The organism is Sulfitobacter sp. HNIBRBA3233, assembly GCF_040149665.1.
GTDB classification, from domain to species: Bacteria; Pseudomonadota; Alphaproteobacteria; order Rhodobacterales; family Rhodobacteraceae; genus Sulfitobacter; species Sulfitobacter marinivivus.
In genome coordinates, this window is sequence record NZ_JBEFLP010000001.1 from 223325 (window position 1) to 336922 (window position 113598).

At 64.3% G+C, this 113598-nt stretch carries 106 protein-coding genes and 1 tRNA gene (2 of these 107 only partly in view); 66 read left to right on the top strand and 41 right to left on the bottom strand.

The genetic code is table 11. The annotated features are described in order from the left end of the window. The 5 genes from ABMC89_RS01105 to glmM form a co-directional block, all read left to right on the top strand. Nucleotides 1–529, top strand: the end of a protein-coding gene (locus ABMC89_RS01105; RefSeq protein ID WP_349564319.1) for a putative PEP-binding protein. It extends 2021 nt beyond the left edge of the window; 529 of the gene's 2550 nt are visible here — the last part of the coding sequence; the start codon falls outside the window, past its left edge; the stop codon is at nt 527–529. 115 nt (nt 530–644) lie between these two features. After that, entirely contained in the window at nt 645–1295 is a 651-nt protein-coding gene (locus ABMC89_RS01110; protein WP_349564321.1) for a cell wall hydrolase, read from the top strand. A 93-nt stretch (nt 1296–1388) separates the two neighbouring features. Continuing rightward, a complete protein-coding gene (locus ABMC89_RS01115) occupies nt 1389–2312 on the top strand; it encodes a dihydroneopterin aldolase (RefSeq protein WP_349564323.1) in 924 nt (307 codons plus the stop codon). Nucleotide 2313: 1 nt separating this feature from the next. Further along, nucleotides 2314–3330: a dihydropteroate synthase gene (folP, locus tag ABMC89_RS01120; protein ID WP_349564325.1), complete on the top strand. Its 1017-nt coding sequence runs from the start codon at nt 2314–2316 to the stop codon at nt 3328–3330. After that, nucleotides 3323–4672 (top strand): phosphoglucosamine mutase, encoded by a 1350-nt coding sequence (glmM, locus tag ABMC89_RS01125; RefSeq protein ID WP_349564327.1) that lies wholly within the window; start codon nt 3323–3325, stop codon nt 4670–4672. The genes folP and glmM overlap by 8 nt, the downstream gene beginning before the upstream one ends. 81 nt (nt 4673–4753) lie before the next feature. Here the strand turns inward: glmM and ABMC89_RS01130 are convergent, their stop codons facing one another. Beyond that, the gene (locus ABMC89_RS01130) at nt 4754–5671 is read right to left on the bottom strand and encodes a DMT family transporter (RefSeq protein WP_349564329.1); all 918 of its coding nucleotides are present in this window, start codon (nt 5669–5671) and stop codon (nt 4754–4756) included. Nucleotides 5672–5801: 130 nt separating this feature from the next. Between ABMC89_RS01130 and ABMC89_RS01135 the strand changes: the two genes are divergently transcribed. Next, nucleotides 5802–5972, top strand: coding sequence for a hypothetical protein (locus ABMC89_RS01135; RefSeq protein ID WP_349564331.1), 171 nt, complete (start codon nt 5802–5804; stop codon nt 5970–5972). A 111-nt stretch (nt 5973–6083) separates the two neighbouring features. On the opposite strand, the gene ilvC is transcribed toward ABMC89_RS01135, so the two are convergent. Continuing rightward, nucleotides 6084–7106 (bottom strand): ketol-acid reductoisomerase, encoded by a 1023-nt coding sequence (ilvC, locus tag ABMC89_RS01140; RefSeq protein WP_349564333.1) that lies wholly within the window; start codon nt 7104–7106, stop codon nt 6084–6086. Nucleotides 7107–7242: 136 nt separating this feature from the next. Between ilvC and ABMC89_RS01145 the strand changes: the two genes are divergently transcribed. After that, a complete protein-coding gene (locus tag ABMC89_RS01145; protein WP_349564335.1) occupies nt 7243–7698 on the top strand; it encodes an Lrp/AsnC family transcriptional regulator in 456 nt (151 codons plus the stop codon). Continuing rightward, nucleotides 7695–8150: an Lrp/AsnC family transcriptional regulator gene (locus ABMC89_RS01150; protein WP_349564337.1), complete on the top strand. Its 456-nt coding sequence runs from the start codon at nt 7695–7697 to the stop codon at nt 8148–8150. The genes ABMC89_RS01145 and ABMC89_RS01150 overlap by 4 nt, the downstream gene beginning before the upstream one ends. Before the next feature lie 6 nt (nt 8151–8156). Here the strand turns inward: ABMC89_RS01150 and ABMC89_RS01155 are convergent, their stop codons facing one another. Further along, entirely contained in the window at nt 8157–9245 is a 1089-nt protein-coding gene (locus ABMC89_RS01155; protein ID WP_349564339.1) for a Hint domain-containing protein, read from the bottom strand. 227 nt (nt 9246–9472) lie between these two features. On the opposite strand from ABMC89_RS01155, the gene ABMC89_RS01160 reads away from it, so the two are divergent. Continuing rightward, nucleotides 9473–10597, top strand: coding sequence for an aminotransferase class V-fold PLP-dependent enzyme (locus tag ABMC89_RS01160; protein ID WP_349564341.1), 1125 nt, complete (start codon nt 9473–9475; stop codon nt 10595–10597). Between the two features lie 76 nt (nt 10598–10673). Continuing rightward, a complete protein-coding gene (locus tag ABMC89_RS01165; RefSeq protein WP_349564343.1) occupies nt 10674–11648 on the top strand; it encodes a quinone oxidoreductase family protein in 975 nt (324 codons plus the stop codon). 40 nt (nt 11649–11688) lie between these two features. Here ABMC89_RS01165 and ABMC89_RS01170 read toward each other — a convergent pair whose 3' ends face one another. Beyond that, nucleotides 11689–13068 (bottom strand): M20/M25/M40 family metallo-hydrolase, encoded by a 1380-nt coding sequence (locus tag ABMC89_RS01170; protein WP_349564345.1) that lies wholly within the window; start codon nt 13066–13068, stop codon nt 11689–11691. A 625-nt stretch (nt 13069–13693) separates the two neighbouring features. On the opposite strand from ABMC89_RS01170, the gene hemA reads away from it, so the two are divergent. The 3 genes from hemA (at nt 13694) to ispG (ending at nt 17565) form a co-directional block, all read left to right on the top strand. Beyond that, nucleotides 13694–14917 (top strand): 5-aminolevulinate synthase, encoded by a 1224-nt coding sequence (gene hemA, locus ABMC89_RS01175; protein WP_349564347.1) that lies wholly within the window; start codon nt 13694–13696, stop codon nt 14915–14917. A gap of 125 nt (nt 14918–15042) precedes the next feature. Beyond that, nucleotides 15043–16344 carry a helix-turn-helix domain-containing protein gene (locus tag ABMC89_RS01180; protein ID WP_349564349.1) on the top strand — a complete coding sequence of 434 codons (1302 nt, stop codon included), beginning with the start codon at nt 15043–15045 and terminating at the stop codon, nt 16342–16344. Between the two features lie 105 nt (nt 16345–16449). After that, nucleotides 16450–17565, top strand: coding sequence for a flavodoxin-dependent (E)-4-hydroxy-3-methylbut-2-enyl-diphosphate synthase (gene ispG / locus ABMC89_RS01185; RefSeq protein ID WP_349568490.1), 1116 nt, complete (start codon nt 16450–16452; stop codon nt 17563–17565). On the opposite strand, the gene ABMC89_RS01190 is transcribed toward ispG, so the two are convergent. Continuing rightward, nucleotides 17562–18758 (bottom strand): UbiH/UbiF family hydroxylase, encoded by a 1197-nt coding sequence (locus ABMC89_RS01190; protein WP_349564351.1) that lies wholly within the window; start codon nt 18756–18758, stop codon nt 17562–17564. The genes ispG and ABMC89_RS01190 overlap by 4 nt on opposite strands. Further along, entirely contained in the window at nt 18755–19411 is a 657-nt protein-coding gene (locus ABMC89_RS01195) for a pyrimidine 5'-nucleotidase (protein ID WP_349564353.1), read from the bottom strand. The genes ABMC89_RS01190 and ABMC89_RS01195 overlap by 4 nt, the downstream gene beginning before the upstream one ends. 106 nt (nt 19412–19517) lie before the next feature. Here ABMC89_RS01195 and ABMC89_RS01200 point away from each other — a divergent pair, with 106 nt between their 5' ends. Continuing rightward, on the top strand, nt 19518–20183 hold the full coding sequence (locus ABMC89_RS01200) for a GntR family transcriptional regulator (protein WP_349564355.1): 666 nt from the start codon (nt 19518–19520) through the stop codon (nt 20181–20183). Here ABMC89_RS01200 and ABMC89_RS01205 read toward each other — a convergent pair. After that, nucleotides 20134–22053 carry a glycosyltransferase family 2 protein gene (locus ABMC89_RS01205; RefSeq protein ID WP_349564357.1) on the bottom strand — a complete coding sequence of 640 codons (1920 nt, stop codon included), beginning with the start codon at nt 22051–22053 and terminating at the stop codon, nt 20134–20136. The genes ABMC89_RS01200 and ABMC89_RS01205 overlap by 50 nt on opposite strands. Before the next feature lie 123 nt (nt 22054–22176). After that, complete coding sequence (gene carA, locus ABMC89_RS01210) at nt 22177–23331, bottom strand: glutamine-hydrolyzing carbamoyl-phosphate synthase small subunit (RefSeq protein ID WP_349564359.1); 1155 nt, start codon at nt 23329–23331, stop codon at nt 22177–22179. Between the two features lie 213 nt (nt 23332–23544). Between carA and ABMC89_RS01215 the strand changes: the two genes are divergently transcribed. Beyond that, nucleotides 23545–24006 carry a GatB/YqeY domain-containing protein gene (locus ABMC89_RS01215; protein WP_349564361.1) on the top strand — a complete coding sequence of 154 codons (462 nt, stop codon included), beginning with the start codon at nt 23545–23547 and terminating at the stop codon, nt 24004–24006. 49 nt (nt 24007–24055) lie between these two features. Here the strand turns inward: ABMC89_RS01215 and ABMC89_RS01220 are convergent, their stop codons facing one another. The 3 genes from ABMC89_RS01220 to ctaD form a co-directional block, all read right to left on the bottom strand. Further along, entirely contained in the window at nt 24056–24538 is a 483-nt protein-coding gene (locus ABMC89_RS01220) for a DUF2244 domain-containing protein (protein ID WP_349564363.1), read from the bottom strand. Between the two features lie 58 nt (nt 24539–24596). Continuing rightward, the gene (locus tag ABMC89_RS01225) at nt 24597–25070 is read right to left on the bottom strand and encodes a hypothetical protein (protein ID WP_349564365.1); all 474 of its coding nucleotides are present in this window, start codon (nt 25068–25070) and stop codon (nt 24597–24599) included. 97 nt (nt 25071–25167) lie between these two features. After that, nucleotides 25168–26841: a cytochrome c oxidase subunit I gene (gene ctaD, locus ABMC89_RS01230; protein WP_349564367.1), complete on the bottom strand. Its 1674-nt coding sequence runs from the start codon at nt 26839–26841 to the stop codon at nt 25168–25170. Nucleotides 26842–27109: 268 nt separating this feature from the next. On the opposite strand from ctaD, the gene ABMC89_RS01235 reads away from it, so the two are divergent. Next, a complete protein-coding gene (locus ABMC89_RS01235) occupies nt 27110–28378 on the top strand; it encodes a PAS domain-containing sensor histidine kinase (protein ID WP_349564369.1) in 1269 nt (422 codons plus the stop codon). Beyond that, on the top strand, nt 28375–28821 hold the full coding sequence (locus tag ABMC89_RS01240; protein ID WP_349564371.1) for a response regulator: 447 nt from the start codon (nt 28375–28377) through the stop codon (nt 28819–28821). The genes ABMC89_RS01235 and ABMC89_RS01240 overlap by 4 nt, the downstream gene beginning before the upstream one ends. On the opposite strand, the gene lipB is transcribed toward ABMC89_RS01240, so the two are convergent. Further along, on the bottom strand, nt 28798–29484 hold the full coding sequence (gene lipB / locus ABMC89_RS01245) for a lipoyl(octanoyl) transferase LipB (protein WP_349564373.1): 687 nt from the start codon (nt 29482–29484) through the stop codon (nt 28798–28800). The two genes, ABMC89_RS01240 and lipB, sit on opposite strands and share 24 nt — an antisense overlap. 41 nt (nt 29485–29525) lie before the next feature. After that, nucleotides 29526–30203 carry a DsbA family oxidoreductase gene (locus ABMC89_RS01250; protein ID WP_349564375.1) on the bottom strand — a complete coding sequence of 226 codons (678 nt, stop codon included), beginning with the start codon at nt 30201–30203 and terminating at the stop codon, nt 29526–29528. A gap of 190 nt (nt 30204–30393) precedes the next feature. Here ABMC89_RS01250 and ABMC89_RS01255 point away from each other — a divergent pair. Both ABMC89_RS01255 and ABMC89_RS01260 read left to right on the top strand, forming a co-directional pair. Then, a tRNA-Leu gene (locus ABMC89_RS01255) sits at nt 30394–30479 on the top strand. A gap of 213 nt (nt 30480–30692) precedes the next feature. Next, nucleotides 30693–32423, top strand: a complete 1731-nt coding sequence (locus tag ABMC89_RS01260; RefSeq protein WP_349564377.1) for a hypothetical protein — start codon at nt 30693–30695, stop codon at nt 32421–32423. Between the two features lie 22 nt (nt 32424–32445). Here the strand turns inward: ABMC89_RS01260 and ABMC89_RS01265 are convergent, their stop codons facing one another. Next, nucleotides 32446–33720, bottom strand: coding sequence for a flavin-dependent oxidoreductase (locus tag ABMC89_RS01265; RefSeq protein ID WP_349564379.1), 1275 nt, complete (start codon nt 33718–33720; stop codon nt 32446–32448). A 399-nt stretch (nt 33721–34119) separates the two neighbouring features. Between ABMC89_RS01265 and ABMC89_RS01270 the strand changes: the two genes are divergently transcribed. Continuing rightward, nucleotides 34120–35928, top strand: coding sequence for an autotransporter assembly complex protein TamA (locus tag ABMC89_RS01270; RefSeq protein WP_349564381.1), 1809 nt, complete (start codon nt 34120–34122; stop codon nt 35926–35928). Between the two features lie 5 nt (nt 35929–35933). Then, on the top strand, nt 35934–40079 hold the full coding sequence (locus ABMC89_RS01275; protein WP_349564383.1) for a translocation/assembly module TamB domain-containing protein: 4146 nt from the start codon (nt 35934–35936) through the stop codon (nt 40077–40079). On the opposite strand, the gene ABMC89_RS01280 is transcribed toward ABMC89_RS01275, so the two are convergent. Continuing rightward, entirely contained in the window at nt 40073–40585 is a 513-nt protein-coding gene (locus ABMC89_RS01280; RefSeq protein ID WP_349564385.1) for a flavin reductase family protein, read from the bottom strand. The two genes, ABMC89_RS01275 and ABMC89_RS01280, sit on opposite strands and share 7 nt — an antisense overlap. 174 nt (nt 40586–40759) lie before the next feature. Next, complete coding sequence (gene acs / locus ABMC89_RS01285) at nt 40760–42712, bottom strand: acetate--CoA ligase (RefSeq protein WP_349564387.1); 1953 nt, start codon at nt 42710–42712, stop codon at nt 40760–40762. A 502-nt stretch (nt 42713–43214) separates the two neighbouring features. Here acs and ABMC89_RS01290 point away from each other — a divergent pair. The 3 genes from ABMC89_RS01290 to ABMC89_RS01300 all read left to right on the top strand — a co-directional run bounded on the left by ABMC89_RS01290 (nt 43215) and on the right by ABMC89_RS01300 (nt 46400). Then, complete coding sequence (locus ABMC89_RS01290) at nt 43215–44231, top strand: C4-dicarboxylate TRAP transporter substrate-binding protein (RefSeq protein ID WP_349564389.1); 1017 nt, start codon at nt 43215–43217, stop codon at nt 44229–44231. A 139-nt stretch (nt 44232–44370) separates the two neighbouring features. After that, nucleotides 44371–45000: a TRAP transporter small permease subunit gene (locus ABMC89_RS01295; protein WP_349564391.1), complete on the top strand. Its 630-nt coding sequence runs from the start codon at nt 44371–44373 to the stop codon at nt 44998–45000. Continuing rightward, nucleotides 45000–46400, top strand: a complete 1401-nt coding sequence (locus ABMC89_RS01300; protein ID WP_349564393.1) for a TRAP transporter large permease — start codon at nt 45000–45002, stop codon at nt 46398–46400. The genes ABMC89_RS01295 and ABMC89_RS01300 overlap by 1 nt, the downstream gene beginning before the upstream one ends. Here ABMC89_RS01300 and ABMC89_RS01305 read toward each other — a convergent pair. Genes ABMC89_RS01305 through ABMC89_RS01330 form a run of 6 tightly spaced genes read right to left on the bottom strand, consistent with a single transcriptional unit; the run spans nt 46397 to nt 51999 of the window. Beyond that, on the bottom strand, nt 46397–47515 hold the full coding sequence (locus ABMC89_RS01305) for an AI-2E family transporter (RefSeq protein ID WP_349564395.1): 1119 nt from the start codon (nt 47513–47515) through the stop codon (nt 46397–46399). The two genes, ABMC89_RS01300 and ABMC89_RS01305, sit on opposite strands and share 4 nt — an antisense overlap. A 54-nt stretch (nt 47516–47569) precedes the next feature. Further along, nucleotides 47570–48979 carry a M20/M25/M40 family metallo-hydrolase gene (locus ABMC89_RS01310; RefSeq protein ID WP_349564397.1) on the bottom strand — a complete coding sequence of 470 codons (1410 nt, stop codon included), beginning with the start codon at nt 48977–48979 and terminating at the stop codon, nt 47570–47572. After that, nucleotides 48976–49707: an SDR family NAD(P)-dependent oxidoreductase gene (locus ABMC89_RS01315; protein ID WP_349564399.1), complete on the bottom strand. Its 732-nt coding sequence runs from the start codon at nt 49705–49707 to the stop codon at nt 48976–48978. Before ABMC89_RS01315 ends, ABMC89_RS01310 begins: the two co-directional genes overlap by 4 nt. Then, nucleotides 49704–50732, bottom strand: coding sequence for a ketopantoate reductase family protein (locus ABMC89_RS01320; RefSeq protein WP_349564401.1), 1029 nt, complete (start codon nt 50730–50732; stop codon nt 49704–49706). Before ABMC89_RS01320 ends, ABMC89_RS01315 begins: the two co-directional genes overlap by 4 nt. Further along, a complete protein-coding gene (locus ABMC89_RS01325) occupies nt 50729–51430 on the bottom strand; it encodes a creatininase family protein (RefSeq protein ID WP_349564403.1) in 702 nt (233 codons plus the stop codon). Before ABMC89_RS01325 ends, ABMC89_RS01320 begins: the two co-directional genes overlap by 4 nt. Then, entirely contained in the window at nt 51427–51999 is a 573-nt protein-coding gene (locus ABMC89_RS01330; protein ID WP_349564405.1) for a MarR family winged helix-turn-helix transcriptional regulator, read from the bottom strand. Before ABMC89_RS01330 ends, ABMC89_RS01325 begins: the two co-directional genes overlap by 4 nt. Before the next feature lie 157 nt (nt 52000–52156). Between ABMC89_RS01330 and ABMC89_RS01335 the strand changes: the two genes are divergently transcribed. The 16 genes from ABMC89_RS01335 (at nt 52157) to ureG (ending at nt 67225) form a co-directional block, all read left to right on the top strand. Further along, entirely contained in the window at nt 52157–53749 is a 1593-nt protein-coding gene (locus tag ABMC89_RS01335; RefSeq protein WP_349564407.1) for an ABC transporter substrate-binding protein, read from the top strand. Between the two features lie 83 nt (nt 53750–53832). Then, on the top strand, nt 53833–54807 hold the full coding sequence (locus tag ABMC89_RS01340; RefSeq protein WP_349564409.1) for an ABC transporter permease: 975 nt from the start codon (nt 53833–53835) through the stop codon (nt 54805–54807). Then, a complete protein-coding gene (locus tag ABMC89_RS01345) occupies nt 54804–55682 on the top strand; it encodes an ABC transporter permease (protein ID WP_349564411.1) in 879 nt (292 codons plus the stop codon). The genes ABMC89_RS01340 and ABMC89_RS01345 overlap by 4 nt, the downstream gene beginning before the upstream one ends. Continuing rightward, nucleotides 55679–56656: an ABC transporter ATP-binding protein gene (locus ABMC89_RS01350; RefSeq protein ID WP_349564413.1), complete on the top strand. Its 978-nt coding sequence runs from the start codon at nt 55679–55681 to the stop codon at nt 56654–56656. The genes ABMC89_RS01345 and ABMC89_RS01350 overlap by 4 nt, the downstream gene beginning before the upstream one ends. Beyond that, a complete protein-coding gene (locus ABMC89_RS01355; protein WP_349564415.1) occupies nt 56653–57645 on the top strand; it encodes an ABC transporter ATP-binding protein in 993 nt (330 codons plus the stop codon). The genes ABMC89_RS01350 and ABMC89_RS01355 overlap by 4 nt, the downstream gene beginning before the upstream one ends. 66 nt (nt 57646–57711) lie before the next feature. Continuing rightward, nucleotides 57712–58851 (top strand): metallophosphoesterase family protein, encoded by a 1140-nt coding sequence (locus ABMC89_RS01360; protein WP_349564417.1) that lies wholly within the window; start codon nt 57712–57714, stop codon nt 58849–58851. Beyond that, nucleotides 58848–61475: an AAA family ATPase gene (locus ABMC89_RS01365; protein ID WP_349564419.1), complete on the top strand. Its 2628-nt coding sequence runs from the start codon at nt 58848–58850 to the stop codon at nt 61473–61475. The genes ABMC89_RS01360 and ABMC89_RS01365 overlap by 4 nt, the downstream gene beginning before the upstream one ends. A gap of 168 nt (nt 61476–61643) precedes the next feature. Beyond that, complete coding sequence (locus ABMC89_RS01370) at nt 61644–62417, top strand: urease accessory protein UreD (RefSeq protein ID WP_349564421.1); 774 nt, start codon at nt 61644–61646, stop codon at nt 62415–62417. Nucleotides 62418–62420: 3 nt separating this feature from the next. Next, nucleotides 62421–62723 (top strand): urease subunit gamma, encoded by a 303-nt coding sequence (locus ABMC89_RS01375; protein WP_349564423.1) that lies wholly within the window; start codon nt 62421–62423, stop codon nt 62721–62723. A 10-nt stretch (nt 62724–62733) separates the two neighbouring features. Continuing rightward, nucleotides 62734–63039 carry an urease subunit beta gene (locus ABMC89_RS01380; RefSeq protein WP_349564425.1) on the top strand — a complete coding sequence of 102 codons (306 nt, stop codon included), beginning with the start codon at nt 62734–62736 and terminating at the stop codon, nt 63037–63039. Nucleotides 63040–63056: 17 nt separating this feature from the next. Next, a complete protein-coding gene (locus ABMC89_RS01385; RefSeq protein WP_349564427.1) occupies nt 63057–63350 on the top strand; it encodes an antifreeze protein in 294 nt (97 codons plus the stop codon). Nucleotides 63351–63353: 3 nt separating this feature from the next. Further along, the gene (locus ABMC89_RS01390; RefSeq protein ID WP_349564429.1) at nt 63354–63737 is read left to right on the top strand and encodes a lysozyme inhibitor LprI family protein; all 384 of its coding nucleotides are present in this window, start codon (nt 63354–63356) and stop codon (nt 63735–63737) included. 1 nt (nt 63738) lies between these two features. After that, on the top strand, nt 63739–65448 hold the full coding sequence (gene ureC / locus ABMC89_RS01395) for an urease subunit alpha (RefSeq protein ID WP_349564431.1): 1710 nt from the start codon (nt 63739–63741) through the stop codon (nt 65446–65448). 46 nt (nt 65449–65494) lie between these two features. Next, complete coding sequence (locus ABMC89_RS01400; protein ID WP_349564433.1) at nt 65495–65965, top strand: urease accessory protein UreE; 471 nt, start codon at nt 65495–65497, stop codon at nt 65963–65965. Then, nucleotides 65955–66599, top strand: coding sequence for an urease accessory protein UreF (locus ABMC89_RS01405; protein WP_349564435.1), 645 nt, complete (start codon nt 65955–65957; stop codon nt 66597–66599). The genes ABMC89_RS01400 and ABMC89_RS01405 overlap by 11 nt, the downstream gene beginning before the upstream one ends. After that, nucleotides 66596–67225 carry an urease accessory protein UreG gene (gene ureG, locus ABMC89_RS01410; RefSeq protein WP_349564437.1) on the top strand — a complete coding sequence of 210 codons (630 nt, stop codon included), beginning with the start codon at nt 66596–66598 and terminating at the stop codon, nt 67223–67225. The genes ABMC89_RS01405 and ureG overlap by 4 nt, the downstream gene beginning before the upstream one ends. On the opposite strand, the gene ABMC89_RS01415 is transcribed toward ureG, so the two are convergent. Together ABMC89_RS01415 and ABMC89_RS01420 are read right to left on the bottom strand one after the other, a co-directional pair. Further along, nucleotides 67188–68750, bottom strand: a complete 1563-nt coding sequence (locus ABMC89_RS01415; protein ID WP_349564439.1) for a PAS domain-containing sensor histidine kinase — start codon at nt 68748–68750, stop codon at nt 67188–67190. The two genes, ureG and ABMC89_RS01415, sit on opposite strands and share 38 nt — an antisense overlap. A gap of 185 nt (nt 68751–68935) precedes the next feature. Then, nucleotides 68936–70129, bottom strand: coding sequence for an alpha-D-ribose 1-methylphosphonate 5-triphosphate diphosphatase (locus tag ABMC89_RS01420; RefSeq protein ID WP_439655630.1), 1194 nt, complete (start codon nt 70127–70129; stop codon nt 68936–68938). On the opposite strand from ABMC89_RS01420, the gene ABMC89_RS01425 reads away from it, so the two are divergent. Beyond that, nucleotides 70128–70799, top strand: coding sequence for a DUF1045 domain-containing protein (locus ABMC89_RS01425; protein WP_349564443.1), 672 nt, complete (start codon nt 70128–70130; stop codon nt 70797–70799). The genes ABMC89_RS01420 and ABMC89_RS01425 overlap by 2 nt on opposite strands. Here ABMC89_RS01425 and phnN read toward each other — a convergent pair. Genes phnN through ABMC89_RS01445 form a run of 4 tightly spaced genes read right to left on the bottom strand, consistent with a single transcriptional unit; the run spans nt 70781 to nt 73682 of the window. Next, a complete protein-coding gene (gene phnN, locus ABMC89_RS01430; protein ID WP_349564445.1) occupies nt 70781–71323 on the bottom strand; it encodes a phosphonate metabolism protein/1,5-bisphosphokinase (PRPP-forming) PhnN in 543 nt (180 codons plus the stop codon). The two genes, ABMC89_RS01425 and phnN, sit on opposite strands and share 19 nt — an antisense overlap. Continuing rightward, on the bottom strand, nt 71320–72003 hold the full coding sequence (gene phnL, locus ABMC89_RS01435; protein WP_349564447.1) for a phosphonate C-P lyase system protein PhnL: 684 nt from the start codon (nt 72001–72003) through the stop codon (nt 71320–71322). The genes phnN and phnL overlap by 4 nt, the downstream gene beginning before the upstream one ends. Nucleotides 72004–72057: 54 nt before the next feature. Beyond that, nucleotides 72058–72828: a phosphonate C-P lyase system protein PhnK gene (gene phnK, locus ABMC89_RS01440; protein ID WP_349564449.1), complete on the bottom strand. Its 771-nt coding sequence runs from the start codon at nt 72826–72828 to the stop codon at nt 72058–72060. Beyond that, on the bottom strand, nt 72825–73682 hold the full coding sequence (locus ABMC89_RS01445; RefSeq protein ID WP_349564451.1) for an alpha-D-ribose 1-methylphosphonate 5-phosphate C-P-lyase PhnJ: 858 nt from the start codon (nt 73680–73682) through the stop codon (nt 72825–72827). Before ABMC89_RS01445 ends, phnK begins: the two co-directional genes overlap by 4 nt. 32 nt (nt 73683–73714) lie before the next feature. On the opposite strand from ABMC89_RS01445, the gene ABMC89_RS01450 reads away from it, so the two are divergent. Next, complete coding sequence (locus tag ABMC89_RS01450) at nt 73715–73882, top strand: hypothetical protein (RefSeq protein WP_349564453.1); 168 nt, start codon at nt 73715–73717, stop codon at nt 73880–73882. A gap of 2 nt (nt 73883–73884) precedes the next feature. Here the strand turns inward: ABMC89_RS01450 and ABMC89_RS01455 are convergent, their stop codons facing one another. The 3 genes from ABMC89_RS01455 to phnG are packed head-to-tail and all read right to left on the bottom strand — an operon-like array spanning nt 73885 to nt 76012. Then, nucleotides 73885–74973 carry a carbon-phosphorus lyase complex subunit gene (locus ABMC89_RS01455; protein WP_349564455.1) on the bottom strand — a complete coding sequence of 363 codons (1089 nt, stop codon included), beginning with the start codon at nt 74971–74973 and terminating at the stop codon, nt 73885–73887. After that, nucleotides 74964–75557, bottom strand: coding sequence for a phosphonate C-P lyase system protein PhnH (phnH, locus tag ABMC89_RS01460; RefSeq protein ID WP_349564457.1), 594 nt, complete (start codon nt 75555–75557; stop codon nt 74964–74966). Before phnH ends, ABMC89_RS01455 begins: the two co-directional genes overlap by 10 nt. Further along, nucleotides 75557–76012, bottom strand: coding sequence for a phosphonate C-P lyase system protein PhnG (phnG, locus tag ABMC89_RS01465; RefSeq protein ID WP_349564459.1), 456 nt, complete (start codon nt 76010–76012; stop codon nt 75557–75559). Before phnG ends, phnH begins: the two co-directional genes overlap by 1 nt. Nucleotides 76013–76093: 81 nt before the next feature. On the opposite strand from phnG, the gene phnF reads away from it, so the two are divergent. Both phnF and ABMC89_RS01475 read left to right on the top strand, forming a co-directional pair. After that, nucleotides 76094–76831, top strand: a complete 738-nt coding sequence (gene phnF, locus ABMC89_RS01470) for a phosphonate metabolism transcriptional regulator PhnF (RefSeq protein ID WP_349564461.1) — start codon at nt 76094–76096, stop codon at nt 76829–76831. Nucleotides 76832–76943: 112 nt separating this feature from the next. Next, nucleotides 76944–77624: a cyclic nucleotide-binding domain-containing protein gene (locus tag ABMC89_RS01475; RefSeq protein ID WP_349564463.1), complete on the top strand. Its 681-nt coding sequence runs from the start codon at nt 76944–76946 to the stop codon at nt 77622–77624. A 16-nt stretch (nt 77625–77640) separates the two neighbouring features. On the opposite strand, the gene ABMC89_RS01480 is transcribed toward ABMC89_RS01475, so the two are convergent. From ABMC89_RS01480 to ABMC89_RS01515, 8 genes are all read right to left on the bottom strand, one after another. Beyond that, on the bottom strand, nt 77641–78258 hold the full coding sequence (locus ABMC89_RS01480; protein ID WP_349564465.1) for a DapH/DapD/GlmU-related protein: 618 nt from the start codon (nt 78256–78258) through the stop codon (nt 77641–77643). Beyond that, nucleotides 78258–79571 carry a phosphonate ABC transporter, permease protein PhnE gene (phnE, locus tag ABMC89_RS01485; RefSeq protein ID WP_349564467.1) on the bottom strand — a complete coding sequence of 438 codons (1314 nt, stop codon included), beginning with the start codon at nt 79569–79571 and terminating at the stop codon, nt 78258–78260. Before phnE (ABMC89_RS01485) ends, ABMC89_RS01480 begins: the two co-directional genes overlap by 1 nt. A 3-nt stretch (nt 79572–79574) precedes the next feature. Continuing rightward, complete coding sequence (gene phnE / locus ABMC89_RS01490) at nt 79575–80450, bottom strand: phosphonate ABC transporter, permease protein PhnE (protein WP_349564469.1); 876 nt, start codon at nt 80448–80450, stop codon at nt 79575–79577. 66 nt (nt 80451–80516) lie between these two features. Then, on the bottom strand, nt 80517–81428 hold the full coding sequence (gene phnD, locus ABMC89_RS01495; RefSeq protein ID WP_349564471.1) for a phosphonate ABC transporter substrate-binding protein: 912 nt from the start codon (nt 81426–81428) through the stop codon (nt 80517–80519). A 49-nt stretch (nt 81429–81477) separates the two neighbouring features. Beyond that, nucleotides 81478–82299: a phosphonate ABC transporter ATP-binding protein gene (phnC, locus tag ABMC89_RS01500; protein WP_349564473.1), complete on the bottom strand. Its 822-nt coding sequence runs from the start codon at nt 82297–82299 to the stop codon at nt 81478–81480. 120 nt (nt 82300–82419) lie between these two features. Beyond that, entirely contained in the window at nt 82420–84132 is a 1713-nt protein-coding gene (locus tag ABMC89_RS01505; protein WP_349564475.1) for a SulP family inorganic anion transporter, read from the bottom strand. A 188-nt stretch (nt 84133–84320) separates the two neighbouring features. Next, complete coding sequence (locus tag ABMC89_RS01510; RefSeq protein ID WP_349564477.1) at nt 84321–85112, bottom strand: enoyl-CoA hydratase/isomerase family protein; 792 nt, start codon at nt 85110–85112, stop codon at nt 84321–84323. Beyond that, nucleotides 85109–86017, bottom strand: a complete 909-nt coding sequence (locus ABMC89_RS01515; protein ID WP_349564479.1) for an alpha/beta hydrolase — start codon at nt 86015–86017, stop codon at nt 85109–85111. Before ABMC89_RS01515 ends, ABMC89_RS01510 begins: the two co-directional genes overlap by 4 nt. Before the next feature lie 164 nt (nt 86018–86181). Here ABMC89_RS01515 and ABMC89_RS01520 point away from each other — a divergent pair, with 164 nt between their 5' ends. From ABMC89_RS01520 to ABMC89_RS01585, 14 genes are all read left to right on the top strand, one after another. Then, nucleotides 86182–87882: a class I adenylate-forming enzyme family protein gene (locus tag ABMC89_RS01520; RefSeq protein WP_349564481.1), complete on the top strand. Its 1701-nt coding sequence runs from the start codon at nt 86182–86184 to the stop codon at nt 87880–87882. 17 nt (nt 87883–87899) lie between these two features. Further along, nucleotides 87900–88325, top strand: a complete 426-nt coding sequence (locus ABMC89_RS01525) for a MaoC family dehydratase (RefSeq protein WP_349564483.1) — start codon at nt 87900–87902, stop codon at nt 88323–88325. A gap of 16 nt (nt 88326–88341) precedes the next feature. Then, nucleotides 88342–88875: a hypothetical protein gene (locus ABMC89_RS01530; protein ID WP_349564485.1), complete on the top strand. Its 534-nt coding sequence runs from the start codon at nt 88342–88344 to the stop codon at nt 88873–88875. Between the two features lie 16 nt (nt 88876–88891). Beyond that, a complete protein-coding gene (locus ABMC89_RS01535; protein ID WP_349564487.1) occupies nt 88892–89548 on the top strand; it encodes a TetR-type transcription factor C-terminal domain-containing protein in 657 nt (218 codons plus the stop codon). Nucleotides 89549–89682: 134 nt separating this feature from the next. Continuing rightward, nucleotides 89683–91311 (top strand): flavin-containing monooxygenase, encoded by a 1629-nt coding sequence (locus ABMC89_RS01540; protein WP_349564489.1) that lies wholly within the window; start codon nt 89683–89685, stop codon nt 91309–91311. Continuing rightward, nucleotides 91308–92084 carry an SDR family NAD(P)-dependent oxidoreductase gene (locus tag ABMC89_RS01545; RefSeq protein WP_349564491.1) on the top strand — a complete coding sequence of 259 codons (777 nt, stop codon included), beginning with the start codon at nt 91308–91310 and terminating at the stop codon, nt 92082–92084. The genes ABMC89_RS01540 and ABMC89_RS01545 overlap by 4 nt, the downstream gene beginning before the upstream one ends. After that, the gene (locus ABMC89_RS01550; RefSeq protein ID WP_349564493.1) at nt 92074–92934 is read left to right on the top strand and encodes a 3-hydroxyacyl-CoA dehydrogenase family protein; all 861 of its coding nucleotides are present in this window, start codon (nt 92074–92076) and stop codon (nt 92932–92934) included. The genes ABMC89_RS01545 and ABMC89_RS01550 overlap by 11 nt, the downstream gene beginning before the upstream one ends. A 24-nt stretch (nt 92935–92958) precedes the next feature. Continuing rightward, nucleotides 92959–94131, top strand: coding sequence for an acyl-CoA dehydrogenase family protein (locus ABMC89_RS01555; protein WP_349564495.1), 1173 nt, complete (start codon nt 92959–92961; stop codon nt 94129–94131). Beyond that, entirely contained in the window at nt 94131–95678 is a 1548-nt protein-coding gene (locus ABMC89_RS01560; RefSeq protein WP_349564497.1) for a long-chain-fatty-acid--CoA ligase, read from the top strand. The genes ABMC89_RS01555 and ABMC89_RS01560 overlap by 1 nt, the downstream gene beginning before the upstream one ends. Further along, nucleotides 95671–96471: a nuclear transport factor 2 family protein gene (locus ABMC89_RS01565; RefSeq protein ID WP_349564499.1), complete on the top strand. Its 801-nt coding sequence runs from the start codon at nt 95671–95673 to the stop codon at nt 96469–96471. Before ABMC89_RS01560 ends, ABMC89_RS01565 begins: the two co-directional genes overlap by 8 nt. Then, nucleotides 96468–97235 (top strand): crotonase/enoyl-CoA hydratase family protein, encoded by a 768-nt coding sequence (locus ABMC89_RS01570; RefSeq protein ID WP_349564501.1) that lies wholly within the window; start codon nt 96468–96470, stop codon nt 97233–97235. Before ABMC89_RS01565 ends, ABMC89_RS01570 begins: the two co-directional genes overlap by 4 nt. Next, on the top strand, nt 97232–97741 hold the full coding sequence (locus ABMC89_RS01575; protein ID WP_349564503.1) for a TRAP transporter small permease: 510 nt from the start codon (nt 97232–97234) through the stop codon (nt 97739–97741). Before ABMC89_RS01570 ends, ABMC89_RS01575 begins: the two co-directional genes overlap by 4 nt. Continuing rightward, nucleotides 97738–99039: a TRAP transporter large permease gene (locus ABMC89_RS01580; RefSeq protein ID WP_349564505.1), complete on the top strand. Its 1302-nt coding sequence runs from the start codon at nt 97738–97740 to the stop codon at nt 99037–99039. The genes ABMC89_RS01575 and ABMC89_RS01580 overlap by 4 nt, the downstream gene beginning before the upstream one ends. 78 nt (nt 99040–99117) lie before the next feature. Further along, the gene (locus tag ABMC89_RS01585) at nt 99118–100149 is read left to right on the top strand and encodes a TRAP transporter substrate-binding protein (RefSeq protein ID WP_349564507.1); all 1032 of its coding nucleotides are present in this window, start codon (nt 99118–99120) and stop codon (nt 100147–100149) included. A gap of 230 nt (nt 100150–100379) precedes the next feature. Here ABMC89_RS01585 and ABMC89_RS01590 read toward each other — a convergent pair whose 3' ends face one another. After that, on the bottom strand, nt 100380–102827 hold the full coding sequence (locus ABMC89_RS01590; protein WP_349564509.1) for a heavy metal translocating P-type ATPase: 2448 nt from the start codon (nt 102825–102827) through the stop codon (nt 100380–100382). Nucleotides 102828–103304: 477 nt separating this feature from the next. Between ABMC89_RS01590 and ABMC89_RS01595 the strand changes: the two genes are divergently transcribed. From ABMC89_RS01595 to ABMC89_RS01625, 7 genes are all read left to right on the top strand, one after another. Then, nucleotides 103305–103712, top strand: coding sequence for a hypothetical protein (locus ABMC89_RS01595; RefSeq protein ID WP_349564511.1), 408 nt, complete (start codon nt 103305–103307; stop codon nt 103710–103712). A 90-nt stretch (nt 103713–103802) separates the two neighbouring features. Beyond that, entirely contained in the window at nt 103803–106013 is a 2211-nt protein-coding gene (locus ABMC89_RS01600) for an efflux RND transporter periplasmic adaptor subunit (protein ID WP_349568492.1), read from the top strand. After that, nucleotides 106010–109189: an efflux RND transporter permease subunit gene (locus tag ABMC89_RS01605; RefSeq protein ID WP_349564513.1), complete on the top strand. Its 3180-nt coding sequence runs from the start codon at nt 106010–106012 to the stop codon at nt 109187–109189. The genes ABMC89_RS01600 and ABMC89_RS01605 overlap by 4 nt, the downstream gene beginning before the upstream one ends. Before the next feature lie 35 nt (nt 109190–109224). Next, complete coding sequence (locus ABMC89_RS01610) at nt 109225–109569, top strand: copper-binding protein (protein WP_349564515.1); 345 nt, start codon at nt 109225–109227, stop codon at nt 109567–109569. A gap of 68 nt (nt 109570–109637) precedes the next feature. Then, nucleotides 109638–110006 carry a copper resistance CopC family protein gene (locus tag ABMC89_RS01615; RefSeq protein ID WP_349564517.1) on the top strand — a complete coding sequence of 123 codons (369 nt, stop codon included), beginning with the start codon at nt 109638–109640 and terminating at the stop codon, nt 110004–110006. A 6-nt stretch (nt 110007–110012) separates the two neighbouring features. Beyond that, nucleotides 110013–110963, top strand: a complete 951-nt coding sequence (locus tag ABMC89_RS01620; RefSeq protein ID WP_349564519.1) for a CopD family protein — start codon at nt 110013–110015, stop codon at nt 110961–110963. Then, a complete protein-coding gene (locus ABMC89_RS01625) occupies nt 110960–112351 on the top strand; it encodes a multicopper oxidase family protein (protein ID WP_349564521.1) in 1392 nt (463 codons plus the stop codon). Before ABMC89_RS01620 ends, ABMC89_RS01625 begins: the two co-directional genes overlap by 4 nt. 170 nt (nt 112352–112521) lie before the next feature. Here ABMC89_RS01625 and ABMC89_RS01630 read toward each other — a convergent pair whose 3' ends face one another. Then, nucleotides 112522–112956 carry a MarR family winged helix-turn-helix transcriptional regulator gene (locus tag ABMC89_RS01630; protein WP_349564523.1) on the bottom strand — a complete coding sequence of 145 codons (435 nt, stop codon included), beginning with the start codon at nt 112954–112956 and terminating at the stop codon, nt 112522–112524. Nucleotides 112957–113036: 80 nt separating this feature from the next. Between ABMC89_RS01630 and hmgA the strand changes: the two genes are divergently transcribed. Then, nucleotides 113037–113598, top strand: the beginning of a protein-coding gene (gene hmgA / locus ABMC89_RS01635) for a homogentisate 1,2-dioxygenase (RefSeq protein WP_349564525.1). It continues 800 nt past the right edge of the window; only the first 562 of its 1362 coding nucleotides appear in the window; it begins with the start codon at nt 113037–113039; its stop codon lies beyond the right edge, outside the window.

Below are 113598 nucleotides of genomic sequence, written 5' to 3' on the forward strand. Positions count from 1 at the left end.
GCTGGTCTCGGCCCGCCGCGAAGTCGAGCTGGTCAAGACCGCCGTTGACGCCGTCGCCGCGGCGGTGCGGCAGGAAAGCAAGCTCGATTTCGACTATCGCCTTGGCGTGATGGTCGAAACCCCGCGCGCGGCCCTGCGCGCGAGCGAATTCGCGCATCTGTGCTCTTTCCTCAGTTTCGGCACCAACGACCTGACCCAGATGACCTATGGTCTGTCGCGCGACGACGCAGGCCGTTTCATGTCCGATTACGTGCAACTGGGCGTCTTCGACGAGGATCCGTTTCATACCCTCGACTACGACGGGGTCGGCGAATTGCTGACACTCGGGGCCATGCGGGGCAGGGCCACCAAGCCCGACATCACCCTGTCGGTCTGCGGAGAGCACGGCGGCAACCCCGAATCGATAGCATTTTGCAGGGCGGCGGGCTTTGATTACGTATCCTGCTCGCCGTTTCGCGTACCGGTTGCACGGCTCGCCGCAGCGCAACTGGCCATTTCGGACAAGATCGAGGGGGCAGCGGCGGAATAGCCGCAACATACGGTCCCGTTCGGCGAGTGATCGCCTATAGAGCGCCCCGAAACTTGCCCGTTGGAACCAATTTGGCTAGGCGAACCCCAGTTTGAATGATCATCTGGGGAAAGACATGCTGTCTGGATACAAATCCGTCGCTGCGATTGCGCTGTCGGCGGTCCTTGTGACGAGCGGGCTGCCAACCGCTGTCACCGCCAATCCCGATGCGGAGAATCTGCTGCGCATCGAAAAAGTCAATCTGAACGGGATCGCGCCCGAACGCCTCGGCGATCTGGTGTCCGGACAGGCGGGCCAGCAAGCCACGAATGTGGTTTTCAGCCGCGAGTGGCTGTCGCAACAGCCCAAGCCCACCGGCAATTCGGAATTCGAATGCCTCGCCGAGGCGCTCTATTTCGAGGCGCGCGGAGAGACTGTCAAAGGTCAGTTCGCCGTGGCGGAAGTGATCCGCAACCGCGTTGAATCGCCCCGCTTTCCGGGAACCTACTGCGATGTGATCAATCAGGGGACGGGCCGCAAGTACCAGTGCCAGTTCACCTATACCTGCGACGGTGTGCCTGAAGTCATCGCCGAGCCGCGCGCCTATACCCGCGTGGCCAAGGTTGCGCGGGCCGTGATCGATGGTGTGATCCCCGATATTACCGATGGCGCGACCTTCTATCACACGACCGCCGTGCGGCCCAGCTGGGCGCGGAAGTTCACCCAGACGGCCCGTGTCGGCGTGCATCTGTTCTACCGCCGCAACGTACAAACCGCGAGCAACTGACGCTTTCGGACCCGGGCATGGCGCATTGCGGCCCTTGGTGGTACGCGGGGCGCGCTAGAAGGGCCGCGTTGGCCCAACCCCGCGAGGAATACCATGTCGTCCGAAACCCGCCTTGCCTTTGCGCACCCCTCGGAGCGGGCCGCCGCGACCGCTCCTGATGGCCCGCTCGACCGGATCTCGGTGCGCGACCACATCGTCGAGGTCGAGATCGGTGCCTTTCAGGCGGAACGCGGTGTCACCCAGCGGGTGTGTTTCAACATCGTGGTCGAAGTCGCCCCCGTGACGGCGCCGCTGGACGACGATGTGGACCGCATCCTGTCCTATGACCGCGTGACCGAGGCGATTGCAGCCGAACTTGCCGTGGAGCGGCTTGCGCTTCTTGAAACGCTGGCCGCCCGCGTGGCCGAGCGGATATTGCTGGAGCCGCAGGCGATGCGCGTTTTCGTGCGTATCGAGAAGCTGGACCGCGGCCCCGGTGCGCTGGGGGTCGAGATCGTGCGCGCCCGCGCCGATGCCCCACCCGCCGAAGCCGCCGCGGACACCACGCTGCGCCCCGAGCTTGTCTATCTCAGCAATGCCGCGATTGCCTCGCCGCATCTCAAGGGGTGGCTCGACCAGTTGCACGCGACGGGCAGCCCGCTGATCCTGTGCGTGGGCGCGGCCGATGTGCCCGCCCCGCAGGTGCCGCACCGGATGGCGCAGCGGCGGATCGACCTTCTGGCGATCGAGCAGAACGCCTGGGTGCTGGCCTCGCGGGATCCGCGTTGCGTGGTGGTGGCGACACGTACCGAACTCGACTGGGCGATGAAAAACGGGCAGACCTGCGTCTGGGCGCCTTCGAAGATCGTTCTCGACAGTGTTGAGGCACCTTCTGCGCAGCCGCGCGATGCGGTGGCGCTGGCCGCGTGGTTTGCGGCCGGGTTCGAGGCCCGCGAAATGCTGGTCATCGGCGCGGAGCTTCCCGCGGAAAGCTCGGTTCCGCTGCGCGCGATGGATACCGCGCAAGAGACGCTTTGACATGAACCGGCGTTATTTCAGACCGCTGACCGCCGTCGGCCCGACCCGTTCGCTGGACGCGCTGCCGCTGGCAGGCGGGTGGGCGTGGTTTCGCGATGTCGAAGAGATCGGTCGCGACGGCACCTCTGCGGTCATCCCCGCGCACGGCCTTCCCGAGGCCGCGCGCGAGGCGTTGGTGTCCGCGCGCTCGGGCGTGGCCGCCGGAGCGCGCCCGCGCATCATGGGCATCGTGAATTGCACGCCGGACAGCTTCTCGGACGGGGGGCAGCACGCGGTGGCGGCGGATGCGATTGCGGGCGGGCTGGCGATGGCCGCGGCGGGGGCCGATATTCTGGACATCGGCGGCGAATCGACCCGCCCCGGCGCGGTCACGGTTCCGGTGGCGGATGAAATCGCCCGCACGGCACCGGTGATCGAGGGACTGCGCGCGGCGGGCTTTGGCGGCACGATCTCTGTCGACACGCGCAAGGCTGCGGTGGCGCGCGCCGCCCTTGCGGCTGGCGCGGACATGATCAACGACGTGTCCGGCTTTACCTACGATCCCGACCTTGCGGCGGTGGCACAGGCCGCCCAGGTGCCCGTCTGCGTGATGCATGCGCAGGGCGATCCCGCCACCATGCAGAACGATCCGCATTACGACAACGTGCTTCTGGACGTTTATGACTACCTCGCCGACCGCATTGCGGCGCTGGAGGCAGCGGGGATCGCGCGGGCGCAAATCATTGCCGATCCCGGCATCGGCTTTGGCAAGACGCAGGCACACAACCTTGCGCTTCTGGGGCGCATCGGCCTGTTTCACGGGCTTGGCGTGCCGGTTTTGCTGGGCGCGTCGCGCAAGCGGTTCATCGGCACGATCGGCGGCGCGGCGGACCCCCCCGCACGGGCACCGGGATCCATCGCGGTGGCTCTTGCGGCGGTCGCGCAAGGGGTGCAGATCGTAAGGGTTCATGACGTGGCTGAAACGGCGCAGGCCATTGCTCTCTGGCGCGCCAGCGTGGCAGGATACACAGATGACTAAACTTTTCGGTACGGACGGCGTGCGCGGCACGGCCAATACCTCTCCCATGACGGCGGAAATGGCGCTGCGCATCGGCGCTGCCGTGGGCCGCTATTTCCGGCGCGAGGGCGAATCTTCGGTCCACAGGGTGGTGATCGGCAAGGACACGCGCCTGTCGGGATACATGTTCGAGAACGCGCTGACGGCGGGCCTGACCTCTACGGGGATGAACGTGCTGTTGCTGGGGCCTGTGCCGACACCGGCGGTGGGGCTGCTGACGCGGTCGATGCGGGCCGATCTGGGGGTGATGATCTCGGCCAGCCACAATCCCGCGCAGGACAACGGGATCAAGTTCTTCGGCCCCGACGGCTTCAAGCTGTCGGATCGGGTCGAGGCGGAGATCGAGGCGCTGGTGGCGTCCGGCGTCGAGCCGACATCGGCCGCCGAGATCGGGCGGGCCAAGCGGATCGACGACAGCCGCTTTCGGTATATCGAGCGGGTGAAGTCGAGTTTTCCGCGCCAGATGCGGCTGGACGGTCTGAAAGTGGTGATTGATTGCGCCAACGGGGCGGCGCACCACGTCGCACCGATGGCGCTGTGGGAACTGGGTGCCACCGTGATCCCAGTGGGCGTCAGCCCGAACGGCCATAACATCAACGACAACTGCGGATCGACACATCCGCAATCGGCAGCCGAGACTGTCGTGGCGCACGGGGCGGATGTTGGCATCTGTCTCGACGGGGATGCGGACCGGGTGATCCTGCTGGACGAAAACGGCAACATCGGCGACGGCGACCAGTTCATGGCGCTGATGGCCGCGCGCTGGAAGGCCGAGGGGCGTCTGCGCGGCGATGCGCTTGTGGCGACAGTGATGAGCAATCTGGGGCTGGAGCATTTCCTGCAAGCCCGTGGTGTGCGGCTGGAGCGCACCGGTGTCGGCGACCGCTACGTGGTCGAGCGGATGCGCGAGGGCGGCTATAACCTCGGCGGTGAGCAGTCGGGCCATATCGTGATGACCGATTACGCCACCACCGGCGACGGTCTGATGGCGGGACTGCAGTTTCTGGCCGAGATGATCCGGTCGGACAAACCCGCGTCGGCGCTGCTGCACCAGTTCGAGCCTGTGCCGCAACTGCTGGAAAACGTGCGGTTCTCGGCGGGTCAGACGCCGCTGGAAGATGCGGACGTCAAAGCCGCGATCGCACAGGCCGAGGCCGATCTGGCCGATAAGGGCCGTCTGCTGATCCGCAAATCCGGCACCGAACCGCTGGTACGGGTCATGGCCGAGCACGAGGACGCGGCCCTGATGTCGCGGTCAGTGCAAAGCGTTGTGGCCGCAGTCGAACAGGCGGTCACGGATTGATCCCGAGGTGCAGGGCCGAAGGCCCTGCACGACATGCTTCAGGCAGCACCCTGTCGCCCGCGCGTTTCCGAGGAAGAACGCTCAGCGTGTGAAGAGACCGAGCAGCGCGCGGATCTGGCTGATCGCCACCCCTGCGAGGATCAGCGCCATGGCCAGCAGCAGGGCAGAGGGCAGGGGCTCTCCGAGGATCAGCGCGCCGAGCAGGACCGACCACAGCGGCACCTGATAGTTGACCAGCGACATGAACACCGGCCCCGCGCCGCGCACCACCAGCACCCGCAGGAAATTTGCCCCCGCCGTCGGTACAAGGCCGAGAAAGACAAGCACGACAAGGATTTCCGTCGAGGGCAGCGGGGGCGGTCCTTCGACGATCAGCGCCAGCGGGATCGAATAGCAGGCGCCGACCAGCAACAGCACCGACGCAAGGCCGATAGGATGCGCGGCGGGCAGTCTGCGCAGCAGGATCGAGCCTACCGCATAGCATGAGGCTGCCCCGACACAGGCGATGCGGCCCAGCCCCTCGAAGGCCGCGCCGGTGCTGTCGAAGGCCTGTACACCGATCAGGATGACAACGCCGGCGAACCCCACGAGGAACCCCACCAGCTTGCGCAGGGTCATGCGCTCGCCCGGCAGCGTGAAATGGGCAAGCGGCAGCACGATCAGGGCAATCGCCGCCATGGACACGCCCGCGAAGCCCGATGTGACATATTGCTGCCCCCACGCCAGCAGCGCGAAGGGCAAGGCGGAGCTGAGCAGGCCGATGATGGCAAGCGTCACCAGCGAGCCGCGGTCGGGCCGTTCGGTGAAGAGCGGGTAGCCCATCGCGGTCCAGACAACCGCCATCAGGGCCGCGCCAAAACCCACGCGCGCGGCGGCGATCCAGAAGGGGGGCATTTCGGTCAGGGCGATTTCCGTGACCAGAAACGTCCCGCCCCATGTCAGGCCGAGAACGGCGACCATCAGCCAGCTTGCCGGGGTTATCGAGGGGGTATCGGTCATCGCGCCAATTAGCCTCAGGGCCGCGTGACCCACAAGGGGGTGCGACAATCTCGGAGGGAACATCGCGGGCGGCACGGGCGTTTCGACTGCAAGACTTTGAGAATTTTCAGAATCAGACAGGAGATGACCAATGGACTGGACAACTTTGACTGTAGCACTCGCCTTCGTCACCATGATCGGGGCGGTCGTTTTCGCCTATATCAGCAAGCAGAAGGTCGAGAACCGTATGAACGACTCTTCGGCCCGCAAGTCGACGCTGGCCGAGGACAAGGACAGCCACGCAAAACCCGCCGACGTCTGAGTGCACCGCGGATGGACCGAATGAAAAAGAGCCGCAGATACCTGCGGGCCTTTGGCGTAGGGGTAACGGGCCGCGCGATTGTCGCGCGGCCCGCACAGGGCAATAGCGCCCTTAGTTCTTGGTCTTGTCGACCATCTTGCCGGCGGAGATCCAGGGCATCATCTCGCGCAGCTTTTCACCGACCTTTTCGATCTGGTGCTCGTCGTTGATCCGGCGGGTCGCCTTGAATGACGGCTGGCCGACGGCGTTTTCCTGCATGAAGTCGCGCACGAACTTGCCGTTCTGGATATCTGTCAGGACCGCTTTCATCTTCGCCTTGGTCTCGTCGTAGGGCAGGATGCGCGGGCCCGAGACATACTCGCCATATTCGGCGGTGTTCGAGATCGAGTAGTTCATGTTCGCGATGCCGCCTTCGTAGATCAGATCCACGATCAGCTTCACCTCGTGCAGACATTCGAAATAGGCCATCTCGGGGGCATAGCCCGCCTCGACCAGTGTCTCGAAGCCCATGCGGATCAGTTCGACCAGACCGCCGCAGAGAACCGCCTGCTCACCGAAGAGGTCGGTTTCGCATTCCTCGCGGAAGTTGGTTTCGATGATGCCCGACCGGCCGCCACCGATGGCCGAGCAGTAGCTGAGGCCGATTTCCAGCGCCTTGCCCGAAGCGTCGTTGTCGACAGCCACGAGGCAGGGCACGCCGCCGCCCTTGGTGTATTCGCCGCGAACCGTGTGGCCGGGGCCCTTCGGTGCCATCATGATGACGTCGACGCCGGGCTTAGGCTCGATCAGGCCGAAATGCACGTTCAGGCCGTGGGCGAATGCGATGGCAGCGCCTTCGCGGATGTTGTCGTGCACGTATTTCTTGTAGGTTTCGGCCTGCAGCTCGTCGGGCATGGTGAACATGATGAGGTCGGCCCATGCGGCGGCTTCCGCGATTTCCATGACCTTCAGGCCCTCGCCCTCGGCCTTCGCCTTGGAGGACGACCCGTCGCGCAGGGCGACGACAAGGTTCTTGGCACCGCTGTCGCGCAGGTTCAGGGCGTGGGCGTGGCCCTGGCTGCCGTAGCCGAGAATGGCCACTTTCTTGTCCTTGATGAGGTTCACATCGCAGTCACGGTCGTAATAAACGCGCATGTCGGGCGCTCCTGTCTTTGGTTTGGGTTCCGGCGCACCATGGGGGAAAGACCCCGTAGAATAAAGCACTGCTCTTGAGTATTTCGGTCGAAAAGAGATAGATCTATTCGTGTAATTTCAGGCTCATGGAAAAATCATGCTCGATGATGATGACAGGCGCATTCTGCGCATCTGGCAGGCCGATCCGTCGCTGACCCAGACGGAGCTGGCCGACCGTGCCGGGCTGACCATCGGGCGCGTGGCGCGGCGCATCGCGCGCATGCAGGAGGAGGGCATTCTGCAAGGCGTCGGTGCCACGCTGGACTGGGCTGCGCTGGGCTATTCGGTCGAGGTGTCGTTGCGTATCACGCTCGACAAGACGCAGGCCAACGCCTTTGACGCCTTTCTCGCCGCCGCGCGGGACGTGCCCGAGGTGATCGAGATCCAGACCTTTCTGGGCCGCGTCGATGTGCGCCTGTCGATCATCGCGCGCGACATGGGGCACTACCAGCAGATCTATCGCAGCGCGATTCTGACGCTGCCGCATATCGCGGATATCGAGGCGCTGATGCATGTGGCGCGGATCAAGGATGCGGAGGGCCTGCCGCTGTGATTGCGCTGGATGATACCGACCGCAAGCTGTTGCGCGCACTGGCGCGCGATGCGGGGCAAAGTGCGGGGGCGCTGGGGCGGCGACTGGGTCTGAGCCAGCCCGCCACCTGGCGCCGGATCCGGCGGCTGGAGGAGGCGGGTGTGCTGAAAGGGCGCCGGCTGCGGCTCGATGCGGAAAAGCTGGGATTTGGCGTGACCGTTTTTCTGGGGGTCAAACTGGCCGCGAAAGGGCGTGCGAGCCTTGAGGATTTCGAGCGCGCGGTCAGCGCGATCCCCGAGGTGCAGACGGTGGAGCATGTGCTGGGGCTCTACGATTACCGCTTGCGAGTGGTGGCCCGTGACATCCCCGATTTCGAGCGCATCCTGCGCCGCCGGATCATGACGTTGCCGGGGGCAGGGCAGGTCGAAGCCAACGTCCTGCTGAGCGAGGAGCGCAGACCGGGGCCGCTGTGAGGTAGATCAGGCCACCTCCGTGAGCGCCGCCGCCTCCCTGCGCGACAGGGTATAGCGCGACAGGCTCAGCGTGGTTTCACGCCGCTGGAGATCGGGAAAAAGCTGCGTGATCTCTTTGCGCGCGGCTGGATCGACCGCGTTCAGGGCTTCCTTGCCGGGGAACAGGCTTTCCGCCGGACAGCCTTCGGCAAAGACGATCTGATGCGCATCGCACAGGAAATGGAAATATTCGACCGCAGCGCAGGGAACGATGCGGATCTTGTGGTCGTCGACCAGATGTTTCGCCGCCACCAGCACCTCGCGCTGGCCGAACAGCAACTCGGCCTTCGGCCCGGTCACCAGCATCCGGTGATTTTGCGACACGACCAGCGGGCGGATATTGCCAAGCGCACCCGCAGCGATGTGAACGGGCGCGTTGGCGCCTGTGCCGGCGATCTTGCGGCTGCCGATCCAGCGGATCTCCTGCGGGCCTGCGTCGAGGGTGTTCACCGCATCCCCGATCGCAAGGCTTTCGATATAGCGCGGTCCGCGCGGCGTTTCGATCAGCGTGCCCTTGGCAAAACAGATCGCGAGAAGTTCGTTGAGCTTGGAGTCGAAGACGCCATCGGCGACCTCTTCGGGAGAGATCACACCATCCCCGTCAAGGTCGATATCCTCGTTCGTGGGCACCCTGTAGGGGCCGTTGACGCCGTCGAGCGCGGAAAGGATATCGACGCCCGCCACCATGGCCAATTCGCCCAGCACCGGGGCGCCCGCGTCGTTGGAGGTCAACGTGCCCGCGTCGAACTGCAGATAACGGTCACCTTGGGTGTTGCGTCCGGAGCCGAGCCCGGCGCTGCCCGAATAGGTATATTGGGGCGTCTCGTAATAATAATCGGTCGCATTGGCGTAGACGGTGATGCCGGTGATGACGGAATCCTCGGAAAGCCCGCCGCTCGCCGTTGTATTGGTGGCTTCGATTACCACGATCGCGTTGCCGTCAAACACAGCTGTACCACCGTGGACAAACAGGTTGCCGCCCGCGCTGGCGTTCGTATTCGTCTGCGGATCGCCGATAATGCTGAAACCATTCAGCAAAATCGTGGTGTCTGGCATGTGCCTGCTGTCCTCGAACTGCTCGTGTGACGGACGCTTTTGCGTCTCGCTCTGGATTATTATTTACAATTTGATGCAAGATCGGCCTCGCGTCACCTGCCCGCGAATAATTCGCCAATCTGTGAGTCTTTCGCGCTACAGTGGAGCGGTGACGGCGCTTGCGCGAAGGGATTTGCGCGGGCGGACGGCTGGCTGCAGCAGCGATAACCGAACCAGAGGAAACCGACATGTCATTGCTCGATACCGTGGACCCGCAGGGGCTCGAAGAATTTTCGGTGGTGTTCACCGACCGCTCGCTCAATTCCATGAGTGCTGCCTTTCAGCAGGTCATGCGCGATATCAACGCCATGCTGTGCGAGGTCTATGCCGCCGATGCGGTGGCCATCGTGCCCGGCGGCGGGACCTACGGGATGGAAGCCGTGGCGCGCCAGTTCGCCCGCGACCGCGATGTTCTGGTGGTGCGCAATGGCTGGTTCTCCTACCGCTGGAGCCAGATCATCGAGACCGGTGGCCTGACGGCCAATACCACCGTGATCAAGGCGCGTCCGCAGGGCAATGCGGCGCCCGCCCCCTTCGCGCCCGCCCCGATCGAGGATGTCGTTGCCGCCATTGCCGATCAGCGGCCCGCAGTGGTGTTCGCCCCCCATGTCGAAACATCGGCGGGTGTGATCCTGCCGGACGACTACATCACCCGCATCGCCCAGGCCGCGCATGATGTCGGCGCGCTGATGGTGCTGGATTGTATCGCGTCGGGCTGCGCGTGGGTGAACATGCGCAAGCTGGGGGTCGATGTGCTGATCTCCGCGCCCCAGAAGGGGTGGAGCGCGCAACCCTGCGCCGGTCTGGTGGTGATGAGCGACCGCGCCGTTGCCCGTCTGGGCGAGACAAAATCGGACAGTTTCGCGATCGATCTGGCGAAATGGCACGCGATCATGCAGGCCTATCTGGACGGTGGGCACGCCTATCACGCGACAATGCCCACGGATGCGCTGCGTGTGTTCCGCGACACCATGATCGAGACGAAGACCTACGGCTTTGACCGCCTGAAGGAAGCGCAGTGGCGTCTGGGCGAGGCGGTACGGGACATGATGGCGGCCAAGGGCGTGAAATCCGTTGCCGCAGATGGTTACGGCGCGCCGGGCGTGGTGGTCTGCTATACCGATGATCCCGAGGTCAAGAGCGGCAAGGCCTTCATGGCACACGGCATGCAGATCGCCGCGGGCGTGCCGCTTCAGGTGGGCGAGCCCGAGGGTTTCAGCACATTCCGGCTGGGGCTTTTTGGTCTCGACAAGCTGTACGATGTGGACGCCACGGTCGCGCGGCTGAAGGCTGTGGTGGACAAGGTTCTCTGACCCCTGGGGCCCGCCACGAAACATTGGACATCCCCCGCCGATTAAGCCCATGATCCCCCGAAAGAGGAGGAGTGACATGGCACTTACAGCAATCATCGAGGCCCACGGCGGGCCCGAGCAATTCAAGCTTGTGGACCGCGAGGTCGGCGAACCGGGCGCGGGGGAGATCCGCATCGCGCACCGCGCCATCGGGTTGAACTTTATCGACGTCTACCAGCGCACCGGCCTCTATCCGATGGAGCTGCCGCACGCGATGGGCATGGAAGCCGCCGGCGTGATCGAGGCGGTCGGCGAGGGGGTGACACATCTCAAGGTCGGCGACCGCGCGGCCTATGCCTCGCAGCCGCCCGGCGCCTATACGCAGGCGCGGGTGATGCCCGCCGCACAGGTCTGCCCCTTGCCCGAGGGTATCTCCTTCGACGAAGGCGCGGCGATGATGCTCAAGGGGATGACGGTGGAATACCTGTTCCACCGGACCACGCCGTTGAAGGCGGGCGATACCGTGCTGTTCCACGCCGCTGCCGGTGGGGTGGGGCTGCTGGCCTGCCAATGGGCGCGGTCCGAAGGCATCACGCTGATCGGGACGGCGGGCACGGACGAAAAATGCCAACTGGCGCTCGACCACGGGGCGGCGCATTGCATCAACTACCGCAGCGGCGACTGGGTGGCGCAGGTGCGCGACCTGACCGGGGGCAAGGGCGTTGACGTGGTAATGGACGCGGTGGGCAAGGACACGTTCGAAGGCTCTCTCGATTGTCTCAAACCGCTGGGGATGCTGATGTCGTTCGGCAATGCCTCGGGTCCGGTGCCGCCCTTCGATCTGGGTATCCTCGGCAAGAAGGGGTCGCTGAAGCTGACGCGCCCGACACTCTTCACCCATATTTCGGACCACGCGGCCTGTCAGGCGATGGCGCAGCATCTGGCCGAGAAGGTTCTGGCCGGTGAGGTGAAGATCAACATCGGCCAGCGGTTCGATTTCCGCGACGTGGCGCGCGCCCACGAAGCGCTGGAAGCGCGCACCACGACCGGATCGACGGTTCTGGAAGTCTGAACCTGCGTGCGCGCCCCGGCAAACGGGGCGCGCCGTTCGTCTAGCGCGATACCGCGTCGAGGATCCGCGCCCAAGAACGCATCCCCTTGTGGAAGCTTTCCATATCGTATTTTTCGTTCGGGGAATGGATCTGGTCGCTGTCGCGGCCGAACCCGATCAACATCGGCGTGGTATCGAGGATCTTCGCGAAATGCCCCGCGATCGGAATCGACCCGCCGCAGCCGATATAGGCCGCGGGCACCTGCCATTCATCGCTGAGCGCGCCAAGCGCCGCGGCAAAGGCGGGATCGTCGATGGAGGTTGCCGAGGCGCGGCTGGCCCCGTGGGCCTTCCACTCGGCTTCGCAATCCGGGGGCAGCATATCCTCGACCATCTTGCGGAAGCTTTCGCGGATCGCCAGCGGGTCCTGATCGCCCACCAGCCGGAAAGAGATCTTGGCCGAGGCTTCGGCGGGCAGCACGGTCTTGAACCCTTCGCCCTGATAGCCGCCGCCGATGCCGTTGACCTCGCAGGTGGGGCGCGACCAGATCATCTCGAGCGGGGTGCGGTCCTGTTCACCCGCAGGGTGGCTGAGACCGACCTCGCCCAGAAATCCCGCGTGATCGAAGGCAAGGCCCTGCCACTGCTGGCGCAATTCCTCGGGCAGCTCCGGCACGCCGTCGTAGAAGCCGGGGATCGTGATCCGGCCCGTGTCGTCGTGCAGCGACGCGATGATGCGCGACAGCACGCGGATGGGGTTGATCGACACACCGCCGAACATGCCCGAATGCAGGTCTTTCGTCGCCGCCTTGATCGTCAGCTCCTCCCCCAGAAGGCCGCGCAGCATCGTGGTGATCGCGGGCGTGCGGCTCTGGAACATCGTGGTGTCGCAAATCATTGCGAAATCGGCACGCAGCTCTTCGGCGTTTTCCTCCATGAAGGGCACCAGCGAGGGCGAGCCGGATTCCTCCTCGCCCTCGAAAAAGATCGTGATCCGGCAGGGGAATTCGCCCTCCACCTCTTTCCAGGCGCGCAGCGCCTCGACGAAGGTCATCAGCTGGCCCTTGTCGTCGGCAGCACCGCGGCCGCGGATCACCTTGCCGGTGTCAGTCTCCTCGACCGCCGGATCAAAGGGATCGCGGTGCCACAGGTTCAGCGGATCGACGGGCTGCACATCGTAGTGGCCGTAAAACAGCAGATGCGGCTTTCCATCCGCCGGGCCCGCGTGACCCACGACCATCGGATGACCGGGGGTGGGGCGCTTTTCGGCGTCGATGCCCATGCTTTGCAGGTCCTGGATCAGCCAGTCGGCAGCATCCTGGCAATCCTGTTTGAATGCGCTGTCGGTCGAGATCGACTTGATCCTCAGAAGGTCGAGCAGGCGTTCGGTGGCGTGGGGCAGGTCGGTGTCGATGCGGGAAAGAACGGCGTCGAGAGACATGAAAAGGCTCCTTGATCGGGCTGTGTTTGGCGCGACCCTATCACCCTCGCTTGGCGTGTCTAGGCGTGCGCCCGCCCCTCTCGCCAGCAGCGGCCTTCGCAGGCGCGTGGGCGGGGGGTGGCACCGTTTCGGCCGGGATGATTCCCGGACAGAGGCGTGCCCTGCCTTGCTGTCGTAAAAGCGCATTCGTAGCGAGAATGGCGGTGGCCCGCCCCGACAAGACAAATGGAGGGCGACGATGACGGCCCGTTGCAGGCTGGCAATAGGCAGTGTGAATTTGAGCGAAGAGATGTAGCGACGCTGCCGGAAAAAGCGCGGCGCTGGCGTGGGGCGATCCGGTTCAAGGCGCTGTTTTATAATACCTATTCAGAAGGGGCCGTGGCCTGAAATCTCCTGCGCGCGGGTCGTCGCGGTACTACTGCCATTCCTATGCGTGGCGCTCAGGCGCCCGTACAAGGCGCTTGTGGCGGCGTTTCACGCTGGCGCGCTGCATGTTTTTGATGCGACAATCGGTGCGTTAGTCCGCCATTGATGCGGCTGGAATCGTTCTATACTTAGCCTGCGAGGGCCAAAGACGTCTTTGATGTCGATCTCAATGGCACGGGAATAAAGACGGAGACGCGCAATGAACTACACCGACCACCTGGATCAGGCGATTGCGCGCCTGCACGACGAAGGCCGCTACCGGACGTTCATCGACATCGAACGGCGCAACGGCAATTTCCCCCACGCGGTCTGGACCCGGCCCGACGGATCCGAACAGGATATCACCGTCTGGTGCGGCAACGACTATCTGGGCATGGGCCAGCACGATGTCGTGCGCGAGGCCATGCACGAAGCGATCGAGGCGACAGGCGCCGGGTCGGGTGGCACGCGCAACATCTCCGGCACGACCGTGTACCACAAACGTCTGGAGCACGAGCTGGCCGATCTGCACGGCAAGGAAGCAGCGCTTCTGTTTACCTCTGCCTATATCGCCAATGACGCGACGCTCTCGACGCTGCCGAAACTCTTTCCCGGTCTCATCATCTATTCCGATGCGCTGAACCACGCCTCGATGATCGAAGGCGTGCGCCGCAACGGCGGTGCCAAGCGGATTTTCCGTCACAACGATGTCGCGCATCTGCGCGAGTTGCTGGAAGCGGACGATGCCGATGCGCCGAAACTCATCGCGTTTGAATCGATCTATTCGATGGACGGCGATTTTGGCCCGATCGAGGAAATCTGCGATCTGGCGGATGAATTCGGCGCGCTGACCTATATCGACGAGGTTCATGCCGTTGGCATGTACGGCCCGCGCGGGGCAGGGGTGGCGGAACGCGACCGCCTGATGCACCGGCTTGATATCATCAACGGGACGCTTGCGAAGGCTTACGGCGTGATGGGCGGCTATATCGCGGCCAGCGCGAAGATGTGCGATGCGATCCGGTCCTACGCGCCGGGCTTCATCTTTACCACGTCGCTGCCGCCAGCGGTGGCGGCGGGGGCTGCGGCGTCTGTTGCCTACCTCAAGCGGACACCGGAGCTGCGCGAAAAGCATCAGGAACAGGCCAAGAAGCTGAAACTGCGGCTCAAGGGGCTTGGCCTTCCGATCATCGACCACGGCAGCCACATCGTGCCGGTGATGGTCGGCAACCCCGTCCACACCAAGATGCTGTCGGACATGCTGCTGGAAGAGCACGGCATCTACGTGCAGCCCATCAACTTCCCCACCGTGCCACGGGGGACAGAGCGCCTGCGCTTCACGCCGTCGCCGGTCCATGGTCCGAAAGAAATCGACGGTCTGGTGCGCGCGATGGATGAACTTTGGTCGCATTGTGCGCTAAATCGTGCCGAAGCGGTCGGATAAAGCTTTGTAAACTCGCTTATGGATTTGCGTTATGCTATCCTCGACCTAACAACCGCCCGTGACGAATCGAGGGGACAAGATCGTCAAAAAGGGCGAACAGGCAGTTTACGGTTAAGGGTAGTCGCATGATCGGGCGTTGGGCCTCCAAGGGCGCAGAGGAAGAAACGGTTGAGCCTCAAGGGTTTGACGCGTTCGAGTTGCGCCTCGGGGATCTGATGCGGGGCGAGCGTGCCACCTTGGGCAAGTCGCTTTTGGACGTGCAACGTGAACTGCGGATCAAAGCCTCCTACATCGCTGCCATTGAAAACGCCGACCCCGATGCGTTCGACACGCCCGGGTTTATCGCCGGCTATGTGCGGTCCTATGCGCGCTATCTGGGCATGGACCCCGACAAGGCGTTTCAGGCGTTCTGCACCGAAAGCGGTTTCAGCGTGGCCCACGGGATGTCCGCCGAAGCCTCTGTCGTGCGCAAACCGTCGCGCGAAGAGCGGCTGAGCCGCCAGCCCGAAAGTGATATCTTCTCGCGCCCCGCGATGCCCTTCGCGCCGGGCGGCGATAGTTTCCTTGCGCGGATCGAACCCTCTGCGGTCGGCTCCATGGTCGTGCTTCTGGCCCTGATCGGGGCCATCGGTTTCGGCGGCTGGACCGTTCTGAAAGAAGTGCAGCGCGTTCAGGTCGCTCCGGTCGACCAGACGCCGGTTGTGCTGTCCGATCTCGACCCGCTTCAGGGGGCCGCCCCCTCTACACAGGTCGCTGATGTGAATGCCCCCGCCGTTCTGGACGATACTCCGCGCGTTGAGGCGCTGGACCGTCTGTACCGTCCTGCGGCACTGGATGTGCCTGTTCTGGTGGCACGGGATGCACCAATCGCGTCGCTCGATCCACGGACCGTCGGCGTCTTCAACTCCCCCAACGCCACACAGCGGATTGCCGCGCCCACGGGCACGACCAATTTCGCGGCTTCCGGCGCAGATACCGGTGTCGGCGCGGATATCGACGGCGCCCTGGCCGAGGCGCTGGGCCAGCAGCCTGCACAGCCCCGCGGTCTGAGCGTTCCACAGGTCCTCGAAGGACCTGCACCGGCGGTTCAGGTGGTCGCCACGGGCGAGACCTGGGTGCGCATCACGGCTGCCGATGGCACGAACATCTTCGAAAAGGTCATGCAGAAGGGCGACACATTCGATGTGCCCGCCCTCGAAGACCCGCCCGTCCTGCGCACCGGACAGAGCGGTGCGGTTTATTTCGTGATGAACGGCGATGTCTTCGGCCCTGCGGGCGGTCGCGGTGCTGTCACATCGAACGTGCCGCTCCAGCAGCAGGCACTGGCCGAGCTTTACGAACCCGCCCAGCCCGGACAGGATAGCGCGCTGGAAACACTGGTCGCGGAACTGCGCGCGGGATCCGTTGCCGTCGCACCGGCGGACTGACACGCGCCACCGCCGCGTCATTTTCTACTGCCCTTCCGCTTCCCATTGCAGCCCGAGCCGCGCACGACTAGGTAGGGTGTGAACCCACTGTCAAGCGAGGGTGACATGTCGCTCAACCATATCCGTCCGTGGCGCAATATCGACCGCCGCAAATCCCGCAAGATCATGGTCGGTAACGTCCCTGTCGGGGGCGATTCTCCGATCACCGTGCAGACGATGACCAACACGCTGACCACGGACGTGAAGGGCAGCATCGCACAGATACAGGCCGCTGCAGATGCGGGCGCGGACATCGTGCGCGTGTCGGTCCCCGATCAGGACAGTTCGAGAGCGCTGAAAGAGATCGTGCGCGAGAGCCCCGTACCCATCGTCGCCGACATCCATTTTCACTACAAACGTGGTATCGAGGCCGCCGAGGCAGGTGCCGCCTGCCTGCGGATCAATCCCGGCAATATCGGCGATGAACGCCGCGTTAAGGAAGTGATACAGGCCGCACGGGACCACAATTGTTCGATCCGCATCGGTGTGAATGCCGGCAGCCTCGAACGTCACCTGCTGGAAAAATACGGAGAGCCGTGCCCCGACGCGATGGTTGAATCCGGTCTCGATCACATCAAGATCTTGCAAGACAACGATTTCCACGAGTTCAAGATCAGCTGCAAGGCGTCCGATGTGTTCATGGCCGCCGCCGCCTACCAGCAGCTGGCCGACGCGACGGATGCGCCCATTCACCTCGGTATTACCGAAGCCGGTGGGCTGACGTCAGGCACCATCAAAAGCGCTATCGGTCTGGGCAACCTTCTGTGGATGGGCATCGGTGACACGATCCGCGTCTCCCTTTCCGCCGATCCGGTGGAAGAAGTGAAAGTCGGCTACGAGATCCTGAAATCGCTGGGGCTGCGCCACCGCGGCGTGAACATCATTTCCTGCCCGTCCTGCGCCCGTCAGGGGTTCGACGTGATCAAGACGGTCGAGGCTTTGGAAAAGCGGCTTGAACATATCAAGACGCCCATGAGCCTGAGCATCATCGGCTGCGTCGTGAACGGCCCCGGTGAGGCGCTGATGACCGACGTCGGGTTCACCGGCGGTGGTGCGGGATCGGGGATGGTCTATCTGGCCGGTGCGCAAAGCCACAAGATGAGCAACGACAAGATGGTCGATCACATCGTCGAGCAGGTCGAGAAACGCGCCGCCCAGCTTGAGGCCGAAGGCACCGACTAGCGGGTTCCAAGACCCATCTGCATCAACATCCGGCGCACAGGTGCCGCCGAATAGAGCGCGTTCAGCCCCGCCGCCCGCGCATCGCGCAGCACCGGCGCGGAGGCCTGGCTTGCGCGGTTCAGAAGGTCGATGCCGTTCACCCGCAGGGTGATGTCGCCGTGGCGCGCCCGGTGGTAGGCCTCCAGCATATCGGCATCGCCCAAACCTTCGCGCCGTGCCTCGGCCAGATCCAGAAGCGTGGCGATGTCGGCCAGGGACATGTTCAGCCCCTGCGCCCCGATGGGCGGCAGGACATGCGCGGCCTCGGCGATCAGCGCGACGCGTTCGCCCGCAATCCGTTCGGCGTGTTGCGTGATGATCGGCCAGATCTGGCGCGCCGAAACCAGCGTCAGCGGACCGAAGTGAAAACACGACCGCCGGGATGCGGCCTCTTCGAAGGCGGGAACATCCAGCTCCATCCGCGCCTCGGCCTGCGCGCCATCGTCCATCCAGACGACCGCCGAACAGGGCAGCCCGTCGCGGTCGGGCAGCGGAACGAGCGTAAAAGGCCCGCCGGTGCGGTGGACTTCGGTCGACACATTCTCGTGCGGGATCGGGTGGGTAACGGCGAAAACAACCGCTTTCTGCCCGTAGCGCCGCGATTTGACCGCAATGCCCGCCGCCTGACGCACCGGCGAATTCCGCCCGTCCGCGGCGATCACCAGCGGTGCGCTGACGCGGGTGCCATCGCTCAGCGTGACCTTGGCGCCGGTGGTGCGGGTGAAGACCGATTTCGTCCCGACACCGGGTCGGAAATCGACAGTGTCGAGCGAATCCAGCCGCGCGACCATCTCGCGACGCAGCAGCCAGTTCGGAAAATTCCAGCCGAAGGGCTGTTCGGATATATCCGCGGCGTCGAATTCCCGGATCACCCGCGCTTCAGGCTCTTCCCCGCCCGCGTCGATGATCCGCATGATCTGCAAGGGTGCCGCATGTGGCGCGAGCGCTTCCCACAGGCCCGCACGTTCCAGCAGCGCGCGCGCCGGTTGCAGCATCGCGGTGGATCGCAGATCCGCGCCTTCTGCCGCGCCATCGGTGATCGGCGGGGCAGGGTCGACGCAGATCACCTTGAAACCCGCAGAGCCGAAAGCGGCTGCCGCTGTCAGCCCGGCAATGCCGCCGCCGGAAATCACGATATCGCAGTTCTGTGTCATGCCGTCCGTCCCAAAACCTTGTCGAGAAACAGAACTAGGTCATCGGTATGGAATTGCACATGCGGCGCGTCCGCGCGTTCGGGCGCGACGTGGACGGTGCGCATCCCCAGATCATGGGGCACCGCGAGGTTGCGCGCGTCGTCCTCGAACATCGCGGCACGGTCGGGGGCAAGGCCGTCGCGGGCGAAGACGCGGTCAAAAGCCGCGCGGTCGGGTTTGGGATGGAAATCCGCATGCTCCACGCCATAGATCGCATCAAACAGCCCCGACAGGCCACGGGCATCCAGCACACGCTCCGCGTAGGGGGCGCTGCCGTTGGTATAGACAATGCGCCGCCCGGGCAGATCGGCGATCCGCGCGGCCAGTGCCGGATCCGGTGCGAGGCTGTCGAGCGAGATATTGTGCACATCATCGAGATAGGGCGCGGGATCAGCGCCGTGTTCGCGCATCAGCCCGGCCAATGTGGTGCCGTGGTCCTGCCAGTATTTCAGGCGCAGCCGGTCCGCTTCCGCGCGGTCTACGCGCAGGGTGCGCATGACCCAATCGGTCATCCGCACCTCGATCAGGTCGAACAGGCGCGCGGACGGCGGGTAGAGGGTGTTATCGAGGTCGAACACCCATGTCGTGACGTGTGAAAAGGCATCTTGAGGCATGCATTGTCCCTATGCGCCGCGGTCGAATGACGCAAGCAAGATCAAGGCTATGCACACGCGGGGTCGGCCGTTAAAGTCCTTGGAACACAACAGGAAAGCCTTCTTTATGGCCCGCAACACCGCTCCAGGCCGTCCTGGCAATACGGATGCCTATTCGATGATCCTCGAGGCGATCGACACCGGGATCTATCGGCCGGGCGACCGTCTGGTCGAAAGCGAGCTGGCCGACCGTCTTGGCGTGTCGCGCACGCCGATCCGCGAAGCGCTGCAGCGGCTCGAGACGCAGTCGCTTCTGGTGCGCGACGGGCGCAGCCTGATCGTGGCGTCGCTGGATCATAACCAGATGGCCGAACTCTATGTGGTGCGCGGAGAGCTCGAGGGGCTGGCCGCCCGGCTGGCGGCGCGCAACGCCACCGCCGAGGAAGTGCAGCTTCTGCGCGAGATGGTCGAGGCGGACAATGCGCTGATCGACCATCCGGCCGCGCTGGCCCGGGCGAACCGGCGCTTCCACCAGCAGATCCATCTGGCGTCGCACAACCGGTTTCTCGTGCAACAGCTGGATCTGGTTCACCGCTCCATGGCGCTGATGGCGACGACGTCGCTGGCGGTCAGCGGACGCGGGCAGATCGCGCAGCGCGAACATGACCGGATCGTCGCCGCAATCGAAAACCGCGACGGGGATGCCGCAGACGCGGCATTGCGCGAACATATCTCGGTCGCCTTTACGACCCGTCTGAAGCAGGAAGCCGAGCGACGCGAGGCAGAGGGATAAGGGGCGTGGCCTCCGGCACGATCCCGTGCATGGTCTTGTCCCAGTAGAACGGCGCCTGCACCAGTTCCTTGAGCGCCTTGTAGGCGGACAGGGCCGCCATCGGAAAATAAAACGGCAGGGTGAGGACATAGCAAAGCAGATGCCGGTGCTGGCGCTGCGAGACCGCGATCATGGAAATTGTCAGGTTGATGACTTCGGACACCAGAAAGCAGAAGGCCATCGACACCGCGACAGGCTGGCCCAAGGTCAGCGCAACCGGATGGTTGAAACCAAAGAGCGTGATCCAGAAGGACCACAAGAGCGGGGCAAAGGCGAATTGCGCGAAGGTCGCCAGCAGCAGGGTCTGCACCCCCAGAAACCGCATCATGCCCAGATCCCGCAGCAGGGCCGCAGGATTGCGCATATGCACCATCCAGGTAATCAGATACCCCTTCAACCAGCGTGAGCGCTGCTTGATCCACGGCCAGGGGCGGCAGTTCGCTTCCTCGAAAGTGACGGTGGGGATCAGCCGCGTGGTGTAGCCGGCACGGGCCAGACGCACGCCCAGATCGGCGTCTTCGGTGACATTATGCGCGTCCCAGCCGCACAGCTCCTCAAGGATATGTCTGCGGAAAAACAGCGTTGTTCCGCCCAGCGGGATCACCAGCCCCAGCCGCGCCACACCGGGCAGGATCATCCGCCACCAGGTCGCGTATTCGATGGTGAAACAGCGCGCCAGCCAGTTGCTGCGCGGATTGTAGTAATCCAGCATACCCTGAAGGCACGCCACATCGGGCGGGGCCTCGTGGAATCCTGTCACCACCTTTTCGATCTGGTCCGGCTCCGGTGCGTCCTCTGCATCCCAGACCCCGATGATCGAGCCCTGACAGAAATCCAGCGCGTAATTCAGCGCCCGCGGCTTGGTCTTGAGTGTGCCGGTGCCGGGCACTTCGATCACGCTCAGCCAATCGGGCATATTCGTGCGCGCGATGGTGTCGCGGGTGATCTCATCCTCCGCCTCCAGCACAAGCACGACTTCAAGAAGGGATTTGGGATAGGTCAGCCGCGACAGCCGCCCGATCAGCTTTTCGGCGATCTCCTTTTCTTCCAGAAGCGGCACCAGCACGGAAACGCGCGGAAGTGGAAAGGCAGGCCCTCCGTGCAGGCTAAGCGGATCGGGCCCCCGGGCGGAGGACGCGATCTGCGCGATGGCGGCGACGAGTTTCAATCCCGTGCTCATCAGCAGGGTTACGAAGGCCAGCAGCATCGCTGCGGTGATGGCCCAAAGCGGTGCCAGAAGCAGGGCCAAAACCGTCGCGGCGATGAAAAGCGCTGCGAAAGCGCGGCGGAGCAATTCATCACTGGCCCAGCTGCGGCAGCTTTGCGCGGCGGGCACACGCTGTGCCGCGCGCGTGGCCAGTTCCGGCCCGTAAAGAGCGCTGATGGATTTCCGGATGTCGCGATCATCGGCAAGGACCGGCAGCATCTTGCGGCCCTGCGCGCCAAAACACGCCCGCAGGTTGTTGAAACGCTCGGGGTGGGAGGTCGCCACCAGCAGCGTCTCACCCATTTCCATCCAGGGGACCGCGCCGTGCTGCAGACAAAGCGGACCGGATAGCCGCGCGCAAAGCGACGGTTCGGGGGGATCGGCTGACAAGCTTGCCAGTGGCACCTCGTGCTGTTGTGACAGCAGATCGAGCAGATCGCACCGGCGCACCAGCCCTTCGGTCACCAGAATTTCGCCCAGAGGCGCATCGACGTGGCGCTGCAATTTCAATGCGTGCACCAGATCGCTTTGGGTGATTTTCCCCGCGTTCACCAGAATTCTGCCCAGCGGTAGATGCGTGGGCACATCGTCAAATTCCGTGATCCGCAGGCCAAGATCGTTCATGTCGATCCACCTGATCCAGAAGAGTTCCGAACCAGATGTGACAGAGGATGGTTAATGCCCCGTTAATTTTCCATTGAATTTCAATAGGTTGAGTTTAACCTTTTTTACTCAACCCCTGCGGTCCTATCGGGCTGCCATGGCCTCGGCGAAACGCTCGAACAGGTAATAGCTGTCTTGCGGTCCGGGGCTGGCCTCCGGATGGTGCTGTACCGAATAGACGGGACGCCCCGACATGCGGATACCGCAGTTCGAACCGTCAAAGAGCGACCGGTGGGTTTCAACCACACCTTTTGGCAGTGATTGCCCGTCGACGGCGAACCCGTGGTTCATCGAGGTGATCTCGACCTTGCCGGTCTCCAGATCCTTGACGGGGTGGTTGGCACCGTGATGTCCGTGGCTCATCTTGACGGTCTGGCCACCGAGCGCCAGCGCCAGCATCTGGTGCCCAAGGCAGATGCCGAATACCGGCATTTCGGTCTTGTCCAGCACGTCGCGGATCATCGGCACGGCGTAGGCGCCGGTGGCCGCCGGATCACCCGGTCCGTTCGACAGGAACAGCCCGTCGGGCCGCTGTGCCATCACGTCGTCATAGCTGGCCGAGGCGGGCAGGACGGTCACATCGCATCCCGCGGACGCAAGGCAGCGCAGGATGTTGCGCTTCGCACCGTAATCGACGGCGACGACCTTGTATTTCGGATCGGTCTGCGGCGCGTAGCCTTCGGGCCAAGCCCACCGCATTTCGTTCCAGCGGTAGGATTGCGCACAGGTCACGTCGCGCGCCAGATCCATACCCTCAAGCCCCGCGAAGGACCGCGCGGCAGCGACAAGCGCCCCGATGTCGAAATTCCCGTCGGGATCATGCGCAAGTGCGGCATGGGGTGCGCCTTGCTGGCGGATCGCACGGGTCAGGCGGCGGGTGTCGATCCCGCCGATCGCGATGCGCCCGCGCGCCGCCAGCCATGCGGACAGCGGCTGCACGGTGCGCCAGTTGCTGGGATCGGTGGGCATCCATTTGACGACCATGCCGGCGGCGACCGGATCGGCGGTTTCGTCATCCTCCGGATTGGTGCCGACGTTGCCGATATGCGGGAAGGTAAAGGTCACGATCTGCCCGGCGTAGGAGGGATCCGTCATGATCTCCTGATATCCGGTCATCGCGGTGTTGAAGCACAGTTCGGCGACGGTTTCGCCGGTGGCGCCGAACCCCTCTCCGTAAAAGACGGATCCGTCCGCAAGGACGAGACAGGCGGTAGGCTTTGTGGGGCGGGTCTGGGCCATGGTCGTCTCCTGATGGGCAGCGGTGCCCGACGGGGCACGGGGGAGGTAGGCAAACGGGTGCAAACTATAGCGGCCCGCCGAGGGGGTCAAGACAAGCGGGGAAAAGAATAAACGAAACAAATCAACTACTTGTCCGTTTTTCACCCCATTGCAACCGGCGGCTGGATTGGCTAGTGTCACGAACTCGATAAACACCCCTAGCTGAGGCTTATCATGGATTTGCGTACCCGTATCAATGGCGCCCTGAAACAGGCGATGAAAGACAAGGCGTCAGAGCGTCTGTCGACACTGCGACTGGTCAACGCGGCGATCAAGGACAAGGACATCGCTGCACGGGCCGAAGGCAACGATGACGGGGTGGGTGAGGACGAAGTGCTCGCGATCCTTGGCAAGATGGCCAAGCAGCGTCAGGAATCCGCACGCGCCTACGAAGAGGGCGGCAGGCTGGACCTGGCAGAGGCGGAGCGCTCGGAAATCCAGATTATCGAAGAGTTCCTGCCACGGCAGCTGACCGAGGAAGAGGCGAAAGCCGCCGTGGATGCCGCCGTGACCGAAACCGGCGCAACCTCGATCCGCGATATGGGCAAGGTGATGGGGCAGCTGAAGGCCAAATACACGGGCCAGATGGATTTCGGCACCGTGGGCCCCATGGTCAAGGACCGTCTATCCTCCTGACCTTCCGGCGGCCTGAACCGGCCGGCGCAAGGCCGTGGCGCGGACCGGCCTAGCGGTCCAGCGCGCGCTTGAGGTCTTCGTAAAGCGCGATCCGCTCTTCCTCGCTCAGGAATGAACCGATCTCGACTTCGCGGCCCTTGCCGCGCAGCGTCACGTAGTGCGGGACAGGGCCGTCGGCCTCGTACTTCGTGACCTTTGTCCAATACCTGTCACAGTCCCATTCCTGAACATCGCCGCGCGGATTGGTGCGGCGCAGCTGTGCCATATCCTCGGACAGCACCAGCTCTTCTTCGATCAGTCGCGACCGGTGGTTGCGCTGAAGGGCAAAATAGATACCCCAGACCGCCGCCAGCGTGAACGGCAGCATGCCCCACAGGATCGGAGATCCGAGCAGGGGAATCACCGGGATCGAGATCAATGTGAATGTCGACAGCACGAAAGCGGCCATGCCGCGCGCGGGCAGCGACTGATGCGGCCAGAGCCGCATTGTCTGCGGCACGCTATGGGGTTGGGATGTCCATTCGTAAGGCATGACGTTGTTTTAGCGGAGGCAGCAGCGGGATCAATGCGACAAACTGCAAGGGGGGCTCTCAACCGCGCAGGGGCCGCAGGATCGTCCAGAGGCTTCGCGCCAGCAGCGCAAGAACGAGGGCCAGACATGAAACCTCGGTCAGCTGTGCAACTAGGCCCGGTGCCTCTGCGGGCGCACCGGGGAAGGGGCGTTCCAGCACCGCCGCCGCAAGGGCCAGAGCCAGCGTCTGTGCGAGCACCCTATCCACGGCGTGGGGCGCACTCGGATGCACCTGTTCCATGGCCCAATAGAGAGGTGCGGCAACCGCGAGACCCAGCATCGCGTAGCCCAGCGTGGAGAGCGTGCCGATCCCCGTAGGCGCACCGGCGAACCCGCCCGCTGTAGGGCCGGAGAACGCCGCTGCGGCAGCGCCTGCCGCCAGCGCACAGATGGACAGCAGCAGAAGCGTCAGCAGACCGGCAGGGCCGAGCCCACGGCGCGCGGCCCAGACCTGCGGCGCGAGGATCACGGCAAGGATGACAAGCTGGGGCATCAGGCGTCTCCGGAAAGGGGAGGTCGGGGAGGGCAGAAAAGGAAAGGGCCCCAACCGCCGTTGGAGCCCTCGAGAGTTCAGACTGCTGGCCGGGGGTCTAGTGACCCGGAGCCTTGTCCCAGTCCTCGCGCTTTGGAAGTTGCTCGAACGTGTGCTCTGGTGGGGGCGACGGAAGCGTCCACTCCAGCGTGTCGGCGTACTCGTTCCAAGGGTTGTTCTCGGTCACGCGGCGACCTTTGGTCAGCGTGTAGGCGATGACGCCGAAGAAGAACAGGAACGACGCGAAGGACAGGAACGCACCCAAGCTCGACCACAGGTTCCAGTAGGCGAAGGCCTCCGGGTAGTCGATGTAGCGGCGTGGCATGCCCTGACGGCCCAGGAAGTGCTGTGGGAAGAATGTCAGGTTCGCACCGATGAACATCGCCCAGAAGTGCAGCTTGCCAGCCCATTCGGGATACATCCGGCCTGTCATCTTGGGCAGGTAGAAGTAGATGCCCGCGAAGATGGCGAAGACGGCGCCGAGGCTCATCACGTAGTGGAAGTGCGCAACCACATAGTAGGTGTCATGGTAGTAGCGGTCCACGGCGGCCTGCGACAGCACGATGCCGGTCACACCGCCCACGGTGAAGAGGAACAGGAAGCCGAAAGCCCAGAGCATCGGCGTCTTGAACTCGACCGAGCCGCCCCACATGGTGGCGATCCAGCTGAACACCTTCACACCCGTCGGCACCGCGATCACCATGGTGGCCAGCATGAAGTAGGCCTGTTGGTTCAGGCTCATGCCCACGGTGTACATGTGGTGCGCCCAGACGACGAAGCCCAGAACACCGATCGCGATGATCGCCCAGACCATCGGCAGATAGCCGAAGATAGGCTTGCGCGAGAAGGTCGCGATCACGTGGGAGATGATGCCGAAGCCGGGCAGGATGATGATGTAGACTTCGGGGTGTCCGAAGAACCACAGGATGTGCTGGTAAAGCACCGGATCACCACCGCCGGCAGGGTCAAAGAAGGCAAAACCGAAGTTGCGGTCCATCAGCAGCATGGTGATCGCGCCCGCCAGAACCGGCAGAGACAGAAGGATCAGCCACGAGGTGACGAAGATCGACCAGCTGAACAGCGGCACCTTGAACAGGGTCATGCCGGGGGCACGCATGTTCAGGAAGGTGGTGATCATGTTGATCGCACCGAGGATCGACGAAGCACCCGAGACGTGAACCGCGAAGATCGCGAGGTCCATCGACAGGCCGCCTTCTTTTACCGAAAGCGGCGGATAGAGAACCCAGCCCACACCGGAGCCCGCCTGACCGTTACCGCCGGGCGACAGCACAGAGCATACGGCCAGCGATGTACCGGCAACATAGAGCCAGAACGACAGGTTGTTCATCCGCGGGAACGCCATGTCCGGCGCGCCGATCTGCAAGGGCATGAAGTAGTTGCCGAACCCGCCGAACAGGGCGGGGATCACGACAAAGAACATCATCAGAATGCCGTGACCGGTGATCAGAACGTTCCAGAGGTGCCCGTTTGGCGTACAGGTCGCGGCGGAATCGGCGATGAAGCGCGCCCCTTCCATACACATGTACTGGACACCGGGGTGCATCAGTTCGAGCCGCATGTAGATTGTGAACGCGACGGAAATGAATCCGACGGCAGCGGAGACGATCAGGTAGAGAATCCCAATGTCTTTGTGGTTTGTGGACATGAACCAGCGCGTGAAGAACCCGCGCTCGTCTTCATGGTCGTGCCCGTGAATGGCTGCGTCTGCCATGCGGTGCCTCCTAGGTCTGTTCAATACATACACCACGCCTGTTGGCGAAACGCGGTGAAACTGGCAACCTTCTAGAACCATGGGCGGTTCGGCGCAATGGGCGCGATGGTCGCAGGCCGCGTTATTTTGGCACTCCCGCCAATTCGGGTGAAGCCCCGGGTTTGGTGCAAATTTAGTGGAATGGCGCAGCGGGCAGGGCCCTTGTTCAGCAGGCGTTAACGTCTGTTGCGCATGATCGCCCGTGATCCCTGATCCGATTGGAGCATTTGTGCCACATAGCCAGCCGTCAGTCCGCGAACCGTCGACCGCCCCTGTCCCTGTCGCCGAAGTGCCTCCGCCCCTGCTGGCACCGGGCATCGACAAGGTTGTCGGATTGCTGCCGGGATTCGTTTACGTCTTCAACCACGAAACCCAGTCGAACGAGTACACCAATACGTCGGTGGCCGAATATCTGGGCTACAGTTCCGAGGAAATCCGCGCCCACGGCGACCGCATGATGCTGCGCGTCATCCATCCCGATGATTTTGCCGCCGTTGCACGGCATCTCGGGGTGATCGCGGGCAGCTGCGACCAGCGCCACATGGCGCTGGAGTATCGCGTCCTGACAAAGGACGGGCGTGTGCGCTGGTTGCGCTCGGTGGACCGTGTGTTCGACCGCACGGCATCGGGTGCCGTGCTGCGCCACGTCGGCTATGCCAGCGACATCACCGTCGAAAAAGAGGCGACGCTGCGCCTTGCCGATCTGAACGCCAAGCTGGAAGACACGGTGGCCGAAAGAACCGCCGAACTCGCCGCGCTGAACGAAAGCCTCGAAAAGATGGTCGTGGCCCGCACGCAGGAGCTTGAGCAGGCGGCGCAGGAGCTCGAAGAACTGACCTATGTCGCCACCCATGACCTCAAGGTGCCGGTCAACAACCTGTCGCGGGTTTCGATGTGCCTTCTGGAAGCGGCGCAGGACGTGTCGCCGGACATTGCCGAACAGATCGGCTGGATCGGTGAATGTGCGGACCAGCTGAACAAGAAGATCGCGGGCCTTGTCCTGGTGTCGCAGTTGCGTCTGGGAACTGCCCAACCCGCCGAGGCCATCGATGTGCGCAGCACCTTGGCAAGGCTGTTGCGCCACCACCGCGCACGCATCCGGCGCCGCGCGGGCCGGATCGAGATTGTCAGGGCCGAGCGATGTTCCGTGCAGTTCGCGTCGCATGAGTTGGAAAGCATTCTGCATTCGCTGATGGAAAATGCCCAGCACTATGCCCATTCCGGACGCCCCCTGCACATCCGTATCACGGTGGAAACGCAAGGCGACAAGTGTCTGATAACCATCGCAGATAACGGAACCGGGCTTGACCCGAAACGCGATCAGCACAAGGTTTTCGGCCTGTTCAAACGCGCCCATGTCGAACCGCCGGGCAGCGGGATTTCGCTGCACTGCGCGCGCCGCATGTTGCACCGGCGCGGGGGCGACATCAGCCTCGCTGCCGAACCCGGCAACGGTGCTGCATTTACACTTCAGCTTCCGATGGGAAACACCTCATGACCTTTGATTCCGCACCGCCACTTTCCCGCATACTTCTGATCGACGATGACGAGGTCACCAACCTGATGCACACCCGTGTGATCGAACGCTCGGGGCAGGTCGCGCAGATCGATGTCGCGACAGATGGCCTTGCCGCCCTCGACATCTTGCGGGCGGATATCGCTGCGGGCCGGATGCTGCCGGAACTGATCTTTCTCGACATCAATATGCCCCGAATGGGCGGATTCGAATTTCTGGAGGAATACGCCGCGCTCGGCATCGATGCCGAAGAGCTTCTGATCATCGTGATGCTGTCGACATCGCTGCTCAAACGCGATCACGACCGTGCGGAGGCGGATCCGAATGTGCATTGTTTTACCGAAAAACCGCTACAGCTCGAAATGCTCCTGGCGCTGATAGACGAAATCCAGCACCGCCGCTCAACCCGCGTGGCCGTCGCCTGATACCGGCACGGGCGTTTCCCCGAATACCTCGGCAAAACCGCGGGCGAGGGCCAGATCGACATCATCCATCGTGACAGGCAGGCCGAGATCGACAAGGCTGGTCACACCGTGTTCGCGAATCCCGCAAGGCACGATCCCGTCAAAATGGCTGAGGTCGGGCTCTACGTTGATGGAAATGCCGTGAAAACTGACCCAGCGCCGAAGACGGATGCCGATGGCGGCGATCTTGTCTTCGGCGGTTTGGCCGGGCAGGGGCGCGGGCTTTTCGGGGCGGCTGATCCAGACCCCCACGCGGCCCTCGCGAATCTCTCCGGTCAGATTGAATTCCGCCAGTGTCGCAATCACCCACGCCTCAAGGCTTTGCACGAAGCGGCGCACATCGCGCCCCCGCGCGCCCACGTCCAGCATCACATAGGCCACCCGCTGGCCCGGCCCGTGGTAGGTATACTGCCCGCCGCGCTTGGTCGCGAAAACCTCGAAGCGGTCAGGATCGACCAGATCCGCCGCACGCGCCGAGGTGCCGGCTGTATAGAGCGGCGGATGTTCCACCAGCCAGATACATTCCGACGCGGTGCCGTCGAGGATGGCGGCAACCCGTGCCTCCATCCACGCCTCGGCCTCGCGAAATCCGGTCAGCCCGGGGGATGTGATCCATTCAACCATGCAGTAGCATTAGGTCCGACCGCGCTGAGGCTCAAGGGTGCTCAGGCCTCTGCGGGGCTGCGCGCCTCTGCCACGACCTTTTCCAGCATCTGCGCGTAGGTCTCGGCGCCTTGAGCGCCGGTCAGAAGGTACTTGCCCTGAAATACCATCGCGGGCACGCCGCTGATCCCGCGCGAGGTCCAGAATTGCTGGCGCGCGCGGGTTTCTTCCGCGTGGCTGCCGCTTTCCAGAACCTGCCGCGCCGCATCGGCGTCCAGACCGACGGAGGCCGCCACATCGACAAGAACATCCGCATCGGACACATCGCGCCCTTCGGTGAAATGCGCCTCGAAGAGCGCCATTTTCAAAGGATGTTGCTTGCCGTCCTCCTGCGCCCAGTCGAGAAGCTGGTGCGCGGCGAAGGTGTTGACGATGCGGCTGTCGTCCTTGAACTGGAAATCGATTCCGAGGCTTTCACCCAGAGCGGTCATCTGCTTGCGGTTGGCAGCACTCTGCTCGGCGCTGGCGCCGTATTTCTCGGTGATGTGTTCGCGCAGGTTCTGGCCTTCGGCGGGCATGTCGGGATTGAGCTCGAAAGGATGCCAGCGCACGTAGGCCCCCGTTCCGGTCGCGGCAAGCGCTTGTTCAAGCTGGCGAAATCCGATGATGCACCAGGGGCACATCACGTCGGATACGATATCGACCTGAATGACCGGCCCGTCGTTTTCTGTCTGCGCCATCGTCTGCCTTTCCTGATGCGTTACACCCCTATCTCGGCGCATCGGTCGCAGATTTCAAGGCCGCCGGCGCTCAGGCAAGGCGGCCCTACGACCGCCTGCGCCCCGTTGTCCTGCGCTGCGTGAATTTTGTTGCAGATTTTCTCTTGAGCCTGCGTGAAGGTCACGCTAGAGACAGCGCACACCATGGCTTGCGGTCGTGGCGGAATGGTAGACGCGCAGCGTTGAGGTCGCTGTGGGGTAACACCCGTGAGAGTTCGAGTCTCTCCGACCGCACCACATTTCCCTTAGTTATTGCAATTCGGACCGGTGATAGTGTCGGAATTGATTTGGCCCTATCTCGGCCTCTGACGCCGTTCGCCGCGACACGGGGGAATTCGGCCATCACCGGGGTGTTTTCATTCTGTTGCCATCAATAACTGCTTTCCTCCTTTAGTTGATTTGTTAAAATCACGCTGAAGGTTTTGAACTACGCATTGAAAAGCTGTTTTTATGAAGTTGAGATACGATCTCGGATTGAAACTCCATTTTCTGATCGACACCGAACGTTCTGACGAGACGCGCCAACTGATGTCGGATCTTGGGGCGCGCTGCGTGTCTAACAGTGCCGGCAATTTGTACCTGATCGGCGTGAATGGCTACCTGCCTGATGCAGGGGTGCTGATTTCCGGCAGTGTCGTTGACCAAAAACGACTGCTGCAAGGCCCCTTTGTTGTCAGCGACATCCCGAACGGCGCGGGCGACTGGATCGCCGTGCGCTACAGCGAAAACGGCCTGAGGGTTCAGCCCGATGCGTTTTCATGCTCGCCTGTTTTCTATGGCAAGGGATTGGTTTCCAACAGTCTTCTTCTGATCGAACGCGTCCTGAAACAGCGTGGCAGCTTCCGCGTTAACCGGAGTGCGATGGCCAGCTATTTTCTGTTCGAGGCAAGCTATTCCGTTCAGGCATCGACACTGGCGACGCTGATCGACGGGATAGAGATGCTGCAAGCGGGTGCTGTGATTGATGTCGCGAACGGGATTTCGGTGACGGAAAAGAAGCTGGACACCAGCCCGGTCTGCGCGGACGAATACTGGAGCCTTATAGAGAAGGGCGCCGAAGAGGTTGTTTCTAATATCGAAGCGGCAGTTGACAGTTTTCCTGTCGCTGTATCGGCCCTGACCGGCGGGCGGGACAGTCGCGTGATCTATGGGGCGCTGATCGCTGCGGGCTTAGTGGACCGGGTGCGTTTCACCACGTTGGATATCGGTCGCGATCTTGAAGTCGCCACCAGCCTTCTGGGCCGCTTTGGAGGCCGCTTCGAAAAGGACACACCGAATTTCGACGAAGGCAACGGTGTCATAGGGTTGGTCGGGTTCGAGGCTGCGGTTAATGCGCAGATCAGCCATCTCTATTATTCAAATCACGCCATCCAAAAAAGTGTCGCGCCAGTGCGATACGGAAAAGGCTATCCATTTGTTCTTCTGGGGGGAGGAATGGGCGAATGTTACCGCACCGTCTACGCGAACATTCAAAAACAGGTCGACGCACTGGGCGATGACGAAAACCTAGACGATTTCGCGAAGTTGAATCGCTATATCACGGGAAGGGCTGCCGCGAGCAAGGCATGTACCGACACGATTCTATCGGAGCAACGCAATACATTCAGAGCGCTTTCTAGCGACGGCGCGCGGCAGGCCCTCATCTCGCATCACGTGAATTTCAGAAATAAATACCACTTCGGCAATAAGCTTCAGCCAGGTGACAAGAAGGATTTCATGCCAATGCAGTCCGAGACCTTGCTGGATCTGTCGCGGCGGGTACCTGATGCGATCCTCGACGGAGGCCATATCCTGAGCGATCTCGTCCACTATTATTCGCCCGAACTGGCACAGCATGAGTACGACAAACCGTGGCGCCCAGACCGGCCAGCCCACCCGTTCCGGACGGATGGGGACGTCAGTGGCGAAGAGATCAAGGCCGACGCGGGTGCTTACAGCGCCACGCCGGTTCCGGCCCCGAAACCCCAGCGCATGAAACCATCATTCAACAAGCCAAAAAATGGCTTTGATTTCATCCGAAATCAATCTGTCGCGATCCTTGATACGCTTGATGATGACGCGCGGCTGGGCATGCCGTCCGCGTATTTCACCGGGAAGATAGACTGGCTATACAAAGCGAAGGACCGGCGTCTCTACCAGTGGTATTCGAAGTTGAGAATGCTGGATGCGTTCCGGCCATAGGCCGGAACTGGAAGGCGCGGCGCTATTCGGCGGCAAACCGCGCGCCTTGCGGCACAATGGGGGGGCGGTCGTTTGTCTCAGACACGCCGTAGCCCGCGATGCGTTTGTAATTTGCCGCGTGTTCGGCCATTTCCTCGCGGCTGATGACATCCTCGATACGCTCGAAGCGTCCGCCGCTGCGGCGTTCTACCACGTCCAGGATCTTGTCCGGTCCCGCACTGCGGTTGGTCAGCACCATCTTCTCGGTCGCGGGCCGCATTTCGGCCTCGTAGGCCTCCAGCGCGTCCGGTGTCAGCCCGTGTTCCAGAAAGGCCGCGACCAGTTTGCGTGCATCTGTGATGCCGGCCCCCGCGCCGTTCGACCCCACCGGATAGGCCGCATGCGCCGCATCGCCCATCAGTGTCACCCGCCCGAAGGTCCAGCGGGGCAGGGGGTCACGGTCGACCATCGGATATTCAAAGACCTCTTCGGCCGCGCGGATCAGGGCAGGCGCATCCATCCAGTCGAAACGGATCGGCTCGAACGCGGGCAGAAAATCGTCGAGGTTGGCGCGCCGCGAATAGTCTTCCTTGCGGAAGCCCTTCGACGGATCGGTTTGCAGGTTGCAAATCCAGTTGATCGTCGCAAGGCCGGTCTCAGGATCGGGATGGGAGATCGGGTAGACGACGAACCGCAGCCCTTCGTGGCCGATCAGCGCCATGGACGCCCCCGACAGAAACGGTTTGGCCTGCGTGGTGCCGCGCCACAGGATTGCACCGGCCCAGGGCGGCGGGCCCTCGTCCGGCGCGATCTGGGCGCGGATCGCCGAATGGATGCCGTCGGCCCCGATGGCCACGCTGCCGCGTTCGATGCGGGTCTCGCCGTCGCGGCTTTCGAGTTTCAGGATCGCGTCTTTGCCTTCGGTATCAAAGCCGGTCGCGCGCCAGCCCGTCTCGACACACTGTGGGCCGGCACGGTCGAGCAGTTCCTCGTAGAGCATCATGTGCAGGCGCCCGCGGTGGACGGAATAGGCGGGCCAATCGTACCCCGCATCGAGGCCACGCGGTTCCGTCCAGACGTTCAGTCCGTGCTTTGTGTAAAGACCGTAGTCCTTCATGCGGATGCCGACCTCGTCCAGACGATCGCCCAGACCCAGATCGAACAGTTCGCGCACGGCAGTAGGTTGCAGATTGATCCCGACGCCCAAGGGGCGCATGCGCGCGCTCGCCTCGAAAACCTTGAACGGTATGCCGACCTGATGGCAGCTCAGCGCAAGCGTCAGCCCCGATATACCACCGCCAGCGATCAATACTGTCATATCTCCACCCTTCCGTTCGCCACCGCCGGCATTTCCTGCCATCGGACGGTGGTCTTTCGTTCGTTGCCTTGGCACCTTACCCGCAGGCAAACGGGGGTGACAATCCTTCAAACACCTCTCCGTGCGGGGCTGTCCGGCACGGGGTGCGGACAGCGAAAAAGCCCCCGGGTGGTCATTCCGGTGCAATCCGCTAGTCTAATGGGAGGCATGGGCCGGCAAAAACCCGCTGATCCATGGAAGACACTGTGCAGATCGGGATAGATCGTCGCAATGTCTTAAATGTGGTTTGCGTCGCATCATGCGGACGCGATAACGATTGTGGACTGGCGTGTGACTGCCCGCACAACCGAGAGAGCGCTAAAGCGCCCCGACCGTGCGGCACTTATCGAGGAACGGGGCGTGAAGCGAACAGCTGTTTCAACTTGGTGGCAAGGCGTATCCGCACTTGCCTTTTCAGTTTGGGCATCGGGTATCGCTTCGGCGGCGGACGTGTCTCTCAACGGGGTGGCGGACGAGGATCTGCGTGCGGCACTTCGCGGTGGATCGCTTCTGGTCGATCAGACCCTGCTTGAGGAAAACCCGCCGACCAGCGCCGAAATCCTTGCCGCAGCACAGGCCGATTACCGGCGCCTTCTGGCGGTGCTCTACGACAACGGCTATTTCAGCGGCGCCGTGACGATCCGCGTCGACGGCCGCGAGGCGGCGTCCATTCCGCCGGTGCAGCCACCGGGGACGATCTCGAGCGTGGAAATCACCGTCGACGCCGGACCGAAATTCAAGTTCGGGCGCGCGCGCATCGCGCCGGTGGCCGAAGGCACCGAACTGCCCGAAGAATTCGCGACCGGACGGACGGCGAAGCTCAGCATACTCAAGCGCACGGCAGAAAGCGGTGTCGAAGGCTGGCGCGAACAGGGCCATGCCAAGGCCGCGCTGTCGGGGCAGGAGATTACTGCCAACCATCCCGAACGCCAGATCAACGCCGACCTCACGCTGGCGCCGGGCCCGCGCCTGCGCTTCGGACCCCTGACCGTGCAAGGCGAAAGCGATGTGCGCACGCAACGTATCATCGACATCGCGGGTCTGCCGACCGGGCAGGTCTTTTCCCCTGATGAGATCCGCCTTGCCACCGCACGTCTGCGCCGCACGGGCGCGTTCAGCGCCGTGGCGCTGTCCGAGGGCGACGTGGTCGGGCCCGATGGCACGCTGCCAATAACCGCCACGGTCACCGATGCGCCCAAGCGCCGTCTGGGCTTCGGTGCGGAAATCTCGACGCTCGAAGGGCTGACCGTCAGCGCCTTCTGGCTGCACCGGAACCTGCTGGGCGGCGCCGAACGGCTGCGCTTCGACGCAGAGGTCAGCGGTATCGGCGGCGGCACCGGCGGCACCGATTATACCTTCGGTGTCCGGTTCGAGCGTCCGGCGACCTTTAATGAGGACACCGATTTCTACACGCTGGCGCGGATCCAGCAGCTGGACGAGGAATTCTTCTTCTCCCGCCAGCTTGATCTCGAGGCGGGGATCACCCGCTACGCATCCGAAGAGCGGACCTATACGCTGGGCCTTGGCCTGCGCCGCGCGGAGACGCGCGATGCTTTCGGCGAAAACAACTATACCCTGCTGACCCTGCCGCTGAGTGCCGAGTTCGACTATCGCGACAACGAGCTGAACGCGCGTGACGGCTTCTATATCAAGGCCAGCGCCACGCCGTTCCTGGCCCTGTCGGGGTCCGACAACGGGCTGCGCAGCTATGTGGACGCGCGCGCCTACCGCACCTTTGGCAGCGAACGTCCGGTCACATTCGCATTGCGCGGGCAGTTCGGTTCGGTCGTGGGGCCGGATCTGTCCGAGGCACCGCCGGATTACCTGTTCTACTCGGGCGGTGGCGGCACCGTGCGCGGGCAGGAATACCAGTCGCTGGGCGTACCCGTTGGGGCCGACACGGTCGGCGGGCGTTCCTTTGTCGGCCTGTCTGCGGAGTTGCGGGTCGGTGTGACCGACGCGATCAGCCTCGTGGGGTTTGCCGATACCGGCTACGTCGGCGAAGAGGAATTCTACGACGGGTCCGGCGAATGGCACTCGGGGGCAGGCATCGGCCTGCGCTACGACACCGCCATCGGTCCGGTGCGTCTGGACATCGCGGTGCCGGTCTCGGGACCGGAAACCGACGAGAACTTTCAGGTCTACATCGGGATTGGACAGGCCTTTTGATGCGTATGTTACGATTTTTTCTTGTTGTTCTGCTGCTTGCCGGCACCCCCCTGTTCGCGCAGGAAGAGGGCGAGGGGTTTCTCACCCGCCAGATCCAGAATGCGCTGAGCGGGGCAGGCCGCGACGTTGATATCGTGGGATTCGAGGGCGCTCTGAGCTCCTCGGCGTCCTTCCAACGCATGACAATCGCCGACGATCAGGGCGTCTGGCTCACGCTCGAGGATGTGGTGCTGCAATGGAACCGCTCCGCCTTGCTGCGCGGGCGGCTTGAGGTGGAAGAACTCAGCGCCGCGCGGATCGATCTGCCGCGCCTTCCGGCGGGCGAGGAACAGGCGCTTCCCGACGCCGAAGCCACGCCCTTTACCTTCCCGCAATTGCCGGATCTGCCGGTTTCCATCGACATCCAGCGGATCGACATTGCCGAGGTCAATCTGGGCGCGCCTTTGGTCGGGCAGGCGGTGCAGCTGTCGATGACAGCGCGCGCGCAGCTCAACGACGATGGCCTTGACGCCGAGTTCCGCGCCGAGCGCACAGACGGGCGCGAGGGGCGTTTCGAGGTGACCGCAACGCTGGGCCGCGCGGATCAGGTGCTCGACCTCGATATCGTGGCGCGCGAGGCGCCCGACGGGATCGCGGCCAACCTGATGAATATTCCAGACAGACCCTCTGTCGAACTGACGGTGGATGCCGCCGGACCGCTCGACGATCTGGTCACGGATCTGTCGCTTGATACCGACGGTCAGGAACGGCTTGCGGGCCGGATCACCCTGCAGAGCGAGGGCGAGGGCGCGCAGACCGATCGCCGCATCGTCGCGGACATCGGCGGCGACATCACTGCCGTGGTTCTGCCCGAGTACCGGGAGTTCTTCGGAACGGACGTCTCCTTGCAGGCCAACACGCTGATTGAAGGGTCCGGCGCGATCGAGGTCACCGACCTGTCGCTGCGCGCCGCTGCCGTCGATCTGGCAGGCCGTATCCGCCTGTCCGAGGAAAAATGGCCCGCCTTCATCGACATCGAAGGGACAGTCGCGCGCGCCGACGGCGCGCCGGTGCTGCTGCCCGGTGGCGGTGGCGACACGACGCTGGACCGCGTCGTGCTGAACATCGACTACGACGTGAATGACGGGGATGCCTACGAGGCCGTCTTCGACATTTCCGGTCTGTCGACCAGTGCGGGCGACATCGACCAGACGACGCTGCGATCCACCGGCACGCTGACCGGCGCGAACGGCGGTGTGGGGCAGTTGCGCGGCGCCGTGAACTTCGCCGCGGGCGGCATTGCGCTGACCGATCCCGCCCTTGCCGAAGCGGTCGGGCAGGAGGTCGAGGGATCGGCCGAGATCAACTACCTAGTCGATCAGCCCTTCCGCATTTCCAACCTCGATCTGTCGGGCACGGATTACGCGCTTGCGGGCAATGTGGCGCTGTCGGGCGTTGGTGTGGGGCTTGAAACCACACTCGATGCGCGGTTGACCGCAAGCGACATCAGCCGCTTCTCGGCGCTGGCGGGGCGTGAACTCGATGGGTCCACCTCGCTCAGCCTTGACGGGACGATCACACCGCTCTCCGGTGAATTCGATCTTGCGGCGACCGGCACGACCGAAAACATCAAGACCGGCATCGCACAGGCCGATGCGCTGCTGGAGGGGTTGACCGAAATCACGGTGAACGCCTTGCGCAACGAAAACGGGACCTTCCTGCGCGATCTTGAACTCAACAATCCCGCGCTGCGCTTTACCGGCTCGGCCGAACTGGCGACGGGCAATTCGGCTGTCACCGCCGATCTGCTGTTGCGCGATATCGGCACTGTGCTGCCGCAGTACGAGGGCGAGGTCCGCGTCACCGGCACCGCGAACCAGAACGCCGAAGGCTGGCGTGTCGACGTGGATGCAAACGGGCCCTACGATGCGTCGATCACGGTTGACGGGCTGGCCACGGGACCGGATGCCGATGTGACATTCGCCGCCCGCGTGCCCGAACTTCAGCGCTTTTCCGAAGCGGTGCAGGGGCCGCTGGTGGCAAACGGAACCCTGCGCCAGACGCCCGAAGGCTACCTGTTGCAGACAGACGCAAGCGGGCCCTATGACGCCACCGCGCGTATCGACGGGCTGGTGGCACCGCGGGTCAACATCGGTTTCGATCTGGCCGTGCCTGAGGCGGCGCGTATCGCCCCGCAGGTCGACGGGCCGATCCGCGCATCGGGCCGCCTGCGCCAGACGGCGGAGGGCTTCGAGATCGAGACCGATCTCAACGGCCCGTTTGACGCGACCGCCAGTGTCGAAGGTGATCTGACGCCCGCGCTGAACGTGGATTTCGAACTTACCATGCCGAACGTGGGTGCCGTCGCACCTCAGGTGAACGGTCCGCTGAACGCCACCGGCAACCTGCGCCAGACAGAGCGCGGATTCTTCATCGACACCGACGCGCGCGGCCCCTACGGCGCGCGTGCGCTGGTCGAGGGGCTGGCGACCGGTCCGGATATGTCACTGACATTCGATGTGTCGGTGCCCAACGTCGCGCCGCTGGCGCCGGGGATCAACGGTCCTTTCGCGGCCACCGGCGTGGTGAACCAGACGCCGCAGGGCATCCGGATCGACACAAACGCCAACGGTCCCTACAGCAGCCGCGCATCGGTGGAGGGGGTCGTGACCGGCCCTGACGCTGCTGTCGATTTCTCGCTGGCGATGCCGAACATCGGCCGGATCGTTCCCGACATCAACGGCCCGCTCGACGTCGATGGCTCAGCGAACAAGACCCCTGCGGGCTGGCGGCTGGACACGAACCTGCGCGGTCCATCAGGAACCCGTGCCACCGTTGCCGGCGTGGTCGAGGATGGCGGCGCGCTGGATCTCGATATCGCTGGATCGGCGCCCCTGGGCCTTGTGGGGCCGTTCATCGCGCCCCGTAACCTTCAGGGTCAGGCCAATTTCGATCTCAGCGTGAACGGCCCTGCCGCACTTGGATCGGTGAGCGGGACGATCCGCGCAAGCGGCGCGACGCTGACCGCACCTAACCTGCGCCTTGCCCTCGAAGGGATCGACGCGGACGTGCGTCTGTCCGACAGCCGTGCCACGCTGGATATCAGCGGACAGGGCACCGGCGGCGGGACTGTCGCGGTCACCGGCGGCATCGGGCTGGGCGGCGGTCTGCCCGCCGATCTGGCGATCCGCCTGCAAAGCCTCGTGTTGCAGGATCCGCGCCTTTACCGGACATCGCTGGGCGGCAACATCAACCTCAACGGCCCGCTGACGGGGCCGCGTCGCGGAACGATTTCCGGCAACATCGACGTCGGGGAAACCAATGTCAGCGTGCCCTCTACCGGCCTGACCTCTATCGGGGATATTCCGCCGATCGACCATATCGGCGCCCCTGCCGATAACCGCGCCACACGGTCGCGCGCCGGTCTACTGGACGAGGACGGCGTCAGCGATCCGACGGCCAACACCGGCGGGAGCGGTTTCGGGCTGAACCTCGTGGTGAACGCACCGGGCCGCATCTTTGTGCGCGGTCGCGGATTGGACGCCGAGCTTGGCGGCACGCTGCGCCTGACCGGCAGCACCGCCAGCACCATTTCGTCGGGGCGGTTCGACCTGCTGCGCGGGCGGCTCGATATTCTGGGCAAGCGGTTTGATCTGGTCGAGGGATACGCCCAGTTCCAGGGCGATTTCGTGCCCTTTATCCGCTTTGTCTCCAGAACCACGACCGAGGCCGGAGAGGTCAGCGTGATCGTGCAGGGGCCGGCGGATGCGCCCGAAGTGAACTTTGAATCCAACCCCTCGGCGCCGCAGGACGAAGTGCTGGCGCAGCTTCTGTTCGGGCGCAACATCTCCGATATCTCGGCGTTTCAGGCGCTTCAGCTTGCCAATGCGGTGGCAACGCTGGCCGGTCGCGGCGGCACAGGGATCGTGGGCAACCTGCGCAACCAATTCGGTCTGGACGATCTGGATGTGACGACCACCGAAGACGGCGAAACCGCCCTGCGGGTCGGCAAATACCTGACCGAGAACATCTATACCGATGTGACGGCGGCCTCCGACGGAACCGGCGAGGTGTCGTTGAACCTCGACATCACGCCAAACCTCAAGGGCAAGGCGACGCTCGGATCCGATGGTGACAGCTCTTTGGGGATCTTCTTCGAGAAGGATTACTGATCGGGGTTGAACCGGCCGAACCGACCGCGTTTGAACAACAGCCCGTCGCGATCGCCGCCCTGCAACGCCGCCGAGGTCACTTGACCGATGATGATCGAGTGATCGCCCGCGGGATGCACGGCGTAGCGCGTGCAGTGGAACGTGGCGAGGCAGCCTGACAGCGTCGGCGCGCCATTCGGGCCCTTGTGCCAGTCGTGGGGGGCGAAATCGTGCCCCTGCGCGGCGAAATGCTCGGCGACATTGCCCTGATCCTCGCGCAGGACGTGGATGCAGAAATGTTCGGCCTGCGCAAAGGCATCGTGGCGCTTGGACCGTCGTGCGGCAGACCACAGGACCAGCGGCGGCTCCAGCGATACCGAGGAGAAGGAATTGGCCGTCATGCCCAACGGCCCGCGCGCGGTCTGAGTTGTCACCAAGGTGACGCCCGTGCCGAATTGTCCGAACGCGCGGCGCAGCACGTCGGTGTTGTCGGTGTCGGGTGTAAAACTTTGCATCTCGTCGCTCATGGGGGCGAGCGGTGCCATGCGGCGCGGCTTTTGTCCAGACTTGCCAGTGTCGCGCGACCGCGCTGCGGCGACTTGTCTACACGGGCTGCCCGCGCAGCAGGCATGGGCGGATCACCGAAAAAAGGGGCCGGTGACTGGCACCGGCCCCTCCGTGGTCTCGCGCGGCAAGGCCGCTCAGCGGTTCATCCGGTTTTCGATCAGATCGTCCACAACGGCAGGATCGGCCAGTGTCGACGTATCGCCGAGTGCGCCGAAATCATCCTCGGCGATCTTGCGCAGGATGCGGCGCATGATCTTGCCGGAACGGGTCTTTGGCAGGCCCGGTGCCCACTGGATCAGATCCGGCGAGGCGATGGGCCCGATTTCCGAGCGGACCCAGTCGCGCAGCTCCTTGCGCAGCTCTTCGGAGGGTTCGCGCCCGCCCATCAAGGTGACGTAGCAATAGATGCCCTGTCCCTTGACCTTGTGCGGGTAGCCGACGACCGCTGCCTCTGCCACGGCCTTGTGGGCGACGAGGGCACTTTCGACCTCGGCGGTGCCCATGCGGTGGCCCGACACGTTGATCACATCGTCGACCCGCCCGGTGATCCAGTAATCGCCATCGGCATCGCGTTTGCATCCGTCACCGGTGAAATAGTAACCGGGATAATCCGCGAAATAGGTCTTCTCGAACCGGTCGTGATCGCCCCAGACCGTGCGCATCTGGCCCGGCCAGCTGTCGGCGATGCACAGCACGCCCTCTGCGGGGCTTTCGGTGATGATCTCGGCTGTGGTCGGCTCAAGCACCACGGGTTTGATCCCGAAGAACGGTTTCATCGCCGAGCCGGGCTTCAAGGCGTGTGCACCGGGCAGGGGGGTCATCAGGTGGCCACCGGTTTCGGTCTGCCACCATGTATCCACGATCGGGCAGCGCCCGCCGCCCACGACGTTGTAGTACCAGTTCCATGCTTCGGGGTTGATCGGCTCGCCCACGGTGCCGAGAATCCGCAGGCTGCTCAGATCGCATTTGGTGACGAAATCGTCGCCTTGCCCCATCAGCGCGCGGATCGCTGTCGGCGCGGTGTAGAACTGGGTGACCTTGTGCTCTTCGCAGACCTGCCAGAACCGCGAGGCGTCGGGGTAGGTCGGCACACCCTCGAACATCAGCGTGGTCGCCCCGTTGGCCAGCGGCCCGTAGACGATATAGCTGTGGCCGGTGACCCACCCCACATCCGCCGAACACCAGTAGATGTCGCCATCGTGGTAATCGAAGGTGATCTCGTGGGTCATCGCGGCGTAGACGAGATAGCCGCCTGTGGTGTGCACGACGCCCTTGGGCTGACCGGTGGAGCCGGAGGTATAGAGGATGAACAGCGGATCTTCGGCGTTCATCGCCTTGGGCGCGCAGTCTGCCGAGGCCTCGGCGACCAGCGCGTTGTAATCGTGATCGCGTGCGTCGTTCCAGGCCACATCCGCGCCGGTGCGCCGCACGCACAGGCATTTCACGCTGGCATCGCAGTTGGCCAGCGCCTTGTCGGCATTCGCCTTCAGCGGCGTGTTGCGCCCGCCCCGCGGGGCTTCGTCCGCGGTGATGACAACCTTCGCCTCGCATCCGTTCACCCGCGCCGCCAGCGCGTCGGGCGAGAAGCCCGCGAAGACGATGGAGTGGATCGCACCGATGCGCGCACAGGCGAGCATGGCATAGGCGGCTTCGGGGATCATCGGCAGATAGATGATGACCCGGTCACCGCGCCCGACACCAAGATCGCGCAGCACATTGGCCATCTTGGACACGCTGGCGTGCAGATCCTTGTAGGTGATGTGCAGGGCGGCCTGCTTGGGATCGTCAGGCTCCCAGATGATCGCTGTCTGGTCGCCACGCTTTTCGAGGTGGCGGTCGATACAGTTGGCCGAGACGTTCAGTTCGCCGTCGGCGTACCAGTTGATATTCACGCGACCGAGCGTGAAATCCACGTCCTTGACCTGTGTGAACGGTGTCATCCAGTCGACGCGCTGGCCCTGTTCCTTCCAGAAGGCTTCGGGATCGTCGATGGATGCCTTGTACATCTTGTCGTAGGCCGCAGCGTCCACATGCGCATTCTTGGCGATGTCGGATTGTGGCGGATAGGTTTTTACCTTTTCGGACATGTTGGGGTCTCCTCCTTAGGTCTTTGCGCCCCTTTTACGGGTCCGCTTGTTTTTCTTCTTGTGCCGCAGCGTAAGCTAAGGTTTTCGCGAAGGAAACCGGCAGGAGCGACGGGGTGGGGCCATTTTGTAAAGATATTTCCGAATCTCGAAGCGGTTTGTAAATCCCTGTGCCGGGGGCAGGCGGGGTGCGATTTCGCGCCCCATTGTGCGGATTTTCGGACAGTCAGGGATCCAGCCGGCTTTTGACTCCGGCGGATGGATCCTATAAGTTTCTGAAACTTAGGGGATATTCCGGTTTTCGCGCCACCAGATGCGCTTTGACTTGAAACTCCCGCTAGGTCAGGCTTTGCTTCGCGGCATCCCGCAGCACGCGGGCACGCCTGTCACAGTCGCAAAGCGGAAGCTGTCGGAGGAGGCCGCGAGGCCGCTGAAATGAACATGCACCGGCCTTGCGCCGCCACGACAAGAAACGGACAGACGTGAAACACCAAGGGAGAGACCAATGAACAAATTCGTACTAGGCGCCGTCGCCAGCACCGTGTCATTCGCCTTCGCAGCCGAAGCGATGGCGACAGAATGGAACGTATCCGTGTGGGGCAAGCGCCGCGCCTTCACCGAGCACGTCGAAAAGATCGCCGAACTGGTATCCGAGAAAACCAACGGCGAATTCACCATGAACGTCAGCTACGGCGGCCTGAGCAAGAACACCGAGAACCTCGACGGTATTTCCATCGGCGCGTTCGAGATGGCGCAGTTCTGCGCGGGCTACCATCAGGACAAGAACCGCCTGATCACCGTTCTGGAACTGCCGTTTCTGGGGGTCGAGAACCTCAATCAGGAACGCGCGGTATCGGCCGCAGTCTATGCGCACCCCGCGGTGGCCGAGGAAATGGCCGAGTGGAACGCGAAGATGCTGATGACCTCGCCAATGCCACAGTACAACCTTGTCGGCACCGGTGACCCACGCACCACACTCGAGGACTTCGAAGGCATGCGCGTCCGTGCGACAGGCGGTCTGGGCAAGGCATTCGAAGCTGTCGGCGCTGTGCCCACCTCCGTGACCTCGGGCGAGGCCTATCAGGCGATGGAATCCGGTGTTGTCGACACCGTGGCCTTTGCCCAGCACGCGCACCTGAGCTTTGGTACGATCAACCAGGCCGACTGGTGGACCGAGAACCTCAACCCTGGCACGGTGAACTGCCCTGTGGTCGTGAACATCGACGCCTACGAATCGCTGTCGGATGAGGAGCGCGAGGCGCTCGACAGCTCCGTCGACGAAGCGCTGGATCACTACATCGCGAACTACAACGAACTGCTCAAGCGCTGGGACGAAGTGCTGGCCGAGAAGAACGTCGAGAAAGTGACGATCGCGCCGGAAGTACTGGAAGAGTTCCGCGCCGTTGCTGCAGCGCCCGCGCGCGATGCGTGGATCGCCGACATGGAAGCACAGGGCCTGCCCGGTCAGGAACTGTACGACCTGGTGACGAAAACGCTCGAAGACGCGAAAAGCGGCAGCTGATACGGATTGAATGTACCGTCCGGTATACGGGCGGTGCATATCCGGTATAGAGGTTGTGACATCAACATGATGGCCCGCTGAAGGGCCACGGCCCGGGGCGCCGCGCGCGCCCCGGTCAGTCTTGAACGGGGAGGGGACCATGGCCGGATCAGGTGCGGTGCTGGAGGACAGCAGCACGCTCAGCAAACTCGACAGGATGCTGTTACCGTTGGAGCGTTTTTGCGCGCTGTTATCGGGGCTTGCGATTTTCTCGCTGATGTTTCTTGCCGCCTACTCGGTGACGGGGCGCAAGTTCTTCGGCTCTCCGATGATGGGCTATATCGACTATATCGAGGCGGCGATGCCGGTGATCGCGATCATGGGGATCTCCTATGTTCAGCGTGACGGCACGCACATCCGCATGGATATGCTGGTCAGCAAGCTCAAGGGGCGGATCCTGTGGCTGTTCGAGCTGATCTCCGTGCTGCTGATCTTGCTGCTGATCGTTTTTCTGACATGGGGCGCGTGGGAACATTTCGACCGCTCCTTCGACTGCGCGCGGCCGCTGTGTTCGCGTGACAGTTCCATCGACGTGGGCCTGCCGATCTGGCCGAGCAAGCTGGTGGTGCCGATCGCCTTCGCGGTGCTGGTGCTGCGGCTGCTATTGCAAAGCTGGGGTTTCGCGCGTGCGCTGGTTCTGGGGCTGGAAAACCCCGTGGCCGTCCCGCTGAACCTGACCGTGGCCGAGCAGGCAATGCTCGAGGCCGAAGCGCTTGAGGGAGCGGACTGATGGAACCCATTGAAATCGGCATCTATGTCTCTCTGGGCATGCTCGTCTTTGTCATTCTTGGCATGCGCGTGGCCTTCGCCGCCGGTCTGGCGGGTTTCGTTGGCCTTGTCTGGTTGCGCTGGAACGGGTTCGACTACGATCCCGCCCGCTTCTGGAAAGCGGTCGAGATCAGCACCAAGATCGCCGGGCTGACGCCGCACTCCAAGGTGTCGGCGCAGGTGCTCAGCCTGATCCCGGTCTTCATCCTGATCGGCTACCTTGCCTATTACGCCAAGCTGACGACGGCGCTGTTCGAAGCGGCCAAGCGCTGGATCGCATGGGTGCCCGGCGGGCTTGCGGTCTCGACCGTCTTTGCCACGGCGGGTTTTTCGGCTGTGTCGGGTGCGTCGGTTGCCACGGCGGCGGTCTTTGCCCGTATCGCCATCCCCGAGATGCTGAAGATCGGGTACAACAAGCAGTTCGCGGCCGGTGTCGTTGCCGCCGGCGGCACGCTCGCCTCGCTGATCCCGCCCTCCGCGATTCTGGTGATCTACGCCATCATCGTCGAGCAGGATGTGGGCAAGCTGCTGCTTGCAGGGTTCATCCCCGGCGTCTTTTCGGCCATCGTCTACGGCACTATGATCATCGGTATCGCGATGATCTGGAAGAACGTCGGCCCGCCGGTCGGCGGCTTTACCATGCGCGAGAAGCTGGAGAGCCTGCCTGCCGCGCTGCCCATCGTTGCCGTGGTCGTGATCATTATCTTCTTTGTCTACAACCCCTTCGGGGACGCATGGGGCACGCCGACCGAAGGCGGCGCCGTGGGGGCGTTTATCGTGTTCCTCATGGCACTCTATCGCGGCATGCGCTGGGGCCAGCTGAAAGAGGCGCTTCTTGAAACCGCCAAGCTGACGGTGATGATCTTCACCATCATCTGGGGGGTTCTGATCTACGTGCGCTTCCTCGGCTTTGCCGAACTGCCCGCAGCCTTCGCCGACTGGATCACCTCGCTCGATATGGCGCCGATCCTCATCTTGATCTGCATCCTGCTGGCCTATGCCGTCCTTGGCATGTTCATGGACGCCATCGGAATGCTGCTGCTCACACTGCCGGTCGTCTACCCCGCCGTTATGGCGCTCAACGGCGGAGAGCTTGTCTCGGCCGCCGACAGTGCTTTCGGGATGTCGGGTCCGATGTGTGCGATCTGGTTCGGTATTCTGGTGGTCAAGATGGCGGAGTTCTGTCTGATTACCCCGCCCATCGGTCTGAACTGTTTCGTGGTTGCCGGGGTGCGCGATGACCTGACCGTGCAGGACGTGTTCAAGGGCGTCACACCGTTCTTTATCGCGGATGGCGTCACGATCGCGCTGCTGGTGGCATTCCCGGGTATCGTCCTGTGGCTGCCGTCGCTGGCAGGCTAGGCGAGGGTCGCCGGTTCATCCTCGGCGGCTTCGTCCGCGCCGAGATCTTTCTCCGAAAGATCCGGCGCGGACCCTTCCAGAAAGTTGCCGATGATCTTCAGCGCCGAGACGTTTTCGCAGACCACCTTGAAGACCACCAGAAACGGCACGGCGACCAGCGCCCCCGCCACGCCCCATAGCCAGCCCCAGATCACCACGGTCAGAAAAACCGCGACCGTGTTCATCCTGAGGCGTCTTCCGACAAGATAGGGCGTGACGAAGTTACCCTCGACCGTGGTGAAAATCGCGTATCCGAGCGGCGCCAGCAGGGCATAGCCGATCGGGTCGAGGTTGATGACCGCATAGGCGGCGGTCAGGGCAATGCCTATCGCCGCGCCGATGTAGGGCAGGTAGTTCAACAAGAATGCGAGAATGCCGAAGATATACCACCCCGGCAGTCCGATGGCGAAAAGATACGTCCCCACGCACAGGCCAAGGGCCGCGTTGATTACCGTGATGGTCAGCAGATACCGCGAGACCCGTTTCTCGACGTCATAGACGGCGGCAAGCGCGCGTTTCTTCCCGGTAAAGGTCTGGAAAGATTGCACCAGCTTGATGTAGAACAGATTTCCCGACGACAGAAGGAACAGGGCAAGGATCAGCGTGACCATGATCGTGCCGCCGACCTTCGCGCCCGAACTCATGGCGCTTGCCAACAGACCGGGTTGTTCCACCACAACTTTCTGAGGGGCTTCGGGGCCTTCCGCTTCGTTGAGCTTGCCGACCTTTTCGGTCGTCTCCTGCACATCCTTGACGGTGTCGGACATGCCGCGCAGCTTGGCCTGAAGTTCCGCGCCCATGCGCGGCAGCTCGTCCGACCAGCTGGCGATCGTCCCGGCGGAGGCCGCCGCGAGCGCCAGTATCACGACACCCGCAAGCCCCACGAGCAGCACGGCGGACACGCCGCTGGGGATACCGGCGCGGCCCAGGCTGCGCGCCACGGGGCTGAGGGTAAGTGCAAGCAGGAACCCCAGAATGATCGGAAGGATCAGATCCTTGGCGAAGTAGGCCGTAACGAAAACTGCGATAAGACACAGCAGTTGCAGTGACCTGCGGATCGAACCGATATCTTCCAACGCTTTTCCCCCGCTTGGACATCTAAGACATAACGTCGCAAGGGGCGGTTTGGTTCACACCGCCCGGAAGGCCGCGAAATCGCGCGGGTCCATCGCACCGACCCGGCGCAGCACCGCGCACCAGGCGGCGAGCCCTTCGCGGATGGACGCGGCGCGCAGGAATTCGTTTGGCGCGTGGAAATCCTCGTCCGAGGTCGAGAAGGAAAACATCACCGTGTCGATCCCGAGGTTCTGCTTGACCATGTTCACCAACGGCAGCGATGCCCCGATGCGCACGTTGCGCGGCCGTTGCCCGTGGACCTGCTCCAGCGCGTCGGCGCAGGCCGCGAGAAGGGGATGATCGGGCGGCACGGTCGCGGCATCGGTGGCGGCACGCGCGTCGAGGATATCGAGGGTGCTGCCCGCAGGCGCGCGCGCGCGCAGGTCCGCGATCACGGCGGCCTGTGCAGCCGCGGCGTTCTGGCCGGGGGCGATGCGCATGGTGATCTTGGCGTGGGCCAGACAGGGGGTGACGGTCTTGGCGCCTGCGCCTGTGTGGCCGCCCCACATACCGTTCACCTCGACCGTGGGGCGCAGCCACAAACGCTCCAGCGTTGAATATCCCGCCTCGCCCCTGGGCACGCTGCCCAGAGCCCCTGCAAAGGCCTGCGCGTCGAAGGGGACCTCGTCGAGCGCTGCGCGCTCTGCCTCGGAAGGTTCGGGTATCCCATCGTAAAAGCCGGGACAGGTCACGCGGCCGCCGGCATCGTGCAACCCGGCCAGCAGCCGCGCCATTTCGTGCAGGGCGTTGGGCACCGCACCGCCGTAGCGGCCCGAATGCAGATCCTTGGCTGCCGTGCGCAAGCGGATTTCGAACCCGCCGTTCCCGCGCGATCCGACGTTGAGCGACAACAGATCCGCACGCCAGCGTGCCCCGTCCGCCGACAGCATCGCATCGGCGGCGAGCAAGTCGCGGTTCTGCTCAAGGATGGCGGGCATCGAGGGGCTGCCGGTTTCCTCCTCGCCCTCGATCAGCAGCTTGACGTTGACGGGCAGCGCACCTTCGACCGCGCGCCACGCCGCAAGAGCGTGCAGCGCGATCAGCAGCGGCCCCTTGTCATCGGAGATCCCGCGCCCGTAGAGCCGCCCGTCGCGTTCGGTCATGGTGAAAGGCGGGCTGTGCCACAGCTCCAGCGGTTCGGGCGGCTGCACATCGTAGTGGCCGTAGACCAGCAGCGTCGGTTTTCCCGGCGCGTGCAGCCAGTCGGCATAGATCGCCTGCTGCCCGCTGTCGGTCGGGCCCAGACGGCGGATATTGTCAAAGCCCGCCTCGGCCAGATAGGCCTCGATCAGGGCGCGGGCGGCTTCCATCGCGGGGGCCTGTTGCGGATCGGCGCCGACCGACGGCAGCGCCACGAACCGTGCAAGCATGTCGCGGAACGCGGGTTCGCACGACAGCGCGTGGTCGGTGACCGGATCGCTCATGTGACGCCCCCGTCAACGCTGAGGATCTGGCCGCTGATCCATTCCGCCGCATCCGAGCACAGGAAACCCACCGCCTGCGCGATGTCTTCGGGACGGCCCAGCCGGCGGGTGTGGATGCGCGACAGCAGCGCGCGCTGCCCGTCGGCCCCCATCGCGTCCCACTGCCTTTCGGTGGCGGGGTTGGAGCGCACGAAACCGGGCGCCACGGAATTCACAGTCACGCCCTGGGGCCCGAATTCGAGGCTGAGCTGCTTGGTCAGTCCGACCAGCGCGTGTTTGGCAGAGGTATAGGCTTGTATCCCCGTCAGGCTGGGCCGCAGCCCCGCCCCGGACGAGATTGTCACGATGCGGCCCCATCCCCGCTCTGCCATGGCGGGGGCGCAGGACTGGGCCAGAAAAAACGCGCTGTCGACATTGGCGGCAAAGATCGCGCGCCAGTCCTCCTCGCTCACTTCCACCAGCGGGCGACCCGTCTGGCCCCGCACCCCGCCAGCGGCGTTGACGAGGATGTCTGGGCGCGCGGGCAGGGCCGCGACCATCTCTGCCACGCTGTCGCGATGCCCCAGATCCGCGGGATAGGCGGGCAGCCCCAGCGCGCCCGCCGCGTCATCCAGCGCGGTGCCGGGCATATCGGTCACCCGCACGTCATATCCCGCATCGACAAGTTGCCGCGCGATGGCAGCACCGATACCGCCGACTACGCCGGTCACAAGGGCGGTGCGGGTCATGGTGCGGTCTCCAGAAGCCGTGTCAGTTCGTGAAACGTTTCCTGAGACTGCGGGCGTTTGCCGTCCTCGATATCGTGGATCAGATCGACCAGGCGCGCGGTCAGCGGGGTCGGGATACCGTGGGTGCGCGCGATCTCGACCACCTTGCCGACTTGCGGGTCCACTTCGGTCCGGCGCTTGCGCACCGCAAGATCGCGGTAGATGCCGGTGTGGGTCTTGGCGGTCTTCGAATTGAACTCGGCCAAAGCGGCCAGCGATGCCCGCGCGTCTGCCTCCGTCGCTCCGGGCAGGAAGGCCGCAGGGTCGTACCCGTTGAACCCGCGCGGGGTGACCCCTTCGGCATGGGCCGTTGCCATCACCTCGCGCGCCAGCGCGATCAGCGCGGGCCCGCGGGCGGGGTCGGCGAAATTCTCGGTCATGCTGTCATGGGTGAGCGCCGTGGCAAAGAGCATCACGCCGTAGCCCATCTTGCCCCAGAGGTAGGCAAATATGTCCTCGGTCAGCACCGCGTCGGGTTCGTAGTGCTTCAGCAGGCTGTGCATCGCGCGGGTGCGCTCGCGCGAAGCGCCGTCGATTTCACCCACGACAACCGCGCCGCGATTGCCCAGAAGGATCTCACCCGGTGCGGTCCAGTCGGCCCCGAAGTTGACGAAAGCCCCCATCGTGCGATCCGCCCCGGCACGGGCGGCGATCGTGTGTTCGTTCAGCCCGTTCTGCGCCGACAGGACGTACCCGTCGGAAGCCAGATGCGGCAGCAGATCGTCCAGCGCGGCCTCCGTGGCCTGCGCCTTTACCGCAAGGATGATACGGCGGTAGGTGCCTTCAACCGCATCGGGGGTGACGCAGGGGACGACCTGGGTGAATTCCTCGACCGGGCCCGCGATATGCAGGCCGGTGGTCGAACAGGCCCGCGCGTGATCGGCCACGATATCGACCATCCGGACCGGCACACCGGCCCGCGCCATATAGGCCCCCAGCACACCGCCGATCGCACCAGCACCCCAGATCAGTACCTCTTCGCTCATCCCCAGGGTCCTTCCAGCGCTTCACGGGTCTCGGCCACGCCGATCTCCCAGATCTTCATCATCTCCTCGTCTGGACGCTGCCATGGGCCCCCGAAAGAGCCGTCGCCCAGCACCTCGCGGGTCGCGGCCGGCGCACTCGCTTTCATCGCGGCCATGTCGACGGGAGGCTTTTCGCCCTCGGGCGCGGGCGCATGGGCCAGCCGCGTCCAGGGATAGTTTTCCATCCAGTTGGCATGGCTGCCGGTCGGATCCGTTTCCAGCACAGCCGACATCGTGCGCGGCGCGCTCCACCAGTTGTGGAACTTGATCGACATGTCGGGGTGTTCGGCCATCAGCTCTTGCGCCAGCGCCCCCACGGGGTTGTTGCCGCCGTGGCCGTTGACGATCAGCACCCGCCGGAACCCCGCACGGCGCACCGACGCGATCACATCGCGCATCACCGCCAGCAATGTCTCTACCCGCAAGGAGATGGTGCCGGGGTAGGCGTTGAAATAGGGCGCAAGGCCGAAGGGCATTACGGGAAATACCGGTATGTCCAGCGGCGCTGCCGCCTCGACGCTGACCCGTTCGGCCAGAATCATGTCAACGCACAGCGACAGCTGCGCGTGTTGTTCGGTGGACCCGATCGGCACAACGCAGCGCGGATCACGCTTGGCCGCGCGCTCCACGTCCTGCCAGTTCATTTCGGCGATTTTCATGCGCTCGACTTTCTTGGTTTGGAACTTGTTTCGGGCAGGGGCAAATCGCCCGCCCAGTCTTGTGCGGCCATCACCACCTTCGACAGCAAGCCGCTGAGGATCTGCCGCTCGGCACTGTCGAGCGCGGCCAGCATGCGCTGCTCCTGCTGGGTAAAGACCTCGACCGTTTCGTCAAAGAGCGCCCAGCCCGAATCGCTGAGATGCAGCGCCTGGCTGCGCGCGCCGATGGCGGCCTCTCCGCGCCGTTCGATCAGGCCGAGCTTTTCGAGCCGTTTGATCGCCCGCGACAGCGTGTTCTTGGGGAAGCCCGAGGTGCGCGAGATATCGCGCGCCGTGCCGCCTTCGGACAGGGCCAGAGAATAGATGCAGACATATTCGGGACGGCTCAGCCCATAGGCCTCGCGCACCCAGTCGTACAGCGCGCCGTTATAGCACAGCCCGAGATAGTTCAGCCGGAACGAGATCGGGCAGGGATTTTTCCACAGCTTCGCGTCCAGCATCGGGCTGGGGGTGCCTGTCGCGTCGGACGCGATGGTGTCGCCCGGTGCGTGTTCCTGTTCTGCCGACATCTTGCGCGGCTCTCCCCTCGGGTGAATGAAAATTGAACAAAGTTCCAAATGGAAGTTGACACACACTGTAAACCGCAGCAATTTTGAAAAACAAGTTCCAAATGGAACCAATGAAAATAAATCTTTGTTGCTGCACTCATCCAAGGGGAGACTGAAAGTGAAGACCACAATGAATCTGAAAGGGCTGATGGCGGCGGGTGCCGTCTTTGCCCTGAGCGCGGGCGCCGTTGCGGCGCAAACGCTCACCGTGGGCGTCCGGGGTGGCCCGGAATCGCTGGATCCGCATTACTCGGCGCTGGGCAGCCACGCCGAAGCGGCCAAGCATATCTTCGACACGCTGGTATGGTCCGGCACCGACCTTCAGATCGAACCGGGTCTGGCGACCGAGTGGACCCCGATCGACGAGGACACCTGGGAATTCAAACTGCGCGAAGGCGTGAAATTCCACGACGGCAGCGACTTCACCGCCGAGGATGTGAAATTCTCGATCGAGCGTATTCCGGTCGTGTCCGGCCCCACAACCACGACGATCTACGTGCGCCGTGTGTCCGAGGTCGAGATCGTGGATGACTACACGCTCAACATCCACACCGACGGGCCAGCAGCCACGCTGCCCTATGACTTCGTGCGCCTGTTCATCGTCTCGTCCGAAGCGGCGGCCGATTATTCCACGCCAGAGACAGCCGCCGAGGGCTTCAACTCGGGTGCGGCGGCCATCGGCACCGGTCCTTACAAATACGTCAGCTGGGAGCCCAAGGGCGATCTGGTTCTCGAAGGCTTTGACGACTACTGGCGCGGGCCGGGCGCATGGGAAACGGTGATCCGCAAGGAAATCCCGAACGACAGCTCGCGTCTTGCGGCGCTGAAGGCGGGGCAGGTTGATCTGATCAACTATGTTTCCTCCGTCGACTATCTGGCACTTGAAAACGACGCCGATGTCGAAGCCGTGAAGGGCGATTCCGTCTATGTGATGAACCTGCAGCTCGACCAGCGCGAAGACACGCCCATGGTCTTTGCCAACGACGGCTCCAAGCTCGATGAAAACCCGCTGCGCAACCCGCTGGTGCGCGAGGCGATTGATCTGGCCATCGACCGTCAGACCATGGTCGACATCGTTCTGGAAGGTCTCGGCAAACCTGCCAACCAGATGATGCCTCCGGGCTTCTTCGGGTCTTCCGAGGATATTCCGATGCCCGAATACAACCCGGCAAAGGCCAAGGAACTGCTGGCCGAAGCGGGCTATCCCGACGGCTTCAAGATCGAGCTTTACTGCACGGCGGACCGTCTGCCGGGTGACGGCGCGATCTGTCAGGGGCTGGGCCAGATGTTCAGCCAGATCGGCATCACCACGGACGTGAACGCGATCAGCAAGACTGTCTACTTCCCCGCTCAGGCGCGGCTGGAATACTCGGTCTTTATGAATGGCTGGGGCACGCTGACGGGCGAGGCTTCCTATACGCTGGGCAGCCTTGCGCATTCCAACAACCCCGATGTCAAACTGGGTGCCTTCAACCGCATCGAGTACAAAAACGACAGGGTCGACGAACTGCTGCAGGCCGGTGCCACGATGCTGGACGCGGACGAACGTCGCGCGGCCTACGAGGAAGCGATGGAGCTGACGATGGCCGACAAGGTCTATATCTCGATCGTGCAGTTGCAGACCGTCTGGGGCGCGAAGGCCGACACGCTGGAGTTCGAACCGCGTTTCGACGAGGATACGCTTGCGTATTTCGTGAAGCCCGCGAACTGATACGACTTTCACGATGACGGGGCGGGCGGTGCCGATGCGCCGCCCGCTCCTTTCCAGATACCTCCCCCCTCAAAGGATCCCTCATGCTCGGCTTCGTCATCCAGCGGCTTTTGCAGGCTTTCGCGGTCATGGCCGTGATGTCGGTGATCGTCTTTTTCGGGGTCTATGCCATCGGCAACCCGGTCGATATCGTCATCCCGCCCGATGCCACGCAGGAAATCCGTGCCGAGGCGATCCGGCGTCTGGGGCTCGACCGCCCGGTGTGGGAGCAATACGGCATCTTCGTCGCCAATCTGGTGCAGGGCGATTTCGGACGCAGCTTTATCTACAACGAACCGGTGCTGAAGCTGATCGGCGGGCGTCTTCCCGCCACGCTGGAGCTGGTGCTGATCTCGGTCATTTCGGCCACGGTGCTGGGGGTCAGCCTTGGCGTCTACGCGGGCTATCGCCCCGACAGCTGGGTGTCCAAGACGATCATGGGCGTGTCGATCCTCGGGTTTTCGGTGCCGTCTTTCTGGGTCGGGTTGATCCTGATCCTGACTTTCGCCGTTTCGCTGGGCTGGCTGCCTGCGGGGGGGCGCGGCGACACGGTCGAGCTGTGGGGCATCCGCTGGTCGTTCCTGACCATCGACGGGCTGAGCCATATCGTGCTGCCTGCCGTCAATCTTGCCCTGTTCAAATTCGCCATGATGATCCGTCTGGCCCGTGCGGGCACGCGTGAAATCATGCTGACCGATACGGTCAAATTCGCCCGTGCGGCGGGTATTTCCGAGCGCGTGATCCTGCGCCGGCACCTGCTCAAACTCATCTCTATCCCGATTATTACCGTCTTCGGTCTCGAACTCGGCTCGACACTGGCCTTTGCCGTGGTGACCGAAACGATCTTCAGCTGGCCGGGTGTCGGCAAGCTGATCATCGACAGCATCGCGGTCCTCGACCGCCCGGTGATGGTGGCCTATCTCATCCTCACGGCGCTGTTGTTCGTGACCATCAACTTCGTGGTCGATCTGGTGTTCGCGCTGATCGATCCACGCCTGCGCACAAGGGCCGCGTCATGAGCCAGTCCACCCCCCTGGGCCGTTTCTGGGCCGAGTTCCGAGAGAACAAGGTCGCTGTCGTGGCGCTCTGTGTCTGCGTGGCGATGATCCTGCTCGCGGTGTTCGCGCCGCTGTTCTCGCCGCAGGATCCTTATGATCTGGGCAACCTCAACCTGATGGACAGCCGCCGCCCGCCGGGCTTTGTCGGGTCGGGCGAATATACCCACCTGCTGGGCACAGACCCGCAGGGGCGCGATCTGCTGAGCGCGATTTTCTACGGGCTGCGCATCTCGATCCAGATCGGCATCGCGGCAGGGGCGGTGGCGCTTACCATCGGTACGGCGCTCGGGATCACGGCGGCCTATTTCGGGGGGCGCATCGAAACGCTGATCATGCGGATCGTGGATCTGCAACTGAGCTTTCCCGCGATCCTTCTGGCGCTGGTTCTGGTGGCGCTTCTGGGGCAGGGCAAGGGACAGCTGATCGGCGCGCTGGTCGCGGCCCAATACGCCTATTTCGCGCGCACCGCTTACGGTGCTGCCAAATCCGAGCGCCGCAAGGATTACATCGAGGCCGCCCTCGCCACACCGCTGAAATCGCGGGTGGTGATCCTGCGCCACATCCTGCCCAACTGCATGCCGCCGCTGATCGTCGTGGCGACCGTGCAGATCGCGAATTCGATCTCGCTTGAGGCCACGCTGAGCTTTCTGGGCCTCGGCCTGCCGGTGACCGAACCAAGCCTCGGCATGCTGATATCGAACGGCTTTCCCTACATGATGTCGGGGCGCTACTGGATTTCGATCTATCCCGGTATCGCGCTGATCATCCTGATCGTTGCGATCAATATCGTGGGCGACCAGATCCGTGACCAATTCAATCCGAGGCTGCGCAAATGAGTGTGCTCGAAGTCGAAAACCTGCGGACCGAATTCTTTACCCGTGCGGGCACCCTGCGGGCGGTCAATGATGTATCCTTCCGGCTCGAGCGCGGAGAGATCCTCGGCCTCGTGGGCGAAAGCGGATCGGGCAAGACAGTTACCGGCTTTTCGCTCCTCGGTCTGGTTGACGAGCCCGGCCGGATCACCGGCGGCTCGGTCAAGCTGAACGGTCAGGAGCTTGTCGGGCTGCCGCAGGACAAGCTGCGCAAACTGCGCGGGCGCGACATCTCGATGATCTTTCAGGATCCGATTGCCACGCTCAACCCGATGCTGACCATTGGCCAGCAGATGCACATGGCGCTTTCCGCCCACGAACGGATGAGCCGCAGCGCCGCCGACGCCCGGTCGGCAGAGGTTCTGGGCCGCGTCGGTATCCCGTCCCCGCGCCAGAGGCTCGACAACTATCCGCACCAGTTCTCGGGCGGGATGCGCCAGCGCGTGGCCATCTCGATCGCGTTGCTGCACAGCCCGTCGGTAATCGTGGCGGACGAGCCAACCACAGCGCTGGACGTCTCCATTCAGGCGCAGATCCTGCATCAAGTAAAAGAACTTGCCGCCGACATGGGCACGGCCATCATCTGGATCAGCCACGATCTGGCGGTGGTGTCGTCGCTCGCCTCGCGGCTGCTGGTGATGTACGCGGGCCGCGTGGTCGAACAGGGGCCGACCGCCACGTTGCTGCGCGATCCGCGCCATCCCTATACGCGCGGTCTGATCGACAGCCTGCCTGCGTCGACCACACCCGGCCAGATGCTGGCACAGGTGCCCGGCACCACGCCGTCGCTGCTGTCACTGCCGCCCGGATGCCCCTTCGCACCGCGCTGCGCGCGCAGCATGGACGCCTGTGCCACCATGCCAGAGCCGACCGTGCAGGGCAGCCGCCACTGGCGCTGTCACGTCCCCGTCGGTGTGCCCCAGGAGACCCCCGCATGAGCGCTTTTCTTTCAGTCGATAACGTCTCGCGCCGTTTCGGTCCGCAGCTGACGCTCGGCGACCGCATCGCGGCCAGATTGGGCGCCAATGTCGAAACCCGCACGGTCCATGCGGTCGACCGCGTGGCGCTTGAGGTCAAGCAGGGCGAGACGCTGGGCCTCGTGGGCGAAAGCGGCTGCGGGAAATCCACGCTGGGCCGCGTCATGGCGGGGATATTGCCACCGTCGGACGGGGCTGTTCTGCTCGACGGTGTGCCGGTGATGGAAGGCGGGCTGAAAACGACGACCCGCGTGCAGACCGTGTTTCAGGATCCCTTTGCAAGCCTCGATCCGCGCATGAAGGTCGGTGACGCCGTGGCCGAAGGCCCCATCGCCCACGGCCTGACGACCAAGGCAGAATCCAAGGCCTATGTCGCGCAATGGTTCGAGAGGGTCGGGCTCGACCCCGACTGGGCCAGCCGTTATCCGCACCAGTTCTCGGGCGGGCAGCGGCAGCGGCTTGCCATCGCGCGCGCGCTAGCCATGCAGCCCGATATGCTGATCTGCGACGAACCGGTGGCGTCGCTGGATGTGTCGATCCAGGCCCAGATCATCAATCTGTTTCTGGAACTGCGCCGCGACCTCGGGCTGACCTGCGTGTTCATCAGCCACGACCTGTCGGTCGTCCAGCACGTAAGCGACCGCGTCGTGGTGATGTACCTTGGCCGCATCGTCGAATTGGGCGAAACGCAGGCTGTCTTTGACGCGCCTGCGCATCCCTACACCCGTGCGCTGCTGGCGTCGGTGCCCAAGCTGGTGATCGACAGCGATACGCTGGTGGATTTTCAGCCCATCGAGGGCGAAGTGCCTTCGCCGCTCTCGCCGCCGCCGGGGTGCCATTACAATCCTCGCTGCCCGCTGGCCGCCGATCTGTGTCGCGCCGAGGTGCCGCAGTTCCGCGCTCTGGGCAACGCGCGTTTCGCGGCCTGCCATTTCGCCGAAGAGGTCTGATCAGCCCTTGCCCTCGCTCCGCGCGCGCACCATCATGAGCGCCCGTTCCACTGGATCCGAGGGCCGATGTTCCGCTTTCTGCACAGTTCCGACCTGCACCTCGGCAAGCCTTTCGGGCGGTTCGATGAAGACGTGCGCGGTCGTCTGCGCGAGGCACGTTTTGACGCGCTGAACCGTCTGGCACAGGCCGCACGCGACGGCGGTGCGCAGGTGGTGTTGCTGGCGGGCGATACCTTTGATCAGGAAACGCCGGCGCCGCGCCTGATCCGCCAGACGCTCAACACCATGCGCGCGGCAAGCGACATCCATTGGGTGCTGATGCCGGGCAACCACGACAGCCTTGCCGCGACAGAGCTGTGGCAGACAATCCAGCGCGACCGCCCCGACAATCTGACACTGGCGCTCAGCGATGCGCCTGTCGATCTGGGCGCCGCGACCCTGCTGCCCGCGCCCTGTACCGCGCGCAACCCGGGCCGCGACCTGACCGAGGCGATGGGCCAACCCACCGCCGAGGGGCAGATCCGAATCGGTCTGGGCCACGGCGGGATTACCGAGTTCGCGGGCAAGGACGGCGAGGGCGGCGATGTGCCCTCAGGCGTGATCGCGCCGGACCGTGCGCGCCGTGCGGGTCTTGATTATCTGGGCTTTGGGGATTGGCACCGCCAGATGCGGATCGACGACCGCACCTGGTATTCCGGGACGCCCGAACAGGACGCGTTCAAACACGACACGCGGGGACAGGCGCTTCTTGTGGGGATCGGGGGCGCCGGTACAGCGCCGGAGGTGACACCCGTTGTCACGGCGGCCCTGCACTGGCAGCGCAGGACCATAACGGTAACCCCGCAGGAGGATACCGAAAGCCTGCTCGATACCGTCTTGCCACAGCTCGGCGCAAGGCGCGACACGCTGTTCGCGCTCGTCGGAGAGGGCAGGCTGGGGGTTGCGCGGATGCAGACACTGCGCGCGGGTCTGCGACGCGCGGCGCCCGACTTCCTGCATTTCGAGGAGGATCTGACGGCGGTTGCCCTCGCGCAGGAGGCCGCCGACATCGAGGCGATCGATGCCTCCGGCGGGGCGTTGCGACAGGCCGCCGAACGTCTGGCCACTCGCGCCGAGGACTCTGCGTTGTCGCAGGACGACCGCAAGGTCGCCCAAGATGCGCTGTCGCTGCTCTTCGGCTTCGCGGCAGAGGCGGGCACGGCATGAAGATACGCGGCCTTACCCTTGAAAACGTGCGGAAATTCGCAGGTCAGCGGGCCGAGATCAGCGATATCGGTGACGGTATCAGCGTGATCAGCGAAGCCAACGAATTCGGGAAATCCACTTTCTTCGACGCCCTCCATGCGCTGATGTTCACCAAGCACAGCGCCACCGGCCGTGAGGTTCAGGCACTGCGCCCCGCGGCGGGTGGTGCCGTGCGCGTCGCGGCGCGGATCGAGACGGCGGAGGGCCTGTTCACGGTCGAGAAATCGTTTCTTAGCCAGAAGAGCGCCGCGGTGCGCGATGCCTCCGGCAGGCCGATCGCGCAGCAGGACGAAGCGGAGCGCTGGATCGCGCAGGTTATGGAAAGCGGCCTTGAGGGTCCGGCGGGACTGCTCTGGGTCCGGCAGGGGGTGACCGCGATGGAGCCGCTCGACGCCTCGCCAAAGGAGCGCAGCCAGCTTCTGGGGGTGCGGCGGGATCTGCTGTCGTCGGTCGCCGGAGAGATCGACATGGTGACAGGCGGTCGCCGGATGGACCGTGTGATCCGCGCGGCACAGGATGCGCTGGCCGCCCTGGCGACCCAGACGGGACGGCCCAAGGCGGGCGGGGCATGGGCCGCCGCACAGGATGAGGCCGAAGCGCTTGAGCAGACCGCGTCGAAGCTGCGGTCCGAGGTGGCGACCCTGCGCCATGCGCTGGACCGCCGCGCGCAGGTGGCGCGGCAGCTTGCCGTGCTTGCCGATCCGGAGGCCGACGCCGACCGCCGCCGCGCACTGGCGGCCGCGCAGGCCGCGGATGCCGCCGCGCGTGCCCACGCCGAGCGTTTGGCGACCGCCCGCACGGAGGTGTCGCTGAAGACGCTGGAGCGGGATCGCGCCAGACAGGCGCTTGATACGTTGATTGCCCGCGAAGAGACGCTCAAGACCAGCGAGCAGACCTTCGACGAAGCCACCGGGGCGTTGGCGGGCGCGGAGCAGACCCTCGCCGCCGCGCAGGCGCGCTACGACGGGCTTGCGGCCCGGCGGGACGCAGCGACCGCCCGGACCGCCGCGGTGCGCGCGGCGTTCCAAAAGGCGCAGGATGCGCAGCTGCGCGCCGGAGCGGTGGTGCAACTGGAGGCGGCAGTAAAGGCCCGTGACGCCGCACGCGCGCAGCGCGACCGCGCAGAGCAGACCCGCGCGCGCCTTTCCTCGATGCATGTCACGCCAAAGGTGCTGCGCCAGATCGAAGAGGCGGAAGAGGCGCTGCGCCGCGCGCAAGCCGATGACGCCACGGGGGTGACAATCACGCTCGCCTATAGCGGTGCGACACGTCTGGCCCGCGCGGGCACCCCCTTGCCGGAAGGGCCGCACCGCATCACCGAGCGCCAGAGCATCGACATGCCGGGCATCGGCACCTTGACCCTCGACCCCGGGGCGGCAGCCCTGCGCGACGATCCCACCGGCGCGGCAGAGCGCGCGTTGCAAGATGCGCTCGACGGGGCAGGCCAGCCCGATGCCGCCAGTGCGCGCACCGCGGCCCGCGCCCGCGAGGATCTGGTCAGGGAAGAAGCCCTCGCGCGGCAGATGTTCGAAACCCTGGCACCGGAGGGGCTCGACCCGCTGGAGGCCGCCGTGGCAGATGCGCAGGCGCGTCTGGAACGTTTGCAAGCGACGGATGCGGATGCCGAAGCCCCGGCGCAGACTGCGCAGGATCTGGAGGCGGCCGAGCGGGCGGAACAGGCGGCCCGCGGCGAGGCCGACGAGGCCCGCGAGGGTCTGGACCACGCGCGAACCGCCTTCGCCCGCGCTCAGGCACGCGCCGAAACCGCACAGGCCGCGCGTGACAAGGCGCAGGCCGATTTCGGCACGCGGCAGGATCACGAAACCGCCCGGCAGGACGCCGCGCGCGCACTGGCGCTGGCAGAAGCGGAACTGGGCGAAGCGCAAGCCGCCGTGGCCACGCTGGAGCGCGAGGCCCCCGATTTCGACACGGTCGCCGCCGCGCTGGCGCGGGCCGAAGGGGCCGTGGCACAGGCCGACAGCGATATCCAGCGCCTGCGGACCGATCTGGGCGCTTTGGCCGCCGAGATCAGAACCCGCGCCGAGGATGGCGTCGAAGAGGCGCTGGCCGAAGCCGAGGGCCGCCACAGCGCTGCCGCCGCGCGGGCGGAGCGTTTCGCGGCGGAAGTGGCGGCGCTGCGGCTGTTGATCGACACCTTGCAGCAGACCCGCGGCGCGGCGCAGGATGCCTATTTCGGCCCGATCCAGCAGGAACTCAAGCCGCTGCTGGCCATCCTGCACGCGGATGCGGCGCTCAGCTTCGATCCAGGGACGCTGCTGCCCGCCCAGATGACCCGCGACGGCACCGAGGAAACGCTGGAGCGCCTCAGCGGCGGGACGCAGGAGCAGATCGCGGTGCTGACCCGGCTCGCCTTTGCGCGGCTATTCGCGCGGGCGGGCAAGCCGATGCCGGTGATCCTCGACGATGCGCTGGTCTATTCCGACGACGACAGGATCGAGCGGATGTTCACCGCGCTGCACCGCGTGGCGCAGGACCAGCAGGTGATCGTCTTCACCTGCCGCCAGCGCGCTTTCGGCGGTCTCGGCGGGACGCGCCCGACCGTCACCATAGGCCCGATTGCCTGAGAAACCGGCAACTGCCCCGACGCAACGCGGGCGCGGCCGGGAAAACCCTGTGCATCGGGATGTTGCTGTGCTGAAATGTGCTGAAAGCCACCGAAAGAAACTGCCATCCAACACCTTCGCGCCCCAGACCTGCCCCAGCCGCCCGCGCCCCAGCGTGCGCGCGGTGCCGTGCGAGTCGGTTTCATCGAGGCGCGCGGGGCCACGCGGCTCGCCGATCTGCGCCAGCAGGGGTGTCTGAAATGCATCCTGCCGCGCGTCTATCACGACGGCGCCGAAGGCGTGTTGGTCAACACCTCCGGCGGTGTCACCGGCGGGGATCGCCTGAGCACGGATATCTCCGTGGGCGCGGGCGCGCGCGTCTCGATGACCACGCAGGCGGCCGAGCGGATCTATCGCACCACGGATGGCAGCAGCGGCCGTATCACCACGCGCATCACCGTCGGCGCCGGTGCGCGCCTGCATTGGCTGCCCCAGGAGACGATCCTGTTCGACCGCGCCGCCCTTGACCGCCGGCTCGACGTGGCCCTTGCGCCCGATGCAACCCTGCTGGCGACCGAAACGCTGGTGTTCGGTCGCGCGGCGATGGGCGAAGTCGTGACACAACTGGCGCTGCACGACCGGATCGCCGTCGACCGCGCGGGCGTACCGCTCTACCGCGATGCGGTGGCGGTGACCGGCAATGCCGACGCGCTGCTGGCCCGTGCCGGGATCGGGCAGGGGGCGGGGGTGGTCTCGACCGCGCTCTATGCCGCCGCCGACGCCGAGGCGCAGCTTGATGCCGTGCGCGTATTGCTCGGCCAGGACGGCGGCGTCAGCCTGCGCAGCCCCGGCCTTCTGGTCATCCGCGTCCTTGCCCGCGACAGCCTTGCCCTGCGGCGCATCCTCATTCCGGTGCTGGAACATCTTTCCGGCATGCCCCTGCCATCCGTCTGGAGACTTTGATCCATGCAACTCACCCCGCGCGAAAAAGACAAACTGCTGATCTCGATGGCTGCCGAAGTGGCGCGCAAGCGTCTGGCGCGGGGGGTGAAGCTGAACCATCCCGAAGCTGTCGCGTTGATTACCGACGCCGTGGTCGAAGGCGCGCGCGACGGCCGGTCGGTCGCCGACATGATGGAGGCCGGTGCGCAGGTCATCACCCGCGACCAGTGCATGGAGGGCGTGCCCGAAATGATCCACGACGTGCAGGTCGAAGCCACCTTTCCCGACGGCACCAAGCTGGTGACCGTCCACAACCCCATCCGCTGAGGAGCGTTTCATGATACCCGGAGAACTGATGCCCGCCGAGGGCGATATCACGTTGAACGCGACTTCTGACGCGATCACGCTGATCGTCGCCAACACCGGCGACCGGCCTGTACAGGTCGGCAGCCACTATCACTTCGCCGAAACCAATCCCGCGCTCGAGTTCGACCGCGATGCGGCCCGCGGATGCAGGCTCGATATCGCGGCGGGCACTGCCGTGCGGTTCGAACCGGGCCAGCGCCGCGAGGTCCAGCTGATCCCGATGGGCGGCGCGCGCCGCATTTTCGGCTTTAACGGGCAGGTCATGGGGGATCTATGAAACAAAGGTTCAATCCCATGCGGCCGTGGCTCAACGTGGTGCAGATGGGGATGGTCATGGCCGAGGCGCAGGCCGTCGTCGGAATGCGCCTGATGGGCATGGCCGGTGTCTGGGCCGTAACCGGCACCGAGGACGGGCGCATGATTTCCGAGAAGACCGAGGCGCTGGCCAAATCCTACGCCGATGCCAGCCGTGTCGCCCTGCGCGGCGGCGGCGGCGATGAGATCGTCGAGGCGGCGATCCGGCCGATCCGGCAGAAAACCCGCGCCAACGTCAAACGGCTGGCCAAGCGCGGCCCGAAAACGAGGTAGCCCATGCGCGCAGACTGTCTTGGCCTTCTTTCCGCCACGCTGCTTTACGGCATCTGGGGCGGCACGGGATCGGCACAAACCGCCGAAGACTGTGCCGATCCGGTCCAGCAGCAGACGATGAACGCCTGCGCGATGCTCGAATACCAGAAAGCGGATGCCGACCTGAACGCGGCATGGAAACCGGCGCGTGCCTTCGCGGATGAAATCGGCGTCGCGGAGGATCTGCTGGCAGCGCAGCGGGCGTGGCTGGCCTACCGCGATGCCGCCTGCAAGGCCCAGTCCAGCCCCTATGAAGGCGGGTCGCTGCGCCCGCTTGTCCATGCCACCTGCCTGACCGATCTGACGGTCGCGCGCACGCAAATGTTGCTCGAATTTCACGGATATTGATATGCCCCACTCGATCCCCCGCGCCCAATATGCCGCCATGTACGGCCCCACCACGGGAGACCGGCTGCGCCTTGCCGACACCGATCTGGTCATCGAGGTCGAGCGTGACCTGACCACCTACGGCGAGGAGGTGAAGTTCGGGGGCGGCAAGGTGATCCGCGACGGCATGGGCCAAAGCCAGGTCACCCGCGCGGGCGGGGCCGTCGATACGGTTATCACCAACGCGCTGATCGTGGATCACACCGGCATCTACAAGGCGGATGTGGCGCTGAAGGACGGGTTGATCGCGGCCATCGGCAAGGCTGGCAACCCCGATACCCAGCCCGGCGTCGACATCATCATCGGTCCGGGCACCGAGATCATCGCGGGCGAGGGGCGGATCCTGACCGCGGGCGCGATGGACAGCCACATCCACTTCATCTGCCCGCAGCAGATGGAGGATTCGCTGCATTCGGGCGTGACCACCTGTTTTGGCGGCGGCACGGGGCCTGCCCATGGCACGCTGGCCACCACCTGCACACCGGGGCCGTGGCACATCGGGCGGATGTTGCAGGCCTTCGACGCGATCCCGATGAACATTGGCCTGTCGGGCAAGGGGAATGCCAGCCAGCCCGCCGCGCTGGAGGAAATGGTGCGCGCGGGGGCCTGCTCGCTCAAGCTGCACGAGGATTGGGGCACGACCCCTGCGGCCATCGACTGCTGCCTGTCGGTGGCCGACGCGATGGACGTGCAGGTGATGATCCACACGGATACGCTGAATGAAAGCGGCTTTGTGGAACATACGGTCAAGGCCATGAAAGGCCGCACCATCCACGCGTTCCACACCGAAGGGGCGGGCGGTGGCCACGCGCCGGACATCATCAAGATCTGCGGCGATGCCAACGTCCTGCCCAGTTCCACCAACCCGACACGGCCCTATACCGTCAACACCATCGAGGAACATCTCGACATGCTGATGGTCTGTCACCACCTCGATAAATCCATCCCCGAAGACATCGCCTTTGCCGAAAGCCGCATCCGGCGCGAGACCATCGCCGCCGAGGATATCCTGCACGATATCGGCGCGTTCTCGATCATTGCCTCGGACAGTCAGGCCATGGGCCGCGTCGGAGAAGTGCTGATCCGAACGTGGCAGACCGCCGACAAGATGCGCAAGCAGCGCGGCCGCCTGCCGGAGGAAACCGGCGACAACGACAATTTCCGCGTCCGCCGCTATATCGCCAAGGTCACGATCAATCCGGCGATCGCGCAGGGGGTCAGCCACGTTCTGGGATCGGTCGAGGTGGGCAAGCGCGCGGATCTGGTGCTGTGGAACCCCGCGTTCTTTGGCGTGAAGCCCGAAATGGTGCTGATGGGCGGCACCATCGTCGTGGCGCAGATGGGCGATCCCAATGCGTCCATTCCGACGCCGCAGCCGGTCTATACGCGGCCCATGTTCGGCAGCTTCGGCCGGTCGGTGGAACGCTCCAGCGTGACTTTCGTGTCGGGGGCGGCGCAGGAGGAGGGGATCGGTGCGGCGCTGGGTCTGGCCAAGGATACGGTCGCCGTCCGCAACACGCGCGGCATCGGCAAGCGCGACCTGATCCTGAACGATGCCCTGCCACAGGTCGAGGTCGATCCCGAAACTTACGAGGTACGCGCCGATGGCGAGCTTCTGACCTGCGAACCCGCCGAGGTGCTGCCGATGGCGCAACGATATTTCATGTTCTGACGCATCCCTGCGCCGCCCTTGCACTTTTCAGGATCAAAGGATTCCCATGCCCGATCATCTTTCCCAGGCTGTCCAGCCCGCAGGCACATGGGCCGAAGCCACCGACAGCTGCACGCTGACCTATGACGACCGTTTCCTGCGCCGCAAGGTTCTGCACAGCGATGGCGGCGTGTCGATCCTGCTCGACCTGCCGAAAACCACTTCGCTCGACCACGGCGATGCCTTGCTGCTGGAGGACGGGCGGCTGGTCGAGGTGATCGCGGCAGAGGAAGACCTGCTGCGGGTCAGCGGTGACAACCTCGCCCGGCTGGCATGGCATATTGGCAACCGCCACACGCCCTGCCAGATCGCGGCGGATCACCTGCTGATCCAGAACGATCCGGTGATCGGGCATATGCTGGAACACCTCGGGGCCACGCTGGACCCGGTCAGCGCGCCGTTCACGCCGGAGGGCGGCGCCTATGGACACGGGCGCACGCACAGCCACGAACACGGCCACACGGCGCATGACCACTGACGCCACCCTGATCCTCAGCCAATGGCTGTCGCCCGGATACCCATTGGGCAGTTTTGCCTATTCCCACGGGCTGGAAACGGTGATCCAGCGCGGCACGGTCGCCACCGCGGCGGAACTGGAAAGCTGGCTGACCGATACGCTGCTCCACGGCAGCGGGCTGAGCGATGCGATCCTTCTGCGCGCGGCCCACGCGAGCGGTGCGCCCGATGCGGTTCTGGCGGTGGACGCCATCGCGCGCGCCTATGCGCCGTCGCGCGAGCGCCTGATGGAAAGCCTGCAACAGGGGCAGGCGTTCTGCACCACGACCGCGTCGATCTGGCCACTGGAAATGCCGCAGCTGATGCACCCTGTCGCGGTCGGCCATGCGGCGGGGCTGCTGGCGCTGCCGGTGGATCTGACGACGGTCATGTATCTGCAATCCTTTGCGGCCAACCTTGTCTCCTGCGCGGTGCGGCTGGTGCCGCTGGGCCAGACCGAAGGTCAGGCCGTTCTGCGCAGTCTGACCCGCCTGTGCAGCGATGTTGCGGCGCGCAGCGCGGAGCGAACGCTCGACGATCTGGGCAGCTTTGCCTTCGCCTCCGACATCGCGGCGATGCATCACGAAACACTGGAACACAGGATATTCCGCACATGACTGAGATGAACGGCCCGCTGCGTGTGGGCATCGGCGGCCCCGTGGGCGCGGGCAAGACAACGCTGACCGCGGCCATCGCGCGCGCCTTGCATCCGGCGCTGTCGCTGGGGGTGATTACGAACGACATTTACACCCAGGAGGACGCCGAGGCGCTGATGCGCATGCAGATCCTGCCGCAGGACCGCGTCATCGGCGTGGAGACGGGCGGCTGCCCGCACACCGCCATCCGCGAGGACGCGTCGATCAACCTTGCCGCCGTAGCCGAAATGCAAAGCCGCCACCCCGGCATCGAACTGGTGCTGATCGAAAGCGGCGGCGACAACCTGTCGGCGACCTTCAGCCCGGAACTGGCGGATATCACGCTCTACGTCATCGACGTGGCCGCGGGCGAGGAGATCCCGCGCAAGGGCGGTCCGGCGATCACGAAATCGGACCTGCTGGTGATCAACAAGACCGATCTGGCCCCCCATGTGGGCGCATCGCTAGACGTGATGGAACGCGACGCAAAGCGGATGCGCGGCGACCGGCCCACGGTCTTCACGGCGCTGCGCCACGGTGAAGGCGTGCAGGCCGTCGTGGATCACATCATCAAGTCGGGTGGCCTGCGCGACATCGCGGCTGAGTAGGGGGATAGGCACCGATCATCGCCCGCTGCTCGGCGGTTTCATGCGGCAACACCACGTCAAAGCTGGTCCCCTTGCCCTCGGTACTGTCGAGCCGGACGTGACCATCGTGAAGCTCGACAATCGCTTTGACGATGCTCAGCCCCAGCCCGGTGCCGCCGGTGCGCGAGCGGTCGGCACTTTGGGCCTGGGTGAAACGCTCGAAAATCGTTTTCTGCGCGTCGAGGGGAATACCGCTGCCGAAGTCCTGCACGGTGATCTTTGCGTGGCCCTCTTCCAGCGACAGGGCGACGCGGATCTTGCCGCCCTCATCCGAGAATTTCGCGGCGTTGGACAGCAGGTTCGCCAGAACCTGAAGGATCCGGTCGGGATCGCATAGCAGCGTGACATCGTGGTGCATGCCCTCTGCGACGACGCTGACACCGTAGTTGTCGAAATAGCCCTGACTGGCGCGCAGCGCCTCGTCCACGAGGTCGACAGCGTCGACGGGGCGTTTGTCCAGTGACATCTGGCCCGCCGCCATTTTTTCGAGGTCGAGCATATCGTTCACGATCAGGACCAGCCGGTCGGCATTGCGGTGGGCAATCTCCAGTAGCCCGCGCGCCTTTTCCGGCATCTCGCCTGCCGCACCCGACAGAACAAGGCCCAGACCGCCCTTGATCGACGTCAGCGGCGAGCGCAGTTCGTGGCTGACCGTGGCGGTAAAGGCGTTTCTGGTTTCTTCCAGCGCGATCTGATCGGCGACATTGCGTTCGACCGTCACAAAACGCTTCTCGCCCTGTGCGGTCGTCGTCAGGCGCAAGGTGACCTCGTAGGGCGCGTCGTAGAGGTCGGACCTGTAGACGACCTCGGACACCTCGCCGTTCAGCAGCGGGGCCGCGCGTTTGCGGAACTTGGCTTCGTCGAAGCGGCTATTGCCGCAAGAGGGCGTCTTGCTGATGAATTCGTCGCCGGACCAGCCCCAGCGTTTCAGCGCGGCGCGGTTCATATAGGTGAAGCGCAGCGTATCGGTGGTGAACATGAACATCGAATCCTCGAACAGATCGAGGGCCGCGTACATTTCCAGCTCCGAACGCATCATCTTTGCTTCCGTGATATCGGTGCGCAGCGTCATGCTGCGGATGTGCTTTCCATTGCTGTCAAAGAGCGGATAGATGGTCGCCTGCGCCCAAAACTGCGTCCCGTCCTTGCGCTTGAGAAACTGCTCTCCGGTCCAGTATTTGCCCTGCTTCATGCTGGCCTGCACGTCCTCGAAGGTCAAGCTTTCGGTATTCGCGTAGATAATGCGGCCACGCTGGCCGACGATCTCGTCCTCGGTGTAGCCGAAGGCCTCCATGAAGCGGTCGTTGACCTGTTCGATTCGGCCTTCGGGGTCCAGCAGGCTGACCATTGCGTGGGCATTGACCGCAAGCATATGGGGATCGAGCAGCGACAGCCCGTGGCTGTCGGCTTCGCGCGTCGCAGGTCTGCGCGCTCCGATAAATCGGGGCATGACGCGTCGCAGAAAGCTGTCAAAGGTCTTTGCCATGTCGCTCCTCACGTCAGGGCCTTCGGTTCACTCTGGGTGCCCGGCTTTACTATTACAACAAAAAGCGACGCGATTGCGGCAAAAGAGCGCCATCTTCAGCGGTACCGCAAATTCCCTTTGGCGGACCGGCATAGCGGCGATGGCCAGGGGGGTGCAAACCTGTTTCCAGCGGCCCGCGCAGCCGGTTACGCGACGCGCGCGCCGCGGCTCCAGACCCCGCGCAGCAGCGGTGTGCCGCCCGCGCGTCCCACGCGGACGACATCCGCGCGCAGGCCGGTTTCCAGCCGTCCGCGGTCGTGCAAACCGGCCGCGCGGGCAGGCGCGTCGCTGACGCAGGCAATGGCGCGCGGCAGGTCGTTCCAGATGTCCGCCAGCCGGAAGGCAGAGAGCAGCAGCGCCGAAGGCACATAGTCCGACGACACGATATCGAGCAATCCCGCCTCGGCCAGCGTTTGGGCCGCGACATTGCCTGAATGGGATCCGCCGCGGATCAGGTTGGGTGCCCCCATCATCACCGAAATACCGGCTTCGCGGCAGCTTTGCGCCGCCTCCTGCGTTGTCGGAAATTCGGCGAATCCCACGCCGTTGCCGTGAGAGGTGCGCACCTGTGCCGCCGTGGTATCGTCGTGGCTGGCCAGAACCGCGCCCAGCCGCGCGGCTTCGGACACGGCCGCCGCTTCGTGTTTCGCCCCGTGAAGCTGCTGCAACCGTTTCAGGTTGTCGACATGGGCCACGAATTCCGCGTCCGACAGCCCGCGTTTCTTCGAGACGTAGGTTTTCAGCGCGTCCATGTTGCGGAACTGCCGTTGACCGGGGGTGTGGTCCATCAGGCTCACGATGCCGACGCGGTCACCGGGGCCGAAGGCGGCCAGCTCTTCGAGCAAGGTCTCGGAACAGATTTCGGCGCGCAGGTGTATGAAATGGCTGATCTTGAAATGCCCGGCGGCGCGCGCGGACAATAATTCGTCCGCCAGCCCGCGCGCGTAGGCGCTGTAGCGCCCGTCGTCGCCGTGGATGGACCCCACGCGCAGGGCGTCGAACACCGTGGTGATCCCGGTCGAGGCAAGCTCGGCATCGTGCGCCAGAAGGGCGGGCAGATGCGGCCAGTCGACTTTCGGGCGCGGCTCGATATGGCGCTCCAGATTGTCCGTATGCAGCTCCACAAGGCCGGGAATGACGAAATCTCCGGCGCAATCCACGGCGCCTTCGGGCACGGTATGGGTCTCGGCGATCTCGGCGATCTTTCCGTCTGACAGGGTGATCGCACCGGTGACCGTCCGGTCGCGCAGCACGAGGGTTGCATTGGCAAGCGTCAGGCTGTTTGACACGGAACTGTCACCTCCTTCTGGCAGGGTTCGGGAAACGAAAGGCTGGTTCATGTCATACACTCGATTTGCTGTTTACTATGTGCCGCCCGACGGACCCCTTGCGGATTTCGGCGCGACGTGGCTGGGCTGGGACATCCGGCGTGGCGCGCCCGAGGATCAGCCCGATGTAACGGGGATCGCGGCGGCGACCGAAGCCCCGCGCAAATACGGTTTCCACGCGACCCTGAAACCGCCGTTCCGGCTGGCGGACGGGGCCACGCCCGATACGCTCGACGCCGCCGTGGGGCAGATGGCGGCCCGCTGTGCACCGGGACAGACAGAGGGGCTGGCCGTCACCCCCTTGGGCCGGTTTCTTGCCCTGACGCTGCGCGGGGACGCCGCGCCTGTCAGCCGCATCGCGGCCACCTGCGTCGAGGCGCTGGACCGCTTCCGCGCGCCCGCGTCGGCGGCCGAGCTTGCCCGCCGCAGAAAGGCCCGCCTGACAGAGCGCCAGGAGATGCTGCTGGCGCGCTGGGGCTATCCCTATGTATTCGAGGAGTTCCGCTTTCACCTCACACTGACGGGACGCTTGCCACGCCCCGAACTGCCCGCCTGGGCCGAAGCGGTCGAAGGGCATCTGCCAAGGCTGCCGGATCCTTTCGTGATCGACAGCGTGGCGCTGGTGGGCGAGCGTGCGGACGGGCATTTCGAACTTGTCCAACGCTACGCTCTCACCGGCTGAAGCGCGCGCAGCGCGTGCGCGACGGTCTGCTCCAGCGGGCCATCGTTGGCAATATCCGTCGCCGCGATCCGGGGGGGAAGCATCTTGCCCGCGGCCCTCAGACGGTCGGCGATCTCGGCCTCGGTTTCGCGTCCGCGTCCGGCAAGGCGCCGCGCCAGCGTTTCGGGGGAGGCGGTGATATGCAGAACGCACAGGAGCTCGAAGAGCGCATCGGCCTGCAAAAGAACGCCGCGTGACAGGTTCACCAGACAGTCGGTCCCGGCCGCAAGATCGGCGGTGACATCCACAGGGATGCCGTAGGACAGCCCGTGCGCGCGCCAGTGCAGTGCAAAGCCGCGATCCCGGCGCATGGCCTCGAACTCGGCGTCGGTGGCGGGGCTGTGATCCTCGCCACCGGGATCGGCGGCGCGCGTGATGACCCGCCGCACCAGCCGCATCTGGGGCGCGGCGGCTTTCAGGCCGGCCAGCACGCTGTCCTTGCCCACGCCGGACGGACCGACCACCGCGATCAACCGCCCGGTCATGCCGCAGTCTCCCGTGCACGGATGCCTACGTCGATCTCGCGGTCGCACACCCGCGCGCGCGCGGCGTCGTCGTGGAAGATGCCGACAATTGTCGCACCGCGCCGCTTGGCCTCCTCGATGAGCTCCAGAACGACCTCGCGATTGGCGGCATCGAGGCTCGCGGTCGGCTCATCCAGCAGCAGCGCGGGGTAGGGATGCGCAAACCCGCGCGCGATGTTGACCCTCTGCTGCTCGCCACCCGAAAAAGTGGTGGGCGACAGCGACCACAGCCGTCGCGGTATGTTCAGCTTTTCCAGCAGATGCCGCGCACGCCCCTGCGCCTCCTCTGCGGGCACGCCCAGCGCGCGCAACGGGTCGGCCACGACCTCGATCGTCGGCACACGGGGAACGACCCGCAGGAACTGGCTCACATATCCCAGCACCTCGCGGCGGATCCGGATGATCTCGCGCGGCTCGGCCCCGACAAGGTTCACGCCGCCCACGCGGATGCTGCCGCCCTGCGCCATGTAATTTGCGTAGATCAGGCGCATCAGCGTGGATTTTCCCGCGCCCGACGATCCGGTCAGCGCCACGCATTCCCCCGGCGCCACCCGCAGGTTCACGTCGCGCAGAACCTCGATCACCGCACCCCCCTGATTGTGCAGGGTAAATCTCTTGGTCACATTCTCGATTTCGATCATTTCTCTATTTTGCCCTTAAACTCCGGGGTCCGGGGCTGGCCCCGGTCCGCCCTCTCAAACCTGCAGGACGCTGGAGACCAGCAACTGCGTATAGGCGTGCTGCGGATCGTCCAGCACCTGATCGGTCAGGCCCGCCTCAACGACATGCCCCGATTTCATCACCATCAGACGGTCTGCGAGCAGCCGCACCACGGCCAGATCGTGGGTGACGATGATCGCCGATAGCCCCATGTCGCGCACAAGACCGCGCAGCAGGTCCAGAAGCCGCGCCTGAACACTGACATCCAGCCCGCCCGTGGGTTCGTCCATGAACACCAGCCGGGGCCCGGTCACCAGATTGCGCGCGATCTGCAACCTCTGCTGCATGCCGCCCGAAAATGTCGTCGGGCGATCGTCGATCCGTCCCGCGTCGATCTCCACCCGTCCCAGCCAGTCGCCGGCTCGGGCGCGGATGTCGCCATAGTTCCGCGCTCCCACGGCCATCAGCCGCTCGCCCACATTGCCGCCGGCGCTGACCCCCATGCGCAGACCGTCGCGCGCGTGCTGGTGCACGAAGGCCCAGTCGGTGCGCCCCAGCATCCGGCGCTCGGGCTCGCTCATGGTGACCGTATCGCGCGGGCCATCGGTGCGGGTGTCGAACACCACCGATCCAGTATCGGGCACCAGATGGCCCGCCATGCAGTTCAGCAATGTCGACTTGCCCGATCCGCTTTCCCCCACGATCCCCATCACCTCACCGGGATAGAGATCGAACCCCACGTCCGCGCAGCCGATCTGCGCGCCGTAGCGTTTGCCAAGGCCCTGAACAGACAGAAGAGGGGTCATGCCGCATCCTTTCCACGGTGGCCCGCGCCCTGACGGGCGCCACAGTAATCGGTGTCCGAACAGACGAACATGCGCCCGCCTGCATCGTCGACGATCACCTCGTCGAGATAGCTGTCCTCGGCCCCGCAGAGACCGCAGGGATGGTCCGCCTTGCTGGCCTCGAAGGGGTGGTCCTCGAAATCGAGGCTGGCCACCGCCGTATAGGGCGGCAGCGCATAGATCCGCTGTTCGCGTCCCGCGCCAAAGAGCTGCACCGCCGCGCAACCGCCCAGCTTGGGGTTGTCGAATTTCGGGATCGGGGAGGGGTCCATCACATATCGCCCCTCGACCTTGACCGGGTAGGCGTAGGAGGTCGCGATATGGCCGTGACGGCTGATATCCTCGTAGAGCTTGACGTGCATCAGGCCGTATTCCTCTAGCGCATGCATCTTGCGGGTCTCGCTTTCGCGAGGCTCCAGAAACCGCAGGGGTTCGGGGATCGGCACCTGGAAGACAAGGATCTGGCCCTCGCCGAGCGGCTCCTCGGGGATGCGGTGGCGGGTCTGGATGACGCTGGCGCGCGCCGTTTCTGTCGTGGTCGCGATCCCCGCCGTGCGTTCAAAGAAGCTGCGGATGGAAACCGCGTTGGTGGTGTCGTCCGCCCCCTGGTCGATGACCTTGAACCGGTCGTCCGGCGTCAGCACCGCGGCGGATACCTGCACGCCGCCGGTGCCCCATCCGTAGGGCATGGGCATCTCGCGGCTGGCGAAAGGCACCTGATAGCCCGGCACAGCCAGTCCCTTGAGGATGGCACGGCGGATCATCCGCTTGGTCTGTTCGTCAAGATAGGCGAAGTTATAGGCTTCGGCGGTCATCAAAGGGCCTCATTTTCTGGGCAGAAAACCGCATGGAGCTTCTTGTCGACCTCTATAGCGGCCTGCGCGACAATCCCCGCGCGGTGCTGATCTGCATCGGTTTCCCGGTGGTTCTGCTTTTGCTGTTCGGCGGCAATGGCCCCGGCATCGGTGGCGGATCCGGCGGGGACTGCGGCGGCGGCGGGGATGGTGGCGACTGAGGTCATTCGGCGGCCTCGCGGGTCGCGGATATGCCCGCCTCGCGGCGCAGTTTGCGCACCAGTTCAAGTTCGGACTGGAAGTCCACGTAATGCGGCAGTTTTATGTGCTCGAGGAAACCCGTCGCCTGAATGTTATCCGCGTGGTAGAGCACGAATTCCGCGTCCTGCGCCGGGGCGCCCACGTTCTCTTCGCCCAGCTCCTCCCACCGCAGCGCGCGGTCGACCAGCGCCATGGAGATCGCCTTGCGCTCGGTCTGGCCGAAGACCAGACCGTAGCCGCGGGTGAATTGCGCAGGCTCGGTCTTTGATCCCTTGAACTGGTTGACCGTTTCACATTCGGTCAGCGTGATCTCTCCGATCTCGACGGCGAAACCCAGTTCGGGGATATCCATCTCGATGGGCACGGTGCCGATGCGCAATTCGCCCACGAAAGCGTGGTTGCGCGCATAGCCGCGCTGGGTGGAATAGGCCATCGACAGGGTAAACCCTTCGTCCGCGCGGGCCAGCGCCTGAAGCCTCAGCGCGCGGTCCGCTGGCATCTCAAGGGGCGTGCGCGTCAGATCCGGCGGCGCGCTATCGTCGCGCGGCGCGTCCTCGATCAGGCCCTCGTTGTTGAGAAACTCGGTCACATGCGGCACCGGCGCCGGATCGACCTCGCGCTGCGGCGCATCGGGGACATGCCCTTCGGCCGCCAGTTTGAAATCCAGCAAACGGTGGGTGTAGTCGAAAGTCGGCCCCAGAACCTGCCCTCCCGGTACGTCCTTGAACGTCGCCGAGATCCGCCGGTCGCAGGCCATCCGCGCGGTATCGACCGGATCGGTCACCCCGAAGCGGGGCAGCGTGGTGCGGTAGGCGCGGATCAGGAAGATCGCCTCGATCAGGTCGCCGCGCGACTGCTTGATCGCCAGCGCCGCCAAATCCGGGTCGTAAAGCGACCCTTCGGCCATCACGCGGTTCACCGCAAGGCCCAGCTGCTCGCGGATTTGCGGCACGCCCAGTTCGGCGATGTCCCGGTCGCCGCGCCGTTCCTCGGCGAGCCACGCATGGGCATTTTCAATCGCGCGCTCGCCGCCCTTGACTGCTACGTACATGGCGCGGCCTCCGTATCGGGATGACAGATTTGCGTCGACCGGGGCAGGGCCGCGATCCGACCGTCGCAGGTCCAGATGAAATCGAGCCCACGCGGGAAAAGCGCGTGATTGGCGCGCAGCGCCTGCGCGTCGGGCAGCGACAGCGTGGCGTTGTCGCGGATACCAGGGCCGCGCAGCACGGTGCCCTCATGCGCCAGCCTTTCGGTCTCGACGATCAGCGTGGCCGACCGGTCGGGGTATTGCGCGGTGCCGACGGGATAGCCCGACAGCGGCATCAGCGCCTCCCATGTTCCGATCGCAAAGGTGCAGTGGGACCGCCCCGTGAAAGGCGCGCCGGTGTGAAAGGCGATCCAGTCGCGGACCGCGCGGCAGTCCGCATCGCCCGCCAGATAGAGCGGCGTATCCGTGTCGCAGAGCGTCAGGATCACCGCCCCCGCCGCGCGCGACAGTGGCGCGGGGGGCTGCGCGCCCGTTATATCGTGGATCGTGCCAGGGCGGGCCATCGCCTCCATCACCGCGCGGAAGGCCCCTGCGGCCTGCGTGGCCGGTTCGGCAAATCCGCCTTCAAGCGTTTGCGCCTGCATCAATCCTCTCCTCTGACCATCGTGTAGAAATCGACCTTGGTGGCTGCCGCTTTTCCGGCCCGCGTCTGGCGTCGGTCCGTCTGGGCCTGCGCAAGCGGGTCGAGCACGGCCCGTTGCAGGCTGTCCGCCGCCTCTGTCTGCATCAGCGCATCGACGAGGGCTGCCGCTTCGGCATCGGCCTTGTCGCGGCCCTGGATATAGGCGTGGCCGACTTCGCCGGTGGCAAGCGTCAGGGCACAGCGCGTCACGGTAACCTCGCCCAGATTGAACCGCCCGCCCGTGCCCCCCGCGCGCCCCTGCACCATGACGGTGCCGGTTTCGGGTCGCCGCAGCCAAGTGAAGACAGGGCGCGGACCGGTTGCGTCCAGCAGGGCACGCACCCGCCCCTGCGGCGCCTTGGCCATCAGGCCCATCCAGCCGCGTCGCGGGGCGTGATCGTCGACGGTGTCTTTCATCTCGACAACTTCCGTTTTAACTATACAACTAGACATATCATACCAGATTCGGCCCGTCGGCCCAGAAGAGATTTGTGAAGTTTGCGTGACACGACCCCAAAGAAATCCGGGCGGACAGCGGTGTGGCAGTCCATCGCCGGCAGCCTGCGCAGTGACATCGCCGAAGGCCGCTACCGCCCCGGGGACAAGCTGCCGACCGAGGCGGAGCTGGCGGCGCGGTTCGGGGTTAACCGGCACACGGTGCGCCACGGGCTGGCGCAGCTGGTGGACGAGGGTCTGGTGCGCACGCGCCGCGGTGCCGGCGCATTCGTGGCTGCCACGCCGACGGATTATCCCATCGGGCAGCGGGTGCGGTTCCACGAAAACCTGATCGCCGCTGGCCGGCGGCCCGAAAAGCGGGTGCTGCACATCGAACGGCGCAGCGCCTCGGCGGGCGAGGCGCGCGTGCTTGCGGTGGCCGAAGGGGCGGTGGTCTGCGCCTACCACGGGCTGTCGCTGGCCGACGATCTGCCCATCGCCCTGTTCGAAAGCGTCTTTCCGCTGGAGCGGTTGCCGGGCCTGGACGCGGCACTGGCCGAGACCCACGGCGTGACCGAAGCACTGGCCCGCATGGGCATCTCGGACTACACCCGCGCGTCCACCCGGCTGATGGCCGTGCGCGCCACAGCCACCGAAGCGCTGCACCTGCATCTGCGCGAGGGCGATCCGCTGTTGCGCTCGACCGGCGTCAACATCGACAGCGCGGGCGTGCCGGTCGAATACGGGCGGACGTGGTTCGCGGGGGACCGTGTCACGCTGACGCTTGACGGGCTGACCTGACGCGCCCGTGCCACGCCATTTGCGGCCTTGTCGTCGTTCTGCCTGCGGTCTAGGGTCTGGCTGTTTGTTTACAGGTAAAGCGTTTCCATCCTTTCACCGTGCGAGGCCTTTCTTGTCAGACATCCTGTCTCCCACCTCGATCCTGATCATCTGCGCGGTCTCGACCTGTGTTCTGGGCTTTTTGTTTCGCGACCCGCTCTACATCCGCGTGCTCGTGGTCATCGGCAGTCTTTTCTACGTCGCCTATTACATGGTCGCGGGGCCGGTCCCCTTGTGGGATGCGATACTGGGCGCGACATTGATCGGCGCGGCCAGCCTTCAGGGCGCGGTCCGCCTGTTGTGGGGCAGGCTGCCGATCACGCTGCCCAAACACGCGCGCCATATCCGCGACGCGATGGGCGATATCGAGCCGGGGCTCTTCCGCGCGTTGATGCAGAATGCCGAACGGTCGGTCGCGCGGTCCCAGATCGTTCTGACGACGCAATACGAGGTGCCTTCCGCCCTGTGGTTCGTGCTCGAGGGGGATCTGACGCTCCGGCGCGAAGGGATTGCGCCAGTGCGCATCACCGCTCCGTGCTTTGTCGGCGATATCGCGTTTCTGAGCGGCGGCTTCGCCTCGGCGACCGTGTCCGTCGCGCCGGGGGCGGAGTTGGTGCGCTGGCCGGTAGACAAATTGCGCCGCAGCCTGCGCCACCGCGAGCGGCTGAAGCTGACGCTCGAGGCACTGATCGCGCAGGATCTGGCGCGCAAGCTGTCCAAGAGTACCCCGATCGAGCTGCGCTATAAATCCTGACAGCACCGCGGCGGCGCTACCCGCCGTAGCGCTCCAGAAAGGCCTCGGCGCAGAGTGTGCGGAAGTCGTCGAGCGCCAGACGCAGGGCATCGTGGGGCCAGTCCCACCACGCCATCTCGATCAGCCGCTCCGCGATGTCGGCGGGCTGTCGCGGGCGCAGCGGTGAGGCCGGGGTGCCTGCGACGATGGTATAGGGGGCCACATCGCGGGTGACCACTGCACCGGCTGCCACAACCGCGCCGTGGCCCAGCGTAACCTCCGGCTTGACCATCGCACCCGCGCCGATCCAGGTGTCGTGCCCGATATAGGCCGTGCGCGCGCGGCGCTGGGCAAAGAAATCCGCATCCGGCGCCGCATCGTCCCAATAGTCATCCGACCGATAGAGAAAATGGTGACAGGCCGCCGTGTGCAGGGGATGATCCGTGGCCCCGATCCGCGAAAACGCCGCGATATTGGCGAATTTTCCGATCTCGGCGTTGGCGATATCCGCGTAGCGGTCGCAATAGCTGTAGTCGCCGAAGACGGACTGCGCGACGCGGCTGCCCGCACCGATCTCCACATAGGCGCCGAAACGGCTGTGGGTTATGGTGCATCCCGCGTGGATCACCGGGGTCTCGGCGCTCAGGCGGGCCATCAGGACGCGCGCCCGATCAGCCGCGCCCGCAACCAGCCCGACAGCCAATCCATAACCATCACCATCAGCACGATCAGCACGATGTAATAGGCGACCTCCTCCCAGTCTTTCTGGGTCTGGATCGCCTGCGTCAGCATCAGGCCGATCCCGCCGCCGGTGATCGCCCCGATGATGGTGGCCGAACGGGTGTTGGATTCGAGGAAATACAGGATTTGCGCCAGCAATACCGGCACGACCTGCGGGATCACGCCAAAGCGGTAGCGCTGGAGTGTCTTGGCCCCCGTCGACTGGACGCCCTCGATCTGGCGCGCGTCGACGTTTTCCAGAGCTTCGGAGAATATCTTGCCGAAGGTACCGGTGTCGGTGATCAGGATCGCCAGCGTGCCGGTCAGCGGGCCGGGGCCGAAGGCCCGCGCCAGTACCACCGTCCAGATCAGCGCATCGACACCGCGCACGAAATCGAACAGCCGCCGCGTGAGGGCGCGCACCAGCATCACCGGCGCAAAGCGCTTGGCCGCGAGAAACGACAGCGGCAGCGCGATCGTCGCGGCGCCCATCGTGCCCAGAAAGGCCATCAGGATCGTCTCGCCAATGGCCCAGGCCACGTCCTTGTGCCGCCACATGGCGTTGTTCCACCAGTCGCCGAGGGCGCCAGCTACGTTGCTGCGGGCAGGGTCGATACGCTCCCCGGCCACGATCTGCATCAGGCTCTTGCCGTGGTAGGGGCTGTCGAGTGTGAACCAGAAAAGCTCCCATCCGGGGAAATAGTTGAACACTTCGGTCTTCGTACCGGTGAGGGTCACGCGCCCCTCGGGGGTGGTGATGGCAACGCGCCGGTCCGAGGCGCTGATCCAGTCGGGAATGGTGCCGGACAGGTTGGTGAATACCTGCCGCCCCTCGGCGCGCGCCTCGATGGTGCCGAAGTCGGGAATGTCGATCTCGGTGCGGTTGTCCGGCAGCAGCCGCACGACGGTTTCCCCGCCCAGATCCACAATGATGACCTCGTCGCCGCTCACCCAGTCGGGGCGCGTCCCTTCGGGGTAGGTGCCCTTGCGCTCGCCCTCCACCGCATAGTCCACGTCGCCGGTGCGGTTGCTGCGGGTGACATGCACCTTGTAGGACCAGCTGTCAGAAGCCAGCGTAACGGCATTGTCCCAGTTCATCCGCTTTGCCAGACCGGCGATGTCGAACGCGAAGAAGATATAGACGAAATAGGCGAGCACCACGGCGGGCAGGGCGAAGGCCATCACCCGCTTGCGGCGGAAAAGCGCGTCCGCGCCGGATTTGGTGAGGGAGAGATCAGCGGTTGTCATCGGTCAGGACCCTTCGGACAGACGGTTGCGGTAACGGCTCGACAGCTGGTCGAAAAACACGATGGTCCCGAACAGCAGCACGAAAATGGCGGCGGCCTCGTCGAAGCGCCCTGGGCCCCAGGCCATGGCGTTGCGCAGTTCGTAGCCTATGCCCCCCGCGCCGACAAAACCGAGGATTGCCGAGGCGCGGATGTTGATCTCGAACCGCAACAGCGCGTAGCTGACGAAGTTTGGCGCGACCTGCGGCAGCACCCCAAGCCACATCCGTTGCGTCCACGTGGCGCCGGCCGAGGCCAGCCCCTCGACCGCTTTGAGATCCGCGTTTTCCGCCACTTCCGAGAACATCTTGCCAAGGGCTCCGGCGGTGTGGATGGCGATGGCGATCATCGCGGGCACCGGACCGCCGCCCAGCACAAAGATCAGAACCAGCGCGATCACGATCTCGGGCACCGCACGCATGATGTCCATCAGCCGACGAAAGAGCGCAATCAGGCGCGGCCAGCGTGCCAGACCGCGGGTGGACAACAGCGACAGCACCAGCCCGAAGCCCGCACCGACAAGCGTCGAGACGGCAGCGATGTTCACGGTCTCGATCAGGGCGGGGAAATACCGCGCCATCAGGCCGGGCAGGTCGGCGCGCTTCTGCCACGCTTCGGACAGCACGTCGGCGGGATAGTCGCCGATGTTTTGCAGACCGTCCCAGAAGCCGCCCGCGTTGCGCGCATCGGCAACGTTGAAGCCCGACACCATCAGCAGCGCGAAGATCATCAGCGTCAGCCCGCCATAGAGCCTGCGCCGTCTGACCTGCGCCATATAGGCGGTCTCTACGCGGTCCACGGTTTCGGACGCTTTGCCCGATGCGTATGCTGCATCCGTCATTTACTGCCCTTTCAATGATAAACCGGCGACCCGTGGCGGATCGCCGGTTCTTGCGTTTTCAGATGCTCAGCCGCCGATCTTGGCTTTGCGCGCCTCGATCACCGACTCGTAGGTGTCGTGGCTGACCGGCTGGAAGCCCAGCGTATCGCCCGCGGCCACCCCGTAGGCGCAATCCTGATCGCGCTCGTACAGGCCGTCGACCAGCGCGGTCATCTGTTCCTTCACCTGCGCGGGAAGGTCCTTGCGCAGCACGACGGGGCCTTCGGGAATGACTTTGGATTTCCAGATCTGCACCATGTCGTTCATATCGACGAGACCCGCATCAACCGCCTTGCGCAGCGCGCCGGAGTTATAGCCGTCTTCCCAGTTGCCCTGCCCATCGGCCCATGTCACGCCGCCGTCGATATCGCCGTTGGCAACCGCGACGATTGTCTGCTCGTGGCCGCCGGTGAATTTCACCTCGCCGAAGTAGTCGCCCGATTCCATCGACGCGCCGGTCTCTTGCGGGATTTCGATGGAGGGGATCAGGTAGCCGGAGGTCGAGTTCGGATCACCGAAGCCGAACACCTTGCCCTGCATGTCCTCGAGGCTGATGATCCCCGCGTCCTTGCGGGCAAAGCCGATCGAATGGTAGCCGAAGGATCCGTCGAGGTTGACCTTGACCAGAACCGGCTCGACCGCCTCTGGATCCTGAAGGAAGGTCGCGGCATAGGCCGAGGCGCCGAGCCACGCCATATCGAGTGTGCCGCCCAGCAGGCCCTGGATCACGCCGTTGTAGTCGGCGGGCGCGAAGAGCTTGACCGGCACGCCCAGTTCTTCGGAGGCATAGTCCTGCAAGCAGCTGTAGCTGTTCATCCGGTCCTGTGCGTTCTCGCCGCCCAGGATCCCGATGCGGAATTCGTCGATCCCGTGGCCGTCCGCGATGGCGGCGGTGGACAGGGCGGTGGTGGCAAGTGCAAGTGCAATGGTCTTTTTCATCGGATACTCCATGGATGAATGGCCCGCGAAAACGCGGGGTAGGATGCGCTCAGACGAGCGCTTTGGCCTTGGCCATCTCGCGCTGGCCGCGGGCCAGCGTGTCGATCTGGGTAGATGTCGCGGCTTCGGAAAAATCCGCCCCCGCGCCATAGATGTCGCGGGCCGCACCGGTGGTCAGCTGCGCGGGCGTGCCGTCAAAGACGACGCGCCCGTCGCGCATCCCGATCACGCGGTCGCAAAAGCTCCGTGCGGTATCGAGGGTGTGCAGGTTGGCCACGATCGTGCGCCCGTCTTCCTCGTGGATCGCGCGCAGGGCCTGCATCACGATCTGGGCGTTCATCGGGTCGAGACTGGCGATGGGTTCGTCCGCGAGAATGATCTTCGGGTCCTGCATCAGGGCGCGGGCAATCGCCACGCGCTGCTGCTGGCCGCCTGACAGTGCCTCGGCGCGTTTCGGGGCCTGTTCGGCAATGCCCAGACGGTCGAGGATTTCAATCGCGCGGTGGATGTCCGCCTGCAGGTAGAGGTTGAACATCGTCGCCAGCGTTGAGCGGCGGTTCAGCGTGCCGTGCAGCACGTTCGACACGACATCCATCCGTGGCACGAGGTTGAACTGCTGGAAGATCATCGCGCAGTCGGATTGCCAGGCGCGCCGGGCTGCGCCCTTCAGCCGCGTGATATCGCGGCCCTCGAACACGATGGATCCGTCGCTGGCATCGTTCAGCCGGTTCAGCATCCGCAGCAGCGTGGATTTTCCCGCGCCCGAGCGTCCGATGATGCCGATCATCATCGGCCGGTCCACCGTCAGGCTGACCGCATCGACAGCCGTGTTGGGACCGAATCTCTTGGTCAGTGATTTCAGTTCGAGCATCTGCACCCCCTTGTTCGGGGGTTCGATACGCAGGCAGCGTAAAGGGAATGCGAAGGATTTGAATCAGATTTGTGAAGCGTTTGAAACAACTCTGTGACAGCCCGCAGGCGCGGGCCTGTGTCACCGCTGGCTCAGGTCTTCCCATGCTTCGTATTGCGACAGGTACACACGCCCGTTCAGCTCATGCAGCAATTCGGTTGCGGACAGACGGTCCATCACCGGTCCCTTGACCTCGGACAGGTGCAGGCCCACGCCCATGTCGCGCAGCCGGTGGTTGATCGCCTCTAGGCTTTCGAGCGCCGAGAAGTCGACCGCATTCACCGCCGAGAACATCAGCACCACGTGGCGCAATTCGGTGCCCTCGGCGACGCGTGTCTGGATCAGGTCCTCCAGCGTACGGGCATTCGCGAAATAGAGGCTTTCATCCACCCGCAGTGTCACGATGCGCGGATCGGTCAGAACCTCGTGCCGGTGGATGTTGCGAAAGTGCTGGGTGCCGGGCACCAGCCCCACCTCGGCCACATGCGGGCGCGATGTCTTGAACAGATGCAGCAGCACCGATGTGCCCACACCGGCGGCCACGCCGACCTCGACGCCAAGGCCGAGGGTCAGCAGGGCGGTGATCGCCACCGCGCTGAAATCGGACCGCGCGTAGCGCCATGTCCGCGTGAATATCGAAAGGTCGACAAGGCTCAGCACCGCGACGATGATCGTTGCCGCCAGCGTGGCATTGGGCAGGTAATAGACCAGCGGGGTCAGCGCCAGCGCCGCAAGGGCCAGCCCGATTGCCGTGAAGATCCCCGCCGCCGGCGTTTCGGCCCCTGCATCGAAATTCACCACCGACCGCGAGAACCCTCCGGTCACCGGAAAGCCGCCCGTGAACGCCGCCCCGAGGTTCGCGGCACCCAGACCCACAAGCTCCTGATCGGGGTTGAGCCGCTGGCGTCTCTTGGCGGCAAGGGTCTGGGCCACTGACACGGATTCGACGAAACCGATGACCGAGATCAGGATCGCAGGGCCGATGAGCGCGCGCAGAAGATCGACCTCAAACCCCGGCATCGTCAGCGGGGGCAGGCTGCGCGGGACCTCGCCCACCACACGCACACCGGCATCCGCAAGGCCAAGACCCCAGACCGCCAGCGTGGTCGCGACAACCCCCAGCGCCGGACCGGCCTTGGCCCCGAACTCCGCCGCACCGGCAGAAAGGCCGATGCGCACCAGCAACGGCCTGAGCCGGCCGCGCACCCAGAAGAGAAACAGCAGCGTCAAGCTTCCTAGCAGGGCGGTGACCCCGTTGGTCTGTGCCAGTCCCGCCCAGAGCGATACCGCCATCTCGGGCAGCGTGTGGCCCTGCGCATCAATCCCCAGAATATGCTTCAGCTGGCTTGCCGCGATCAGCAGGCCGGACGCTGTAATGAAGCCCGCGATCACCGGGTGGCTGAGAAAATTGGCGAGAAATCCGAGCCGGAGCAGCCCCATCAGCACCAGAAAGCCGCCCGACAGGAACGCCAGCGTCAGCGCAGCGGTGGCGTAATCTGCCGTGCCTTGCGCCGCGATCTTTCCGATGGCCGATGCGGTCAGCAAGGACACCACGGCGACCGGCCCCACAGCCAGCGCTCGCGACGAGCCGAAAATCGCGTAGAGTATGATCGGCACGATCGAGGCGTAGATCCCCGCCTCGGCGGGCAGCCCGGCCAGCATGGCATAGGCCAGCGATTGCGGGATCAGCATGACCGTCACGATCACCGCGGCAGTCAGATCGTTTGCAAGGGTCGCCCTGTCGTAGCGGCGGCCCCAGTCGAGGATCGGGATATAGCGGCTGAGATGCGTCATGATCGGGCTTTGCCTGTTCCGGAAATCTGTTCTGCCCTCAAGGGACAGCCACGCGCCGCACCCGCCTTCTTGCGAAAGCGGGCCGGTGCCATGGAACCGCTATATGATCCGGCAGCGGGATCTGACGGTGACAATGTCACCCAGCCGCGCGAAATCGCGCGGATTGCCTGCAGGAAACGGTAAGGGGCCTAGCGCCCGGTAAAGCTCGGCTTGCGGCCCTCGGCGAAGGCATGAACCGCTTCCTGATGGTCCGCACTTGCGTTCGCGGTGTCCTCCATTGCGAGGCAGGCGTCCATGATCGAGGTGGCCAATTGCTTCAGCCCGATGTTGATCGACACTTTGGTGGTGCGGATGGCGACGCCCGCGCCGCTTGCCAGCCGCGCGGCAAAGGCGTCCACCGCGGAATCGAGATCGGCGGCGGGCAGGGCGTGGTTGATCAGACCGATGCGGGCCGCCTCGGTCGCGTTCATCAGATCACCGGTCATCAGGTATTCCTTGGCCCGCGCGTAGCCGATCAGTTGCGGCCAGATCACGGCCCCGCCATCCCCTGCGGTCAGCCCCACGCTGACGTGCGGGTCGCCGATGCGCGCCTCGTCCGAGGCAAAGATCACGTCACAGAACAGCGCCATCGTCGCCCCAAACCCTGTCGCGTGGCCGTTGAGTTTCGCGATCACCGGTTTTTCGCAATCGAGCAGCGCGTTGATGATCCGCTTCGCCTCGCGCGCGGTCTGACCGAAGCCGGTGTCGATCATCTCCTGCATCCACTTGATGTCGCCGCCGGAGGAAAACGCGCGCCCCGCGCCGGTCAACACCACCACGTCCGAATGCGGATCGTCGGCGGCGTCGTGGAAAACCGTGCACAGTTCGCGGTGCATCTGCTTGTCCACCGCGTTGAGGGTGTCGGGACGGTTCAGCGTCAGCGTGAGGATGCGCCCCTCGCGGCTGGCCTTGATGGTTTTATAGGCGGGAAAATCGGTCAACGTGGGGGCTCCTCAAAAAGCGCGTCGCGGATGTCGCGGCCCATGGCGTGCAGCGCGGTCCGGGCAACGGGTGTGATATGCGGCAAAGAGATGAAGGCGTGGATCATGCCGGGATATGTGCGCCGCTTGGCCTGCACACCGCTGTCGCGCAGTCGATTGAACAGGTCCTCGCCCTCGTCGTGCAGGATGTCACATTCGGCCAGCCCGATGCTGGTCGGGGGCAGGGCAGACAGATCCGCCTCCAGCAGCGCGGGGAGGTTTTTGCCCGCGCGGTAACAGTCCCAGAACCACAGCATCCCCTCGCGGGTCAACAGATGGTCCTGCGCGAACGCCTGTTGTGACGCGCTTGCACAGGCGGGATCGAGGGGGGGATAGAAGAGGGCAAGATGCCGGACCGGAACCGCGCTCTGCAATGCGGTTGCGAGGGCCAGATGCGCCCCCGAACTGTCCCCGGCAAGCGAGATGCCCGGCCCGAGATCCAGATCACCCGCATGCGCGGCGACCCAGTCCAGAACCGCAAGGCAATCTTCGAGAGCCGCGGGGTAGGGCGCCTCGGGCGACAGCCGGTAGGCGACGGAGAGAACCGCACAGCCCGAAGAGACGGCAAGCGACCGGCAGACGCTGTCGTGACTGTCGAGGCTGCCCCAGACCCATCCGCCACCGTGGAAGAACACCACAACGGGCTGGCCGTCTGTCCCCTCCGGTCGGTAGAGGCGGCAGGCGATCGCGCCCTGCGCCGCTGGCACGGCGATATCGCTGACACTGTGGACGGGTTCCTTCGGGGCGGCGGCCAGTCGCGCATCCGCCGCGGCGCGCGCGTAATCGAGCGGCACGCTCTGCGGCAGAGGGCGCACATGGTTGCGCGGATCGGCGAGCAATTCGGCAAAGCAGGGGTCTACGGTCATCTGGTCCTCTGTGCGGCGTGTCCGTGTCGGTGCAGCGAAATAATACGCACCAGTAGGTTTTTCTTGCTTACGGGAAGGCTAGCTGGCAAACTGCTCGCTGTAAAGCGTTTCGCGGCCAACAGGTCAGCGGCCGGCGCGAATGGCCGGACGGGAGGGGCAAGGATATGAAAACCGCCAAGGAGCGCCGCACGGCGCTGGTCAGACGTCTGCCGGAATGGACGCCGCGCTGCCTGCACGAAGTGCTCGACGAGGCCGCCCGCGAATTCCCGGACCGTGATTATGTCATCGGTGAAACGGGCACCCAAACCTATGCCGAAGTCGCGCAGCGGTCGCGGGCCATCGCGGGTGCGCTGAAGGCGCTGGGCGTCGGGAAGGGCGAACACGTGGCTGTCATCATGGCCAACTTCACCGAGTTCGTGGCTTTGAAATACGCAATCTCGCGGGTGGGGGCGGTTTGTGTGCCGATCAATTTCCTCAATCGCCGCGACGAAATCGGCTATGTGCTGCGCCAGTCCGACGCGGTTTTTCTGGTCACGATGGACCGGTTTCGCGACCTTGACTACCTTGCGGCACTCGACGATCTGGCGCCGGGCTGGGCGGGGGAGGGGGGCGGTGCGGCCTTTCCGAAGCTGCGTCAGGTCGTGGTGATGCCGACGGGGGATGACCATGTGCCCACGGGCGCGATGCACTTCGACCAGTTGCAGGGCGCATATGCCCCCTACGACGGGGAGGCGGGCCGTGACCCCGACGCCGTCAGCGATATCATCTACACCTCGGGCACCACCGGATCGCCCAAGGGTGTCCTGATGACCCATGAAATGCTGCTGCGCGCGGCCTTCGGAAGTGTCTATGCCCGTGCGTTCGATGACGGTTGGCGGGTGACGTTCTCGCTCCCGATGTACCATGTCTACGGCTATGTCGAGGGGATGCTGACGGTGCCCTTCGTGGGCGGCGCGATCATTCCCCAGCGCGTTTTCGATCCCGTCGCGACGCTCGATGCGATCGACCGGCACAGGGCGGATGATGTGCTTCTGGTGCCGACGATGACCGTGCCGATCCTCGACGTGTTGCGGGATGCGCCGCGCCCGCTCGACAGTCTGCGCGCGGTCATATCTTCGGGGCAACGGTCGCCCGCATGGATCTGGGACGACATCGACGCGCTGCTGACACCGCAGGAGGTGACAACCGGTTACGGCATGACCGAGGTCACCGCGACAATGTCGATGACCCGCCCCGAAGACCCCAGGCAAAGGCGCACCTCGACCAATGGCCGGATGCGCGATGTGGGCCCTGCGGGGGATCCCGACACTGGACGGCTGGCGGAGTTTCGGATCACCGACCCCGAAACCGGTCAGGCGGTGCCCGATGGCAGTGTCGGTGAAATCATGGCGCGTGGGCTCTGCGTGACCGCCGGCTACTACAACAAACCCGAAGAGACCGAGGCCGCTTTCGACAGTGACGGCTGGCTGCACACCGGCGATCTGGGGCAGTTCGACGAGAACGGATATCTGCTGCTGGTCGGGCGTCTCAAGGAAACCTACCGCTGCGGGGGCGAACAGGTGATGCCGACCGAGATCGAGGATCTGCTTGTCACCCATCCCGCCGTTCTGCAGGCGCATGTGGTGCCGGTGCCCGATGCCCGCATGGGCGAGGCGGGGGCCGCCTATGTCGTGCTGCGCGACACGCCGAAAATCACGCCGGAGGAACTTCTCGCGCTCTGCCGCGAGCGTCTGGCCCGCTTCAAAGTGCCCAAATACATGCTGCCCATACCCGCCGCAGAGCTGCCCACGACGCCGTCGGGGCGGGCGCGCAAATTCCTGCTGACCCAGCGCGCGATTGCCGAGCTGGACCTGAGCGACCAATGACAAAAGGAAAGAGACCGATGTCCGATACCCTGCGCATCACCCGTGACACACCGATCGGCTTCGAGCTGATCGGGGTGAAGAAGAAGGCGGCGATCCAGCTCATGGGGTCGCGCCTGTGGGGGCGGTTCAATCCCAACCACTGGGATCCGGTCTATGCCGCCGAGACCGGCCTCGATGCGCCGATCCAGACCGGCGAGATGTCATCGGCCTATCTCGCCGAGATGTGCGTAAACTATTTCGGGCCAACGGTTTTTACCGGCGCGCGGATGCAGTGCAAATACGTCGCCTCCACCTACGCCAACGAGGTGATCTCGACCCACGGTATCGTGCGCGAAAAGACACCGAAGGGGGACGGGTTCCGCTTCAAGGTCGAATTCTGGGCGCAGAACGAGAACGAGCAAAAGAAAACCATCGGCTTCATCGAAGCCGACGTCGACGTCTGACCGGAGGATGACAAACATGACCCCAAGCCCCGCAACCGATGACCTGCGTCCGATGACACAGGTCCAGATCGACCAGGAACGTGCCTTCGTCAAAAGCCTCGAGGAGGAATGCGAAACCTACTGGGACATGGTGAGCATCGGCGACGTGCTGTCGCGCGATCTGGAAGTGACGCCGGAACTGGTGATTCTCTACGCGGACGCGGTCGAGGATTATAATCCTTGGTACGAAGGCTGGCGCATGAATGAATGGCGCATCAAGGGCAGCTCTCCGTTCGGCGCGGCCATCGTGCCGCCGCTGATGATCTCGCATTTCGTGCTGTCCGTGCAATTCGACCATACCAAGCCTTTCGCCATCGGGTCGATCCACACCTACCACGATACCGAGATCCTCGCGCCGATCCCCGTGGGGGCGACCATCCGGATCACGACCACCGCGACCGACAAGTACATAAAGCGCGAGCGCCGCTATGTGCGGCACGAGGTCAGTGTAACCGATGTAAATGACGGCACCGAATACATGCGCGAAACGCGCGACATTCTTTCGCTCTAGGCTGGGGTGCCATTTCGTGGCAGTACGCACCAAGAAAACCGGAACGGGACACAGCATGGCGCCGACCGCGAAGAAAACGAAAATCCGTGAGGAAGTGGCCGCGCTGAAGCGCGAAAGAACGATCGGCGTTGCGGTCGATCTGTTCTACGAGAAGGGCTATGTGAACGCCACGCTGGACGACGTTGCCGACCGGCTGAGCGTGACCAAGCCGTTCATTTACGCGAATTTCGGATCCAAGAACGAACTGCTGTGCGAGATCTGCCTGCGCGGTGTCATGGCCGCGATGCGCGCGCTCGACGATGTGCTTGAATTCGAACTCGGCCCCGCCGAAACACTGCGCCTGTTCATCACGCGCTACGTGGCGGCGATTCTCGAACACCAAAAGCAGATCGCCGTCTACACCCGCGAGGAAAAGAACCTCGGCCCCGCCGAGGCGCAGAAACTTGCGGATCTGCGCAAGAGCTTTGTCGCGAAGCTGACCGCGATCATCGAGAAGGGCAAGATCGAGGGCGAATTTAACGTCAAGGATCCCACCATGGCGGCGCTTGCCATCGTCGGCGCGGTCAGCTGGTCGACCTTCTGGTATCACCCCGACGGGCGCCTCAGCACCTCGGAAATCATCCAGAACATGACGCATCTTCTCATGGCGCTCGCCGGGCTTCAGAGGGGCTGACCGGCCCCAAGTTGCTCTGCCGGCGCATCAAAATTTTGTTGAAAAATACTGGTGAGTATATTAACGTAACTATGAGGACAATAATCGACTGATGCGTGAAGCGCGTCTTCGAAGTCACGGGGAGGGTGCTTCGGGTGAGGAATTTTGACGCGATAATCGTGGGGGCCGGTTTTGCCGGTCTGCGGGCGCTCTACCGGCTGCGCAACATGGGCAAATCCGTGCTGGTGCTGGAGGGATCTTCCGGGATTGGCGGCGTCTGGTATCACAACGGCTATCCCGGGGCGCGCTGCGACGTGGAAAGCTACGACTATTCCTACAGCTTTTCCCCCGAGCTTGAGCAGGAGTGGCGCTGGTCCGAACGCTATGCGACCCAGCCCGAGATCCTGCGCTACATCAACCATGTCGCGGACCGGTTCGATCTGCGCCGCGATATCGAGCTCGACACCCGTATGCAGGCCGCGACCTATGACGCGCAGGACGCGCGCTGGCGGATCGAGACCGGCAAGGGCGAGGCGCTCTCGGCGCGGTATCTTGTGATGTGCGTGGGGCAGCTTTCCACGACGAAGGCCCCCGAATTCCCCGGTCAGTCGACATTCGAGGGAGAGATCATTCATTCCGGCGTCTGGCCCGACCGTGAAGTCACCTACGAAGGCAAGCGGGTCGGGATCATCGGAACCGGGTCGTCGGGCATGCAGATGACGCCGGTCGTGGCAAAGGCCGCGAAACATCTTACGGTTTTCCAGCGCACCGCGAACTTCAGTGTCCCCGCCGCCAACGCCCCCGTCACCGACGAAGAGGACGCGGCGGTCAAGGCCGACTATGCCGCGCGGCGCCAGCAAGCGCTCAATTCGCCGACCGGTCTGGGGTTCAAGCCGAACCGCCAGTCCGCCCTCGACGTAGACGAGGCGGAGCGCAACCGCGTGTACGAGGCCGCCTATCACCGGCTCGGCTTCGGCTTCGCACTTGCCTATCACGACATCCTTCTGTCGAAGGAGGCCAACGATACGGCGGCCGAATTCCTGCGCCAGAAGATCGGCGAACAGATCGACGACCCTGAGACACGCGAAAAGCTGGTGCCGAAGGATCACGCCTTTGCCGCACGCCGCCCTTCGGTGGACAGCGGCTATTTCACTGCTTTCAACCGCGACAACGTCTCACTCGCCGATATCCGGGCGCATCCGATTGTCGAATTCACCCCCGACGGTCTGCGAACCGAGGAAAAGCTGCACAAGCTTGACATGGTAATCTTCGCGACCGGTTTCGACGCCTTTACCGGATCGCTGCTCAAGCCCGATATCCGCGGGCGCGACGGTCTGCTGCTGCGCGACAAATGGGCGGCGGGGCCGATCACACAGCTGGGCATCGGTGTTGCCGATTTCCCGAACCTTCTGATTGTCGTCGGCCCCGGCAGCCCGTCGCTGCTGAGCAACGTGATGGTGTCGATCGAGGAACAGACCGATTGGATGGTCGACATGATCGAACGGGCCGATGCCGATGGCATCGTCGAGATCGAGGCGGATCACGCCGCCGAAAAGGCCTGGGTCGAGCATGTGAACGAGCGCGCGAAAGAGACGCTCTACATGACTGCCGCCTCTTACTACAACGGCGCCGAAGTCGCCGGGAAGCCGAGGGTATTCATGCCCTATTCCGGGGGCATCCGGAACTATCGCCGCATCCTCGAACAATGCGCGCAGGACGGCTATGCGGGGTTCACCCTGCGCAAGGTGCCGCTGGCCCAGACCCGTGCGGAGGCCGACGCATGAGCTTTGATTTCGACGGGCAGAGGGCAGTCGTGACCGGTGCTGCCGGCGGGATCGGGCGGGCGGTGTGCCTGTCTCTGGCCCGTGCCGGCGCGCGGGTTCTGGCCGTCGATCTTTCCGCCGAAGCCGGAGAGGATACCGCCGATCTGGTGCGCGAGGCCGGCGGCGAGGCGCTGTTTGTGGCCGGTGATGTATCGCTCCCCGAAACCCACGCCAGCTATGCCAAGGCCGCCGCGGACGCTTGGGGCGGCATCGATATCTTCATGAACAACGCCGGATGGCAGGGCGAGATTCTGTCGATCATCGACTACCCGCTCGAGGTTTTCGACAAGGTCATGGCGATCAACGTGCGCGGCGTCTTTCTGGGCCTGAAGACGGTTCTGCCGGTCATGGTCGCGCAGCGGGCGGGCGCGGTCGTCAACACCGCTTCGCTTGCCTCGCACATCGGGTCGCGCAACCTTGCCCCCTATGCCGCCAGCAAACATGCGGTGATGGGTCTGACGAAATCCGCCGCGACCGAGGTGGCCCGAAAGGGCGTGCGCGTCAACGCGGTGTGTCCGGGGCCGGTCGACACCGAAATGCTGCGCGATATCGAGGCCGGGCAATCCCCCGATGCCGCAGAGGCCCTGCGCGCCAAACGCGCGGCGTCGATCCCCGAAGGCCGCTATGCCGAAGCGACGGAAATCGCGGACCTGATGATGTATCTCGTCTCCGGTCACGCCAGCCACATCACCGGGCAGGGCATCCATATCAACGGGGGCGCATATGGCATCTGATCGCGAGACCGTTGCAATCGTGGGCGGTGGCACCATGGGTGTCGGGCTCCTCTATGTCTTTGCCGCGGCCGGATACGACATGACGCTGGTCGAACCGGATGCGGCGCGCGGCGATGCCGCCCGCGAGCGGTTGCGCAAGGCAGCCGAGGGCGGTCTTGCGCGTGGCAAGCTGACGAAGGCGCAGGCGCAGGCCGTGACCGAGGGCTATCGCCATGTAACGACTGCGGGCGACCTCGCCGAGGGCCTGTCGCTGGTGATCGAAACCGTGCCGGAACGACTGGACATCAAGGACGCCGTGCTGGCCGACATCGCCGCCCGCACGCCCAAGATCATCGCCACGAACACCTCGGCGCTGTCGATCGACAGGCTGGCGCAGGCCGTGCGCGATCCCGAAACCTTCGTGGGCATGCATTTCTTCAATCCGGTCTGGTCGCTTCCTCTGGTCGAAATCATCCGCGGGGCTGCGACCAGCGATGCGACACTCTGCGCCGCGCACGGCTTTGCCGAGGCCATCGGGAAATCCGCGATTACCGTCACGGATACGCCGGGTTTTGCCACCAGCAGGCTGGACCTGATCGCGGCGATGGAAGCGATCCGGATGGTCGAAGAGGGCGTGGCCTCGGCAGAGGATATCGACCGGGCGATGATGGTGGCCTACCGCCACCCCATCGGTCCGTTGCGGCTGAGCGATATCGTGGGGCTCGACGTGCGCCTCGATATCGCGCGCAGCCTCAGCGGGTCACTGGGGCCGCGCTATGCGCCGCCCCGGATGCTCGAGGAAATGGTGGAGCGGGGCGAGCTTGGTCAAAAGACCGGGCGAGGCTTCTTTGATTGGACGGAGACCGCATAGATGGACGGTGGACAAAGCATGGGAATGACCCTTTTCCAGGGCACATTGGTCGACACGCAGGAGCATCACGGGATGCTGCGCGAGAATGTCGCGAAACTCGCCGGTAGTTTCGGTCGCAGCTATTTTCAGGAAGCGGTCAAGGCGAACCGCAAACCCACCGAGCTGTGGGATGCTCTGGCCGAGGGTGGATTTCTGGGCGTCCACGTGTCCGAGGAATTCGGCGGCGGTGGCGGCGGGCTGGCCGACTACAACGTGATTGTCGAGGAAGTCGCCGCGCAGGGCTGTCCGATCCTGTCGCTGGTCATCGGGTCGATTTGCGCGCCGATCATCCAGCAGCACGCCAGCGAAGAGATCAAGCGCGAGTGGCTGCCGGGACTGGCGGACGGATCGAAACGGCTGGCCTTTGCGATCACCGAACCGGACGCGGGCACCAACACCCACAAGGTGACCACGACGGCGCGCCGCGTCGGCGACGGCTGGAGGATCTCCGGCACCAAATACTGGACCTCCGCAGTGGACGAAAGCGAAGCGATCGTCGTCGTCGCGCGCGGGACCGAAAAGGATGACCGTGGCCGGGGCAAGCTGTCGCTTTTCATCGTTCCCTCCGACGCACCGGGCCTGTCCCGCACGCCGATCGAAACCGCGCTTCAAGTTCCCGAAACCCAGTTCACGCTGTTTTTCGATGATGTCGAGGTGCCCGCGAATGCCATCATCGGACAGGAAGGGCAGGGCATGCGCCACCTTTTCGCCGGTCTCAATCCCGAACGGGTCTGCGCGGCGGCCATCAACAACGGCATCGCGCGCTACGCCTTGCAAAAAGCGGCGCAATACGCGACCGATCGCAAGGTCTGGGACGTGCCGATCGGGGCGCACCAGGGCGTGTCCCATCCGCTGGCCAAGGCCTATGCCGCGGTTCAGCAGGCGCGGCTGATGACGGCGCGTGCGGCGGAACTCTACGATCAGGGATCACCCGAGGCAGGCGAGGCAGCCAATATGGCCAAATTCGCCGCCGCCGATGCATCGCTCGAAGCGCTCGATCAGGCCATCCAGACCCACGGCGGCAACGGCATGGCGCTGGAATACGGCCTTGCCGATCTGTGGTTCATCGCACGGTTGCACAAGACGGCCCCGGTCAGCCGCGAGATGATCCTGAACTTTCTGGCGCAACACAGCCTCGGGCTTCCAAAGAGCTACTGATGCACACGCAGACCGATCATAACGCCGATATGAGCACTTTCGCCGCGGTGATCCGCCATCACGCCGAAACGCGTCCCGACGCGCCCGCTCTGAGCTTCAAGGAACAAACCTGGAGCTTCTCGCAGCTGCATGACGCAAGTTCGCGCGCCGCGCGGATGCTGCAGGAGCAGGGCGTTCGGGCGGGCGACCGTGTTGCGGTCCTGACCCACAACCGCCCTGAGTATTTCGAGCTGATCCTCGCATGCTCGAAAATCGGGGCGATTGTGGCCGGTCTGAACTGGCGGCTGTCCCCGGTCGAGATTGCAGAGATTCTGAAAGGCTGCGCGCCCGCGCTGATCCTGACCGGCGAGACCGAGGCGGCGCTGTTGCGCGATGCGCAAGGCTACCGTGTCCTCAGCCTCGACACCGATTACCCGGCACTCTGCGCGGCGGCCCCCGCCGAGGATCCGGGCCACGCCGGTGCCCCGTCGGAGCCGGTCCTGCTGCTTTATACATCAGGCACCACAGGGCTGCCCAAGGGGGTGATCCTGACGAACGAGAATATGTCCTTTACCTACCGGCTGGCCACCGAAAGCTGGGGAATGTCGTCGCAGAGCGTGAACCTCGTCGCGATGCCGATGTTTCATATCGGTGGCTGCGGTTACGGGTCTTCGACCTTCATGGCGGGCGGGCATACGGTTCTGATGGCCGATGTGGATGTGGAGCGTGCGGTCGATCTGGTCGCCCGTCACCGCGTGACGCATACATTCCTCGTCCCCACGGTGGTGCAATCGCTCTTGAATGTGCCCGGGATCGGGGATGCGGATCTGTCCAGCATGGAGCTTCTGATGTACGGTGCCGCCCCCATCGGTGACGTGCTGCTGAGCCGCGCGATGGAAGTGCTACAGTGCAAGTTCATGCATGCCTACGGCATGACAGAGGCCGCTGGCACCGTGGTCGTGCTGCCGCCCGAGGATCATGCCCTCGACGGACCGAAGGCCGCCCTGCTGAAATCCTGCGGACGCGCGCTGCCCTGGGTAGAGCTGCGCGTCATCGATCCGGACACCCAGACCGATGCCGAAGCGGGCAAGCCCGGCGAGATCTGGCTGCGCTCCGCAATGATGACACCGGGCTACTGGAACGCGCCCGCGGCGACGGCCGAGGCGATCACCTCCGATGGCTGGTTCCGGACCGGCGACGCCGCCTATCTGGACGCGGAAGGCTATGTGTACCTCTTCGACCGCTTCAAGGACATGATCATCTCGGGCGGGGAAAACATCTATCCCGCCGAGATCGAGAATGCGCTGAACGCCCACGACGGCCTGCACGAATGCGCCGTGATCGGTGTGCCGCACGAGAAATGGGGCGAAACACCGCTTGCCGTGATCGTCCCCAAGCAGGGTGTCACGCTCTGCGAAGAGGATATCATCGAGTTCTGCCGCACACGCCTTGCCCGCTACAAATGCCCCACGCGGGTCGCCTTCAGTGACACGCTGCCGCGCAATGCCTCGGGCAAGCTGCTCAAGCACGAACTGCGCAAGAGTTTTCGGGAGCGGGCGGATGCGTGATACCGCAGGCCCCGCGACCGCGCTGGCGCTCCTGCGCCGCTGGGTGACGGATTACTTCAACCGCCACGATGCCGCGGCCTGCGCCGACTTTATCGTGCCCGCCTACAGCCTGCACATCGGCGACACGGTCTTCGACGGTCGCGACACCGAATGGCTGCCCGCTGTGGACGCGCAGATGCGCCTCTTTCCCGGTCTGGCCATGACGGTTCATCGCACGCTGAGCGGCCCCGGCTGGGCGGCTGCCTATTTCAGCGAACACGGCGCCAGCGAGGGCCGCGCGGCGGTCTGGTCCGGCATCGGGATCTACCACGCAAGCGACGGCAAGCTGACCGGCTGCGTGGCGCAGGAGGATTACATGACCCGCCAGCGCCAATTGAAATCCGGCCTTCCGGATCCGGCGGAACCACCGGCGCTGGCCCCTTGGGACCGGCCCGAAGAGGCCCCGAACCCCGAGGCCGAGCGCGTGGTGCGCGACTGGCTCAGGACCGGCTTTCCGCTCAGCGACCCGCGGATCCGCGTGGACGACGAGCATCTGACCGGCGCACCGCTGCGGTTCGAAACGCAAGAGGTCGATCTGCGCACCATCCATTCCTCGGGTGACGAGGTCGTCTTTCACGCGGTTTTCACGGGCATCTACGGCGGCGGTCTGGCGAAGGTCTCGGGCACCGGACAGACCGCGCATCTGCATTGCAACGGTCTGCTGCGGGTGAGTGACGGGCAGGTCGTCTCCGGACGGCTGATCCGCGACCGGCTGGCACTCCAGGCGCTTTTGCGCAGCGGGGGTGCACAATGAGCGATAAACCGGTCCTTGTTTCTGCCGACAGCGGGATCCTGACGGTCACCATAAACCGTCCCGCCGTACGCAACGCGATTGACCGCGCCACCACGCTGGCGCTGGCCGATGCGATGGACAGGCTCGATGCGGACGACGATCTGCGCGTGGGCATCCTGACCGGCACGGGCGACCATTTCTGCGCCGGTATGGACCTCAAGGCGTTCCTCGCGGGGGAGCGGGTCGAAATCGAGGGGCGCGGTCTTGGCGGTCTGACACAGCGCCCGCCGCGCAAGCCGCTGATCGCGGCGGTCGAGGGCTACGCGCTCGCCGGCGGGTTCGAGATCGCTCTGGCCTGCGACATGATCGTCGCCGCGCAAACCGCAAGGTTCGGCATACCGGAGGTGAAACGGGGTCTGATCGCGGGATCGGGGGGCCTCGTGCGGCTGCCCCAGCGGATTCCGCGCCAGATCGCGCTGGAATACGCGCTGACGGGCCGCATGATGGAGGCGGCAACCGCGGCGCAATGGGGGCTGGTCAACCGGCTGACCGCCACGGGCGCGGCCCTCGACATGGCGCTGGAACTGGCCGCAGAGATCACCGGGAACGCGCCGCTCGCCGTGCGCGCCAGCAAGCAAATCATGGACTTCGACCAGAACGGCCCCGAGGCGGAGGTCTGGCAGCGCCAGAACGCCATCCTCGAAACCGTGATCGCGTCGCAGGATGCCACCGAAGGCGCGCGCGCCTTCGCCGAAAAACGCAAACCCGATTGGAGCGGCATATGATCGTCCGCCTGTTTTCCCTCATTGCCGGATCGCTGGCAGCACTTGCGCTGCTGGGGATGGCGGTGCTGACCCTTTTCGATGTGGTGGGGCGCAATTTCTTCCGCCAGCCGGTGCCCGGTGCGACCGAACTCACCGAAATCGGCCTCGTTGCGGTGACTTTCCTGCTCTATCCGCTGATCGCCTACCGGCAGTCCCATATCATGGTGGACCTGTTCGACGACTTCATGACCCCTTGGGTCAAGCGCATCTTCGGGGTGATCGGCAACCTGCTGGGCGCAGCCGTCTTCGCGGTGATCGCGTGGCAATTGTGGAAACAGGCGGAACGGATCACCGGTTACGGGGATGTGACATCGTATCTGCGCCTGCCGCTCGGTCCGATCGTCTACTTCATGGCCGTCGCCAGTGCCGCAACGGTGCTGGGGTTCGTGGCCGCCGCCATCGCAACGCTGCTGGGCCGCGATACCACCGATGACGCAGGCCAGGTCAAATCCGCGGGGTACGAATGATGCTCAGCGCGGGACTTGGATTTATCATCGCGCTGGCCCTGATCTTTGTCAGGGTGCCGATTGCCATTGCGCTCGCGGTCGTGGGTTTCGTGGGCTATGCCATGCTCAACAGCCTGTCGCCCGCGTTCAGCGTCATGGGGCTGACCGCGATGGGCTCCACGATGTCCTACAATCTTGCCGTGGTACCGCTGTTCATCCTGATGGGCAACCTCGTGGCAGGGGCGGGGATCAGCCAGGAACTCTACCGTGCGGCACAGGTCTTTGTCGGTCACCGGCGCGGCGGACTGGGCATCGCCACGGTCCTGTCTTGCGGAGGCTTCGCCGCCGTCTGCGGGTCGAGCGTGGCCACCGCCGTCACCATGGGGCGCGTGGCCATCCCTTCGATGCGCTCCTACGGCTATGCCGACAGCCTGAGCACAGCGACGGTCGCGGCAGGCGGAACCCTGGGGATCCTGATACCGCCCAGCATCATCATGGTGATCTACGGCATCACCACCGAAACCCATATCGGCATGCTCTTCGCGGCGGGGATCATTCCGGGCCTCATCGGGGTTGCCGGATATGCGGCGGCGGTAAACTGGGTCGCCCGCCGCCACCCCGACCGCGCCCCGCGCGCCGAGCGCGCCACCGGCCCCGAAAAGCGCCACGCGCTGAAAAACGTCTGGGCCGTCTGCGCGCTGTTCATCCTTGTGCTCGGCGGTATCTATGGCGGCTTCTTCACCGCGACCGAAGCCTCCGGGATCGGGGCATGCGGCGCGCTGGTGTTCGCCATCATGCGCCGCACGCCGCTGCGCGAACTGGTGCAGATCATGCGCATCTCTGCCGAGACGACGGCCATTCTCTTCGCGCTTATCATCGGGGCGTCGGTCTTTTCCGAATTCGTGAACCTTACCGGCGCGCATCAGGGGGTGCTTGCCGTGGTGCGCGATGGCAACCTGTCACCGGTCATGGTGATGGTAGTGATCTGCCTGATCTACGTTCTGCTGGGCTGCGTTCTGGACAGCCTTGCCATGATGTTGCTGACGCTGCCGATGTTCTTTCCCATCGTGGTCGGGCTTGGCTTTGATCCGATCTGGTTCGGGATCATGGTTGTCATGCTGGTCGAGATCGGCCTGATCACGCCGCCCATCGGCATGAACCTCTTCGTGCTGAAATCCATCCTGCCCGACGTGCGGTTGATCACGATCATCCAAGGCGTCGTGCCCTTCATCGCCGTCGATATCCTGCGCATCCTGCTGATCGCATTGATCCCCGCGCTGACCCTCTTTCTGCCCGGACTGTTCTTCGGCCCGAGCTGATACCGAATTTGCCGCCCCGCACGGGATCAGGGGCCGCAAACTAAGCCAAACGATCCTGAAACGACTGGGAGGACTGAAATGTTTAATACGTCACTGAAGACTCTGACCGCCGGTGCGATCGTTGCCGCCTGCGCCCTCGCACTGCCTGCCGCCGCGCAGGAAACCGTGCTGAAATACTCGTCGTGGTTCCCGGAGAGCCATTCGACCAACACGGTGCTGAAAGCCTGGATCGCGGAGGTTGAAGAGGCGACCGACGGCCGCGTTACCGTGGAATACCTGCCAAAGACCGTGCAGGGTCCGCGTGAGCAGTTCGATGTGGTTGTCGACGGGCTGGCCGATATCGTGATCGTCCTGCCGGGCTACACACCGGGCCGTTTCCCGGTGCTGGAAATCGGCGAATTGCCCCTGCTGGTCGACACGGACGAGGCAACGCTCGCGCCCGCGTTCTATACGCTCTATGAAACCGAAATTGCGGCGACCGAGCCCTTCAAGGGCGCAAAGGTTCTGACAACATGGGCTTCCGCGCCCACGCATATCGCAACGAAACCCGGCCCGATCACCTCGATGGAGCAGATGCAGGGCCTCAAGATCCGCGCGCCTTCGGCAACGGCAGGGATGGTCGTCGGAGAGATGGGCGCGGTCACCGTGCAAAAGCCGGTCACCGAAATCTATGAACTGGCCTCCAGCGGTATCGTCGACGGCACTTTCTTCAGCTACGGGCCGATGATCTCGTGGAAGACAAAGGACATCTTCCAGAACGTCACCTTGATGCCCGGCGGCATGGGCCAGTCGGTGATTGCCGTGCTGATGAACCAGGCCAAATTCGACAGCCTGTCCGAAGAAGACCGCACCGCGATCATGGAAGTCTCGGGCGAGAAACTGGCCCGTGCCTTTGGCGCCGCGTGGCAGAACGACGAGGACGTGGCCTTTGCCGATCTTGGGAACCTGAACGTCGTGGAAGCGCCCGAGGAGTTCTTCAACGCGTTCAGCGAAGCCATCGCACCGGTCGAGGCGGAGTGGGTCGAGAAAGCCAAAGCTGCGGGTCTCGAAGACCCTGCCGCGACGCTCGAAAACTTCCGCGCATTGCTGAAGGCCGCGCAAACGAACTGAGCCGGCTGACCAGTCAGCGGGGGGTGGTGCGGATCTGTCCGCGCCACCCCTTTTTTATGCGCGCCCTGTCCGGCGCGCGGGGCCACTCAGCCTTGCGTATCAGACCGACCCCGCGCGTAGATCGCGACACCACCCGCCAATTCGGCAGATCTCCGGTTCCTCACAACAAGCGGGGTCACTCGGTCACGCCCCACCCGCACAGCTGCCGTGGCGGGTGAAGCGGCCCTGCATCACAAATCGATACGCCGCAGCCTCAGCGAGTTGCCGATCACCGAAACCGAAGACAGGCTCATTGCCGCGGCTGCAATCATGGGCGACAGCAGAACGCCGAAAATCGGGAACAGGATGCCCGCTGCGATCGGAACGCCCGCCATGTTGTAGATGAACGCGAAAACGAGGTTCTGTCGGATGTTGCGCATGGTGGCCTGCGCCAGCACCCGCGCCCGCACGATGCCGCCAAGATCCCCCTTCAGAAGGGTGACGCCCGCGCTTTCGACCGCGACATCGGCGCCCGTGCCCATGGCGATACCGACATCCGCCGCCGCAAGGGCAGGGGCGTCGTTCACGCCGTCACCGGCCATGGCGACCGAATAGCCCTTGTCCTTCAGCTCCGCGATCAGATCCGCCTTGTCTTCGGGCGATACCTCGGCGCGGACCTCGTCAATCGACAGGTCGCGGGCCACGGCGTCTGCGGTGCCCTGGCTGTCTCCGGTCGCCATGATGATCTTGAGACCGGCAGCGTGCAGATCACGGATCGCCGCGGGGGTCGTCTCCTTGATGCGGTCGGCAACGGCCACGATCCCGGCAAGTTTCGCATCTGCGACAAGGAGCATGGCGGTCTTCCCGCTATTCTGGAAGGCCGCAAGCCGGTCTTTGACAGCCGAGATGTCGACGCCCAGATCCTGCGTCAGGGCCGTGTTGCCAAGGGCCACTTCGGTTCCGTCAATGCTGCCGCGAACGCCCTTGCCCGTGACCGCAGTGAAATCCGCAAGCTCGAGCTTGTCGGCCCCGCGGTCCTCGGCGCCTTTCAGGATCGCCTCGGCGAGAGGATGCTCCGAGCCGCGTTCCAACGCGGCAGCATAGGCCAGGACCTCTTTCTCGGTGTGATCGCCCAGGGCGACGACATCCGTCAGGGTCGGCTTGCCTTCGGTCAGGGTCCCGGTCTTGTCGAGCACGAGAACATCCACCTTCGCGAACCGCTCCAGCGCTTCGGCGTCGCGTATCAGCACACCCGCCTGTGCCCCGCGTCCGGTGGCCACCATGATCGACATCGGTGTGGCAAGGCCCAGGGCACAGGGGCAGGCGATGATCAGAACGCTGACGGCGGCGACAACCGCATAGCCGAGTGCCGGTGTCGGGCCGACCGCCATCCAGATCGCGAAAGCCAGCACCGCGACACCGATGACGATGGGCACGAAATAGCCCGCCACCCGGTCCGCCATCGCCTGGATCGGGGCGCGTGAACGCTGGGCATTCGCCACCATCGCAACGATCTGTGAAAGCACCGTATCGCTGCCCACGGCCTTTGCTGTCATCACGAAAGAGCCGGTCTTGTTGAGCGTGCCGCCGGTGATCGCGTCACCGGCAGACTTCTCCACCGGCACTGGCTCGCCCGTGAGCATGCTTTCATCGACCGAAGACCTGCCTTCGTGGACGATCCCATCCACGGGCACGGCCTCGCCGGGGCGCACGCGCAGCTTGTCGCCGGTGACGACGTCTTCGAGTGCCACATCCTCGTCGCCGGTATCGGTGACGCGTCGTGCGGTCTTGGGCGCCAGATCCATGAGGGCGCGGATCGCGTCGCCGGTCCGTTCTCTGGCCGTCAGCTCCATGACCTGTCCGACCAGAACGAGGATAAGGATCACGGCGGCGGCCTCGAAGTAGAGGGGCGGGCCGTGATCGCCCGACAGACTGGCCGGAAAAATACCCGGCGCGAGGAGCGACACGAGGCTGAAGGCGTAGGCGGCGCCGGTGCCGATCGCGATCAGCGTCCACATGTTGAGGTTGCCCGAGACGATGGACGACCAGCCGCGCTTGAAGAAGGGGAGCGCGATCCAGAGCACCACCGGCGAGGCAAGCAGGAACTGGAGCCAGCGGACGGCTTCGCCGCCGAACCACTCAGCCCAAGGAATGCCGATCATCCCGCCCATTTCCAGCGCAAGCACCGCCAGCGCCAGCGGCCCGCCGATCCACAGCCTGCGTCGGAAGTCGACCAGTTCGGGGTTCGGTCCCGCATCGGCGGTGGGCATCATCGGCTCCAGCGCCATGCCGCAGATCGGGCAGTCGCCGGGGCCCTCCTGAACGATCTGGGGGTCCATCGGGCAGGTATAGAGAGTGCCTTCCGGCATCGGTTCGCTCTTGGGGCGGTCCCCGAGATACGTGTCGGGAGCGTCTTCGAACTTGTGCTGGCAGCGCTCCGAGCAGAAATAGAAGCGATCACCGTCATGCTTTGACAGAAACTTCGCGGTCGCCCGCGTGACGGTCATTCCGCAAACGGGATCGGTCGCCTCGATATAGGCCTCGGGATCTTTGGCGAATTTTTCGCGGCATCCTTCGTGGCAGAAGAAATAAACGTGCCCGTCATGCTCCATACGGGGTTTGTCCGCGTTGGGATCGACAGTCATTCCGCATACGGGATCGCGCGTGATGGTTTCTTCGGCGAGTGCTGTCTCGGACATGGTCGTATCCTTTAAAAGTCTAATGTAATCCCTCCGGTGACCGGAAGGTCAAGGCCAGCTTGTCACCCGTCGATTTCAACGGGCGCGGCTGGCGCTTTGCGTCGATCACAGCACCCCTGTGAGGCGTCGTATATCGCCAGGCTCTGGGAGCTGGGTGTGCCCCGACGCGTATGAATTCAGCGACAGCGATGCAATCACGAATACCGCCGATGTGACGACCGTTCCGGTGACACGCGCATGGCTTGCCTTCATCCTTCGCGCTGTATCCTCAGAAAACAAACAACATTTAAGGGGGCAAATGTTCCGGGTAAGCGGTGGGTTTCGGCGAAATGGATGCGGCAAATTGTGATCCTGCCCCGGTACGAACGTTTGATCTGTGCGTATTTTCAGGGCGTTGGCACCCGCCAGCCCCAGCGGATCAGCCAGATCACGCCGATCTGACTTGCATTATGATCGCGAAGGCTGGAAGACATCCGCATGACAAGGACAAACGATAGATTCGGGATCTGGTCGGTGTTGCGGCCGCTGGGGCTTTTGCTCCTGATCTCGCTGTTCGTTTTCCAGACCCTGTCGCCCCCGGCCGCAGCGGCGCCATCGGCGGGCGATAGCCATGCGGATCATCACGCAACCGCCGACGCGGCGCTGAGCTGCCCGAACGATGCCCGGAATGGCGATGCCAGCATGGATGGCGTGGCCGGTCACGACGGGGCGCATGACGGTGCTGCGCATTGCATGCCCCTGATGTGCTGCCTGCATGACACGGGCTCGTCCTACAAGCTGGCGATGGTCGGCACGCTCTTGCCCGACCCGCAGATCATTGATCGCGGCACGGCGCCATCCTCCAACGCCGGTACGACACAGGACCGACCTCCAAGACACCTCTGATTGATTTCCGAACCGTGCCCGCATTCAGCGCGCGCGTGACTGTAATTGATTGGAAGCGGTTCCCGTTGTGGAGCCGGGGTCGAGGTGACCATGCGTGGACGATATTCAGCCCTGAGCATTCTGGCGCTTGCCGCCGGAGTTGCCGGTGGCATCTATCTTGAGAAACTATATCTGAACCCTGCCGAGACGGCCGGATCGGACGGGCCCGAAATCCTGTACTGGGTGGCGCCGATGGACGCCAATTTCCGGCAGCCCGGGCCGGGCAAATCCCCGATGGGTATGGACCTAGTGCCGGTCTACGCAGGCGAGGAGCCCGACGGTGATCCGGCCGAGGTCACGCTGTCTGCCGCCGAGATAAACGCGATCGGCGTCCGCACTGCGATCGCGCAGATGTCCGAGATTTCCCAGCGGATCGAAACAGTCGGCTTCGTCGGCTACGACGAGCATCTGACCAGCCATGTGCATACGCGGGTAGACGGCTGGATCGAAGACCTGAACGTCCGCGCCGTCGGCGATCCCGTCCGCAAGGGCGACGTGCTGTTCGAGATGTTCTCGCCGCAGATCGGTCGGGCCAGCAGTGATCTGGTCCGCGCGGTCGAGGACAGCGATCCCCGGATACTCGAAACCGCCCGCAGCAGTCTGCGCAGCCTCGGCATGTCGGACGAGCAGATCGCCCGTATCGAGGCCGAAGGCGAGTTTGCGCGCAACATCGAGGTTCTTGCCCCGCAGGACGGGGTGGTGATCTCGCTGGAGGCCGCTGACGGAATGTTCCTGCAACCGGGCGTCCGCGCGGTCTCTTTGACCAATCTCAGCGCCGTCTGGCTGATCGTGGATGTGTTCGAGCGTGACATCGCGCGCATGACCGAAGACATGCGTGCGGTTGCGCGGTTTGAACACCTGCACGGGCGCACCTTCGAAGGGGTGGTCGACTACATCTATCCCGAACTCGATGCCGAGACGCGCACGCTGCCAGTGCGCCTGCGCTTCGACAACGCCGACGGGCTGCTCAGGCCCAATATGTTCGGCAATGTCAGCCTGATCCCCAACAATACACATATGGCGCTCACGGTCCCGACCGAGGCGATCATTCGCACCGGAGCCGCCGAGCGGGTCATTCTGAAAACCGGGGAGGGCACCTTCAAGCCGCGCCTAATCACGACCGGTTTGCGCGACGATTTCGGCGAAGGCGGCCGGACGGAAGTCGTCCAAGGTCTCGCTCCGGGTGAGGAGGTGGTCGCCTCCGCGCAATTCCTGATCGACAGCGAAAGCGCCCTGAGTGCCGGTCTGATGCGCATGGCGCCGACCGATGACACACCGGCGCGCGGGACCGGCGAACTGATCGCGCTCGACGAACAAAACCGCATCGCCACGATTCGCCACGCGGAACTAGAGGCGCTGGACTGGCCCGCGATGACATCGCAGTTCCCGCTGCGCGCCGATATCCCGCTTGGCCGTCTGGAACCCGGCCAGCAGGTGGCCTTCGTCGCCGCAAGGGGGGCTGACGGTCTGTTGAGCCTTATGGAGCTTGGCAGCGACGACGGTATCGCGGCCACCGGCACCGGTAGGGTCTCGGCGGTGACGGCGGACGGCAAGCTGTCGATGTCCCACGATCCGATCCCGGAACTCGGGTGGCCGTCCATGCAGATGGACATGCCCGTCGCCGGCTTCGATCCGTCGGACGTGCCGCTGGATCAACCCGTCGAATTCGATCTGGCCAAGGGCGAAGACGGGCTCTTCACCATCGTCGCCGTACGCGCGGAGGGGGCCATGGGCGACAGCGAAATGACCATGTCCGAACCGATGGAGGAGGAGCCGGAAACTGCCCCGGCCCCACCGATTGTCGTATCCGGCACCATCGAAGCGGTCGATCCGCAAACGCGCATGGCCACGATCGCGCATGGTCCAATCGTCGAGACGGGGATGCCCGGCATGACGATGGGGTTCGCGCTGGACGAGGCACTTGATCCTGCGGCCCTGACCACGGGGCAGGAGATGACGCTGACCTTTGCGCGCCCGGATGGAATGACGATGATCCTTGTTGCAGCCGAACCGAACGTGCCGCCGATGGAAGTGTCTGGCACGATCAACGCAGTGGATCAGGCGACCGGAATGGCCAACATCACCCATGGCCCGATGACGCAGATCGGCATGCCGGGCATGACGATGGATTTCGCAATCGATCCGACCGTCGATGTGTCGGCCCTGCCGGAGGGGAACGAGGTGACGCTGCTGCTCAAGCGTAACCCCGATTTCACTTTGACGCTTGTGGGCGTTGCCCGCGCGCCTGAGGTGATACAATGATCGCCGCCGTCATCCGCGCCTCCATCGCGAACCGCGTGATCGTTCTGGCCCTCGCGGTCATGATGACTGTGGCGGGCATCTGGGCGATCCGCGAAACCCCCGTCGATGCGATTCCGGACCTGTCGGATGTTCAGGTGATCGTCAAAACGCCCTATCCGGGGCAGGCGCCGCAGGTGGTCGAGGACCAGATCACCTATCCCATCGCGACCGCGATGCTGGCGGTGCCGGGGGCCAGCGACGTGCGCGGGTTTTCCTTCTTCGGTGACAGCTATGTCTACGTGGTCTTCGAGGATGGCACCGATCTTTACTGGGCGCGCACACGGGTGTTGGAATACCTCGGCCAGATCGCGGCCGATTTGCCTGAAGGGGTTGCACCCCAGCTGGGACCGGATGCGACGGGTGTGGGTTGGATCTACCAATACGCGCTGATCGACCGCACCGGCGGCCATGATCTGGCGGAGTTGCGCACGCTTCAGGACTGGTTCCTGAAGTACGAGCTGCAGACCGTCGATGGCGTGTCCGAAGTCGCCACCATCGGCGGCATGGTCAAACAGTATCAGGTCGTCGTCGACCCCAACAAACTGCGCGCCTATGACGTGACACTTGCCCAGATACGCACCGCCATCCAGGGCGCGAACCGCGAGACGGGCGGCAGCGTGATCGAGATGGGAGAGGCCGAATTCATGGTCCGTTCCACGGGCTATGTGGATGAACTGGCCGATCTGGCCAAGGCCCCCTTGATGGTCAACGACCGCGGGGCCGCGATCACGCTGGCCGATGTGGCCGATATCCGGCTCGGGCCCGAAATGCGGCGCGGTGTGGGCGAGTTCAATGGGGAGGGCGACGCCGTGGGCGGCGTCGTGATCCTGCGCTGGGGCGGGAATGCGCTGGCCACGATCAAGGCGGTGGAAAGCCGCATCGAAGAACTGCGCGCCAGCCTGCCCGAAGGGGTCGAGATCGTCACCACCTACAACCGGGCGGGGGTGATCGAGCGCGCCATCGAGAACCTGCAAAAGAAACTTACCGAGGAATTCATCGTCGTCATCCTCGTTTGTGCGGCCTTCCTGCTGCACATCCGGTCATCGCTGGTGATCCTTCTGTCGCTGCCACTGGGCATCTTCGCCGCCTTCAGCATCATGAAACTGCAAGGGGTGAACGCCAATATCATGAGCCTCGGCGGTATCGCGATCGCCATCGGCGCGATGGTGGACGCCGCGATTGTCATGATCGAGGCGATGCACCGGCGGATCGAGCACGAGAAACTCACCAACAAGAACCGATGGCGCATCGTCACGGAATGCTGCGAGGAAGTGGGGCCCGCCCTGTTTTTCTCTCTGGCGATCATCACCGTCAGCTTCCTGCCCGTGTTCGTTCTGGAAAGCCAGGAAGGGCGGCTGTTCAAGCCGCTGGCCTTCACCAAGACCTACGCGATGGCGGCTGCTGCAATCCTGTCGATCACGCTGGTGCCTGTGCTGATGGGCTACTTCATCCGGGGCCGTATCATCCCGGAACGGAAAAACCCCCTCAACAAGCTGGTGATCTGGATCTACCGCCCGTTTCTGGATGCTGCCGTTGCCTGGCCCTGGGCCACGACGCTGCTGGCCGGTCTGCTGGTGGCCTCCATGTGGTGGCCGCTGCAACGGATCGGGACCGAGTTCATGCCGGAACTCAACGAGGGCGATTTCCTCTACATGCCGTCGCTCTACCCCGGCGTGTCCATCGGCAAGGCCCGCGAGGTTCTGCAACAGACCGACCGCCTGATCGCGACCGTGCCCGAAGTTCTGACAGTGCATGGCAAGCTGGGCCGCGCCGATACGGCCACGGACCCCGCGCCGCTGACGATGATCGAGACCACGATCCAGCTCAGACCCAAAGAGGAATGGCGCGAGGGCATGACGATGGAGATGATCCGCAACGAGCTGGACCGCGTTGTCCAGATCCCGGGTGTCACCAATGTCTGGATCCAGCCCATCAAGAACCGGATCGACATGCTGGCAACCGGCATCAAGACGCCCGTGGGGGTCAAGATTTCCGGCGCGGACCTGAGGGTCATCGAGCAGATCGGGATCGAGGTCGAACGCGTTGTAGGGGGTATCGACGGCACCGCCTCGGCCTATGCCGAACGCCCCATCGGCGGCCGGTTCATCGAGATCAACGCCGACCGCGATGCCGCGGCGCGCTACATGATGTCTGTCCGCGACATTCAGGACGTGGTGCAGACGGCGATTGGCGGCATGCAGGTGTCTGAATCCGTCGAAGGTCTGGAGCGGTTCCCGATCAACCTGCGCTATCCGCAGGACTGGCGGAACAGCCCCGAACGGCTGCGTGATCTGCCGGTGGTGACCCCGTCCGGGGCGCATATCCCGCTGGGCACCCTGGCCGAGATCAAGGTCGTCGATGGCCCCGGCATGATCCGGTCCGAGAATGCGCGCCGCACCGGTTTTGTCTTTATCGACATCGCGGGGCGCGATCTGGGCGGATATGTGAACGAGGCCCGCGCAACGGTGGCCGATCAGGTTACCCTGCCGCCGGGCTACTCGATCACATGGTCGGGTCAGTACGAATACATCGAACGCATGCAGGAGCGGCTCCAGCTCGTGGCCCCCGCAACGCTGCTGATCATCACGTTGATGCTGTTCATGGCCTTCAACCGGGTGATCGAGGTCGGGATTATCCTTGCGGCCCTGCCGGTCGCTCTGGCCGGGGGCGTGTGGTTCCTGTGGTATCTGAGCTTCGACATCTCGGTCGCGGTGCTGGTGGGCTTTATCGCGCTTGCCGGCGTGGCGGTCGAGACGGCCATCGTGATGCTGCTCTACCTCAATCTGGCGTGGGAAAAGCGCAAGAAGGCGGCGGCGGCGGAACGACGCGAGATGACCTCCATGGATGTGGAGGAAGTGGTTTTCGAAGGTGCGCTTTTGCGTGTGCGGCCCAAGGTCATGACCGTTGCCACAATCTTCGCGGCCCTCATTCCCATCATGTACGGCACTGGCACCGGCTCCGAGATCATGCAGCGGATCGCCGCTCCGATGATCGGTGGCATGGCGACCGCGACCGTTCTCACCCTTTTCGTCATTCCTGCGATTTTCGTGATCTGGAAAAGGTTGGCCCTGAGACGGGTCAACCGAGACATGCTGCAAACGGCCAATGACCCCGCAGCACCCGTGCCGGCAGAATGATCTCTGCCAATCAACCCAACCCGAAAGGACTATTCATGAAAACTCTCTCTCTTGCCCTCTCAGTCATGGTTCTGACCGCGCCTCTGGCGCTGGCGCAGATGAACCACTCCAACATGGATCATTCCAACATGCCGATGAATGACGAAATGCTGGAAGGTGCGGTGCACACAAAGGCGGTGGTGAACTCCATCGGCGAAGGCACTGCCAATGTCAGCCACGAGCCGATCCCCGAAATCGGCTGGCCAGCCATGACGATGGATATGCCGCTGACCGCAGACGCCCAGATGATGGGCGACATCGCCGCCGGCGATTCCGTCACGCTGATGCTTATCAAGGGCGACGATGGCATGTATGCCATCGGGGCGATGATGCCTGAATAATATGACTTTGCTGGCAGGAGACGGCGTTTCCTGCCAGCATTGCCCAGAGACATCCATAGGAGCAAACAATGAAACCAACCGTCCTGTCCGTTCTGTCATCGGCGATCCTTGCCACCGCGCTGGTATTCGGTGCGCAAGGCGCGAATGCGCATTCCAAGAATGAAGGAACCCAGCCGGCGGATGGTGCCGTCCTGCAAATGTCTCCTGCGGCGATCGGCCTGCAGTTCGAGATGCCGATGCGTGTCACGCTGATCTCGCTCACCGATCAGGATGGCACCGCACATGATCTGACACGCACTGACAACATGCAGCCGGTCAGTGACTTCAGCGCCACGCCACCGGCGCTGCCGACGGGCCAGTACACCGTGCAGTGGCGCGGGCTGGCGGATGACGGCCACCCGATGCAGGGGGCGTTCAGCTTTGAAATCGCGGAGTGAGATCCGGTGCTGAGCGTACTCGCTACCGCTGATGCGGTGACCTGGCTGTCGATTGCCGTCAAAGCGCTTGTCTACGCGACGGCGTTTCTTGCGATGGGCAGCGTTCTGGGCCTTCTGACCCTGCGCAGCCTTCCTGCACCCGAGGTCGGCAGGCTCAGGCGGATGGCCGTTGTCTGGGCCATCGGCACCGCCGCCTTTTCACTGCTCCGATTACCGCTCAGAGCGAGCTTCCTGATGGGGGGCACATGGCAGGGCGCAACCGAACCGATGATGCTGGCTCTGGTCTGGGACAGCCCGCTTGGTTCCAGCATCAGCTTGCGGCTGATCGGTGTCGCATTGATCTGCGCGATCCTACTGCCCGCGCGCTTCGGGCGTCCCCTTGCGGCTCTCGGTGTGCTCCTGGTGGCTGCGTCTTTCGTGTTTCGCGGGCATGCGCTGGAGGAGCCGCGCCTTCTGCTCGGTCTGCTGATCACCCTTCATGTCTTGGGCCTCGCGTTCTGGATCGGCTGCTTTGCGCCGCTCTATCGTCTGTCCGGGACGCAGCCGGTGGGTGTCGCCGGACAGGTCAGTCACGATTTTGGCCGGGTCGCCGTCTGGGTCGTCGCCGGATTGACCGTCGCGGGCGGGGTGTCCCTGTGGCTGCTGACCGGCAACCTGCTGAGCGCGCTTTCCACCCCCTACGGGCAGTTTTTCGCGATCAAGCTGGGCGTTTTCCTCGCGATCATCGCCCTCGCAGCATGGAACAAGCTGCGCCTGACCCCTGCGATGCTGCGGCAGGAGCCGGATGCAGGGTCGCGTATGCGTGCAAGCATCCGGCTGGAAGCGGCGCTCGTTGCGCTGATCCTTGTCACGACGGCGGTGCTGACCACGGTGAGCGCGCCCGATCCTCAGGTGCAGACCGCCGAAGCCACGGCTGCGGAGCATAGTATGAAATTGAACGATGGAGGGTTCCTATGAAGCCTGTAACACGCCGGACCTTTGGACGCGGAATGGTGGCAGCCCTTGCGCTGGGCGGCCTTCGTCCGACATCTGTGCACGCACAAGCGGCGCCAGACCTGACCGCGCGCGAAAGCCTGCATCAACTCGCGCCCGCGACCTATCCGCAGACACAGGTCTGGGGCTATGACGGCACGGTTCCCGGCCCAGTGATCCGGCTGCCGCAGGGCGGGCGCCTGACGCGCCGGTTTGTCAATGAACTGCCGCAAGCGGGAACCATCCACTGGCACGGGATCCGCATCGACAACGCGATGGACGGCGTGCCCGGTCTGACCCAGGACGCCGTCGCACCCGGAGAGACGTTCCAGTACGACTTCACGGTGCCCGATGCCGGTACCTATTGGTATCACCCGCACAACCGTTCGTATGAGCAGATGGCGCGCGGGCTTTCGGGCGCGCTGATCGTCGAGGAGGCCGACGGCGGCCCCGAGGTCGACAGCGACGAGGTGCTGCTGCTGGATGACTGGCGCCTGACGGAAGAGGGCCAGATCGCGGGCGGTTTCGGCAACATGCACGACTGGGCCCATGCCGGCCGAATCGGGAACTGGATCACCGTCAATGGCACCCCGGAGTGGCACAGATCGGTTCAGCAGCACAGCCGCCACCGTCTGCGCCTTGTGAACACCGCCAATGCGCGGATTTTCACGCTCGAGGCGCAAGGTCTCGCCGGTTGGGTCGTCGCACTCGACGGCATGCCGCTCGATGCGCCGCAGCCGCTGGGCCGCTTGGTGCTGGCTCCGGCACAACGGGCGGACATCATCGTCGATGTGACCGCAGACATCGGCGAAGAGGCCTTCCTTGTCAGCTTCGAGCGTGACGGCGGCTATGCCATCGCTTCTTTCGACGTCACAGCGGCGGCGCGGTCAGAACGCCTCGGCACACCCGCTCCGCTGGCGCCCAACCCGGTGCCACAGCTTGGCCGTCTGGAAGACGCCAGAACGGCCAAGCTGCTGATGGAGGGCGGGGCCATGGGGCGGATGAGCGGCGCCATGATGGGCGGACGGATGATGGGCATGCGCGATATGGCGGGTGCGGGCAAGGTCTGGGCCTTCAATGGCATGGCGGACATGCCCGAGCAGCCACTGGTAACGGCGGAGCGGGGCGAGTCCGTTCGGATCGAGATCACCAACGACACGGCCTGGCCCCATGCGATGCATCTGCATGGCCACCATTTCCGGCGGATCGCCGCGGACGGCACGGCGGGCGCCTTGCGTGACACGCTGCTCATGGACCGCGGAGAGACCGCCGAGATCGCGTTCGTTGCCGACAATCCCGGTGACTGGCTGCTGCACTGTCACATGCTGGAGCATTCGGCGGGCGGAATGATGACATGGCTGCGCGTGGTTTGAACCGCTGCCGGTGAAAACGTGAAGCCATTGAAAGCCGGCTCGTCGAACGCGCCGATGGATGGTTTGCGATCCCGTGGGCAAGCCGCGCCTTTGCGGGTGTGCAGCCGGATCGTCGGACAGGGCTCATAATGTACGTCAGCCAGATATTTGGTTACATATGTAACTAAATATCACGGACTTTCCATTTGTGCCAATCGCTCAAGACAGTCCAGCAGGATCAGCCTCTCGCCCGCGGAAAACTGCGAGAGAAGCGCATTGTTGTACCGCTCTGCGACAGTCGCAAGGTCATTATAGGCGCGCCGCCCCGCGGGCAGAAGCGCCAGTATATCGCTGCGCTTGTCCGCGTCATTCTTCCGCGCCTCGATAAAGCGTTTTTCCTGTAACGCTTTGACTGCGCGACTAATCTTTGTTTTATGCATCTTCGAAATGCGTCCGATCTCGCTCGCCGTCAGATCGCCGTAGCGACCAAGGTGAAACAGCACCCGCCACTCGGTCCGCAGCATGTTGTACCGCTCGCGGTAGCGGCGCGCGAACTCCAGGCTGGTTTCCTCGGCGGCTTGGTTCAGCAGGTAAGGCACGAAACTGCGCAGATCGAAATCGGACATGCGGAAACCCTTTTTATTTGTCTTGTTGGTTACAAAAGTAACGTTATCTTACAGCCAAGTTCAAGATGCGAGGAGTTGACATGAACGAACAGTCACATCCGTCCGAATATCTGCAGTTTGCCAAGGGGCAGGGCACGACCGAAGGGTACATGCCCGGCTTTGGCAATGACTTTGAAACCGAGGCGTTGCCGGGTGCCTTGCCGCAGGGCATGAACAGCCCCCAGAAGGTGAACTACGGTCTCTACGGGGAGCAGCTGTCGGGCACCGCCTTCACCGCGCCGAGCCACCAGAACGAGCGCACATGGTGCTACCGCATTCGCCCCAGCGTGCGTCATCAGGGGCGCTATGAGCGCATTGACCTGCCGTATTGGAAAACCGCGCCGCACATCCCTCAGGATGTGACCTCGCTGGGCCAGTACCGCTGGGATCCGGTGCCGCACAGCGACACTGGCCTGACGTGGCTGACGGGCATGCGCACGATGACCTCGGCGGGCGACGTCAACACCCAGACCGGTATGGCAAGCCATATCTATCTGGTCACCGAGTCGATGAAGGACTCCTATTTCTACTCCGCCGACGGCGAGATGCTGGTCGTCCCGCAAGAAGGGCGGCTGCGCTTTGCGACCGAACTTGGCGTTATTG

Bases quoted from the DNA above. Each gene is read 5' to 3' on its own strand.
- phnE (WP_349564467.1), bottom strand. From the start codon at position 79,571: ATGACAACCGCTGATCTCTCCCTCACCAAATCCGGCGCGGACGCGCTT.
- ABMC89_RS01425 (WP_349564443.1), top strand. From the start codon at position 70,128: ATGTCATACACTCGATTTGCTGTTTACTATGTGCCGCCCGACGGACCC.
- ABMC89_RS01405 (WP_349564435.1), top strand. From the start codon at position 65,955: ATGACCACTGACGCCACCCTGATCCTCAGCCAATGGCTGTCGCCCGGA.
- ABMC89_RS01380 (WP_349564425.1), top strand. From the start codon at position 62,734: ATGATACCCGGAGAACTGATGCCCGCCGAGGGCGATATCACGTTGAAC.
- ABMC89_RS01145 (WP_349564335.1), top strand. From the start codon at position 7,243: ATGCTCGATGATGATGACAGGCGCATTCTGCGCATCTGGCAGGCCGAT.
- ABMC89_RS01260 (WP_349564377.1), top strand. From the start codon at position 30,693: ATGAAGTTGAGATACGATCTCGGATTGAAACTCCATTTTCTGATCGAC.
- ABMC89_RS01605 (WP_349564513.1), top strand. From the start codon at position 106,010: ATGATCGCCGCCGTCATCCGCGCCTCCATCGCGAACCGCGTGATCGTT.
- ABMC89_RS01520 (WP_349564481.1), top strand. From the start codon at position 86,182: ATGAAAACCGCCAAGGAGCGCCGCACGGCGCTGGTCAGACGTCTGCCG.
- ABMC89_RS01420 (WP_439655630.1), bottom strand. From the start codon at position 70,129: ATGAACCAGCCTTTCGTTTCCCGAACCCTGCCAGAAGGAGGTGACAGT.
- phnG (WP_349564459.1), bottom strand. From the start codon at position 76,012: ATGAAAGACACCGTCGACGATCACGCCCCGCGACGCGGCTGGATGGGC.
- ABMC89_RS01455 (WP_349564455.1), bottom strand. From the start codon at position 74,973: ATGTACGTAGCAGTCAAGGGCGGCGAGCGCGCGATTGAAAATGCCCAT.
- ABMC89_RS01170 (WP_349564345.1), bottom strand. From the start codon at position 13,068: ATGTCTCTCGACGCCGTTCTTTCCCGCATCGACACCGACCTGCCCCAC.
- phnL (WP_349564447.1), bottom strand. From the start codon at position 72,003: ATGATCGAAATCGAGAATGTGACCAAGAGATTTACCCTGCACAATCAG.
- phnH (WP_349564457.1), bottom strand. From the start codon at position 75,557: ATGCAGGCGCAAACGCTTGAAGGCGGATTTGCCGAACCGGCCACGCAG.
- ABMC89_RS01190 (WP_349564351.1), bottom strand. From the start codon at position 18,758: ATGACACAGAACTGCGATATCGTGATTTCCGGCGGCGGCATTGCCGGG.
- ABMC89_RS01180 (WP_349564349.1), top strand. From the start codon at position 15,043: ATGATCGGGCGTTGGGCCTCCAAGGGCGCAGAGGAAGAAACGGTTGAG.
- ABMC89_RS01355 (WP_349564415.1), top strand. From the start codon at position 56,653: ATGAGCGCTTTTCTTTCAGTCGATAACGTCTCGCGCCGTTTCGGTCCG.
- ABMC89_RS01610 (WP_349564515.1), top strand. From the start codon at position 109,225: ATGAAAACTCTCTCTCTTGCCCTCTCAGTCATGGTTCTGACCGCGCCT.
- ABMC89_RS01155 (WP_349564339.1), bottom strand. From the start codon at position 9,245: ATGCCAGACACCACGATTTTGCTGAATGGTTTCAGCATTATCGGCGAT.
- phnN (WP_349564445.1), bottom strand. From the start codon at position 71,323: ATGACCGGGCGGTTGATCGCGGTGGTCGGTCCGTCCGGCGTGGGCAAG.
- ABMC89_RS01385 (WP_349564427.1), top strand. From the start codon at position 63,057: ATGCGGCCGTGGCTCAACGTGGTGCAGATGGGGATGGTCATGGCCGAG.
- ABMC89_RS01480 (WP_349564465.1), bottom strand. From the start codon at position 78,258: ATGGCCCGCCTGAGCGCCGAGACCCCGGTGATCCACGCGGGATGCACC.
- phnD (WP_349564471.1), bottom strand. From the start codon at position 81,428: ATGAAAAAGACCATTGCACTTGCACTTGCCACCACCGCCCTGTCCACC.
- ABMC89_RS01530 (WP_349564485.1), top strand. From the start codon at position 88,342: ATGACCCCAAGCCCCGCAACCGATGACCTGCGTCCGATGACACAGGTC.
- ABMC89_RS01600 (WP_349568492.1), top strand. From the start codon at position 103,803: ATGCGTGGACGATATTCAGCCCTGAGCATTCTGGCGCTTGCCGCCGGA.
- ABMC89_RS01375 (WP_349564423.1), top strand. From the start codon at position 62,421: ATGCAACTCACCCCGCGCGAAAAAGACAAACTGCTGATCTCGATGGCT.
- ABMC89_RS01445 (WP_349564451.1), bottom strand. From the start codon at position 73,682: ATGACCGCCGAAGCCTATAACTTCGCCTATCTTGACGAACAGACCAAG.
- ABMC89_RS01265 (WP_349564379.1), bottom strand. From the start codon at position 33,720: ATGACAGTATTGATCGCTGGCGGTGGTATATCGGGGCTGACGCTTGCG.
- ABMC89_RS01240 (WP_349564371.1), top strand. From the start codon at position 28,375: ATGACCTTTGATTCCGCACCGCCACTTTCCCGCATACTTCTGATCGAC.
- ABMC89_RS01595 (WP_349564511.1), top strand. From the start codon at position 103,305: ATGACAAGGACAAACGATAGATTCGGGATCTGGTCGGTGTTGCGGCCG.
- ABMC89_RS01615 (WP_349564517.1), top strand. From the start codon at position 109,638: ATGAAACCAACCGTCCTGTCCGTTCTGTCATCGGCGATCCTTGCCACC.
- ABMC89_RS01400 (WP_349564433.1), top strand. From the start codon at position 65,495: ATGCCCGATCATCTTTCCCAGGCTGTCCAGCCCGCAGGCACATGGGCC.
- ABMC89_RS01195 (WP_349564353.1), bottom strand. From the start codon at position 19,411: ATGCCTCAAGATGCCTTTTCACACGTCACGACATGGGTGTTCGACCTC.
- ABMC89_RS01340 (WP_349564409.1), top strand. From the start codon at position 53,833: ATGCTCGGCTTCGTCATCCAGCGGCTTTTGCAGGCTTTCGCGGTCATG.
- ABMC89_RS01515 (WP_349564479.1), bottom strand. From the start codon at position 86,017: ATGACCGTAGACCCCTGCTTTGCCGAATTGCTCGCCGATCCGCGCAAC.
- hemA (WP_349564347.1), top strand. From the start codon at position 13,694: ATGAACTACACCGACCACCTGGATCAGGCGATTGCGCGCCTGCACGAC.
- ABMC89_RS01360 (WP_349564417.1), top strand. From the start codon at position 57,712: ATGTTCCGCTTTCTGCACAGTTCCGACCTGCACCTCGGCAAGCCTTTC.
- ureG (WP_349564437.1), top strand. From the start codon at position 66,596: ATGACTGAGATGAACGGCCCGCTGCGTGTGGGCATCGGCGGCCCCGTG.
- ispG (WP_349568490.1), top strand. From the start codon at position 16,450: ATGTCGCTCAACCATATCCGTCCGTGGCGCAATATCGACCGCCGCAAA.
- ABMC89_RS01320 (WP_349564401.1), bottom strand. From the start codon at position 50,732: ATGAGCGAAGAGGTACTGATCTGGGGTGCTGGTGCGATCGGCGGTGTG.
- ABMC89_RS01570 (WP_349564501.1), top strand. From the start codon at position 96,468: ATGAGCGATAAACCGGTCCTTGTTTCTGCCGACAGCGGGATCCTGACG.
- ureC (WP_349564431.1), top strand. From the start codon at position 63,739: ATGCCCCACTCGATCCCCCGCGCCCAATATGCCGCCATGTACGGCCCC.
- ABMC89_RS01275 (WP_349564383.1), top strand. From the start codon at position 35,934: ATGTTACGATTTTTTCTTGTTGTTCTGCTGCTTGCCGGCACCCCCCTG.
- acs (WP_349564387.1), bottom strand. From the start codon at position 42,712: ATGTCCGAAAAGGTAAAAACCTATCCGCCACAATCCGACATCGCCAAG.
- phnK (WP_349564449.1), bottom strand. From the start codon at position 72,828: ATGACCCCTCTTCTGTCTGTTCAGGGCCTTGGCAAACGCTACGGCGCG.
- ABMC89_RS01580 (WP_349564505.1), top strand. From the start codon at position 97,738: ATGATGCTCAGCGCGGGACTTGGATTTATCATCGCGCTGGCCCTGATC.
- ABMC89_RS01525 (WP_349564483.1), top strand. From the start codon at position 87,900: ATGTCCGATACCCTGCGCATCACCCGTGACACACCGATCGGCTTCGAG.
- ABMC89_RS01450 (WP_349564453.1), top strand. From the start codon at position 73,715: ATGGAGCTTCTTGTCGACCTCTATAGCGGCCTGCGCGACAATCCCCGC.
- phnC (WP_349564473.1), bottom strand. From the start codon at position 82,299: ATGCTCGAACTGAAATCACTGACCAAGAGATTCGGTCCCAACACGGCT.
- ABMC89_RS01325 (WP_349564403.1), bottom strand. From the start codon at position 51,430: ATGAAAATCGCCGAAATGAACTGGCAGGACGTGGAGCGCGCGGCCAAG.
- ABMC89_RS01225 (WP_349564365.1), bottom strand. From the start codon at position 25,070: ATGCCCCAGCTTGTCATCCTTGCCGTGATCCTCGCGCCGCAGGTCTGG.
- folP (WP_349564325.1), top strand. From the start codon at position 2,314: ATGAACCGGCGTTATTTCAGACCGCTGACCGCCGTCGGCCCGACCCGT.
- ABMC89_RS01215 (WP_349564361.1), top strand. From the start codon at position 23,545: ATGGATTTGCGTACCCGTATCAATGGCGCCCTGAAACAGGCGATGAAA.
- ABMC89_RS01625 (WP_349564521.1), top strand. From the start codon at position 110,960: ATGAAGCCTGTAACACGCCGGACCTTTGGACGCGGAATGGTGGCAGCC.
- ABMC89_RS01560 (WP_349564497.1), top strand. From the start codon at position 94,131: ATGCACACGCAGACCGATCATAACGCCGATATGAGCACTTTCGCCGCG.
- ctaD (WP_349564367.1), bottom strand. From the start codon at position 26,841: ATGGCAGACGCAGCCATTCACGGGCACGACCATGAAGACGAGCGCGGG.
- ABMC89_RS01315 (WP_349564399.1), bottom strand. From the start codon at position 49,707: ATGACCCGCACCGCCCTTGTGACCGGCGTAGTCGGCGGTATCGGTGCT.
- ABMC89_RS01345 (WP_349564411.1), top strand. From the start codon at position 54,804: ATGAGCCAGTCCACCCCCCTGGGCCGTTTCTGGGCCGAGTTCCGAGAG.
- glmM (WP_349564327.1), top strand. From the start codon at position 3,323: ATGACTAAACTTTTCGGTACGGACGGCGTGCGCGGCACGGCCAATACC.
- ilvC (WP_349564333.1), bottom strand. From the start codon at position 7,106: ATGCGCGTTTATTACGACCGTGACTGCGATGTGAACCTCATCAAGGAC.
- ABMC89_RS01505 (WP_349564475.1), bottom strand. From the start codon at position 84,132: ATGACGCATCTCAGCCGCTATATCCCGATCCTCGACTGGGGCCGCCGC.
- phnE (WP_349564469.1), bottom strand. From the start codon at position 80,450: ATGACGGATGCAGCATACGCATCGGGCAAAGCGTCCGAAACCGTGGAC.
- ABMC89_RS01130 (WP_349564329.1), bottom strand. From the start codon at position 5,671: ATGACCGATACCCCCTCGATAACCCCGGCAAGCTGGCTGATGGTCGCC.
- lipB (WP_349564373.1), bottom strand. From the start codon at position 29,484: ATGGTTGAATGGATCACATCCCCCGGGCTGACCGGATTTCGCGAGGCC.
- ABMC89_RS01280 (WP_349564385.1), bottom strand. From the start codon at position 40,585: ATGAGCGACGAGATGCAAAGTTTTACACCCGACACCGACAACACCGAC.
- ABMC89_RS01205 (WP_349564357.1), bottom strand. From the start codon at position 22,053: ATGAACGATCTTGGCCTGCGGATCACGGAATTTGACGATGTGCCCACG.
- ABMC89_RS01200 (WP_349564355.1), top strand. From the start codon at position 19,518: ATGGCCCGCAACACCGCTCCAGGCCGTCCTGGCAATACGGATGCCTAT.
- ABMC89_RS01310 (WP_349564397.1), bottom strand. From the start codon at position 48,979: ATGAGCGATCCGGTCACCGACCACGCGCTGTCGTGCGAACCCGCGTTC.
- ABMC89_RS01565 (WP_349564499.1), top strand. From the start codon at position 95,671: ATGCGTGATACCGCAGGCCCCGCGACCGCGCTGGCGCTCCTGCGCCGC.
- ABMC89_RS01545 (WP_349564491.1), top strand. From the start codon at position 91,308: ATGAGCTTTGATTTCGACGGGCAGAGGGCAGTCGTGACCGGTGCTGCC.
- ABMC89_RS01115 (WP_349564323.1), top strand. From the start codon at position 1,389: ATGTCGTCCGAAACCCGCCTTGCCTTTGCGCACCCCTCGGAGCGGGCC.
- ABMC89_RS01350 (WP_349564413.1), top strand. From the start codon at position 55,679: ATGAGTGTGCTCGAAGTCGAAAACCTGCGGACCGAATTCTTTACCCGT.
- ABMC89_RS01165 (WP_349564343.1), top strand. From the start codon at position 10,674: ATGGCACTTACAGCAATCATCGAGGCCCACGGCGGGCCCGAGCAATTC.
- ABMC89_RS01630 (WP_349564523.1), bottom strand. From the start codon at position 112,956: ATGTCCGATTTCGATCTGCGCAGTTTCGTGCCTTACCTGCTGAACCAA.
- ABMC89_RS01250 (WP_349564375.1), bottom strand. From the start codon at position 30,203: ATGGCGCAGACAGAAAACGACGGGCCGGTCATTCAGGTCGATATCGTA.
- ABMC89_RS01555 (WP_349564495.1), top strand. From the start codon at position 92,959: ATGACCCTTTTCCAGGGCACATTGGTCGACACGCAGGAGCATCACGGG.
- carA (WP_349564359.1), bottom strand. From the start codon at position 23,331: ATGGCCCAGACCCGCCCCACAAAGCCTACCGCCTGTCTCGTCCTTGCG.
- ABMC89_RS01295 (WP_349564391.1), top strand. From the start codon at position 44,371: ATGGCCGGATCAGGTGCGGTGCTGGAGGACAGCAGCACGCTCAGCAAA.
- ABMC89_RS01415 (WP_349564439.1), bottom strand. From the start codon at position 68,750: ATGGCAAAGACCTTTGACAGCTTTCTGCGACGCGTCATGCCCCGATTT.
- ABMC89_RS01135 (WP_349564331.1), top strand. From the start codon at position 5,802: ATGGACTGGACAACTTTGACTGTAGCACTCGCCTTCGTCACCATGATC.
- ABMC89_RS01585 (WP_349564507.1), top strand. From the start codon at position 99,118: ATGTTTAATACGTCACTGAAGACTCTGACCGCCGGTGCGATCGTTGCC.
- ABMC89_RS01300 (WP_349564393.1), top strand. From the start codon at position 45,000: ATGGAACCCATTGAAATCGGCATCTATGTCTCTCTGGGCATGCTCGTC.
- ABMC89_RS01575 (WP_349564503.1), top strand. From the start codon at position 97,232: ATGATCGTCCGCCTGTTTTCCCTCATTGCCGGATCGCTGGCAGCACTT.
- ABMC89_RS01220 (WP_349564363.1), bottom strand. From the start codon at position 24,538: ATGCCTTACGAATGGACATCCCAACCCCATAGCGTGCCGCAGACAATG.
- ABMC89_RS01110 (WP_349564321.1), top strand. From the start codon at position 645: ATGCTGTCTGGATACAAATCCGTCGCTGCGATTGCGCTGTCGGCGGTC.
- ABMC89_RS01550 (WP_349564493.1), top strand. From the start codon at position 92,074: ATGGCATCTGATCGCGAGACCGTTGCAATCGTGGGCGGTGGCACCATG.
- ABMC89_RS01365 (WP_349564419.1), top strand. From the start codon at position 58,848: ATGAAGATACGCGGCCTTACCCTTGAAAACGTGCGGAAATTCGCAGGT.
- ABMC89_RS01330 (WP_349564405.1), bottom strand. From the start codon at position 51,999: ATGTCGGCAGAACAGGAACACGCACCGGGCGACACCATCGCGTCCGAC.
- ABMC89_RS01160 (WP_349564341.1), top strand. From the start codon at position 9,473: ATGTCATTGCTCGATACCGTGGACCCGCAGGGGCTCGAAGAATTTTCG.
- ABMC89_RS01290 (WP_349564389.1), top strand. From the start codon at position 43,215: ATGAACAAATTCGTACTAGGCGCCGTCGCCAGCACCGTGTCATTCGCC.
- ABMC89_RS01590 (WP_349564509.1), bottom strand. From the start codon at position 102,827: ATGTCCGAGACAGCACTCGCCGAAGAAACCATCACGCGCGATCCCGTA.
- ABMC89_RS01390 (WP_349564429.1), top strand. From the start codon at position 63,354: ATGCGCGCAGACTGTCTTGGCCTTCTTTCCGCCACGCTGCTTTACGGC.